General features: G+C 36.5%; 118 protein-coding genes, 1 tRNA gene, 1 pseudogene and 2 riboswitches (2 of these 122 running past the window's edge). Of the genes and pseudogenes, 15 read left to right on the forward strand and 105 right to left on the reverse strand.

The window, feature by feature from the left end; genetic code table 11:
• From secA2 to JNUCC76_RS08210, 6 genes are all read right to left on the reverse strand, one after another.
• On the reverse strand, positions 1–1,783 hold the 5' portion of the coding sequence (gene secA2, locus JNUCC76_RS08185) for an accessory Sec system translocase SecA2 (protein WP_454153935.1). It extends 602 nt beyond the left edge of the window; the window shows 1,783 of its 2,385 coding nt (coding positions 1–1,783); its start codon is at positions 1,781–1,783; the stop codon falls past the left edge of the window.
• A gap of 10 nt (positions 1,784–1,793) precedes the next feature.
• Positions 1,794–2,792 carry an accessory Sec system protein Asp3 gene (asp3, locus tag JNUCC76_RS08190; protein WP_454153937.1) on the reverse strand — a complete coding sequence of 333 codons (999 nt, stop codon included), beginning with the start codon at positions 2,790–2,792 and terminating at the stop codon, positions 1,794–1,796.
• A 9-nt stretch (positions 2,793–2,801) separates the two neighbouring features.
• A complete protein-coding gene (gene asp2, locus JNUCC76_RS08195; protein ID WP_454153939.1) occupies positions 2,802–4,343 on the reverse strand; it encodes an accessory Sec system protein Asp2 in 1,542 nt (513 codons plus the stop codon).
• Positions 4,336–5,934 carry an accessory Sec system protein Asp1 gene (asp1, locus tag JNUCC76_RS08200; RefSeq protein ID WP_454153941.1) on the reverse strand — a complete coding sequence of 533 codons (1,599 nt, stop codon included), beginning with the start codon at positions 5,932–5,934 and terminating at the stop codon, positions 4,336–4,338. The genes asp2 and asp1 overlap by 8 nt, the downstream gene beginning before the upstream one ends.
• A 50-nt stretch (positions 5,935–5,984) precedes the next feature.
• Complete coding sequence (gene secY2 / locus JNUCC76_RS08205) at positions 5,985–7,253, reverse strand: accessory Sec system protein translocase subunit SecY2 (protein WP_454153943.1); 1,269 nt, start codon at positions 7,251–7,253, stop codon at positions 5,985–5,987.
• Between the two features lie 113 nt (positions 7,254–7,366).
• The gene (locus JNUCC76_RS08210) at positions 7,367–7,561 is read right to left on the reverse strand and encodes an LPXTG cell wall anchor domain-containing protein (RefSeq protein WP_454156554.1); all 195 of its coding nucleotides are present in this window, start codon (positions 7,559–7,561) and stop codon (positions 7,367–7,369) included.
• Between JNUCC76_RS08210 and JNUCC76_RS08215 the strand changes: the two genes are divergently transcribed.
• Both JNUCC76_RS08215 and JNUCC76_RS08220 read left to right on the forward strand, forming a co-directional pair.
• A complete protein-coding gene (locus JNUCC76_RS08215; protein WP_454153945.1) occupies positions 7,536–12,569 on the forward strand; it encodes a hypothetical protein in 5,034 nt (1,677 codons plus the stop codon). The two genes, JNUCC76_RS08210 and JNUCC76_RS08215, sit on opposite strands and share 26 nt — an antisense overlap.
• 978 nt (positions 12,570–13,547) lie before the next feature.
• Entirely contained in the window at positions 13,548–14,129 is a 582-nt protein-coding gene (locus JNUCC76_RS08220; RefSeq protein WP_454153947.1) for a hypothetical protein, read from the forward strand.
• 155 nt (positions 14,130–14,284) lie between these two features.
• Here the strand turns inward: JNUCC76_RS08220 and JNUCC76_RS08225 are convergent.
• Positions 14,285–14,362 (reverse strand): annotated as a pseudogene (locus JNUCC76_RS08225) (KxYKxGKxW signal peptide domain-containing protein); the annotation flags it as partial.
• Positions 14,363–14,593: 231 nt separating this feature from the next.
• Here JNUCC76_RS08225 and JNUCC76_RS08230 point away from each other — a divergent pair.
• Positions 14,594–15,706, forward strand: a complete 1,113-nt coding sequence (locus JNUCC76_RS08230; protein WP_454153949.1) for a helix-turn-helix domain-containing protein — start codon at positions 14,594–14,596, stop codon at positions 15,704–15,706.
• 80 nt (positions 15,707–15,786) lie between these two features.
• Here the strand turns inward: JNUCC76_RS08230 and nrdG are convergent, their stop codons facing one another.
• On the reverse strand, positions 15,787–16,368 hold the full coding sequence (gene nrdG, locus JNUCC76_RS08235) for an anaerobic ribonucleoside-triphosphate reductase activating protein (protein WP_454153951.1): 582 nt from the start codon (positions 16,366–16,368) through the stop codon (positions 15,787–15,789).
• On the reverse strand, positions 16,304–18,514 hold the full coding sequence (nrdD, locus tag JNUCC76_RS08240) for an anaerobic ribonucleoside-triphosphate reductase (RefSeq protein ID WP_454153953.1): 2,211 nt from the start codon (positions 18,512–18,514) through the stop codon (positions 16,304–16,306). The genes nrdG and nrdD overlap by 65 nt, the downstream gene beginning before the upstream one ends.
• Before the next feature lie 296 nt (positions 18,515–18,810).
• Between nrdD and JNUCC76_RS08245 the strand changes: the two genes are divergently transcribed.
• Both JNUCC76_RS08245 and nadE read left to right on the forward strand, forming a co-directional pair.
• Entirely contained in the window at positions 18,811–20,253 is a 1,443-nt protein-coding gene (locus JNUCC76_RS08245; RefSeq protein WP_454153955.1) for a nicotinate phosphoribosyltransferase, read from the forward strand.
• Entirely contained in the window at positions 20,250–21,071 is an 822-nt protein-coding gene (gene nadE, locus JNUCC76_RS08250) for an NAD(+) synthase (RefSeq protein ID WP_454153957.1), read from the forward strand. Before JNUCC76_RS08245 ends, nadE begins: the two co-directional genes overlap by 4 nt.
• Before the next feature lie 93 nt (positions 21,072–21,164).
• On the opposite strand, the gene JNUCC76_RS08255 is transcribed toward nadE, so the two are convergent.
• From JNUCC76_RS08255 to JNUCC76_RS08270, 4 genes are read right to left on the reverse strand one after another with little or no spacing between them, the layout of a single operon-like run.
• Complete coding sequence (locus tag JNUCC76_RS08255) at positions 21,165–21,683, reverse strand: YiiX/YebB-like N1pC/P60 family cysteine hydrolase (RefSeq protein WP_454153959.1); 519 nt, start codon at positions 21,681–21,683, stop codon at positions 21,165–21,167.
• Positions 21,684–21,705: 22 nt separating this feature from the next.
• The gene (locus JNUCC76_RS08260; RefSeq protein ID WP_454153961.1) at positions 21,706–22,374 is read right to left on the reverse strand and encodes an energy-coupling factor transporter transmembrane component T family protein; all 669 of its coding nucleotides are present in this window, start codon (positions 22,372–22,374) and stop codon (positions 21,706–21,708) included.
• Positions 22,371–23,774 (reverse strand): ABC transporter ATP-binding protein, encoded by a 1,404-nt coding sequence (locus JNUCC76_RS08265; RefSeq protein WP_454153963.1) that lies wholly within the window; start codon positions 23,772–23,774, stop codon positions 22,371–22,373. Before JNUCC76_RS08265 ends, JNUCC76_RS08260 begins: the two co-directional genes overlap by 4 nt.
• A 13-nt stretch (positions 23,775–23,787) precedes the next feature.
• On the reverse strand, positions 23,788–24,378 hold the full coding sequence (locus JNUCC76_RS08270) for an ECF transporter S component (RefSeq protein WP_025268349.1): 591 nt from the start codon (positions 24,376–24,378) through the stop codon (positions 23,788–23,790).
• 123 nt (positions 24,379–24,501) lie between these two features.
• Positions 24,502–24,591: riboswitch (TPP riboswitch) on the reverse strand.
• 130 nt (positions 24,592–24,721) lie between these two features.
• A riboswitch (TPP riboswitch) is annotated at positions 24,722–24,824 on the forward strand.
• A gap of 71 nt (positions 24,825–24,895) precedes the next feature.
• On the opposite strand from JNUCC76_RS08270, the gene tenA reads away from it, so the two are divergent.
• Positions 24,896–25,600 carry a thiaminase II gene (gene tenA / locus JNUCC76_RS08275; protein WP_454153965.1) on the forward strand — a complete coding sequence of 235 codons (705 nt, stop codon included), beginning with the start codon at positions 24,896–24,898 and terminating at the stop codon, positions 25,598–25,600.
• A gap of 25 nt (positions 25,601–25,625) precedes the next feature.
• Here tenA and hisC read toward each other — a convergent pair whose 3' ends face one another.
• The 29 genes from hisC to JNUCC76_RS08420 form a co-directional block, all read right to left on the reverse strand.
• Positions 25,626–26,699: a histidinol-phosphate transaminase gene (gene hisC, locus JNUCC76_RS08280; RefSeq protein ID WP_454153967.1), complete on the reverse strand. Its 1,074-nt coding sequence runs from the start codon at positions 26,697–26,699 to the stop codon at positions 25,626–25,628.
• A complete protein-coding gene (gene hisE / locus JNUCC76_RS08285) occupies positions 26,683–27,027 on the reverse strand; it encodes a phosphoribosyl-ATP diphosphatase (RefSeq protein WP_454153969.1) in 345 nt (114 codons plus the stop codon). The genes hisC and hisE overlap by 17 nt, the downstream gene beginning before the upstream one ends.
• A 24-nt stretch (positions 27,028–27,051) precedes the next feature.
• Positions 27,052–27,450: a phosphoribosyl-AMP cyclohydrolase gene (gene hisI, locus JNUCC76_RS08290; protein ID WP_454153971.1), complete on the reverse strand. Its 399-nt coding sequence runs from the start codon at positions 27,448–27,450 to the stop codon at positions 27,052–27,054.
• The gene (hisF, locus tag JNUCC76_RS08295) at positions 27,447–28,211 is read right to left on the reverse strand and encodes an imidazole glycerol phosphate synthase subunit HisF (RefSeq protein WP_454153973.1); all 765 of its coding nucleotides are present in this window, start codon (positions 28,209–28,211) and stop codon (positions 27,447–27,449) included. The genes hisI and hisF overlap by 4 nt, the downstream gene beginning before the upstream one ends.
• On the reverse strand, positions 28,208–28,924 hold the full coding sequence (gene hisA, locus JNUCC76_RS08300) for a 1-(5-phosphoribosyl)-5-[(5-phosphoribosylamino)methylideneamino]imidazole-4-carboxamide isomerase (protein WP_454153975.1): 717 nt from the start codon (positions 28,922–28,924) through the stop codon (positions 28,208–28,210). The genes hisF and hisA overlap by 4 nt, the downstream gene beginning before the upstream one ends.
• Positions 28,921–29,538 carry an imidazole glycerol phosphate synthase subunit HisH gene (gene hisH, locus JNUCC76_RS08305; protein WP_454153977.1) on the reverse strand — a complete coding sequence of 206 codons (618 nt, stop codon included), beginning with the start codon at positions 29,536–29,538 and terminating at the stop codon, positions 28,921–28,923. Before hisH ends, hisA begins: the two co-directional genes overlap by 4 nt.
• Positions 29,539–29,589: 51 nt before the next feature.
• Positions 29,590–30,177, reverse strand: coding sequence for an imidazoleglycerol-phosphate dehydratase HisB (gene hisB, locus JNUCC76_RS08310; RefSeq protein WP_454153979.1), 588 nt, complete (start codon positions 30,175–30,177; stop codon positions 29,590–29,592).
• Between the two features lies 1 nt (position 30,178).
• Positions 30,179–31,456 carry a histidinol dehydrogenase gene (gene hisD, locus JNUCC76_RS08315; protein WP_454153981.1) on the reverse strand — a complete coding sequence of 426 codons (1,278 nt, stop codon included), beginning with the start codon at positions 31,454–31,456 and terminating at the stop codon, positions 30,179–30,181.
• On the reverse strand, positions 31,453–33,060 hold the full coding sequence (hisG, locus tag JNUCC76_RS08320; RefSeq protein WP_454153983.1) for an ATP phosphoribosyltransferase: 1,608 nt from the start codon (positions 33,058–33,060) through the stop codon (positions 31,453–31,455). Before hisG ends, hisD begins: the two co-directional genes overlap by 4 nt.
• A gap of 415 nt (positions 33,061–33,475) precedes the next feature.
• Positions 33,476–34,543, reverse strand: coding sequence for a GGDEF domain-containing protein (locus JNUCC76_RS08325; RefSeq protein WP_454153985.1), 1,068 nt, complete (start codon positions 34,541–34,543; stop codon positions 33,476–33,478).
• A 41-nt stretch (positions 34,544–34,584) separates the two neighbouring features.
• Complete coding sequence (locus tag JNUCC76_RS08330) at positions 34,585–35,310, reverse strand: EAL domain-containing protein (protein ID WP_454153987.1); 726 nt, start codon at positions 35,308–35,310, stop codon at positions 34,585–34,587.
• Positions 35,311–35,359: 49 nt separating this feature from the next.
• Positions 35,360–37,333 carry a glycosyltransferase family 2 protein gene (locus JNUCC76_RS08335; RefSeq protein ID WP_454153989.1) on the reverse strand — a complete coding sequence of 658 codons (1,974 nt, stop codon included), beginning with the start codon at positions 37,331–37,333 and terminating at the stop codon, positions 35,360–35,362.
• 15 nt (positions 37,334–37,348) lie between these two features.
• Positions 37,349–38,404: a glycosyl hydrolase family 8 gene (locus JNUCC76_RS08340; protein ID WP_454153991.1), complete on the reverse strand. Its 1,056-nt coding sequence runs from the start codon at positions 38,402–38,404 to the stop codon at positions 37,349–37,351.
• A gap of 102 nt (positions 38,405–38,506) precedes the next feature.
• The gene (hisJ, locus tag JNUCC76_RS08345) at positions 38,507–39,355 is read right to left on the reverse strand and encodes a histidinol-phosphatase HisJ (protein ID WP_454153993.1); all 849 of its coding nucleotides are present in this window, start codon (positions 39,353–39,355) and stop codon (positions 38,507–38,509) included.
• 49 nt (positions 39,356–39,404) lie between these two features.
• A complete protein-coding gene (locus JNUCC76_RS08350) occupies positions 39,405–40,211 on the reverse strand; it encodes a Cof-type HAD-IIB family hydrolase (protein ID WP_454153995.1) in 807 nt (268 codons plus the stop codon).
• 68 nt (positions 40,212–40,279) lie between these two features.
• The gene (locus tag JNUCC76_RS08355) at positions 40,280–40,459 is read right to left on the reverse strand and encodes a hypothetical protein (RefSeq protein ID WP_454153997.1); all 180 of its coding nucleotides are present in this window, start codon (positions 40,457–40,459) and stop codon (positions 40,280–40,282) included.
• Entirely contained in the window at positions 40,459–41,934 is a 1,476-nt protein-coding gene (ffh, locus tag JNUCC76_RS08360; protein WP_454153999.1) for a signal recognition particle protein, read from the reverse strand. Before ffh ends, JNUCC76_RS08355 begins: the two co-directional genes overlap by 1 nt.
• Positions 41,935–41,976: 42 nt before the next feature.
• On the reverse strand, positions 41,977–42,321 hold the full coding sequence (gene ylxM, locus JNUCC76_RS08365; RefSeq protein ID WP_072614029.1) for a YlxM family DNA-binding protein: 345 nt from the start codon (positions 42,319–42,321) through the stop codon (positions 41,977–41,979).
• Entirely contained in the window at positions 42,318–43,742 is a 1,425-nt protein-coding gene (ftsY, locus tag JNUCC76_RS08370) for a signal recognition particle-docking protein FtsY (RefSeq protein ID WP_454154002.1), read from the reverse strand. Before ftsY ends, ylxM begins: the two co-directional genes overlap by 4 nt.
• Before the next feature lie 70 nt (positions 43,743–43,812).
• Complete coding sequence (gene smc / locus JNUCC76_RS08375) at positions 43,813–47,370, reverse strand: chromosome segregation protein SMC (protein ID WP_454154004.1); 3,558 nt, start codon at positions 47,368–47,370, stop codon at positions 43,813–43,815.
• Positions 47,367–48,077, reverse strand: a complete 711-nt coding sequence (rnc, locus tag JNUCC76_RS08380) for a ribonuclease III (protein ID WP_454154006.1) — start codon at positions 48,075–48,077, stop codon at positions 47,367–47,369. The genes smc and rnc overlap by 4 nt, the downstream gene beginning before the upstream one ends.
• Before the next feature lie 111 nt (positions 48,078–48,188).
• Positions 48,189–49,556: a phosphoglucosamine mutase gene (gene glmM / locus JNUCC76_RS08385; protein ID WP_454154008.1), complete on the reverse strand. Its 1,368-nt coding sequence runs from the start codon at positions 49,554–49,556 to the stop codon at positions 48,189–48,191.
• A gap of 3 nt (positions 49,557–49,559) precedes the next feature.
• Positions 49,560–50,648 (reverse strand): CdaR family protein, encoded by a 1,089-nt coding sequence (locus JNUCC76_RS08390; RefSeq protein WP_454154010.1) that lies wholly within the window; start codon positions 50,646–50,648, stop codon positions 49,560–49,562.
• A complete protein-coding gene (gene cdaA, locus JNUCC76_RS08395) occupies positions 50,645–51,466 on the reverse strand; it encodes a diadenylate cyclase CdaA (RefSeq protein ID WP_105299858.1) in 822 nt (273 codons plus the stop codon). The genes JNUCC76_RS08390 and cdaA overlap by 4 nt, the downstream gene beginning before the upstream one ends.
• A 6-nt stretch (positions 51,467–51,472) precedes the next feature.
• Positions 51,473–53,569: a Na+/H+ antiporter gene (locus JNUCC76_RS08400; RefSeq protein WP_454154012.1), complete on the reverse strand. Its 2,097-nt coding sequence runs from the start codon at positions 53,567–53,569 to the stop codon at positions 51,473–51,475.
• 3 nt (positions 53,570–53,572) lie between these two features.
• Positions 53,573–54,451: a UDP-N-acetylmuramate dehydrogenase gene (gene murB, locus JNUCC76_RS08405; RefSeq protein ID WP_454154014.1), complete on the reverse strand. Its 879-nt coding sequence runs from the start codon at positions 54,449–54,451 to the stop codon at positions 53,573–53,575.
• A 190-nt stretch (positions 54,452–54,641) separates the two neighbouring features.
• Positions 54,642–55,055, reverse strand: coding sequence for a nucleoside-diphosphate kinase (gene ndk, locus JNUCC76_RS08410; RefSeq protein WP_454154016.1), 414 nt, complete (start codon positions 55,053–55,055; stop codon positions 54,642–54,644).
• Between the two features lie 64 nt (positions 55,056–55,119).
• Positions 55,120–55,641 carry a YehS family protein gene (locus JNUCC76_RS08415; RefSeq protein ID WP_272205414.1) on the reverse strand — a complete coding sequence of 174 codons (522 nt, stop codon included), beginning with the start codon at positions 55,639–55,641 and terminating at the stop codon, positions 55,120–55,122.
• Positions 55,642–55,833: 192 nt separating this feature from the next.
• Positions 55,834–56,061 carry a CsbD family protein gene (locus tag JNUCC76_RS08420; RefSeq protein ID WP_454154018.1) on the reverse strand — a complete coding sequence of 76 codons (228 nt, stop codon included), beginning with the start codon at positions 56,059–56,061 and terminating at the stop codon, positions 55,834–55,836.
• Positions 56,062–56,221: 160 nt separating this feature from the next.
• Here JNUCC76_RS08420 and JNUCC76_RS08425 point away from each other — a divergent pair, with 160 nt between their 5' ends.
• A complete protein-coding gene (locus JNUCC76_RS08425) occupies positions 56,222–56,329 on the forward strand; it encodes a hypothetical protein (RefSeq protein ID WP_454156556.1) in 108 nt (35 codons plus the stop codon).
• Between the two features lie 198 nt (positions 56,330–56,527).
• On the opposite strand, the gene JNUCC76_RS08430 is transcribed toward JNUCC76_RS08425, so the two are convergent.
• The 8 genes from JNUCC76_RS08430 to gatC form a co-directional block, all read right to left on the reverse strand.
• Entirely contained in the window at positions 56,528–56,815 is a 288-nt protein-coding gene (locus JNUCC76_RS08430) for a MazG-like family protein (protein ID WP_454154020.1), read from the reverse strand.
• Between the two features lie 31 nt (positions 56,816–56,846).
• On the reverse strand, positions 56,847–58,793 hold the full coding sequence (gene mutL, locus JNUCC76_RS08435; RefSeq protein WP_454154022.1) for a DNA mismatch repair endonuclease MutL: 1,947 nt from the start codon (positions 58,791–58,793) through the stop codon (positions 56,847–56,849).
• Positions 58,794–58,797: 4 nt separating this feature from the next.
• Positions 58,798–61,362: a DNA mismatch repair protein MutS gene (mutS, locus tag JNUCC76_RS08440; protein ID WP_454154024.1), complete on the reverse strand. Its 2,565-nt coding sequence runs from the start codon at positions 61,360–61,362 to the stop codon at positions 58,798–58,800.
• A gap of 137 nt (positions 61,363–61,499) precedes the next feature.
• Positions 61,500–62,897, reverse strand: a complete 1,398-nt coding sequence (gene rlmD / locus JNUCC76_RS08445; protein ID WP_454154026.1) for a 23S rRNA (uracil(1939)-C(5))-methyltransferase RlmD — start codon at positions 62,895–62,897, stop codon at positions 61,500–61,502.
• Positions 62,898–62,977: 80 nt separating this feature from the next.
• A complete protein-coding gene (locus JNUCC76_RS08450; RefSeq protein ID WP_454154028.1) occupies positions 62,978–63,964 on the reverse strand; it encodes a diacylglycerol kinase family lipid kinase in 987 nt (328 codons plus the stop codon).
• A gap of 76 nt (positions 63,965–64,040) precedes the next feature.
• Positions 64,041–65,480 (reverse strand): Asp-tRNA(Asn)/Glu-tRNA(Gln) amidotransferase subunit GatB, encoded by a 1,440-nt coding sequence (gene gatB, locus JNUCC76_RS08455; RefSeq protein WP_454154029.1) that lies wholly within the window; start codon positions 65,478–65,480, stop codon positions 64,041–64,043.
• Between the two features lie 15 nt (positions 65,481–65,495).
• Positions 65,496–66,962, reverse strand: a complete 1,467-nt coding sequence (gatA, locus tag JNUCC76_RS08460; protein WP_454154031.1) for an Asp-tRNA(Asn)/Glu-tRNA(Gln) amidotransferase subunit GatA — start codon at positions 66,960–66,962, stop codon at positions 65,496–65,498.
• A 1-nt stretch (position 66,963) separates the two neighbouring features.
• A complete protein-coding gene (gene gatC, locus JNUCC76_RS08465; protein ID WP_025268372.1) occupies positions 66,964–67,272 on the reverse strand; it encodes an Asp-tRNA(Asn)/Glu-tRNA(Gln) amidotransferase subunit GatC in 309 nt (102 codons plus the stop codon).
• 218 nt (positions 67,273–67,490) lie between these two features.
• Here gatC and rpsO point away from each other — a divergent pair, with 218 nt between their 5' ends.
• Both rpsO and rpsT read left to right on the forward strand, forming a co-directional pair.
• Positions 67,491–67,760: a 30S ribosomal protein S15 gene (rpsO, locus tag JNUCC76_RS08470; protein ID WP_011680241.1), complete on the forward strand. Its 270-nt coding sequence runs from the start codon at positions 67,491–67,493 to the stop codon at positions 67,758–67,760.
• A gap of 49 nt (positions 67,761–67,809) precedes the next feature.
• Positions 67,810–68,061, forward strand: a complete 252-nt coding sequence (gene rpsT / locus JNUCC76_RS08475) for a 30S ribosomal protein S20 (RefSeq protein WP_002815336.1) — start codon at positions 67,810–67,812, stop codon at positions 68,059–68,061.
• 55 nt (positions 68,062–68,116) lie between these two features.
• Here the strand turns inward: rpsT and JNUCC76_RS08480 are convergent, their stop codons facing one another.
• From JNUCC76_RS08480 to JNUCC76_RS08725, 50 genes are all read right to left on the reverse strand, one after another.
• Positions 68,117–69,481, reverse strand: a complete 1,365-nt coding sequence (locus tag JNUCC76_RS08480; RefSeq protein WP_454154034.1) for a DEAD/DEAH box helicase — start codon at positions 69,479–69,481, stop codon at positions 68,117–68,119.
• Positions 69,481–70,461 carry a DHH family phosphoesterase gene (locus JNUCC76_RS08485; RefSeq protein WP_454154036.1) on the reverse strand — a complete coding sequence of 327 codons (981 nt, stop codon included), beginning with the start codon at positions 70,459–70,461 and terminating at the stop codon, positions 69,481–69,483. Before JNUCC76_RS08485 ends, JNUCC76_RS08480 begins: the two co-directional genes overlap by 1 nt.
• 39 nt (positions 70,462–70,500) lie before the next feature.
• Positions 70,501–71,586, reverse strand: coding sequence for a DNA polymerase IV (gene dinB, locus JNUCC76_RS08490; protein ID WP_454154038.1), 1,086 nt, complete (start codon positions 71,584–71,586; stop codon positions 70,501–70,503).
• Between the two features lie 47 nt (positions 71,587–71,633).
• Complete coding sequence (gene holA, locus JNUCC76_RS08495) at positions 71,634–72,635, reverse strand: DNA polymerase III subunit delta (RefSeq protein ID WP_454154040.1); 1,002 nt, start codon at positions 72,633–72,635, stop codon at positions 71,634–71,636.
• A 456-nt stretch (positions 72,636–73,091) separates the two neighbouring features.
• Positions 73,092–73,235, reverse strand: coding sequence for a hypothetical protein (locus JNUCC76_RS08500; RefSeq protein ID WP_248574602.1), 144 nt, complete (start codon positions 73,233–73,235; stop codon positions 73,092–73,094).
• Between the two features lie 600 nt (positions 73,236–73,835).
• Positions 73,836–74,096, reverse strand: a complete 261-nt coding sequence (locus JNUCC76_RS08505; protein WP_248574603.1) for a hypothetical protein — start codon at positions 74,094–74,096, stop codon at positions 73,836–73,838.
• A 170-nt stretch (positions 74,097–74,266) separates the two neighbouring features.
• Entirely contained in the window at positions 74,267–74,653 is a 387-nt protein-coding gene (locus JNUCC76_RS08510; RefSeq protein ID WP_248574772.1) for a DUF805 domain-containing protein, read from the reverse strand.
• Between the two features lie 106 nt (positions 74,654–74,759).
• Positions 74,760–74,831: transfer RNA gene (locus JNUCC76_RS08515), tRNA-Asn, on the reverse strand.
• A 53-nt stretch (positions 74,832–74,884) separates the two neighbouring features.
• A complete protein-coding gene (locus tag JNUCC76_RS08520; RefSeq protein WP_454154042.1) occupies positions 74,885–75,733 on the reverse strand; it encodes a lytic exoenzyme target recognition domain-containing protein in 849 nt (282 codons plus the stop codon).
• A 34-nt stretch (positions 75,734–75,767) separates the two neighbouring features.
• Positions 75,768–76,202: a hypothetical protein gene (locus JNUCC76_RS08525; RefSeq protein ID WP_248574605.1), complete on the reverse strand. Its 435-nt coding sequence runs from the start codon at positions 76,200–76,202 to the stop codon at positions 75,768–75,770.
• A gap of 1 nt (position 76,203) precedes the next feature.
• Positions 76,204–76,428, reverse strand: coding sequence for a hypothetical protein (locus tag JNUCC76_RS08530; protein WP_454154044.1), 225 nt, complete (start codon positions 76,426–76,428; stop codon positions 76,204–76,206).
• Positions 76,428–79,193 carry a hypothetical protein gene (locus JNUCC76_RS08535; RefSeq protein WP_454154046.1) on the reverse strand — a complete coding sequence of 922 codons (2,766 nt, stop codon included), beginning with the start codon at positions 79,191–79,193 and terminating at the stop codon, positions 76,428–76,430. The genes JNUCC76_RS08530 and JNUCC76_RS08535 overlap by 1 nt, the downstream gene beginning before the upstream one ends.
• The gene (locus JNUCC76_RS08540; RefSeq protein ID WP_169301693.1) at positions 79,178–79,315 is read right to left on the reverse strand and encodes a hypothetical protein; all 138 of its coding nucleotides are present in this window, start codon (positions 79,313–79,315) and stop codon (positions 79,178–79,180) included. The genes JNUCC76_RS08535 and JNUCC76_RS08540 overlap by 16 nt, the downstream gene beginning before the upstream one ends.
• A 1-nt stretch (position 79,316) precedes the next feature.
• Complete coding sequence (locus JNUCC76_RS08545) at positions 79,317–79,700, reverse strand: hypothetical protein (protein ID WP_248574609.1); 384 nt, start codon at positions 79,698–79,700, stop codon at positions 79,317–79,319.
• Between the two features lie 14 nt (positions 79,701–79,714).
• Positions 79,715–83,626 (reverse strand): phage tail protein, encoded by a 3,912-nt coding sequence (locus tag JNUCC76_RS08550; protein ID WP_454154049.1) that lies wholly within the window; start codon positions 83,624–83,626, stop codon positions 79,715–79,717.
• Positions 83,623–84,450, reverse strand: coding sequence for a phage tail domain-containing protein (locus JNUCC76_RS08555; RefSeq protein ID WP_454154051.1), 828 nt, complete (start codon positions 84,448–84,450; stop codon positions 83,623–83,625). Before JNUCC76_RS08555 ends, JNUCC76_RS08550 begins: the two co-directional genes overlap by 4 nt.
• Positions 84,450–88,166: a phage tail tape measure protein gene (locus JNUCC76_RS08560; RefSeq protein WP_454154053.1), complete on the reverse strand. Its 3,717-nt coding sequence runs from the start codon at positions 88,164–88,166 to the stop codon at positions 84,450–84,452. The genes JNUCC76_RS08555 and JNUCC76_RS08560 overlap by 1 nt, the downstream gene beginning before the upstream one ends.
• Entirely contained in the window at positions 88,153–88,437 is a 285-nt protein-coding gene (locus tag JNUCC76_RS08565; protein WP_454154055.1) for a hypothetical protein, read from the reverse strand. The genes JNUCC76_RS08560 and JNUCC76_RS08565 overlap by 14 nt, the downstream gene beginning before the upstream one ends.
• 44 nt (positions 88,438–88,481) lie before the next feature.
• Entirely contained in the window at positions 88,482–88,931 is a 450-nt protein-coding gene (locus JNUCC76_RS08570; protein ID WP_454154057.1) for a tail assembly chaperone, read from the reverse strand.
• A 45-nt stretch (positions 88,932–88,976) separates the two neighbouring features.
• On the reverse strand, positions 88,977–89,534 hold the full coding sequence (locus tag JNUCC76_RS08575) for a phage major tail protein, TP901-1 family (RefSeq protein ID WP_454154059.1): 558 nt from the start codon (positions 89,532–89,534) through the stop codon (positions 88,977–88,979).
• 13 nt (positions 89,535–89,547) lie between these two features.
• Entirely contained in the window at positions 89,548–89,913 is a 366-nt protein-coding gene (locus JNUCC76_RS08580) for a hypothetical protein (RefSeq protein WP_135400098.1), read from the reverse strand.
• A complete protein-coding gene (locus JNUCC76_RS08585; protein WP_454154061.1) occupies positions 89,910–90,272 on the reverse strand; it encodes an HK97-gp10 family putative phage morphogenesis protein in 363 nt (120 codons plus the stop codon). The genes JNUCC76_RS08580 and JNUCC76_RS08585 overlap by 4 nt, the downstream gene beginning before the upstream one ends.
• Position 90,273: 1 nt before the next feature.
• Positions 90,274–90,564, reverse strand: a complete 291-nt coding sequence (locus tag JNUCC76_RS08590) for a hypothetical protein (RefSeq protein ID WP_454154063.1) — start codon at positions 90,562–90,564, stop codon at positions 90,274–90,276.
• Entirely contained in the window at positions 90,564–90,911 is a 348-nt protein-coding gene (locus JNUCC76_RS08595; RefSeq protein ID WP_454154065.1) for a phage head-tail connector protein, read from the reverse strand. Before JNUCC76_RS08595 ends, JNUCC76_RS08590 begins: the two co-directional genes overlap by 1 nt.
• A 38-nt stretch (positions 90,912–90,949) precedes the next feature.
• Positions 90,950–91,093 carry a HeH/LEM domain-containing protein gene (locus tag JNUCC76_RS08600; RefSeq protein ID WP_454154067.1) on the reverse strand — a complete coding sequence of 48 codons (144 nt, stop codon included), beginning with the start codon at positions 91,091–91,093 and terminating at the stop codon, positions 90,950–90,952.
• A gap of 1 nt (position 91,094) precedes the next feature.
• Positions 91,095–92,117 carry a replication protein gene (locus tag JNUCC76_RS08605; RefSeq protein WP_454154069.1) on the reverse strand — a complete coding sequence of 341 codons (1,023 nt, stop codon included), beginning with the start codon at positions 92,115–92,117 and terminating at the stop codon, positions 91,095–91,097.
• A 20-nt stretch (positions 92,118–92,137) separates the two neighbouring features.
• Positions 92,138–92,743, reverse strand: coding sequence for a DUF4355 domain-containing protein (locus JNUCC76_RS08610; protein WP_454154071.1), 606 nt, complete (start codon positions 92,741–92,743; stop codon positions 92,138–92,140).
• Positions 92,744–92,891: 148 nt separating this feature from the next.
• Positions 92,892–93,848, reverse strand: coding sequence for a minor capsid protein (locus JNUCC76_RS08615; RefSeq protein WP_454154073.1), 957 nt, complete (start codon positions 93,846–93,848; stop codon positions 92,892–92,894).
• Entirely contained in the window at positions 93,841–94,020 is a 180-nt protein-coding gene (locus JNUCC76_RS08620; protein WP_454154074.1) for a hypothetical protein, read from the reverse strand. Before JNUCC76_RS08620 ends, JNUCC76_RS08615 begins: the two co-directional genes overlap by 8 nt.
• A complete protein-coding gene (locus tag JNUCC76_RS08625; protein WP_454154076.1) occupies positions 94,010–95,584 on the reverse strand; it encodes a phage portal protein in 1,575 nt (524 codons plus the stop codon). The genes JNUCC76_RS08620 and JNUCC76_RS08625 overlap by 11 nt, the downstream gene beginning before the upstream one ends.
• Positions 95,585–95,586: 2 nt before the next feature.
• On the reverse strand, positions 95,587–96,870 hold the full coding sequence (locus tag JNUCC76_RS08630) for a PBSX family phage terminase large subunit (protein WP_454154078.1): 1,284 nt from the start codon (positions 96,868–96,870) through the stop codon (positions 95,587–95,589).
• Positions 96,857–97,618, reverse strand: coding sequence for a terminase small subunit (locus JNUCC76_RS08635; RefSeq protein ID WP_454154079.1), 762 nt, complete (start codon positions 97,616–97,618; stop codon positions 96,857–96,859). Before JNUCC76_RS08635 ends, JNUCC76_RS08630 begins: the two co-directional genes overlap by 14 nt.
• A 186-nt stretch (positions 97,619–97,804) precedes the next feature.
• Positions 97,805–97,990, reverse strand: a complete 186-nt coding sequence (locus JNUCC76_RS08640; RefSeq protein WP_454154081.1) for a hypothetical protein — start codon at positions 97,988–97,990, stop codon at positions 97,805–97,807.
• A 49-nt stretch (positions 97,991–98,039) separates the two neighbouring features.
• Positions 98,040–98,678 (reverse strand): DUF1643 domain-containing protein, encoded by a 639-nt coding sequence (locus JNUCC76_RS08645; RefSeq protein ID WP_454154083.1) that lies wholly within the window; start codon positions 98,676–98,678, stop codon positions 98,040–98,042.
• Between the two features lie 63 nt (positions 98,679–98,741).
• The gene (locus JNUCC76_RS08650) at positions 98,742–99,029 is read right to left on the reverse strand and encodes a hypothetical protein (protein WP_454154085.1); all 288 of its coding nucleotides are present in this window, start codon (positions 99,027–99,029) and stop codon (positions 98,742–98,744) included.
• A gap of 310 nt (positions 99,030–99,339) precedes the next feature.
• Positions 99,340–100,968 carry a hypothetical protein gene (locus JNUCC76_RS08655; RefSeq protein WP_454154086.1) on the reverse strand — a complete coding sequence of 543 codons (1,629 nt, stop codon included), beginning with the start codon at positions 100,966–100,968 and terminating at the stop codon, positions 99,340–99,342.
• A 7-nt stretch (positions 100,969–100,975) separates the two neighbouring features.
• The gene (locus tag JNUCC76_RS08660; RefSeq protein ID WP_454154088.1) at positions 100,976–101,935 is read right to left on the reverse strand and encodes a dsDNA nuclease domain-containing protein; all 960 of its coding nucleotides are present in this window, start codon (positions 101,933–101,935) and stop codon (positions 100,976–100,978) included.
• A 454-nt stretch (positions 101,936–102,389) separates the two neighbouring features.
• Positions 102,390–103,106 carry a DNA-methyltransferase gene (locus JNUCC76_RS08665; protein ID WP_454154090.1) on the reverse strand — a complete coding sequence of 239 codons (717 nt, stop codon included), beginning with the start codon at positions 103,104–103,106 and terminating at the stop codon, positions 102,390–102,392.
• Between the two features lie 250 nt (positions 103,107–103,356).
• Positions 103,357–104,109: a hypothetical protein gene (locus JNUCC76_RS08670; RefSeq protein WP_454154092.1), complete on the reverse strand. Its 753-nt coding sequence runs from the start codon at positions 104,107–104,109 to the stop codon at positions 103,357–103,359.
• Positions 104,110–104,169: 60 nt separating this feature from the next.
• The gene (locus JNUCC76_RS08675) at positions 104,170–104,586 is read right to left on the reverse strand and encodes a DUF722 domain-containing protein (RefSeq protein ID WP_454154093.1); all 417 of its coding nucleotides are present in this window, start codon (positions 104,584–104,586) and stop codon (positions 104,170–104,172) included.
• Between the two features lie 26 nt (positions 104,587–104,612).
• Positions 104,613–104,798: a hypothetical protein gene (locus tag JNUCC76_RS08680; RefSeq protein WP_454154095.1), complete on the reverse strand. Its 186-nt coding sequence runs from the start codon at positions 104,796–104,798 to the stop codon at positions 104,613–104,615.
• Positions 104,799–104,801: 3 nt separating this feature from the next.
• Complete coding sequence (locus JNUCC76_RS08685) at positions 104,802–105,227, reverse strand: RusA family crossover junction endodeoxyribonuclease (RefSeq protein WP_135400114.1); 426 nt, start codon at positions 105,225–105,227, stop codon at positions 104,802–104,804.
• Entirely contained in the window at positions 105,220–105,399 is a 180-nt protein-coding gene (locus JNUCC76_RS08690) for a hypothetical protein (protein WP_135400115.1), read from the reverse strand. Before JNUCC76_RS08690 ends, JNUCC76_RS08685 begins: the two co-directional genes overlap by 8 nt.
• A 13-nt stretch (positions 105,400–105,412) precedes the next feature.
• A complete protein-coding gene (locus JNUCC76_RS08695; RefSeq protein WP_454154097.1) occupies positions 105,413–106,093 on the reverse strand; it encodes a putative HNHc nuclease in 681 nt (226 codons plus the stop codon).
• A gap of 2 nt (positions 106,094–106,095) precedes the next feature.
• Positions 106,096–106,266 carry a hypothetical protein gene (locus JNUCC76_RS08700; protein ID WP_248574638.1) on the reverse strand — a complete coding sequence of 57 codons (171 nt, stop codon included), beginning with the start codon at positions 106,264–106,266 and terminating at the stop codon, positions 106,096–106,098.
• A gap of 2 nt (positions 106,267–106,268) precedes the next feature.
• The gene (locus JNUCC76_RS08705) at positions 106,269–107,597 is read right to left on the reverse strand and encodes a replicative DNA helicase (protein WP_454154099.1); all 1,329 of its coding nucleotides are present in this window, start codon (positions 107,595–107,597) and stop codon (positions 106,269–106,271) included.
• Between the two features lie 2 nt (positions 107,598–107,599).
• Positions 107,600–108,691 carry a helix-turn-helix domain-containing protein gene (locus JNUCC76_RS08710; RefSeq protein WP_454154100.1) on the reverse strand — a complete coding sequence of 364 codons (1,092 nt, stop codon included), beginning with the start codon at positions 108,689–108,691 and terminating at the stop codon, positions 107,600–107,602.
• A 61-nt stretch (positions 108,692–108,752) separates the two neighbouring features.
• The gene (locus JNUCC76_RS08715; RefSeq protein ID WP_454154102.1) at positions 108,753–109,469 is read right to left on the reverse strand and encodes a DUF669 domain-containing protein; all 717 of its coding nucleotides are present in this window, start codon (positions 109,467–109,469) and stop codon (positions 108,753–108,755) included.
• On the reverse strand, positions 109,470–110,132 hold the full coding sequence (locus tag JNUCC76_RS08720; RefSeq protein ID WP_454154104.1) for an AAA family ATPase: 663 nt from the start codon (positions 110,130–110,132) through the stop codon (positions 109,470–109,472). It abuts the gene before it with no gap.
• Positions 110,129–111,061, reverse strand: a complete 933-nt coding sequence (locus JNUCC76_RS08725) for a DUF1351 domain-containing protein (RefSeq protein ID WP_454154106.1) — start codon at positions 111,059–111,061, stop codon at positions 110,129–110,131. The genes JNUCC76_RS08720 and JNUCC76_RS08725 overlap by 4 nt, the downstream gene beginning before the upstream one ends.
• A gap of 180 nt (positions 111,062–111,241) precedes the next feature.
• Between JNUCC76_RS08725 and JNUCC76_RS08730 the strand changes: the two genes are divergently transcribed.
• Positions 111,242–111,442, forward strand: coding sequence for a hypothetical protein (locus JNUCC76_RS08730; protein WP_454154108.1), 201 nt, complete (start codon positions 111,242–111,244; stop codon positions 111,440–111,442).
• Positions 111,443–111,497: 55 nt separating this feature from the next.
• Here JNUCC76_RS08730 and JNUCC76_RS08735 read toward each other — a convergent pair whose 3' ends face one another.
• On the reverse strand, positions 111,498–111,707 hold the full coding sequence (locus JNUCC76_RS08735) for a helix-turn-helix domain-containing protein (protein WP_454154110.1): 210 nt from the start codon (positions 111,705–111,707) through the stop codon (positions 111,498–111,500).
• A gap of 106 nt (positions 111,708–111,813) precedes the next feature.
• Here JNUCC76_RS08735 and JNUCC76_RS08740 point away from each other — a divergent pair, with 106 nt between their 5' ends.
• On the forward strand, positions 111,814–112,257 hold the full coding sequence (locus JNUCC76_RS08740) for a hypothetical protein (RefSeq protein WP_454154112.1): 444 nt from the start codon (positions 111,814–111,816) through the stop codon (positions 112,255–112,257).
• Here JNUCC76_RS08740 and JNUCC76_RS08745 read toward each other — a convergent pair.
• The 4 genes from JNUCC76_RS08745 to JNUCC76_RS08760 all read right to left on the reverse strand — a co-directional run bounded on the left by JNUCC76_RS08745 (position 112,238) and on the right by JNUCC76_RS08760 (position 113,181).
• Entirely contained in the window at positions 112,238–112,399 is a 162-nt protein-coding gene (locus JNUCC76_RS08745) for a hypothetical protein (protein ID WP_454154114.1), read from the reverse strand. The genes JNUCC76_RS08740 and JNUCC76_RS08745 overlap by 20 nt on opposite strands.
• Positions 112,400–112,410: 11 nt before the next feature.
• Positions 112,411–112,575 carry a hypothetical protein gene (locus tag JNUCC76_RS08750; RefSeq protein ID WP_454154116.1) on the reverse strand — a complete coding sequence of 55 codons (165 nt, stop codon included), beginning with the start codon at positions 112,573–112,575 and terminating at the stop codon, positions 112,411–112,413.
• 16 nt (positions 112,576–112,591) lie between these two features.
• Complete coding sequence (locus JNUCC76_RS08755; protein WP_454154118.1) at positions 112,592–112,873, reverse strand: hypothetical protein; 282 nt, start codon at positions 112,871–112,873, stop codon at positions 112,592–112,594.
• A 77-nt stretch (positions 112,874–112,950) separates the two neighbouring features.
• Positions 112,951–113,181, reverse strand: coding sequence for a helix-turn-helix transcriptional regulator (locus tag JNUCC76_RS08760; RefSeq protein WP_248574644.1), 231 nt, complete (start codon positions 113,179–113,181; stop codon positions 112,951–112,953).
• A 140-nt stretch (positions 113,182–113,321) separates the two neighbouring features.
• On the opposite strand from JNUCC76_RS08760, the gene JNUCC76_RS08765 reads away from it, so the two are divergent.
• From JNUCC76_RS08765 to JNUCC76_RS08780, 4 genes are all read left to right on the forward strand, one after another.
• Positions 113,322–113,720 (forward strand): hypothetical protein, encoded by a 399-nt coding sequence (locus JNUCC76_RS08765; RefSeq protein ID WP_248574645.1) that lies wholly within the window; start codon positions 113,322–113,324, stop codon positions 113,718–113,720.
• Positions 113,717–114,136 carry a M78 family metallopeptidase domain-containing protein gene (locus tag JNUCC76_RS08770; RefSeq protein ID WP_454154121.1) on the forward strand — a complete coding sequence of 140 codons (420 nt, stop codon included), beginning with the start codon at positions 113,717–113,719 and terminating at the stop codon, positions 114,134–114,136. Before JNUCC76_RS08765 ends, JNUCC76_RS08770 begins: the two co-directional genes overlap by 4 nt.
• Before the next feature lie 46 nt (positions 114,137–114,182).
• Positions 114,183–114,695: an Ltp family lipoprotein gene (locus JNUCC76_RS08775; RefSeq protein WP_454154123.1), complete on the forward strand. Its 513-nt coding sequence runs from the start codon at positions 114,183–114,185 to the stop codon at positions 114,693–114,695.
• A 110-nt stretch (positions 114,696–114,805) separates the two neighbouring features.
• Positions 114,806–115,343: the 5' portion of a tyrosine-type recombinase/integrase gene (locus JNUCC76_RS08780; protein ID WP_454154125.1), read on the forward strand. 596 nt of this gene lie beyond the right edge of the window; 538 of the gene's 1,134 nt are visible here — the first part of the coding sequence; its start codon is at positions 114,806–114,808; its stop codon lies off the right edge, out of view.

Consider the following 115,343-nt stretch of genomic DNA (forward strand, 5'->3'; position numbering starts at 1 on the left):
CTTGACTTTCTTCTGAAAATTGCGCCTTGTTTACTACCACCTTAAACCGATGTTGTGTTAATTCTCGTGGTTGTAAATCTGTTGCTGTTAAATTAATTTGATCTGCGAACCGCTCATAATATCTATGTATACGTTCAGATCCTCGCTTTATAACAATATCATCTTCTAAACTAACAAAAAATTGACTAAATCCTGGGTCCCCTTGACGTCCTGAACGTCCTCGAAGCTGTAAATCAATCCGTTTACTAGTCATTCGTTCTGTTCCTATGACAGCTAGTCCGCCTAATTCAGCAACACCGTGACCTAATTTAATATCTGTTCCTCTACCGGCCATTGCCGTTGCAATAGTAACTGCTCCTAATTGTCCCGCTTCTGCAATAATTGTAGCTTCTTTAGCCGTATTTCGTGCATTCAAAACATTATGTGGAATACCCTCGTGCAATAACATTTGAGAATAAATTTCAGATATTTCTACTGAACCGGTTGCCAATAGAACTGGCTGTCGCTTCTGGTAACATTTTTTGACTAAATCCAATGACGCATATAGCTTTTCGGGTAATGTAACGTAAATTTTGTCTGGTAAATCTTTCCTAATCACGGGTTTATGTGTCGGAATGACAACAACAGACATGTTATATGTTTCAATAAATTCTTCCTCGTTGGTTTTCCCAGTTCCTGTCATTCCTGCCAATTTTTTGAACATTCTAAATAAATTTTGGTAAGTAATGGATGCCATTGAACGCGTTTGTTGACTAATGACAACGTGCTCTTTAGCTTCAATTGCTTGATGTAAACCAGACTGTAATTTTGTTCCAGCCATAATTCGACCGTTTTTAATATCTAAAAGTTTAATCTCTCCGTCATCGATTACATAATCTTTATTAATTTTGAATAACTCATTAGCTTGTAAAGCCAACTCAATATGTCGAACTAATAAGAAATTTTCTGATGAAAATAATTTCTTTTTTTCAAAAAAGCGCTGTGCTTCATATATACCTTGACTTGTTAACCAAACATGCTTACGTTCCTCGTCTAATTTATATTCTTTGTTTTCAGAAAGAGTTGAGACAAATTGGTTGGCAATATTAAAAAGATTGGATTGTACACGAGGAGGTCCAGAAATAATCAGTGGTGTTTGCGCAAAATCTAATAAAATTGCATCTACCTCATCTAAAATAGCAAAATTAAATGGACGCATAAACTGTTTTTCTTGGTTATCAACTAAGTTTTCTTGTAGGTAGTCGAATCCAACAGCATCATTTGTTGTATATAGAATGTCGGCCTGATACATTTTCTTTTTTTCTTCAACTGTATACTTGTAATTGACATCTTCGCTTACACCCACCTCAACAGTAAGCCCCAACCATTGGTATACTTTCCCAAGTTCATTAGCATCACGAATAGCTAAATAGCTATTTGTGGTAATTAGCATAATTCCTTTTCCTGTTAAGGCATTTAGATAAATAGGTAGTGTGGCTGTTAATGTTTTACCCTCTCCTGTCTTCATCTCTGCGATATTTCCTTGGTGAAGCACGATGCCTCCCATTACCTGAACATCATAAGGAAACTTTCCAAGAACTCTTTTATCTGCTTCTCGAATCGTAGCAAATGCTTGTGGCAATATATCATCCAAATTTGCCCCATCATTTAGCCGTTTTTTAAGTAAACTAGTTTGTTTTTTGAGTTCAACATCGGTCATATTAGACATTGGCATTGTCCACTTATTCACCTGCTTTAAAATTTTTTTTACTTTTTTCAGGCGCATACTATCGATACTGAACATATTTTTCCTTTCAATTATTGACTAAATTAAGATATTCTTGCAAACGTGATGAGGGATTTAATAGAGTTTTGACAAGTTCTAAACTAGGTTCCAAAGGTGGCACATGAGAATAAATATGTACTGAAGTATTACTTGAATTCAATTTTTCTTGCTCAAATTTTTGATAACCGTCTGTATATAACATGTCTCTGCTCAAACTTAATTGCCCACAATCAGAGGTAATGTAGGCTTCTCCACGAGTGGTTTTATTTGAATAATACGCGGCAGCCGTACTAGAAATCGGTCCATATCCAATAAAATGAACACTAGAAATTTCGTAATTTTTCTGTAATTTTGCAATCATTCCCAGTATTTTTTTCTCATATTCATTACTCATGTAAAAGTGTGCATATAATTTGCTGCTCGTCACTAGTACCACATCAGAAAACTGCTCGATTATGTGTTTTGGAATTATTGCTGTATTGCCAATTACCGGTTCAGCAAATAGTATTTGTAATCTTTGTGACTCGGATTTTTCATTTAAAATATTAGATACAAATAGTCCATCATATTCAAAAAATCTATTTTTAATAATAAATTCATCATTTGTAATGACTAAATTATGAAAAATAATTTCTTGTAAACCGCCGTTAATTAGAGATAATTCATAGTAATGTGCATCACTAGGATAGACAAAAGAACCTTGTTTATCTTTTATTGTCACTACTTCTATCAAATTCTCATAACGATCATAAAACTTAAATTGAATATACAAAGTATTTTGAGGTGTAGTCGCTGCATCAATTTTTATATTATACTTATAGCCCTTCTCAAGCATTGGTAATTGGCTTGCAGAACGATATGTTTGATAGTTACCTAAAGAAGTCCATGAATGAATACAGCTACCAGAAGGAAATAAATTATTTTCAAAAATAACATGGTTCTTTGTTAAATAATTTATACTGGATCCATACATATACGTCTTTCCAATATTTTGTTGCCAATAAATAATAAAATTTTGATCAATCATACTTTGTTGTCACTTTCTTTGAAAATAATCCATTAATATTCGTTGATATTGAGAGAAAAACCAACTATTAATTGCAGGTGAATCATCATTGTGACGCCCTGAAATACCTTTACTAATCACAACAGCCTGACTATCACTTAAATTTGTCAGTAAATCGTGATAAGCGCTAGTGTCATAGTCATCATTTTTCATATAGGCGATAGCAAACATCGTTTGATTAAAATTAGCAGCATTAAATTTATCCCAAAATCGTCTATTCAACTTTTCTGCATGATTTGATGATGTACCACCTGTTTCAGAAAGTAATAGGTCTAATGACGTTGGAAAGCCATTTGGTCTGGTTAGTTTTTCATTTAAAGCAACATTACCCAAATTAACTAATGGTTTACCAACAATAACAGTCGACGGTTTCAAAATACTAGCATAGTATAATGCACCAAATGTACCCATAGATAGACCCGACAAAATCAATTGTTCATGTGTAAAAGCTAATTCTTTTAATTTTTGAAATATAATCGTTGAAATTTTCTGTTCAATTTGATTACTACCTAAGTAAAATGCACCTCCTTCTAATCGTGGATCTGTAATTAATAAAAAAGGAGCTCCCAACTTTTTCATCATCCAGTATCCTTCAAATCCTTCTGCCGAACGGTAACCAGAAAAATAAACGTTAAGTGGTGGTTTCATATCGCCCGGATGAAAATAAGTCATTATCTCTTCATGTTGATTATCAACCACACGTTCGCCTCCTAAAATAAATTGACCAAATTTTTTTCTGGAAAGACGATTATGAAGGTTCCCTATTTTAATTTCACCTTGACCTTGAACTTTTAAAGAAATAGCTAAATAATATGCTGACTTTGCATGATTTTCAATGAGTAAAGGAGAACTTAATTCCTTTCCTTCGACGGTCCATTGTTTCAGAATATTTGAACTACCCTGTTGAATCATTTTCACACTAAGTGCCATTAAAACATTAGGACTAGCTTCATATTCTAGCCATAATTCATGATTATATTCAGCATCAGCAGGAATATTATATTGCCATGATAAAATTGGCGTTAGTGATGATCCAAAATCTCCCATTAAAGTTAGATTAACATGACCATTATATTGAATTTTCCCTCTAAAACTTGGTGATATTTGAACATGTTCAATGTTAAGTTTATCCCCGTACTGTCCGACAAAAAAATATTTAGTAAGATCATATATAACTTTATTCATGTCAACCATAGCAATTTTTTGTGCCTTAAATTTATCAAGTAATTCAGACAAATGATGGTCTTCAATTATTTGACTTTCGTCAATTAAAACTGCGTATGGCTTTGCTATTTTAAAAATCATCTCATAGTCGCGCAGGCTAGCAAGCTCGGTTAATAAAATCACATCAAAATCTATATTTTTATCTTTATTTTTCAACAGATTATTAATATAAACAGAGACGTTTTCGTTAGACGTAAAAGACCATTCAACTGGCTTGTCTACTAGTTCACTTTTTTTACTCCAATTATTGGTCCCAACTTGTAAAACCTTAATGATTTTTTTATCCATCGTTTTCACCCAACACACTTTTCCACCGCTTGACAATTGCACCATTTGTATATTGACTTATTTGTTTTACGGAATAGACTAATGACTCATTCCAATGACGTAAGCCATCCAAATAATATTCAATTGCTTCGTGTAGTTCTGATAAATCTTGAATGATCAAACCGTTTTTTTTATTATTAATGTAGGGTGACTTTGTTAAGTTGATTTGTGGAATACCAGCACTTATACCAGCAATTTGTATATAAACATTAGGTATCTGGTTAATATCAATAATCAAACGAGCCGACTCAAAAGCTTGAATAATATCAATTTCTGTTTGAGTTTGAATTACATTAATTCGCCTGTACAATTCAATAATTGCCCCCTGTTGGTCAATTATATTGTCATCATTACCAATATATTGGTCTATTTTATTTTCACCACTCTCATCATCAATCTGTACACATTTTAGAACAACATGATAATTCAGATGAAAATATTTTGCCAACGCTTCCACGACATGATACTCAAGTTTCTTAATATTCTGTTGTTCTGCACAAACAATATCTAAATAAATTAATTTGTTTTTTATCATACAATTTATTATGGTATTCAAGACATATTCCAGATTATTATACGAAGATGGCTGTATTGGAAGAAATATTTTTAATTCCTTATGTTGTTGACTATTTCCTAATTGAAATCTGGTATCATATGGTGATAAATGTTGTAACTTATTTTCAGCTACATACATTTCTGATGAAACAATCAATTTTTTTATGTTTTCCATCTGTTCCTGAGTGTCAACAACAGCCAAATCAACAACAGATAATTCATCTAATAATCTTTGCTGACTATTTTGATAAATATATCTGTCCTTAAAAAAAGACAGCACAATTTTTTTTGGGCGTTGTTTTAAATTGAGTAATAATTGATTATATTTCGTATTAGCTGCAATAACTAATACAGAATTTTTTAGTCCATTTTCCTGTTCAAAGTGCTTTGTGAGAAGTTCTTGTATTAACTCGTTCAAGTTAACATAGCTTTCTTTTTCGAATCCATTATTCACCTGAGCATTTACGATTACTGATTCTGAATTAGTCAAATATTTTATACGTACTTGCCATATACCGGTTAAGTCAAGATAATCTTGGTAATCTTTTTCACCATTTTTAAAATAAATGATACTAGATACAAAACCACGATCATCAAAAATAAGCTTTTTTTCAATCTTTTCGTTGTCAAAATAGTTTATTTCTGATAATTGCCCTTCAATTCCAAAGGAGATACTTGCATATAATTTTTGGTCAATTACAATGTTAATTCTAAATGGTGTATAAACAAACTCAGCTTCTTTAGGCCAACTAAAATCAGTAAAATCTAGAATTTTATTCCTTACATTTTTGACGCTCTGTATTTCATCAAAAATAGACCAATATTTATCTGATGATAAGTTTTGTTGATGAAGAAAACATCTCATTTGTGGAGAATAATCAAGAATAATGGTCTGTGTGTCTTCCTGAACAGTTTCAAACATTCTAATTTGATTAACAGTATCATCAAAAGCCGTTGACGCATTTATTTTTTCCCAATATGGCACAAAATAAAACATATTCGTTACCCCATTTCTAACAAAATTTATCTGAATTTGTAAAATTAAAATTATTCTTCAAAAAATAACGAACTATAGTTATTTTTGGTTAACAATGCAGTTATTTGATCATTAATATTAACTATTAAACTAACCAATATCACAACAGAACCCGCTGTAAGTGCGTATTGTGTATATTGTTGATCAATACCACCAAAGTATAATGGGCACCCAGCTACAGCAATCATGTATATAGCACCAACTGATGACAATCTAAACACTATTTTTGTAAGATAACTTCTTGTTTCTTCACCTGGCTTAACGTTATCAATATAGTCCCCACTTTGCTGTAAATCTTCAGAAATTTGATCCGGGTTGATATTAATAAATGCAAAACCAATCGATAAAACAAAAAGAATAATAATATAAAGTGTCACACCAATAGGGTGTGTAACAGTAGTATTCATTATTAGATACATGACTATGTCATTATTGGGCATCCAGTAATTTAGTGCCTGCAAAATATACTGTGGTAAAACAAGTAAAGTCATACTATACATCAGTGGCATACCTCCAGCTGGATTAATTTGAATCGGCAGATATGATTTATGATAAAAATCATTATTAATCATAATTTTTCGAATCGGAATTTTTCGTTGTGCTCGTTGAAATGAAACTGTTAGTAAAACTAAAAATAATATACCAATAGCAATTACTAATGTTTTAATCACAGCAGTATTATTAATACCCGAACGGAAATTCTCGATAAAGTACATGCTAATATTTTCAGGCCAATTGATTATCATACTAGCTAAAATTAATATAGTTGGCCCACCAATACCCAAAATTTCATTCATAGTGGACAACCAAATTAAAAATACAGCACCAATTACCATAATTAAACTAATTGTCAATATAGAACCAAATTCCGTATGCCCAAAGACACTTATTTTTTTACTAATCTCGACATTATTAACTATTGCTATGGATTGTATAAATCCAATAACTATCGCCAAAATAATTTTGTAAAGAAATGCGCGTTCTGATGGTATTTTTTTGAAATCAAATCCTCTTATTAATGCAAGTACACGCCATAAAATTAATGCTGACATCCAAGGACCTAATCCCAAAGCAAACAAAGACATTCGACTCAAATCGCCGCCCGTTGCCCCGCTTACAGTTTGAAGCAAATACTGATTATTAAAAAAGTTTACTAATTGTTTTACATTCACTCCTGGAATTAATATATTTCTCCCAATTAAAAATATAAAAATAATCAAGGCAGTCCAGGAAATTTTTTTTTGCAGTAAATGAATATTGTCGATATTCTTCCCCTTCAAGATAGTCTCCTCAGTTAAATAATATAAATTATTAATTATATGTACTGCCGAAAGAATACTGCATATTGCAGAATTCTTTCGGCATTTTTTTGAGCCAAAATTTCTAAAAGCTTTTACTTCTTACGTTTATTCTTCTTTGACTTTTTTGCCACAGTGGCCGTAGCTAATAATCCTAACCCAATAATCGCGGTATTATTGTTATCTTCAGTTCCCGTATTGGGTAATGTGGGATCTGAAGGATGTTGATGATTTTTATTTTCAGAGCCGGATACAGATTCACTTGTGCTTACTGATTCAGAGCCAGATATAGATTCACTTGTACTTACTGATTCAGAGCCGGATACAGATTCGCTTGTGCTTACTGATTCTGAACCAGATACAGATTCACTTGTACTTACTGATTCAGAGCCGGATATAGATTCGCTTGTGCTTACTGATTCTGAACCAGATACAGATTCGCTTGTGCTTACTGATTCAGAGCCAGATATAGATTCGCTTGTGCTTACTGATTCAGAGCCGGATACAGATTCACTTGTGCTTACTGATTCAGAGCCGGATACAGATTCACTTGTACTTGCTGATTCTGAACTGGATACAGATTCACTTATACTTACTGATTCAGAGCCAGATATAGATTCACTTGTACTTACTGATTCAGAGCCGGATACAGATTCACTTGTGCTTACTGATTCAGAGCCGGATACAGATTCACTTGTGCTTACTGATTCTGAACCAGATATAGATTCGCTTGTACTTACTGATTCAGAGCCAGATATAGATTCACTTGTACTTACTGATTCAGAGCCGGATACAGATTCACTTGTACTTACTGATTCAGAGCCGGATACAGATTCGCTTGTGCTTACTGATTCAGAGCCGGATACAGATTCACTTGTGCTTACTGATTCAGAGCCGGATACAGATTCACTTGTGCTTACTGATTCAGAGCCGGATACAGATTCACTTGTGCTTACTGATTCAGAGCCGGAAATAGATTCACTTGTACTTACTGATTCAGAGCCAGATATAGATTCACTTGTACTTACTGATTCAGAGCCGGATACAGATTCACTTATACTTGCTGATTCTGAACTGGATACAGATTCACTTATACTTACTGATTCAGAGCCAGATATAGATTCACTTGTACTTACTGATTCTGAACCAGATATAGATTCACTTGTGCTTACTGATTCAGAGCCGGATACAGATTCACTTGTACTTACTGATTCAGAGCCGGATACAGATTCACTTGTACTTGCTGATTCTGAACTGGATACAGATTCACTTGTACTTACTGATTCAGAGCCGGATACAGATTCACTTGTACTTGCTGATTCTGAACTGGATACAGATTCACTTATACTTACTGATTCAGAGCCAGATATAGATTCACTTGTACTTACTGATTCTGAACCAGATATAGATTCACTTGTGCTTACTGATTCAGAGCCGGATACAGATTCACTTGTACTTACTGATTCAGAGCCGGATACAGATTCGCTTGTGCTTACTGATTCTGAACCAGATATAGATTCGCTTGTACTTACTGATTCAGATTCGCTTGTGCTTACTGATTCAGAGCCGGATACAGATTCACTTGTGCTTACTGATTCAGAGCCAGATATAGATTCACTTGTACTTACTGATTCTGAACCAGATATAGATTCACTTGTGCTTACTGATTCAGAGCCGGATACAGATTCACTTGTACTTACTGATTCAGAGCCGGATACAGATTCGCTTGTGCTTACTGATTCTGAACCAGATATAGATTCGCTTGTACTTACTGATTCAGATTCGCTTGTGCTTACTGATTCTGAACCAGATATAGATTCGCTTGTACTTACTGATTCAGAGCCGGATACAGATTCACTTGTGCTTACTGATTCTGAACCAGATATAGATTCACTTGTGCTTACTGATTCAGAGCCGGAAATAGATTCACTTGTACTTGCTGATTCTGAACTGGATACAGATTCACTTATACTTACTGATTCAGAGCCGGATACAGATTCACTTGTGCTTACTGATTCAGAGCCGGATACAGATTCACTTGTGCTTACTGATTCAGAGCCGGAAATAGATTCACTTGTACTTACTGATTCAGAGCCGGATACAGATTCGCTTGTACTTACTGATTCAGAGCCAGATATAGATTCACTTGTACTTACTGATTCAGAGCCGGATACAGATTCACTTGTACTTGCTGATTCTGAACTGGATACAGATTCACTTATACTTACTGATTCAGAGCCAGATATAGATTCACTTGTACTTACTGATTCAGAGCCGGATACAGATTCACTTGTACTTGCTGATTCTGAACTGGATACAGATTCACTTGTACTTACTGATTCAGAGCCGGATACAGATTCGCTTGTGCTTACTGATTCTGAACCAGATATAGATTCGCTTGTACTTACTGATTCAGAGCCGGATACAGATTCACTTGTACTTGCTGATTCTGAACTGGATACAGATTCACTTATACTTACTGATTCAGAGCCAGATATAGATTCACTTGTACTTACTGATTCTGAACCAGATATAGATTCACTTGTGCTTACTGATTCAGAGCCGGATACAGATTCACTTGTACTTACTGATTCAGAGCCGGATACAGATTCGCTTGTGCTTACTGATTCTGAACCAGATATAGATTCGCTTGTACTTACTGATTCAGATTCGCTTGTGCTTACTGATTCAGAGCCGGATACAGATTCACTTGTGCTTACTGATTCAGAGCCAGATATAGATTCACTTGTACTTACTGATTCTGAACCAGATATAGATTCACTTGTGCTTACTGATTCAGAGCCGGATACAGATTCACTTGTACTTACTGATTCAGAGCCGGATACAGATTCGCTTGTGCTTACTGATTCTGAACCAGATATAGATTCGCTTGTACTTACTGATTCAGATTCGCTTGTGCTTACTGATTCAGAGCCGGATACAGATTCACTTGTGCTTACTGATTCAGAGCCGGATACAGATTCGCTTGTACTTACTGATTCAGAGCCAGATATAGATTCACTTGTACTTACTGATTCAGAGCCGGATACAGATTCACTTGTACTTGCTGATTCTGAACTGGATACAGATTCACTTATACTTACTGATTCAGAGCCAGATATAGATTCACTTGTACTTACTGATTCTGAACCAGATATAGATTCACTTGTGCTTACTGATTCAGAGCCGGATACAGATTCACTTGTACTTACTGATTCAGAGCCGGATACAGATTCGCTTGTGCTTACTGATTCTGAACCAGATATAGATTCGCTTGTACTTACTGATTCAGAGCCGGATACAGATTCACTTGTACTTGCTGATTCTGAACTGGATACAGATTCACTTATACTTACTGATTCAGAGCCAGATATAGATTCACTTGTACTTACTGATTCTGAACCAGATATAGATTCACTTGTGCTTACTGATTCAGAGCCGGATACAGATTCACTTGTACTTACTGATTCAGAGCCGGATACAGATTCGCTTGTGCTTACTGATTCTGAACCAGATATAGATTCGCTTGTACTTACTGATTCAGATTCGCTTGTGCTTACTGATTCAGAGCCGGATACAGATTCACTTGTGCTTACTGATTCAGAGCCAGATATAGATTCACTTGTACTTACTGATTCTGAACCAGATATAGATTCACTTGTGCTTACTGATTCAGAGCCGGATACAGATTCACTTGTACTTACTGATTCAGAGCCGGATACAGATTCGCTTGTGCTTACTGATTCTGAACCAGATATAGATTCGCTTGTACTTACTGATTCAGATTCGCTTGTGCTTACTGATTCAGAGCCGGATACAGATTCACTTGTGCTTACTGATTCAGAGCCGGATACAGATTCGCTTGTACTTACTGATTCAGAGCCAGATATAGATTCACTTGTACTTACTGATTCAGAGCCGGATACAGATTCACTTGTACTTGCTGATTCTGAACTGGATACAGATTCACTTATACTTACTGATTCAGAGCCAGATATAGATTCACTTGTACTTACTGATTCTGAACCAGATATAGATTCACTTGTGCTTACTGATTCAGAGCCGGATACAGATTCACTTGTACTTACTGATTCAGAGCCGGATACAGATTCGCTTGTGCTTACTGATTCTGAACCAGATATAGATTCGCTTGTACTTACTGATTCAGAGCCGGATACAGATTCACTTGTGCTTACTGATTCAGAGCCGGATACAGATTCACTTATACTTACTGATTCAGAGCCAGATATAGATTCACTTGTACTTACTGATTCTGAACCAGATATAGATTCACTTGTGCTTACTGATTCAGAGCCGGATACAGATTCACTTGTACTTACTGATTCAGAGCCGGATACAGATTCGCTTGTGCTTACTGATTCTGAACCAGATATAGATTCGCTTGTACTTACTGATTCAGATTCGCTTGTGCTTACTGATTCAGAGCCGGATACAGATTCACTTGTGCTTACTGATTCAGAGCCAGATATAGATTCACTTGTACTTACTGATTCTGAACCAGATATAGATTCACTTGTGCTTACTGATTCAGAGCCGGATACAGATTCACTTGTACTTACTGATTCAGAGCCGGATACAGATTCACTTGTACTTACTGATTCAGAGCCGGATACAGATTCACTTGTGCTTACTGATTCAGAGCCGGATACAGATTCACTTGTGCTTACTGATTCTGAACCAGATATAGATTCGCTTGTGCTTACTGATTCTGAACCAGATATAGATTCGCTTGTACTTACTGATTCAGAGCCGGATACAGATTCACTTGTGCTTACTGATTCTGAACCAGATATAGATTCACTTGTGCTTACTGATTCAGAGCCGGAAATAGATTCACTTGTACTTACTGATTCAGAGCCAGATATAGATTCACTTGTACTTACTGATTCAGAGCCGGATACAGATTCACTTGTACTTGCTGATTCTGAACTGGATACAGATTCACTTATACTTACTGATTCAGAGCCAGATATAGATTCACTTGTACTTACTGATTCTGAACCAGATATTGATTCACTTGTGCTTACTGATTCAGAGCCGGATACAGATTCACTTGTACTTACTGATTCAGAGCCGGATACAGATTCGCTTGTGCTTACTGATTCAGAGCCAGATACAGATTCACTTGTACTTACTGATTCAGAGCCGGATATTGATTCACTTGTACTTACTGATTCAGATACTACTTCGCTCGTACTTACTGATGAAGAATTTGATATTGACTCGCTCGTACTTACTGACTCACTAGTACTCATAGAAACAGGATCTTTTTCGTAAGTAACTATTGTATCAACAGATAGGTTATTTGGCATAGTACCATTTTTAATGGCATTAATATCAACAGTGTTACCGTTACTATCCTTCGCGGTAACTATATATCCTGATTTATCAGGAACTGTATTTGTTGGATAATATGCTTTTGTCGCATCTGTTGCGTCATTTACATATTGAGTTTCATCAAGAATAGTACCATCCTCATCCTGAACGATAAGATTGCCTAGCTTTTTATATTGATATTGTATATCCTTTGTCTGTTGTATATAGGGATTTGTAATGTAGTATCTGTTATTATAAACAGCTGTTTGCCCTGGAGCAAGAGTATAACTTGCAGCTTGAACACCGTTATTATAAACAATAGCCTGCATCGTTCCATCTTCAGCTGTTTGCGTATAAACAACACTCGTGCCATCATGATAATTTTTTTCATACTGAGCACCAATAGTTCCAAACTGTGACATAGTTCCGGATCCGTTATTATTGACGTCATCTGAATAGTATCCATTAATTACTTGACCAGAAGATGTTGTATAAGTTTGACCTGTCCAACCTTGTTGCGTTACATCATTGACACCACTAATAGGTTGACCGCTCTCATCTACATAGCTAGTTGTTTGCGTAACATTTTTAGGGACAAAATTTGTTACTGTACCATAATTATTATCTGCAGCAACAAAATTTACGTAGCTGTTGTGGAGGGTATAAGTAGCTGTAGAGGTTGATTTTACAACTAACGAATAGTTACCACCTATACCATCATAGTAGTATCTAATTCCTGAAAATGAGGAAACAATGGCCTGATCACCTTGGTTAAGTGTTAACGTACTTGTTGCGCCGTTCGATTTTATTTCCTGAACGTATAGCTGACCAGAACCATTACGATCAATTGAAATAGAGATGTTTCCGGCCTTAGTACTGCCACTATAAACTGTTAACCATTCAAAATCATATTTATTCGCATTATCAGAATTTCGTGGCATGTCACTTGGATATTTCGGATCATTAACAGAAAAACCACTTGGGTCTGTTTCCGCTGCAAAAGTTGTGACTAAAGTCCTTGTAGTAGCAGGAGAAGCTGTTGCACTAGCGTTACTATTTGTCGAAATTGAATTTGATTCACTGCTACTCAACAAATCAGTAGTTGATTCCAACATTGATTTCGAAATTGTCTCACTAATACTTATTGATTCGGATGTCGAAAATGATTCACTATCGATGTTCAACCCAGAAGTTGAGGCTGACTCACTCACACTTACTGATTCAGATGTCGAAAATGAATTGCTCGTGCTCATCGATTCAGCAGTATATGCTGATTCACTTCCGATGTTCAGTTCGGAAGTTGAGGCTGACTCGCTCATACTTACTGATTCGGATGTCGAAAATGAATTGCTCGTGCTTATCGATTCGGAAGTTGATACTGATTCATTATTAGTACTATTCATATTTACTTCAGATGTAGCACTACCTTGTATAGTCACAACATCTTTATCAGCAACAGTCCCAGTGTTATCTACACTTTTTTCTGTTGCCGTATTATTTGTGTCGGCAGACACGTCTTGAGTTACAACTACAGAGCCCCCTAATAATGCACTGAATGCTGCTAATCCTTTTATTACTGTATCTTCAACATGATGACTACCCTCTAATTGTGTTGATATATCAGCTTTGTTAGAAAAACGAGTCCACATTAAAAACTTAGATATACCAGAAGTGACCCAATTTTTACCATCTTTATACATTTTGAAATGTGTAACTGGTTCTGCTTCTTGATAATTTATTTTTCTTTTTTTCATCTTTTCTCCTTAAAAGTTATGAAAATACCCCATTGATAGTAGAATTATCTCCCAAATAATCTTCTTTTTCATGATAAAAAAAGGTATTTTATATCAAAAAAAGGTATTTTATTTATTGATGTTATATTTATTACTTAATAGTTTTATACAATTATGAATAAATACATTTATAAAGAAAGAACAAATTTTAATAACACGTTTAATGACTAAATGTAATTTCCGGGAGAAGTAATGAAAGATATTAAAAAGTTAGCAAACATTTTAAATGCTGATGTTATTTTGATTGACATTGCCACAAAACAAGTAAATTACTTAGATGAATCTACTAATAATTCCAATAAAAATGTTGTGAATTTATTAATTGATAATATTGAGCTGCTCACAAATCACATTTATCAATCGCTAGACTATAATTCTGGTCATATTTTAACTTGCCATGTCAATGAAGAAAGCATCGTTTGCTTCTCTTTTAAATACGACGACCCACTATCAACGAATAGTGAGCTAATGATGTTACATTCTCTTTCAAATCTAAAATCCATTTCTCAAATCATTTATACTTTATATAATTCTAACGATGCGCCAGAAGAAGAGGTCCACATTACAAAGTTTTCAGATAAGCTTCACATCAAAAAAGAGAGCAATGAATCCTTTAATCCAAAAATTTTTTTTAATACAGAAACCGATATTATCAAGTCAATTGTTTATTCACGTAAAGCCAATTTGATCACAGCGCTTGAAAAGATGTCACGTTTAAAAATAATCGGTGAACGTTTCGCCTCTAACAACATGATTAGAGGCGAAAAAGACACGCTTATTTCCTATGTTTCCGTTTTAAACCGAGCGATTATCCAGTGGGGGTACCCTGTCGAGTCAGCATTTCAATTGCACAATGAACTTGTGCAAGAAATTGAACTATCTCCTCAGTTTCTGAATTTTTTTCAAGTTATTAGAGAAGTTACTTGGCATTATTTTAAAATTGTTCAGAACCATAGAGTTCATAATTTCTTACCACTTCATCAAAGAATTAAACAATATATAAAGGAGCATATTAGCGAAAACATTACACTTGATGATATTGCTACCGCACTGAATGCTTCGAAAAAGACGTTGAATCCAGCGTTCAAAAAGGAGTATAAAATAACGATTACTCAATTCATTAGGCAAATCAAAATAGATACGGCAAAAGAGTTGTTAATTGCTTCGAACCTCACATTACTGGAAATTTCAAATTTACTATCTTTTTCAACTGCAAGCTATTTTGTCAAAACTTTCAAAGAAATAACCGGAGTAACTCCTAATCATTTTCGCCAACACTTTTTTGATGAAGAACTTCATTTGTAAGTAATAGTCAATAAAAAAGATGTGTATACTCGTTTTATAAAAACGAGTATACACATCTCCAAAAAATTACTATTAAAAAATCAGCGTACTAACTTATCCCAAATCACAACTTCATTTTGTGCCAACGATTTAGGTACATCAATAATTCTTTGATTAGCACTACCTCTAAACTGTAATGTTAAATCTTTTTCTTCTTCCAAGAAGCGACCATCCACCAGAATATCTAGTAAGGATAATAGCCGCATCTTATCATAGGTCTCTTGTTCCAGCTCTTCCCATGTATAACCAGTCCACGACCAAATATCTTTCGAATGGCCAAATTCTTTCCGAATCCGACGGCAGAGCTGTAGACATACATCTGTATTTAAGAATGGTTCCCCACCTAACAGTGTCAACCCTTGGACGTAGTCTTGACTCAAATCTTCAATAATTTGGTCTTCCAGTTCCTGTGTGTAGGGCTGTCCAAAATGAAAATTTTGCGCGGCAACGTTGTAGCACCCGGGACATAAAAACAGGCAACCACTCACATATAAACTACAACGAACCCCTTCGCCATCAACAAAATTGAAGGCTTTATAGTCAGCGACATAATTTTGACTATACTTTTTCGCGGTCCATTCTTTGGGCATCGGATTGTTTGGTTTTCGCAAAGGTCGCGACATTTTCAATCATCTCCTTAGTTAAATTCTTTTGACGTGAAATTATTTCAACATGTCGACCATGGACCATTGGTCGTTGCTGAGGGTTTCCTAGATAGCCACACGTTCTTTTGACCACATCACACAATTCAGGATCATGGTTACCACACTCGGGACACATAAAGCCACGCGCTGTTGATTTGAATTCACCAGCAAAACCACACTTAAAACACTTGTCGATGCATGTGTTGGTTCCTAAATAGCCGACATGATCGTAGGCCCAATTCCAGACAGCTTCTAATGCTTGCGGGTTTTGTTTTAAGTTAGGATATTCACAATAGTGAATGAAACCGCCCGATGCATATTTTGGAAACGTCTCTTCAAATGATATTTTTTCAAATGGTGTTGGATGCTTTCTAACATCATAATGGAAGCTATTGGTATAGTACTGCTTGTCAGTAATATCAGGCACATCCCCAAATTTTTCTTGGTCAAGATGGCAAAACGTATCGGTCAAAGATTCGGCTGGTGTCGAATACAAACTATAGTGATAACCACTCTCTGCTTCCCATTCTTGACAATAATCATGCATTTTTTTAACAACTGTTTCAGCAAATTGATGTGCTTCAGGATTCTTTTCCCAGTCTGGGCCAAAGAATGCAATGCATGTTTCATAAACGCCCACATATCCTAATGAAATCGTAGCGCGACCGTTTTTAAACACTTCATCAACACTATCAGTAGCCTTCAATCTTTTGCCAAAGGCACCGTACATATACAGCAATGGTGCGTTTTCTGGTACAGCTTCTTTGGTACGTTCAATCCGGTAAGCTAGCGCATCATGGCATAACGCCATTTTTTCATCAAAAATCTTCCAGAATAGATTCATATCGCCCTTAGCAAACAGAGAAATACGTGGTAAGTTAACGGAAACAACACCCAAATTCATACGTCCAGAATTAACTTCAACGCCTGTTTCATCTTCCCAGCCTTGTAAGAATGAACGACAACCCATCGGTGTTTTGAAACTACCTGTCAATTCAACAATTTTATCGTACATTAATAAATCAGGATACATACGCTTAGTTGAACATTCCAAAGCTAATTGCTTAATATCATAGTTTGGATCTTCTGAACTAAAATTCAACCCCTTTTTCAAAGTAAAGATTAGTTTTGGAAAAATGGCCGTGCGACGTTCTTTTCCTAGTCCTTTAATACGAATCTGTAAAATAGCTTTCTGAATTTCCCGCTCTAACCAACTTGTTCCCAATCCAAAATTAACAGTTGTAAATGGTGTTTGTCCCTGAGAAGAGTACAACGTATTGATTTCATACTCCAGTCCTTGCATCGCATCATAAATATCTTTGCAAGTCTTTTCTTTGGCGTACTCTTCTTGTCGGTCAGCGTCAATCCATTTTTTGGCGTCAACAAGGTGCTTGTCATAGTTCATTTGTGCATAAGGCGCAAGTAACTGATCAATCCGATTAGCTGAACAACCACCATACTGTGAAGATGCAACGTTGGCAATAATTTGAGCCATTTGCGCAGTAGCAGTTTGAATAGAATGTGGTGAATCTACCCACGCATTTCCAATTTTATAGCCATTTGTTAACAAGTTTTCAAAATCAATCAAACAACAATTGGTAGCTGGTGTGACTGGTGAATAATCCAAATCATGCCAATGAATATCCCCACGTAAATGTGCTTTGGCTACCAAAGGTGGTAGCATTTGTAATCCTAACGCACGACTTGCTGCTCCCGCTTCCAAATCACGTTGCGTATTGAATACGCGACTATCCTTATTGGCATTTTCATGGACGACACTCTCATCTTGGGCAAAAAGTTTCTCTATCCGTTTTTGAACATCAGAAGCATCGGAGAATTTTTGTTGGTCTGCTACGTAGTATGAATTGTAAGCATCCACAGCATCCAACTGTTCATATTTTTTAAGTAAGGAAATTAACAAATTGCGAATTTCTATTGTTGTGATACTCGCTTGGTTCGCCAACATTTGATATAAATCACGGTTGATATCGTTGATAATATTTTCTGATAAATTGAGCTTCTCTAAAATGAAATTAATTTTATAAGCATAGAATTGTGTCCCCTCACCGCTATGCTTGATTACTGTTAAATCAGGTAACTTCATAAGTTTAATCGTATTGTTCATTACTAAACTATTTCCTCCAGTGCTATTTTTTTGAATTGCTATAACTTAAATACTACAACTATTTTTTCAATTAGAATAGGACAAAGAGTGTCCCGTTTTGGAATTTAATTTAGAAATCCACTGTTCAATAGTCCTAAAAGAATTAAGGCATTATAAAATTTAATCATCTCGTAAAATTATTACAAGAATTAAATATTTGAGTATGTCACTTCAATCAAGTTGTTACTTAAATTAATACTTATTAATTTAAGTAACAACTAAAAAATATTGTTATAATGGAAGGAAAGGACTTGAACATGTATTCTGATGACTCTCTGGTGCTCCATACGGATGCGTACCAAATTAATATGATTTATACTTACTGGAAACAAGGTATTGATCAAAAACCCGTTACTTTTGAAGCGTATTTCCGTAAAATGCCTTTCAATAATGGCTATGTTATTTTTAGTGGTTTAGAACGACTTGTCAAAATATTAAATCAACTGAAATTTACTGATGATGATATTGATTATTTGCAATCATTAGACTTATACGACACTAAATTTTTAACATACCTCAAAAACTGGCATTTAACTGCGACAATACGTTCGGCTTATGAGGGTGAAGTGATGTTCAACAATGAACCGCTTTTGCAAGTTGAAGGGCCTCTGGTCGATGCTCAATTGTTGGAAACCTTGCTGCTCAATATTATCAACTTTCAAACATTGATTGCTACTAAAGCGGCTCGTATTGCTAGTGTAACAAATGGTGACCCCTTGTTAGAGTTTGGTACACGTCGCGCTCAGGAACTGGACGCTGCGCTTTGGGGTACCCGTGCTGCTTTTATTGGTGGCTTTGATGCTACATCTAATGTTCGTGCAGGAAAACTATTCAATATTCCTATTTCCGGCACACATGCTCACGCGCTTGTTCAAGCTTACCATAACGATTATGATGCTTTTCATGCCTACGCAGCAACACATAAAAATGTTGTTTTTCTAGTGGATACATTTGATACACTAAAATCTGGTGTCCCAAACGCCATCAAAGTAGCCCGTGAATTTGGAGATAAGATTAATTTTCAAGGAGTTCGAATTGATTCAGGTGATATGGCGTACCTATCTAAAAAAGTTCGTATCATGTTAGATGAAGCAGGATTCACAAATGCCAAAATCTATGCATCAAATGATTTAGATGAAAACACCATTTTAAATCTTAAAATTCAGGGTGCAAAAATTGATGTCTGGGGAATTGGCACAAAATTAATCACAGCATATGATCAACCTGCCTTAGGTGCGGTGTACAAGATGGTTAGTATCGACGGCGATGACACGATTAAATTGTCAAACAACGTTGAAAAAATTTCAACCCCTGGAAAAAAGCAAGTTTGGCGAATAACAGATAGTAAAGATGGCAAATCTGAAGGTGATTATTTGACTTTCGATAATGAAAATCCAAGCCAATTGGAAACTTTGCACATGTTTGATCCCAATCATCCTGTTATTTCTAAGAACATTAAAAATTTCGACGCACAACCGATGCTACATGATATTTTTGTTAAGGGTAACCTAGTTTATGATTTGCCTGATATTATTACAATTAAAAACTACGCCAAACATTCATTAAACGATCTATGGGATGAGTATAAACGTATATTGAATCCTGAAACCTATCCTGTTGACTTATCTCAAAAGCTATATGATGCTAAAATGAATTTAATTCATGACATTCGAAACAATATACAGGAGATGACCAAATGAGACCTTTACAATCTAAAATAATTGCTGATCTGCACGTTCAGCCTGTTATTAACCCAAACCTTGAAATCAAGCGCTCTGTGAATTTTCTGAAACAATATCTCACTCACAGTGCTTACACCGGTTTAGCTATTGCAGTAAGTGGTGGTCAAGACTCCACACTTGCTGGTAAAATTGGCCAACTTGCTATTGCTGAACTACGAGCTGAAACGAATCAAAAATTCGAATTTGTGGCTATTAGGCAACCATACGGTGAACAACAAGATGAAAAGGATGCCCAAGACGCACTCGATTTTATCCAACCTGATTTAACAGTAACAACAAATATCAAAGATGCAACCAATGCTCTGGTAGATTCACTGCGTCTTGGTGGATTAACCGTTGATGACATGAGTCGCGGCTCAATTAAACCAAAAGTACGTATGATTGCCCAGTATGCTGTTGCTCGCGAGCATAATAGTGCCGTTATTGGAACTGATCATGCAGCTGAAGCCGTAGCTGGTTTCTTCACCAAGTATGGTGACGGCGGAACAGACATTAACCCTTTGTGGCGTCTAAATAAACGACAAGGAAGGCAGCTCCTGGAAGCATTACACGCCCCAAAGCATCTATACGACAAAGTACCTACTGCAGATCTTGAGGATGAACGCCCACAGTTACCTGATGAAGTTGCGCTGGGCGTTAGATACGATGTCATTGACGATTATTTGGAAGGCAAAGATGTTGCAAGCACTGATGCCGAACGAATAGAAGAAATGTATCTGACAACGCAACAAAAGCGTCACGAACCAATCACTATTTATGACACTTGGTTCTATTAACTCTAAAATTTGATCGTTATATCCCCGTATAACCACTAAAAAAGCCACAATATCATTATGTATTGTGGCTTTTTTAGTATTTACAAATTTAAATTATAAGTCAATTTTTCCAACGTAATGTAACTGAGGATCGTGAGACATGTCATTGGGATTTGTTCCCAAAACATTGACTGGCACAGGTTCGTTTAGTTTCTTATAGTAAGCAGCCCAAAAGTCAGAAATTGGTTTTCGTCTGTCTCCAAAAAACATTGGTTGCTCACTAAATTTGACAAAGTCTTCAAAGGCTATCACTACCAACTGTGAACAATAGAAGCTGTCCGTACCTGGCTGAAAAGAAAAGTTATAAGGTTTACCCAAATGCTTTTTAGCATTAATAATAATTTGCTTTGTATTTTTAACATTTGTGCGGTAAACATCAACACTTTTATTTTTCTCTAAAAAGCACTGAAGCGATTGTAAACAAACGCCTGAATCAGCTGTTGCATGAATGACAGTTTCTTCGTCGGCTAATATCGCGACATGAACAAAGTTTCCCGTTGATTCTGCAATACCTTCATCCAAATCGCTATGTCCATTTTTTACAAAAAGTAAATCTGCTTGTTTTAATTTCATAATCATAGTTTAACACATTTATTTACCAAAGCTTAATAACAAATAAACAGTATTGAATGAGTAGCATAACGACGCCAATAATTAGCCACCCAGAAACTTTTGTTGGAAATAGTCGGTGGTAACTACGGCTTTCACCTTCTTCAAAGCCATGAGAGGTCATAGCCATCGCTAAATTATTTGACCATATTAATGCTTGACTAATGGCTTTAAAATAAAGTTTAGGCGACCAAAAACTCAAATTCTCGCCTCGCATCAGCCCCACTGCCCGAATTGTTTTAACTGAATTTATAATTCGGGGAATAAAACTCAATGCACCCAGAATGCCATATACAAAGGTTGCGGACATTTTGACATTTTGTTCAAGAGAACGTAATAATTCGTACAAAACCATAGTCGACATAAATGCCGCACCCATGAATACATAAGCACCTACACGTGTGGTCATTACTAGTGCAAAATGTAATCGTTGTGATTCGTCTCCTGCACCAAAAAAATAAAATGATGTGAATGATCCGACTGCCGGCAAAATTGATACAATCAATAATCGAGCAAAAGTTTTCAAATGGCTTTTAGTCACTATTAAAATCAAAATACTAACAACAATTAAAAACAGATTGAGATAAACTGATTTTGTGAACGCAATTTCTATCGAAATAAGCAACACTAATAGTAATTTTTGTGTTTCATTCATGAATTAACTACACTTTCATATTTCAAACCATTTTGATCAAAGCGAACATGATAATCAATATATTGAATAATGCCGTGTGTTTGGTGTGAAATCATGATAATACTTTGTTCAAGGTCATTTGACGACTGTTTAATGATTTGCATGAGATGTTGAATAGAATTCGTATCCAATCCAGATAATGGCTCATCTAACAGCAAGGTATCGGGTGCAATAATTAACATAATCAGTATTTGTAGCTTTTTTTGTTCGCCACCTGATAATTCGTAAACACTATGCTTTCCAAGACCTATTAAATTTAACTTTTGGATGCACTGGTCAATCTTCTCATTCGTCCAATAATCAGCGTGATGGCTATGGGCTCTAGCCTGTTCAACTTCCTCAGAAACGGTAATGTTTAAAAATTGGTCAGCTGCATTTTGAAATACTAAACCAACTTTCCTAGCATATATTTTTTTACGAAGTTTATCGAGTAGCTTTCTTTGATACAACAACGAACCCTCATAATCGTGTAATCTTGCAAAAGTAAGCAGTAAGCTTGATTTCCCAATACCGTTGGGTCCAGTAATTAAGGTGATTTTATCTTTTGCCCATTCAAAACTGCTATTCTTCAAAATAGATTGTTTATCGTTTTTTACCGTCACATTTGCCATACTAAACACAGACTCATTGAAGTCATCATTAGTAACAATACTATCATTTACATCTTGTTTAAAAAAAGAAGACCAAACTGTAGAATTAACACAGGCTATATGTCGATTTTCAATACGATATAAATCTGTTATAAGATTTTCATATCCACTTGTGTCGTGATCTGAAACTAAAATGCCATGCCCCTGATCAACTAATTTTTTTAGCAATACTTGTAACTCCTGTCGATGTTCTGGATCAACGGCCGCAAAAGGTTCATCCAATAAAATAATTTCTGCGCCCATCGCTAATGTTTCAGCCAAAGCAACCTTTTGCAATTCGCCACCTGACAAGTATGAAAGTTCTCGGTGTCGTAGCGATTCAATGCCTACTTCTGATAAAGCAGAATTAATTCTCTTATCAATTTCCTCGGTAGTTAAAGATAAATTTTCTAACGAAAAAATCAATTCATCTTCTACACGATCCATGGCAAATTGTTGATCTGGATGCTGAAATAGCATGGCAACTTTTTTAGCACGATGGTTCGCTTTGATTTGAGCAATTGACTGATGATTCAAAGACACTTTCTGTGACAATTCGCCGCCATATTTAGGATATAATCCAGCTAAGGCAGTCATCAAAGTTGATTTGCCACATCCAGATGAACCAACTAATAATATAAATTGTTCTGGTCTAATCTCCAGCGAAATATCTTCTAAGATAATTTCATCGTCAAATTTAATATCCAAATGATTGGCCTTTAATTCTGTCATACTTTTATTGACCTTATCGATTTGTTTTTAATAATTTAGACTTCTCTAGCAAGTTGACAATCCAGTAAACTAATAGACCGGCAAAGAATGCAATTGAAATCCAGCGAACAATAAACAACCCAACTAGCATACCAAAATCAAATTGTAGATATCCGTCGTGGAATAATGACCAGATGAATGTCACGCATGTTCCGGTAAATGTTGATAAAATCAAACCCATTTTCCAGCTTTTATATCCTGTCAAGGTAAAACCAAGTTCTGATCCGATACCTTGAATAAATCCAGAAATTAGTGTTGCAACACCCCAATAGCCGCCCAACAAGGCTTCTCCAGTGGCGCCAAGCAATTCACCTATTAATCCCGCACCAACACGTTTCAATAAATAACTAGCCAATGGGGCTGCCATCATCCATGGCCCAATAGTGATTGCGATGGTATATTGGTGTAACCCAAGCGGAACTAAGACAGCATCAAGTGCTGTGTACACTGGATCCATAATAAAATAAATCACACCAAAGGCAATACCAATCAACGCCATTAAAATAACTTCTCGCAAAGACCACTTCCCTTTTGATCCCGCTGTTACTGTTTCTACTTGTTCCATAAACATCTCTCCTCTTGTTTCGAGGTCGTATGTTTCGATAAAATACCTTTTATAGTTATAAGTGTCTATACAAAAAGCCACCAACCACAAAAGAATTTAGTGATTGATGGCATCAAAAAGACATCTTAATCTAACTTATTCTTCCTTCGCAGGTATTAACCTGACAGGTTCAATGGGTATTATCTCAACCTTACGGTACCCCAGATAAAATATTAACTTCGTGGATCAGTATAACCCATTCTAATTTTAAATGCAAAAAAATTTCTAGCCCATTAACTGCGCTATAAAACCATTTGCAATTTTAATTTTTCAGTGCTATGCTAATCACATTAAAAAAATATATGCTGTCCACTAGGGGTGCCTTCTTGGCTGAGATGATATTACTTATCAATCCCTTCGAACCTGATCTAGTCAATGCTAGCGTAGGAAAGTGGTATTCTTTTTACAAAAGATACTCTTTTTTGCCTGGTCAAGAGAGAGTTTTTTTGTTGGACATGTAAACATTTTAGGAGAAATTATGTTTTCAGAAGAATTACGCACCCAAGCTGCACCAATTATGACAGCCATTCATGGTCACGCATTTGTTCGTGGCATTGCGGACGGTCACGTTCCCCGAGAAGCTTTAATTTTTTACGTTGAACAAGATTTCCAATATCTTAGTGAATTCATCAAAATTTATGCCAATGCCATTACCAAATTAACTAATCGTAATGAAATGAAATTTTTTGCTGATTCAATTGATTTCATTTTAAATAGCGAAATTCATCCCCATCATGTTTTTTGTGAGGTTGCCGGTGTTGAATATGAAAAATTGCAACACGCCACACCAACACCTAAAGCATACCTATACGAATCACATATGTATCGCGCGGCTGACACCGGCTCCTTATTAAATATTCTAGCTGCTTTTCAGGCATGCCCTTGGACCTATAATGAAATTGCAAAAAAACAAGTTCAAGAGAAAGCGAACACAAATGATAACCCATTCAAAAGCTGGATTGATTTTTATGATAATACAGATGATGATTCGGAAGTTTCACTATCCGATAAAATCTTTGAATGGATAGATCGCTTAGCAGAAAATGCAACAACTCAACAACGCCAACAGGCAAAACAGTTTTTTCTTAAAAGTTGTGAATTAGAATGGCAGTTCTGGGAACAAGCCTACCACCAAGAAGACTGGCGCTTCAAAGATGTATTAAATCAGGCAAGCATTTTGTAAAGAAGTGAAATTTAATAACACAAAATTATTTGTTTGTAGCTTTCAAAAAAGCCAATTTTAATTCAGCATTGTCTTCTGGTGTACCTAACGCAATACGAATCCACTCAGGATTAAGTCGATCGTTGACTTGGAAACCTTGTTCTAATAATTTTTGACCAACCTTTTTCGTCTCGCCAACCTTTATCCAAATAAAATTAGCCTGTGATTCATAAAACTTAAACTTGTTTTGAATCAAAAATTCTTGGAACTTTTGGCGCTCTACTTGAAAACGTTGGGCATTTTTCTGTAAGTATTCTTGATCCAATACAGCAGCCGTGCCACCAGCAATCTGATAGGTTGATAAGTTATACGGTAAACGGACTGCTTGCATCGCACTATAAAGGGGATCTTGCATAATGCCATATCCAACACGTAAATTAGCTAGACCATATGCCTTTGATAAGGTACGTAGCACAACCAAGTTTGTATACTCAGCTACCAAAGGTGCCATAGTAGCATCAGGTTCATCTACAAAATCATAGTAGGCTTCGTCTACTACTAATGTAATATTTACTGGTAGCTTGTCCAAAAAGCGCTTAATGGAGCCGATTGTTTCGAATACTCCTGTTGGATTGTTGGGATTAGCTATCCATACCATAGCGGTTTTATCATCAATAGCATCTAAAATCGCATCAAAATCAACATGCCCATTATCAACATTAACGGGTATTTTTTTTGTTGTAGACTGTTCGATTTGTGCATGCATCGCATATTCACCAAATGTCGGATTGGGAATAATAATATTTGATTCTGGTTCCAACACAACACGAGTCAACAGCTCAATCAATTCATCTGCGCCAGCACCAAATACCAAATGTTGTGGATCAACGTGATTTAACTTAGCTACTGCTGCACGTAGTTCTGTCGCTTGCCCATCTGGATAATAACCTAAAACATCATCTGAAACAGCTCGTACAGCTTGAGCAACTTTTGGTGATGGACCATACACAGACTCGTTGGCTGATAAGCGAGCTAAATGTTGCAAGCCATACTTTGCTTTTACAGCTTCTACTGGTAATTCTGCTTGATAAGCTGCTAAATCTTTAACTGTCTTTTTCATTTTTCTTGTCTCCTCGCCAATCAGCGCGTTCATGCAATAATGATTTTTTCCCTAAACGTGACCCTAATTCATCTTTAATATCATCTAAACTGACACCCTTTTCAACTAATAAGACCATTAAATGAAACAATAAATCTGAAGTTTCATAAATTAACTCTTCATTATTATTTTTGGCGCCGAGAATTACTTCTGTGCTTTCTTCTCCCAATTTTTTTAGGATTTTATCTAATCCTTTTTGATATAGATAATCAGTATAGGATCCAGTTTGAGGATTTTGTTTGCGATCAAGTGCTTGTTCATAAAGTTCTTCAATTGTTTGTTGTGGCATCATTTCTCCTTTTTAGTGTGGTATTTACTCTTTTGGAAAATAACCATCAGTCCATTTATTTGTAATTGCTGCTTGATTTGCATCTGCTAAACTTTCACCCTTTATCGTGTTAAAAAAGCATGAGTAAGCATTAGTATGACAGGCTGGTCCAGCAGGATTGACATGAATAAGCAGGGTATCTAAATCACAATCTAATGTCATGCTAACAACCTGTTGTATGTTGCCCGAAGTCTCCCCTTTATGCCACAATTCTTGTCGTTCACGAGACCAAAACCAAGTTTGCCCAGTACTTTTGGTTAATGAATAACTTTCTTTGTTCATATAACCCAGCATCAAAAATGCCTTCGTTTCCGCGTCGACAATAACAGCAGGGATCAAACCATTTTGACTTTGCTTGTTGAAATCCGGTTCAGTGCCAATCATATGCGTATCTCCACACCATCATCTTTTAATGTCCGTTTCAAATTTGGTATTTTAATTTCACCAAAATGAAACACTGAAGCAGCTAGTGCTGCGTCAATTTTAGTATTCTCAAATAAATTAATGAAATCTTGTATTGAACCAGCACCACCTGAGGCTACTACTGGTACATTCACAGCATCTGCTAGTTGATTATAAAGCTGAATATCGTACCCTTTTTTTGTTCCATCGGCATCCATACTTGTTACTAGCAATTCGCCAGCCCCACGAGCGACTAATTCAGAGGCCCATTCAATAGCATCAAGACTTGTAGGCTTAGATCCTCCAGAAACATAGACCCGATAAATGCCAGCCGACTCATCCCACTTAGCATCAATAGCGCCGACGATGGCCTGGGAGCCAAATATTTTAGCCCCGTCCGTAATTAACGCTGGGTTCTTTACTGCTTCGGAGTTAACAAATATTTTATCAGCTCCAGCTTTAATTAAACGAGCCATGTCCTCTGTCGTTCGAATACCACCGCCAACGGTCAAGGGGATGAATACTTCTCTAGAAACAGCATCGACGACTGACATGATGGTATCCCGCTCTTCCAAAGTTGCTGTAATGTCTAAAAATACTAGCTCATCAGCGCCAGCAGCCTGATATGCTTTCGCTGATTCAACGGGATCACCTACTTCACGTAAATTGACAAAATTAACACCTTTAACTACTCTACCATTCTTAATGTCTAATGCTGGAACAATTCGTTTGGCTAAAGTCATCCATCCACCTCCTTCAATTGAGCTAGTGTCACATCGCCATCATAAAGTGCTCGACCAACAATAATATCGTGAATACCGCTCGTTTGTAAATCTGTAACGTTTTTAATATTGGCAATACCCCCGCTAGCTATAATATTACTTTTAGGAAATTTATTTTGTAAACGTGATAGTAGCTCAATGTTAGGGCCTGAAAGAGTTCCATCTCTGGCAATATCGGTGACAACAAAATTCGAAACACCTACTGATAACATAGCTTCAACAATATCATCAAAACTCGTATCAGAATTTTCGAGCCAACCTTGTGTGGCAACTTTTTCATCACGGCCGTCAACACCAACGACAATTTTATCGGATCCATACTTTGCAACCGCCGTTCGCACAAGTTCCGGATGAGTCAACGCTGCTGATCCAATAATCACACGATTAATGCCTATATTTAAGTATTGGTTAACCTGTTCAAGAGTCCTGATACCGCCACCAAGTTCAATAAACAAGTTTGTTTGTTCTCGCAAAGATTGAATGACATTTAGATTAACTGGTTTCCCTTCCTTGGCACCATCTAAATCAACCAAGTGTAAATGCTTTAAACCAGCGCTTTCAATTTGTTTTGCCTGCTTCAATGGATCTGAGTTAATTGTGGTTTCTTTTTCATAATCCCCTTGATAAAGGCGAACTGATTGACCATTTAATAAATCAATTGCTGGAAAAATCATGCGTTTTCTACCATTTCCTTAAAGTTTTGCCAAATTTCTAATCCATCTTGTCCAGATTTTTCTGGATGGAATTGGGCACCAATCACATTTTTGTTAACCACAACACTTGGTACATCAACTTGTCCATAATTAACAGTTGCCGCAATATATTTAGAGTCCGTTACCGCATAATAACTATGTACAAAGTAAGTATATTTATCATTCATTGTTCGAGTGATTTGGTTGATTTGGCTCACTTTGTTCTGATTCCAGCCCATTTGCGGTACTTTGTAATTCTCTTGTTTAGGTAATTCAACTACTTGCCCGGGAATTAGCCCAAGACCTGTCGTTTCACCAAATTCAGTTGATGAGTCAAAAAGTAACTGCATCCCTAAGCAAACACCCAACAATGGTTTACCGCTATTTGAAAACTCTTTTATTGGTTCAACCAAGTTACGTTCTCGAAGATTATCCATTGCTGAAGCAAAAGCGCCAACTCCTGGCACTACAAGACCATCAGCAGAAGCAATATCGGCAGGATTTTGAGAAACTTTAGCATTTAATCCTGTATATTCAATTGCTTTCATGACATTTCTAATATTACCCGCGCCATAGTCTACGATAATAATCGCCATATATTTCTCCTTTGTATTATACGATTTAACTTCACAAAATCATCTAATATTTTAAATTTGCCCCTTAGTGGAATTAACCCCTTTAATTTCTGGATTGACTGTAACTGCTTGACGCATTGCACGACCGACTGCTTTAAACATACTCTCAATTTTATGGTGTGTATTTCGTCCGTACAAAACTTCAATATGCACATTGGCCTTAGCCTGATCGGCAAAACCTTGCCAGAAGTCTTCAACAACTTCCGTTTCAAACGTGCCTAATGTCGGAGCAGCAAGTTCAGCTTTCAAGACTAAATATGATCTACCAGACAAATCAACCACAGCTCTTGTTAAGGTTTCATCCATAGGGACAAATTGTGCACCATATCGTTCGATACCAACTTTATCACCGAGCGCTTGCGTGAAAGCTTCCCCCAATACGATGCCAACATCTTCAGTCGTATGATGACTATCAACCTGTAAATCACCTTTCACGTCGACCTGTAATCCAAAGCGTCCATGTTTAGCAAACAAAGTTAGCATATGATCGATATAGCCAATGCCAGTATTAACCTTAATTGGTGTTTGTTCATCAATATTTAATGTCAATTCAATTTGTGTTTCAAAAGTGTCTCGTTTAATAGTTGCTGTTCTTGACATGTTATTTTTCTCGACTTTCAATTGCTCTGGCGTGGGCTTCTAAGCCCTCTTCACGCGCTAAAATAGTAACGTCTAATGCATCAGCTGCTAATGCTTCAGCAGAATATTGCAAATATTGTATACGTTTTTGGAAATCCCAAACACCGAGTGGTGAACTGAATCTTGCGGTACCACCTGTTGGTAAAATGTGATTTGGGCCTGCTAAATAATCACCGAGGGGCTCAGAAGCATATTTACCCAAAAATACCGACCCAGCATTTTTAATCTTAGCAATATAGTCATATGCATTTTCTAGCTGGATTTCCAAGTGTTCTGGTGCTACGGCATTCATCAAATCAATCATCAAGTCTACTGTATCAACCAAATAAATGAATCCATTGTTTTCAATTGCCTTACGAGCGATTGCTTCACGAGGCAAAATTTTTAATTGCTCCTCAATCTCATCAGAAACTTCGCTTGCTAGTGTTTCAGAATTCGTAATCAAAATTGCTCGTGCATTTACATCATGTTCTGCTTGTGATAACAAATCTGCTGCCACATCTTTTGCTCTGGCTGAATCATCAGCTAAAATGCCAATCTCAGATGGTCCTGCAATCATATCAATATCTACTTGTCCATAGACATCACGTTTAGCAGTAGCAACATAAGCATTCCCCGGACCAGTAATTTTATCAACTTGCGGAATTGATTCAGTACCATATGCTAGTGCTGCAATCGCCTGTGCTCCCCCAACTTGATAAATACGGTCAACGCCGGCTATTTTTGCGGCTGCTAACACTGCTTGATTTAACCCATCCTTTTGCGGTGGTGTCACCATAATGATATTTTCAACTCCCGCGATTTTAGCCGGAATAGCATTCATTAAAACTGATGAGGGATAAGCAGCAGTTCCTCCTGGTACATAAATACCAACAGCAGATAAAGGCGTTACTTTTGTCCCTCGAATGACACCATTACTAGGGCTATCCTCAAATGATTCACCAACTTCTAATTTGTGAAAGCTTCGAATATTGCGAGCAGCTTTTTCTAATGCTTTAATAACATCTGGATCAACCTGATTAAATGCTTCTTGTATTTGTTCATTTGTTACTTTTAATTCATCCAGACTAACGCCATCAAACTGCTCTCCATATTCTTTCAGAGCAGCATCCCCATTGGCACGAACATTTTTGATAATGTCAGCAACACGTGCTTCAACTTGAGGGTCTACTGTTTTTTCAGTTTGTTGACGAATACGTGCTTTGATTTCTTCTAATTTTTCATTCTTAATAATGTTCATTCTTCTTCTTCTTTCAAAATATTAACAAGGTTATTAATGACTTTCGTAAGTTCATATTGGTACTTTAATAAGGCTCCTGCACGTACTAACATATGTGTAGCCACAGGACCAACCGCATCATAAACTTGCAGATGATTATCACGTAATGTATTTCCTGTTTGCGTGATATCAATAATCGCATCTGATAAACCAGTTAAAGGCCCCAATTCGACAGAACCTTCCAGTTTAATGATTTCAACGTCCTCGCCACGTTTACTAAAATACTCCGTAGCCACCTTAGGATACTTTGTTGCAATTCGTTTACGTTGAGGCGTATCAAGATCAAATCCTTCCGGTGCAGCAACGACAAATTCTGCTTTCCCAGTTTGTAAATCAAGAACATCATAATGATTTTGAACTTGTTCAGCAATCGTATCGGAACCAACAATTCCAACATCCCCAATTCCACGGTCAAGATATTTCACCACATCACTTGGCTTTACCAAAATAAATCGATATTTGCCGTCTGCACTATCAAAAATTAGTTTACGTGCTGGATTGTCTAGTAATGAAGTATCTATGCCAGCATTTTTTAATAATGGACGGGCGTCTTTTTCAACACGTCCCTTACCAAGTACCATTACGATTGGTTCTTTTGGTTGCATTTCTTCAGGTTTTCGTCGCCAATCCGCTAAGATGGTTTCAATATTAAGACCCATACCGATGGCAGGTAAAGATTTATTCTGAAAATTTTCTAGTAAACGATCATAACGTCCACCACTGAATAAATATCGACCCAAACTAGGTACGAAACCTCGAATAATTGTTCCAGTATAGTATGGTTGTGGCGATGCTGCTGCCAAATCAACTGTTACTGCAACTGCCGGATAATGAGTATGCGTATATTCAGCAAGCTTTAACCAACCACTTATGATGTCATTAACAGCGGGTATCTCTTGAAGCTGCCACATAACTGTTTCACCATCTTCTCCAAATGCTAATGGCCATCCAGCTAAACCTTCAGGGAAATCTGGAATTGTTGCACGTAATTCTTCAAATACGGAAACATTTTTTTGCTCAATTGCTTGCTTCATACTTTGACGCAAATCTTGATCTAATTGCAAATTTTCTAAAACAACATCGATAAGTCGCGCATCACTAAGAACAACTTGAACATCGACAATGCCAAATTCTTGTGCAAACTTTAACATCGTATCCAAAGCCTGTATTTCGGCTTCAAAGCTAGAATCACCAATTAGTTCAACACCAGCCTGTGTTTCTTGATTATAATCTCCTGATAAATTATCTGTACGCCTAAACACATCACCAATGTAATATAGCTTTGACATACTATTTTGTTGGCGATTTGCTGATAAAAATCGAGCAATTGGTAATGTTAGATCTGGGCGTAAAACTAAGTTTTCACCAACCTGATCAAACAGACGAAAAACATTTTTATTTTGATATTTTTCAAATGTACTCTCACGTTCAATTAATGGTGTGTTAATTGGCGTAAAACCAGCATCATTTAAGATAGTAGTTATCATCTGTGAAATTTTCTGTTTTTGTTGTAATTTTTCACCAAATTCGTCTCGCGAACCGGCCGCTAATATCTTATCGTTCATGTTAATCTCCTAGATGCCATACAATAAAAAGACGCCCTCACAAACTATTAATTTAGTTTGCAAGGACGTCTTCACGTGTTCCCACCTTGATTTCAATTTTACTTACGTAAAAAAGCTCAATAGCCTGCTAACACAGGCTTATTCGGTATCGGGAATTTCCGGAATGGCTTTGTAACCACTCAGCTCGTTGGTGTGTTTTCATTAATAATACTGGCGTTCATCTCAATGCGTTAGCTTGAACACTTCCTGTACAGTATGGCTATTAACTACTTTTCCAACTTCAGCTAAATAATTTATTAAGTTATTTTCATTTTACAACAATTATTATATATGTCAATACTTATTTTAATATAATCTTTTTCATTGTACGCTTTTACGATCGAATCAAATAAATAATCAGTAAATAGTTGTTATTTTAGTAATCGTTTTCAACTATTACATGCCCTCTACCATTCTTTTTGGATCGATATAATAAGTCATCAGCGGCATCAAACGTCAATTTCAAATTATACTTGTGGTGCCTTGAAAAACTAATTCCTACTGAAAAGCTCATATGATGTTCTTTATCTCCTAAAGGTACTTCCAAAAAGTCATTTTGAATATTTTTTAGAAAATGTTTAACATCAGTAAACATGCTAGGATTAAACATCCATACAAATTCTTCGCCACCATACCGATATATACCCAAATCAGTCGGACTTAGTTTATAGGCTAAATTTTCTCTTAAAAAAATTGAAAATTGCTTCAATACTTGATTCCCAACTTCATGTCCATATGTGTCATTAACATTTTTAAAAAAATCTAAATCAATAATGGCAATTCCAACATCAACATTTTCATCAGCATTTGTTAACACATCTTGTTCAAATTTTTTATAATTAAAAAAACCAGTCAACTTGTCGAATGTTATTTCTTTTTGCAATTTAGTATTGTTATTTTGCAGTGTTGTAACTTGAAAATAAACCCTGCGAACAATTAGGAGTGTAATTACAGCCACACTAGCGCGAATAATCCAGTTTGTCGGTTGGTTAAATATACTATATATAACAGCATGCGGAATATATGGTGCAAGGTACAAATTTGTTGCTACAATAAGTACCTCAGAAATAATCATAGAAAGTTTCTGATTAGCAATCAACTTATCGAACACTTTCATGTAAATAATAACCATTACCGCAGCTGCCAATGAAGCCGCAATATTTATCACAGTTAAATGGCCGTCAACAAATAACATATACAACATTCTCACAAACGGTGTAATAATTACTAATATAATAGCTTGCTTTTTATCTACTAAATAAAAAATTAGAAGTGCTAATAAATATTCATGAGCTACAACACCGATAAAATGATACGAAACGGACATTGCAGTATAAAGCATAGCAACATAAATGATAGGTTTTATCCACTGTTCGTAACGGCTTCCAGAATCACTATACACTAAAAACTTCATACTGATTAGCGTGGAAATCGCTAAATTCATGATGATTACCATTAAAATTATATAACTAAATAAATAGGTTATCATTTATATGCCTCATTTGTATACTCTTTTGGTTTGCCAATATACCATCCTTGTTGATATATTACTCCTATATTTTGTAAAAATATTAAACTGTCAATACTATCAACACCTTCAAAAACAAAGACTATACTATTAGTTTGAGCTAAATATGCCCATTCTTTTAAAAGTGAAATACCTACTTTTCTCGGTATATATTTAAAGTTTCCCCAAGAATATTTTATACCATCAATTAAGTCTATATTGTCCTGCACGCAAGATAATGTATTTCTTCCACAACCAATATCATCAACAAAAATTCTGTACCCAATTCTTCGAATTTCTTTTACATTATTAAAAAAAGTATTTTCTTCGATTATGTTATAAGGCCTTTCGGTAATTTCAACAATAATTCTTGAAGACCATTTGCCCATATTTTCGAAAAATTGCAGTGTTTCTGGGAATTTAAATTGTATAATTTCTAAATTAATTGAAAATATAGTACGCGTATTTTTTCGAAGCATTTCTGTTAAATGACTTTCAAAAAAGGATAATACCATTTCATTACCTGAGGCAGTTTTTAGCAAATCAAAAAATATGTTTCCAGGAAATTTTTTGGTTTTCCTTGAGCGTAACAAAACTTCATAAAATTCAATTACTTTTCGTTGCTTAGCAGTGACTTTGACAACAGGCTGCATCACAAAATATAAATCATCAACTACTTTTAATTGTTCATGATAGTCAGTCATGGCTACTCTCCGATGGTTTCAAATTAGTTTATTCAGTATCTAAATACTTTTAATGTGCCTTTCGTCTGCGAAGTGTATCTATCCACCACTTCACAACAATATGCCATAATCTGTTTGAATACTGTGGATTTTCATACTGCGTCGATGCTTGAGCATACGTATTTTGTATGATATATTCATAGGCTAATATGTCAAGATTTTCAAAAACAATACCAATAATATGACTGTCTTTACTTTGATGTTGCCAAACACATTTAAAATTAAATCGAATACCATTAATTTCAAATATGCCATGAGTATACTTACTTACATTTTCTGTCATCAAAGCAATACGAGCACCATCTTCATTCCAATCAAGTATTTTCCCTCGAACATTCTTTTGTTCATTAAAATTAATCAACACAGTTTGATTTGCTGTGAAACGCTCTGATTTGCGCAGTCTAGGACGTTCATTAGAGAGATAACTTGCCAAAATCAAAGAAAAAGAATTATAGAACAACCAAAATATATTAATATAAATTCCTTCTTTTGGAAATGGACTATCCCATACACCAAATATGAATAAAATTCCTCTAACAAGACCGATTAAAGACAGAACTAACAAAACAATAATTGGCCAAGCAGTACGCCAATTATAGAAGCTATCCTCACTATTTACACCCTTACGTGTCACAGCAAACTTTTGTTTAGATTTTAAGAATAACTCATTAAATACACCATATGCCATGAATGGAGCAGTAGCTGTCTCATAGATATTACTTAACATAACTGTTTGCTTTTTTTCACTCACTAAGTTGAACGTTAATTGAGACGCCACAAATGATGGTAACCAAAAGACTAATATTTGACTAAAGCTTGTCTGCAGACTATATTGCCCAAATACTAGGAAAAAGATTGGTGCCATGAGAAATACAAGCTTATATATACCAGAAAACCAATAATGAATACCATCAGTATAAATAACTCGTTGCATGAAATTGAGCCCTTTAATACGCCAAGGGTGCCATTTTTTTGCAACTTGAATATTACCACGAGCCCAACGATCACGCTGCTTAATCAGGTCCCCAAAGGTTTCAGGGGCTAACCCACTTGCCAAGTTTTCATTGACAAAACCGGTTTCCCATTTTTTAGCCTGTAGCAACATACCAGTTGCCATGTCTTCAGTAATGACTCCTGTTGCGAAACCACCAATACTGTCTAAGGCCTTTCGTTTAAAAATAGCATTCGATCCAACATACATTGTAGCGTTAAAAGCATCTTTTTGCTGTTCAATTCCGCGCATAAAAAAGTCTTGATCGTTTCCAATTTTATTCGTAGCAAATAGATTAAATTGATAAGGGTCATCATTGAAAAAAGTCTGTGGCGTTTGAATAAATCCCATTTTCGGATTATGGAAATAACCTATTGTCATTTCTAAAAAGTCTGTACGTGGTACCATATCCGCATCCATAGTCACAACAAGTTCGCCTTGAGAAACCGTTAGTGCGTGATTGAGATTGCCCGCCTTGGCATGTTCATGTGTTGTTCTAACAACATGGTGAACTCCCAATTCCTGACACAATTGATTTACTTCATCACGACTACCATCATCACAAACATAAATATTCACTAACTCTTGAGAAGGATATTTCATTAATAGTGCAGCAACTATACTTCTCTTTAAAATGGCAACTTCTTCATTGTAGGTCGCAATAAAAACATCAACACTCGGATAATGGCCGTCTTTATAAACATCTAGCTTCTGAATCGGACGATGGAATTTTTTGTAAAAGACTCTGTAGAAAACTAAAGACAAACAAAATCCACCTAATTCCGCTAATATTAAAATAACACCAAGTATTATACTGAAAATATTGTTCGTTGGAATTGTCCAACCTATTCGCCAGCCTAAGTAAATCGCCATAGTTATAATGTATATAATGATTAATACTTGCTTTAAAAAATGATACTTTCTGCCTAAGCCAAAACAAATAATTGTTAAGAGTAGCAGTGCCCCCTCAATACTTAAAATTAATGTACTCATAGATTCTCCTGGTGGTTACTTCAATTCGTTATCAATCATTAATGCAGCCAATACTTTTAACGTATCAGCGTAATAGTTTTTGGATAGTGTATCATCATTTACCTGTTTTCGTAGTGTTTTTGACAGATTCTGGAATTCAGATTTTTGTTGATAAGCAGCAACTGCAATCGGCGCAGTGAATGCCATTGAACTGTAGTCATTTGAAGAACTACCATCCAAATTATAAACAGCTTTGATACTGTTTTGCTGGTTAAAAAATTTTAATAGTTTTTTATTAATGTTTTTCAGTTTCTGGTTAGACGTTGCAAATGCTAATCTAAGTGGCACCCGATTAGCATTCCAAGCATATTTGTTATCATTTTTGCTTTCAAAGGTATTTGGGACAACATCTGATACATTATTATCAGCAACTAATACAAAATCAGGTATTAATCCAGTTTTATTTCTGCCACTTAGTTTTTCTAAAATACGAATAGATTTAAGATAAGTTTTTTGCCAGCGCTTATCATCAGTTAATTCGTAAAAAGTTTTAAAATAACTTGGTATCAAATCTGATGTTCTAATCAAATTATTGTACTTTTCATCATTTTTTGCCCAGTTTCCAACGCGCAATAACTCATTTTCATTATTGTAATTATATTCAATCAAATCGTTTACAATGTTAGTAGCTAATTTTTTATAGTTATATTTTCCAGTCGAATGCCACTTTTGATCAGCCATTAGTAGGGCATAGGCGATATCCATATCACCGTCTGTAGCATCAGTATTATTTTTAGTTAACGTCTGCATATTATTACCTGACTTGTTTTGTTTCCAAGCCATTAAACGATTCTGCTTACTAATAGTGTGTTGCTGATAATATATGACGAACTTATCAAAATCAGCCTGTGTAGCCAAATTTTTTTTTGCAGCTAAAATCGTTATTAGCATGCCATAGCCTTGAGACTCTGAAAGTGCCACTTGATTATTTTTTTCATCACTACCATTGACGAAAGTTCCTTCACTAACACTTTTAACATAATGTGACTGCCATGAATGATATAATTTGTAAACTGGGTTAGTTCTTTTCATAATCCCCCCCACAATTAAAAGAGCACTACAAACAATCACTAGAAATAGTGAAATATATTTAATCCTTTGATTCATCTGTATACTTATACCAATCCTCTAAATTCATTCTTTGGTAACCTTCTCAATAAAATGATTCATCTCATCAAAATACAATCCTAACGCATCAACATTATGGGCATCAGATCCATAAATCAGTTTAATCCCCATCTTCACTGCTTGCTCAGCAATATCAAATGTAGGATAGCTTTCACCATTATAAGGTTTACTAAAACCAGCAGCATTAAAATCTAACTGATAATTTTTTTGCTTAATCTTCTGTAGTAGTTCAGTAATCTGTTGATTGATTGCTTCATCAAATGGCGGTAATTGTAACAACTTTTGATACTTACGAATAAGAGTAATATGTCCAACACGAACCGGTATTTTTAGATCAGTTTCAAAGTTCACGCTTTGCATCACCGCATCATAGTAACGTTGAAACAGAACTTGCGGGTTTTGTCGTTCATCACTAAAGTATGCTGATAAAGTCTCTGGGTCATAATCAATAGGTGCAATAATCCCATCATTATTAGGCAAAAAATGCACAGATAAAACAATTTCGTCAATCCAACTAGCTTGTTCTTTCAAAAACCTACGTATGTCACTTTCATAGTTCTTAAGGTAGTCTATCTCAAACCCAGCTTTAATTGTTATTTGATCACCATATTTAACTTGAATCCGCTCAACTTCTGATTTGTATAGTAATAACTCATCAGCCGCCATTGCTGAATTATCACGGGCATCATCAGGGCCAACGAATGTCTCTAAAAATTTTTTAGGTAATGGTGCGTGTTCTGTAACAACGTACTCTGTAAAACCTAATTTTATAGCACGTTCAATGTATTCATCAAGTTGCTCTTTACTTCCGTGATGAGAAAACTGTGTGTGTGTGTGTCCGTCTTTTTTAATCATTGTAATCACCTTATTTCTTACTATAACAAAAAAACACACAATGTGTGTGTTAAATGTTTTTTAATATAGTTTTTAGAACACCATCATTTTGATTATCAGCTACAGACACATCAAAATCGTGCTTTAATAATTCTGGGTCACTATTAGTCATCGCAACCGGATGGCCAACATATTCCAACATCTCCATGTCATTTAATCCATCGCCAAATGCCATAATATCTTTCGCATCAACATGCAATGCATCAGCAATATACTTTAATGCATTAGCTTTGTTTACATCAGAATCAACAATATCAATCGCACCATACCCTGAAGTGGTGACATGAACAACTTTACCTAAAATGGATTTGAGATCGTTCATATAAGCTACTTCATTATGAAATAAAACAATTGTTGACTTCAAAATCGGTTCTACCACATCATCAATACTATCAACTAATGTTAAGTTTTCAAAATATTCTGAGGAAATTTTGAAAGTGTCACCAATTGCTGCCTGTGATTTTAACATGTATGTAGTTGATTGACCATTAAACGCCAATCCCACCGCAACATCATCGATATATTTTTCAGTTACAGAAAAAATAGTTTTTAATGCTTCCTTGGGCAAAAATTTGACATTTTGTACTTCACCATCTAACATCACCTCAGCACCATTATTGGCGATGATTTGATACTCACCTTCAAAATTTTTGAAGTACTCTAAAACTTTTTGCAAATGATTGCCAGTTGCCACAATGAACTGCATATTTTGTGCTTTCATTTTTTGCAACACTTCTCGAAAGAGTGGCTCATTAATTGTTTTATCGTCTCGTAAAAAAGTTGCGTCTAGATCTGATGCTATAAGTTTAAGTGTCATTATTGATTCCTTTATACATAAACGGTCTAATACGAACAAACATTAGATATATTGAAAATAAAAGTATATTATCGTTGAACCCACCACCACAATAGTTTTATGAGTCCGAAGACAAAAACGCCTGCCAACAGTGACCAAAAAACAGCAAAGAAAACTGTTACAAATGAAAAATGAGAAATGTTAAGCAAGTTTGATCCAAGTAACACGACAAATACAAAAACTGGTAAAATACGTTCCAAACTTTTCATTACTTACGTCCACGTTTCTTTTTCGCCTTTTGCAACCGACGTGCAGCTTGCTTTACAGCAAAGTTTTGCATTTTCTGCCCTAAGTTTCCTTTGGGCATTCCACTATTCATGCCACCCATCATTGAGGACATATCCATGCCTGAACCACTCATCATTTTATCAATGCCACCAAAGTTCCCATTAGTTGCTTGATTCATCATTTTACGCATTTGATCAAATTGCTTGATCATACGGTTAACCTCAACAATTGGACGACCAGCCCCAGCCGCCAAACGACGACGACGAGAAGGATTGATTAAATCAGGATTCTCTCGTTCTTCAGGTGTCATTGAGCCAACTATTGCTTCTAAATGAGCGAATTGTTTAGCATCAAGATTAACATTAGCTAAAGCTGGATTATTTGCCATTCCCGGAATCATCTTTAACAAATCTTCCATTGGTCCCATGCTCTGTACTTGTTTTAATTGTGCAACAAAGTCATTAAAGTCAAAGGTATTTTGACGCATTTTTTCGAGCTGTTTAGTTTGCTCTTCTTCGTCAAAATCACGTTGTGCTTTTTCAATCAACGTTAAGACATCACCCATGCCCAAAATACGTGAAGCCATACGGTCAGGATAGAACACATCTAAATCAGTAGGTTTTTCACCTTGACCAACAAATTTAATTGGTTTTCCAGTGACATCTCGAATGGACAATGCCGCACCGCCACGCGTATCACCATCTAACTTTGTTAAAACAACACCTGTTAAATCAAGTGAAGCAGAGAAACCTTTGGCTGTTTCAGCTGCATTTTGACCAGTCATGGCATCAACTGTCAATAATATTTCATCAGGATCAGCAATTTCTGCAATATCTTTTAATTCTTGCATTAATTCTTCATCAATTTGAAGACGTCCAGCTGTATCGATGAATACATAATCATTTTTATTCTCAGCAGCCTTCTCGAGTCCAGCTCGAACAATGTCACGTGGATTGACATCTGTGCCCATTGAAAAAACTGGAATATCTAAGTCACGACCAAGTATTTCTAATTGATCAATCGCAGCTGGACGATAAATATCTGCAGCGATTAATAATGGTCGAGCATTATTTTCTTTTTTGAGTTTGTAGGCAAGTTTGGCAACAGTTGTAGTTTTACCAGCACCTTGTAAACCAGCCATCATAATGATTGTTGGTATTTTGGGTGACTTATTTAACGGCACCGCTTCTTCACCCATCGTTGCAGTCAATTCATCGTTAACAATTTTAACAATTTGTTGCGCTGGGTTCAAACCCTCCATTATATCAGTGCCATTTGCTTTTTCGCGAACATTGGCCACAAATTTTTTCACTGTGTCATAGTTAACATCGGCCTCCAATAAAGCCAACCGGATTTCACGCATTGTTGCGCGCAAATCCTCCTCACTAACACGGCCACGTCCTGTCAAATTTTTAATTGCCTTTGATAGGCGTTCTGTTAGATTTTCAAATGCCATAGGTTATTAAACTGTACACACTATTTTGTGCACATTTCCCTTCTAGTTATCAATTTCCGTCGTTAAAAGCTTCTGTACCAATAATTTTAACACATTATCATCTGGATAATGTGTCTCGATATATTGTTCAACATCCTTTTCTAATGCCTGTCGTTTTGCAAAATCGACTTGCAAATGAAGGATGCTTTCATATTTTTCAAGTTGTTCAATAGCTCGATTGATATTATCTGATACTGCTTGGCGACTAACCGTCTCCGCCTCAGCAATTTCAACAATGGAGTAATCATCTTCAAAGTAGTAACGTAAATAAGCTTGTTGCTTATCCGTCAACAATTTTTCGTAGAAACCAAATAGTTCGTTGATGTGAGTCTTTTTTGCTAAATTCATGATTCAACCAATTCTTTGAATAGCCCATAAACAAACTCTTCAGGCTTAAATTCACGTAAGTCACTAGCTTTTTCACCAAAACCAATCCATTTGACTGGTAAGTGCATTTCATTACGAATGGCAAAAACGATACCACCCTTAGCTGTACCATCCATTTTTGTCAACACAATACCACTGACATCAGATGAATTTTTAAACAATTTTGCCTGTTGCAATGCATTCTGACCAGTTGTTGCATCAAGAACTAACAAAACTTCGTGCGGTGCTTCAGGAATTTCACGCTGAATAATGCGTTTCATTTTTTCTAGTTCTTGCATTAGATTAACATTATTTTGTAATCTACCTGCCGTGTCGACAAATAAAACATCATAATTTTCATCGCGAGCCTTTTCAACTGCTGCAAAGACAACAGAAGCAGGATCCGCTTTTTCTTTACCAGCAACAACGGGTACATGTGCACGTTCACCCCATTCTTGCAATTGTTTGGTAGCACCAGCACGAAATGTGTCCGCTGCGGCTAACAAAACCGACTTACCCGCTTTTTGATATTTACTTGCCAGTTTACCGATTGTTGTTGTTTTACCAACACCATTCACTCCTACAAATAGAATAACCGTCGTTTGTCCTTTGGGTGCAAAATTCATTGTGGCATCTTCATTGATACCGTCAGCCTCATACAAATCAACCATTTTTTTAATGATGACATCGCGAACGTCTTCTTTACGCTTCGCATTTTTTAATTTCACTTCTTCTCGAAGTTCGTCACTAATCTTTATGGCCATATCAAAGCCAACATCTGCACCAACTAAAGTTTCTTCCAAGTCTTCAAAGAAATCTTCATCCACCGAACGGAAATTAGCCAAAAATCGGTTAAATCGATCTGCAAAGCCAGTACGTGACTTTTTCAATCCTGCATCGTAAATTTGTTGCTCAGTTGTTTCTGTTTCTGTTTCTGTTTCTGTTTCTGTTTCTGTTTCTGTTTCTGTTTCTGTTTCTGTTTCTGTTTCTGTTTCTGTTTCTGTTTCTGTTTCTGTTTCTGTTTCTGTTTCTGTTTCTGTTTCTGTTTCTGTTTCTGTTTCTGTTTCTGTTTCTGTTTCTGTTTCTGTTTCTGTTTCTGTTTCTGTTTCTGTTTCTGTTTCTGTTTCTGTTTCTGTTTCTGTTTCTGTTAATTGTGGGGTGCTGTTTTTTTGTTTGTCAAGCGCATCTTGCCAAATTTTGGCTTCATCTTCGTTAACTAAGCCAACTTGTTCCATCATCGGTTGCGTCACGGCGGACGTACTTTCAGATACAGCAGTACTTTGCTCAGCCTCAGAAGCATCACTATTAGATTCAGATTCACTCAAAATTTCAGTGGATTCTGATACAGCCTCCTGCTCAACCGTTTCATTTTTCTTTTTACGGAAAATATCAAATAATCCCATTTATTTTTTCTCCTAATCCAAGTAACACTCGCTTCTGAGTATTTAGCTGTCCCTTAAACAAATTATACAATTACGATACCGCTTCTTCCATTCTGTCCAAGTCAACTGAGACCATTTTAGAAACGCCAGCTTCTTGCATCGTCACACCATATAGCAAATTAGCATTCACCATCGTTCCTTTACGGTGCGTAATAACAATAAATTGTGTATCACCAGCAAATTCACGTAAATATCTAGCAAAACGTGCCACGTTTGCTTCATCCAATGCTGCTTCAGCTTCATCAAGTACAACAAAAGGAACAGGTCGAACGTGCAAAATAGCGAATAGCAGCGTAATCGCAGTCAATGCTTTTTCACCACCAGACAATAAACTCATTTGCTGGAACTTTTTACCAGGGGGCTGCGCTGTTATATCAATGCCCGTTGTTAATAAATGGGCTGGATCTGTTAAGCTAATTTCTGCACGACCACCACCAAACATTTTGGCATAAATATCTGAAAAATGTGCCGCAACCGCATCAAAAGTCTTTTTAAAACGAACTTGTACTTCCTTATCCATTTCATCAATTGTTTGTAGCAGTGTTTCTTTAGCTAAGTTCAAATCATCGCGTTGTTTTGTCAAAAATTCAAATCGTGTTTTTACAGACTCATATTCTTCAATAGCCCCAATGTTAACATTGCCAATTTCATCTAAACTACGTTTAACTAAGCGCAACTGCTCGGTAATATTTTGAAAATCCATGTCAGCAACTTTTTGGTATAAAGTTTCCACATCGCCAACATCGTACTGTGTCAGTAATTGCGTTTGCAGATTTTCTATCTGCGTCTGCAAACGAGCCAAGTGCGCTGCAGACTGACTTTGTGATCCAATAAGCGTTCTCAAAGTCTCCTGTTGCGTTGCAAATTGCTCTTCTAAATCAGTGATGCTGTTCGCCAAAGTCACGATTTGTGTGTTAATCTTGTCATACTTTTCTTGTGTGTTATCAAGTTGACGTGATATATCATCAATTATACTTTGGTTAGCTACATTACCTTGCGCTATAGCCAATTGTTTTTGCAGATTTTTTAAGTTTTCTTCTACAGTACTATTCGCTCTCTGTAGTTCATCACGTTGATTCTGTAATAAACTCAACTGGCCATTAATGCTGTCAAGCTGAGCACCAACTGTTGCAAACTGCGTTTGCAACGTGACTTTTTCTTCATTTGTTGATTGTGATTTTATTGAAGCTGTTTCTAGCTCATGAGTCAATTTCGCAGTTAGTTGTTCTTGGTCCAATTTTTGTTGTTCAATATTTTCAATTTTAGTACTAAACTCTGCTATGCGATTTTTTAGTTCTAATTGTTGTTCGCTTACTTCTTTTAATTCATATTGAGTAGCTTGCACAGCTCTTTTTTGTTGCTTTATAGCATCCTGTTGCCGCGATAACTCATAATCAATTTTTTTAGTATCATTTTGAGCCGCTCGCAACGATTCTTGTGCCAAAAGCAGTTTTTCTTGTAACTGTTCACCAGCTGAACGTTTCAACTGCAGTGTTTCTTCTAATGTTCTTGCTTGAACAGATAATTTATCTGCACGTTTACTTAATTCAGAAATATCAGCTTGGCGACTCAACAAGGTTGCACCACGTTTTTGCGTTGCGCCACCCGTCATAGAGCCACCAGCATTAACAACTTGACCATTTAGACTTACCACGCGAAAACGAAAATGTCCACGTTTGGCAATTTCAGTTGCTTGATCTAAATTTTCCGCCAGAACAGTTGTTCCTAAAATGTTGGTCTTAATAGCAGACATTTCCTCAGGCATATCAATCAAATCCGCGGCAATTCCTATAAAACCATCCATGTGTTGCACTGCTTCCAGACCGCTTAAGTGACGTGATTTGATGGTATCCATTGGTAAAATTGTAACACGTCCCGCCCGATTTTTTGTTAAATAAGAAATAACCTGCTTGGCGGTTGATGTATTATCTACTACAACCTGTTGTAACACACCACCTAATACGGTTTCAATTGCCAAAGCATAACGACTGGGAACAGCCATTAACTCAGCAATAACACCTTTAATGCCACTAAATTTTTCTAAAGTTTGTGGCTTCATAAGCGCGCGAACACCCTGATAAAAGCCAGCATACTCGTCTAATGAATTGAGTGCATCGCGATGACTACGTACCTTGTTCAATTCATCTAACACCTTGTACCAATTTTGCTCTGTGGACTTATATATTTTTGCTGCATCATCAATGTCTTGCTTTAAACCTGCTACATTTTTTTCAAGTTCTGCAATATTCACATCATCATGATCAATATTTGGTACCTTTTTGTTAAACGTTTTTTGAATAACTGCCAACTCTTTATTTTCATTATCAAGACGTGCTAACAATATTTTTTGACGGCTGGTTAGCTGCTGTAACAGCTTTTCGTCATTTTTTTGCGTGTTATGAAGTGTCGCTATATCCTGCATCGTTTGAATATAATGATGTCGATTTACTTCAATTTTACTCTGTATTTCACGTTGTAGCTCGACTTGCACACTTGTATCAAATTGACCAAGATTAATTTTTAATTGTTGGTGTTGTTTTTGTAAATCATCTTTTTGTTTTTCTACTTGGCTAATTTGTTCATCTAATTTTCGAACACGATTTTGTAAATCAAACTCTTGTTTTTTGGCACTTTCAACATCTCTATTTAGTGTTGAGATTTGCTGTGCTCCTAAGTTTTTAGCGCCAATCAAACGTTCACGTTCTTGAGTATACTCTAGAATTGTAGCCTGTAAGCTATCCCGTGACAATTGTGCACTAACACGTTCTTGACGTTTGTCTAATAATTTTTTATTAACAACATCTAGTGCTAACTTCGTCTGGTTAACACGTTTGTCGTGTGTTTCTACTTGTTTGGTAGTTGATAAGATTTGACCATTGAGATCATGAATCGACCATGCCAATCGCGCCTTGTCTAATGTATCAAAACGTTCTTTTTGAGCTAAATAATCTGTTGCTTCTGCCGCCTGCTCCGCTAATGGATCAATTCGACTTTCAATCTCATGAATAATATCCGCCACACGTGATAAATTATCACTTGTTTGGGTTAATTCTTTTTGCGCCTTTTCTTTATTTTGCTTGTACTTATACACGCCGGCAACTTCTTCAATAATGCCACGTCGATCTTCGGGCTTGGCATTGAAAATACTCTCAACTCGTCCTTGAGATATTATTGAAAAACTTTCACGGCCCAAGCCAGTATCCATAAACAATTCATGAATATCTCTCAACCGACTCTCAACACCATTAATTAAATAAGAACTTTCACCTGATCGATACAACTTTCGCGTAATTCGAATTTCATTAAAATCAGATTGTACATAATGATCAGAATTATCAAAAGTGATTGACACTTCAGCGCGATTCAATCCACCACGTTTATCGGTACCACCAAAAATAACGTCGGACATTTTTGTCCCACGCAAATCTTTGGCAGATTGTTCACCCATTACCCATTGAATCGCTTCAATGATGTTTGATTTTCCTGAACCGTTAGGTCCAATAATACCGGTCATACCCGGCATTAGTTCAATCATTGTCTTATCAGCAAATGATTTAAATCCGCTAATTTCAAGTGATTTTAGTTTCATAAATTGACATTATCTTCCAATATTTTTAGTGCTGCTCTGGCAGCTGCTTTTTCAGCATCTTTGATGGATTTACCAGTACCACGCGCTAATTCTTTGTCATTAGCGGAGACACTTGCTTCAAATAATTGGGTATTATCTGATAATTGTTCTTCTTTTTCAGTCTGATAATCAATATCCACAGACCCTTTGGTCTGTAATCGCTCTTGTAATCGACTTTTAAAATCAATAAAACGATCAAAAAAGTCTGTATCAATTGCTGCAAATAATGTTTGATTTAAAAATTGCCTAACATCATCTGCCCCTTGATCTAGATACAATGCACCAATAAAAGCTTCCCAAATATCTTCAAGCAATGAGTCACGATCCCGCGCTCCGCTCATCTCTTCACCTTTTCCTAAACGAATACCTTCGTTTAAATGAACCATGCGTGAAAAATGTGCGAACGATCTTGTTTGAACCATTGCAATACGCATTTCGGTTAATTGACCTTCATGCCAGTCAGGATAGCGCTTGAACAAATACTCAGCAACAATCATTTGCATCACAGAATCACCTAGAAACTCCAAGCGCTGATAGTCGCGACCTTTTTCGTCCGGATGTTCATTCAAATAGTTACGTTGCGTTAAAGCTTCTGTTAATAGGTTTTCGTCATTAAATGAGATATTAAATTTTTTTAAAATGTATGATTTAAAACTGTCTTGTGACACGTTATTTTCCTTTTAAAGCGTAGTCTATAGTATATTATATCAAAAAAGTGGCCATACTTTTCGAAAAGTTATAGCCACTCAATCTAAAGATCACAGGAGTAATCATATGCTTTATAGTCCAGATTTTTCACGAACAATATTTGCGATGGATTCAGTATACTTTTCCACTAACTCTTGCGTTGGTGCCTCCACCATGACACGTAGTAAAGGTTCTGTTCCTGAAGGTCGGACTAACACTCGACCATCCCCTGCCATCTGCGCTTCAACCTCCGCAATTTTGGCAATAACATCAGGATCATGCTGAATTTCTTCCTTATCAGCGACAGTTATATTCACTAATTTTTGTGGATAAATATGAACAGGAGCTGCCAATTCAGATAGCTTCTTTCCAGTCTCTTTCATTACATATAATAATTGTAGAGCCGTTAATAAGCCATCTCCAGTTGTTGCCCAATCACGAAAAATAATGTGACCAGACTGTTCACCACCAAGATTATGGTCTGATTTAATCATTTCTTCCATAACATAGCGATCACCAACTGCTGTTTTGATGCTAGTCATATCATTTTCTGCCAACGCCTTATAGAAACCAATATTACTCATCACTGTTGAGACGACTGCATTATGCTTTAAACGCCCTTGTTCATTTAAGAATTTTCCAGTGATAAACATGATTTTATCACCATCAACAATCTCACCATTTTCATCAACAGCAATTAATCGATCCCCATCACCGTCAAATGCTAGACCCGCCTGTACATCGTTTTCTTTTACAAGTTCAGAAAGCGCCGCTGGATTGGTAGATCCAACGCCATCATTAATATTTAGCCCGTTTGGTTCTGTTCCTAATGTTACGAAATCTGTTCCCAAATCCGCAAACAATCGTGCTAATAAACCGCTGGTAGCGCCATTAGCGCCATCAAGAGCAATCCGCATACCGTTAAGATCTGTTGGAATTGTTTTTTGAAGAAATTCTAAGTACTTTTGAACGCCTTCCGGATAATTATTAACGACACCTAATCCATCAGCGCTTGGACGAGGTAATGTATCTTCTGACTCATCTAATAATTGTTCAATTTCATATTCTAATTGGTCAGATAATTTGAAACCATCATTTCCAAAGAATTTTATGCCATTGTCAACTGCTGGATTATGTGAAGCTGTAATCTGCACACCAGCATCTGCCTCTAGATTTTGAACCAGAAAAGCTACAGCTGGCGTAGTAATAACGCCTAATCTCAGCACATCAATACCAACTGATAAAAATCCTGCAATAATGGCTTGTTGCAACATTTCGCCTGAAATTCGAGTATCACGACCTACAATAACAACTGGTTTCTTGTTTTCATCGTTGGCATGTCTGGTTAATATTGCACCGCCTGTACGACCAAGGCGAAAAGCAAGCTCAGGTGTAAGTGTTTTATTTGCAACACCTCTTACACCATCGGTTCCGAAATATTTAAGATTAAATTCTGACATATTTTACTGTCCTTTAGTTTCTGATGTTGTGCTTGCACTACTTTGAGTACTACTACTTGTACTGCTTGTTGATTCAGATGAAGATGATGAACTAGAGCTACTAGTGCTCCCCGTCGAACTACTACTTGTTGAGCTGGTGTTTGACGGCGTAATAGTTACTTTTACTTTTGAAACACTATATTCAACAATACCTGTTTGTGTAGGAATCTCTATAGTACGAGTTGTTTTACTACTAATATTTGAAACATCCACCGGTATATTAATAGTGTCCACCGATTTAAGTATATCAGAAGAACCATATGCCGTCACCGTTTTCGGATCAAATGTAATCGTATAGTCATCACTGTTATTATTGTTTATTGTTGCACTCAAATTCATTTTTTTACTGTCTTCAGGTTCAATATCCAACGTGACATTCGCAGTTGGATCACTGATATTAACCTCAACTGCATTACCATCTTTATCTCGTGCAACAAGTTTGACAGATTGTGATACCGACTGTTTAACGCCACTATCAAGGGACACTTTGGCATCTACATAACTCACAGCTTCGACATTAGCCTTAGGTCCTGAAATCGTGACATTTTTTGGATCTGATGTTGTATCTCCAACCATATATCCGGTCGCAATCTTACTCTTATCGAAACTAACCTGTACTGGTAGTTTTGTCGATTTCTTTTGAGAAATTGTCACCGTGACTGTTTGTGGCGTCACAGTAGATGTTAGGGAAGAGTTAACGCCTCGTAAAGCCACTTTAACGTTATGTTTACCAACACCTAAGCTACGTAAATCTACACTAGCTTGAATATCATTATGACTTTGTGCAGCTGTCACCAGTGGCCCTGATCCTTCAATACCAACTTTAACTGTCGACGGCGCACCGATAACAACATACTTATCTGAGTCAACTTGTAAATTTAAAGGCACCTTTAGGGTAGCTCTTTTTTCTGGAATCAACGTTGAAAAATTTGTTGATCCACCACTGTTAGTGGCAGTACCTTGTTTCGTACTAGAAACATAAGTGGCAAGTAAGATAGCGATGACCAGGGAAACCACCAAATTAACGATTTTAGACTGTCCTATTTTTTTCATTTTGAACGTCCTCCAATCTTTTGCCACCAGTGTTTGACATTTTCTTCGTCAATTTGTACCAAAAATTGATGTTCAAAAAAGTTCATGTAAGAATCTTGGTCCATATTACGAAGTAAATCTCCCCCTTGGGTAATCGAAATTTCTCCTGTTTCTTCAGAAACAACCACTGTAATTGCATCACTTGCTTCACTAATACCCACAGCAGCCCGATGACGTGTTCCCAGTTCCTTTGGTATTCGCGTACTTTCTGATAATGGTAAGTATGCTGCAGCAACAGCAATGCGATCATCATCAATAATCACGGCACCATCATGTAAAGGTGTGTTAGGAATAAACGTATTAATTAATAACTGACCGGTAATGTAGGCATCTAACTTTATGCCAGTTTTAATATATTCATCTAAACTACCATCACGTTTTATCGTAATTAATGCACCTATTCGCCGTTTAGACATATACTGTAAAGCATCATCTAGACTCTTAATTAGTTGATGTTCTTTGGAATTATCAACACGAGCACGTCGAATAACCAAACGTCGTCCCAAGCTTTCTAATCCCCGTCGAATCTCTTGTTGGAAAATAACTACCACTGCTATTGGAGCCCATGTAATTATTTGATCCATAATCCATGATAAGGTTACTAAACCAAGGTACCAACTCACTACCTTAACCAAAATAACGAAGCCTACTCCAAACAATATCTGCAAAGCGCGGGTGCCCTCGACAAATTGAATGAGCTTATACAAAATAAACCATATAATAGCGATGTCAATGACATGCATTAGATTATTAAATGTAAAATATAGTAGAATATTCATACTTAGCTATTCCTCATCCCTTCCTGCTAGAGCAGCTGTTTCAGCATAATTGATAAACTGACGTATGTTCACACCTGCTTGTCTTGAAATACGCCCCTGTTCATAAAGTTGCTGAATCGTTTCACGTTCCACATTTAATGCTTTGATTTCCAATTCCATTCGATATCTATCATCTAGTTCACGCTGTTCTGGTGTATCGGGGTGGCGTTCTTTCTCAATTTGATTACGATAAAATATAATCAAATTATAAGCCGCTTGGCGTTCCATTCGATGTGAAACAGTATCACCTGTATACTTTTCCATATACTCAGACAAAGACTGAATAGCTTCCTTGGCCATTTCTTTAGTGGCCATTGAACTTTCTTCACGAAATTGGTCAGTTGACTCATCCGAAATCCAAATCCGAATACTTCTTAGCGTACGTCGCCACAATATAATAATCCACTGGGTAGACAGATGATAGTGTTTATCAGAATCAATCATATTCTCTAGGCGATCTAAACGTCGATTTTGAGAAGAATAAGTTAGTATAGATATTTTTTCATCGGCAAGCAGTTGTCGTAAACAATTTCGTTGCGCTTCCAATGCAACGCGTCGCAATTCTCGATCATCCTCAATATTGACTTTATGATCATTACTTTTATTTAATTGTCTATAAATCTGGTCGATAATTTGTTGTTTTCTGCCAATTAATTCATAAACAATAATTCTATTATGATCATTTTGTTGCTCACGGAGAACTTGTATACCAATTTGAATGGAAAATATTCTTGCTTGTGCCTCAGTTAAATCAACTTTAGATTCATGGGTACTTGATGTTTCAACTTCGCCCACTTCTGGTTGTGTAAAATCATGCGTGGTTCGTTGTTTGGTAACAATTGGCAACATAATTGTAGCCACCAACAAACTAATAATCACTACAACTGCCGCCACAAAAACGAGTAAATTACGTTGTGGAAAGGCCGATCCGTCTGCAATAGTCGATGGAACAGTTAAAACAGCTGCCATTGTAACCGCACCACGAACACCAGTAAGGCCCGATATGATTGCCATTCTAAAAGAAATGGCGCGTTCCTTATGTTTTAAATGATACGTAATTTGCGTGCCATACGCCCAAAATGTACGAATAGTAAAGATGATAAACCAAACGGCAACACCATAAAAAATGGCCATACCTGTATGAACCTGCGTACTACGCACGATATCCTTCATGGCAGCAGGAAGTTCAATGCCTAATAAGATGAAAATTGTACCATTTAGTAAATAAACAAATACTTCCCAGGTGCGTACTGTGACCACATTTATTTCAGGTGAACGCGCGTTCATATGCTGATCGCTCAAAATTTTCGATAAAACGCCACCAGCCACAACTGCAATTACACCAGAAGAGTGAAAAATGTCCTCAGCAAACCAGTAAATAACAAACGGCATTAACAAAGTGACAACCGTATGGAAAACCACATCATTCAAGCCAGCACGATCAAAAGAATCACGTAGCCAACTAACAAAACTACCTAGAATCAGCCCAACTGCTAATCCAACAATAGTCATCCAAAAGAAGTTTCCAATGGCTTCACCAATTAGAAAAGTACCTGCGAGGGTAGCTTTAATTGCCGTATTAAAGCTAACCAACCCACTCGCGTCGTTGATTAAGCTTTCTCCTGAAACAATATGCATCACATTTTCAGGAAGCTTCACACGCCGAGCAATGGCTTGCACAGCCACCGGATCAGTTGGTGATATCACAGCTGCTAGAGCCAAAGCCACTGATTTTGGTAGTTGAGGCATTAATAAGTGCATTAAAAAGCCTCCGACTAACGTTGTTAAGATAACCAAAATAATTGAATTACCTAAAATTGGCCCACGCAATTCCCAAAGTTCATGTTTTGGAAAACGCCATGCATCGTTAAACAATAATGGTGCTATAAACAATAACATAAACCACTCTGAATCAACTTCAACGTAAATACCACATACTAGTGCTAGAAAGAGACCAATCGCAATCTGAAATAAACTGATAGGTATCTCAGGTATAAAATGCGACACAATGTTAGAGATGGTTACCGCAACAATTAATATTACAATTAATTCTAATATTGCCATTCCTTAACGCTCTCCCATTATTCTGACTTCCGTTTCTAAATTTACACCAAACTTTTCATAAACCGTTTTTTGCACATAATGAATTAAATCTTCATAATCATTACCTGTACCATGAGCAATATTAACCATAAAACCTGCATGCTTTTTAGATACCTCTACACCACCACGGCGTACACCTTGCAGTTTAGAATCCATAATCAATTTACCTGCAAAGTAACCTTCTGGCCTCTTAAAAACGGAGCCATTTGATGGATAATTTAGCGGTTGTTTATTAGCACGTTTAAAATTGTTTTCATCCATTCGTGTCCTGATAGCAGCGCAACTATCTGGTTGCAATTCAAAAGTCGCACTAATTATAATCCCCCCGTTGCTCTGGAAAACAGACTTACGGTAGCCAAATTCCAATACATCTTTCCCAAAAATTTGTAGAGTGCCGTCTGGCATTAATGCAGTGACAGATGACACAACCATATCAACTTGCCCCCCATAAGCGCCTGCATTCATGAATACTGCTCCGCCAACTGACCCTGGAATTCCTGCGCCCCACTCTAAACCACTCAGCCCATGCTCAAACGCTTGCTCAGTTACCCAAATTAAATCAGCCCCAGCTGATGCTACGATTTTATTTTGATCCACAACGACGTCTCGCAAGTCATGTAGTAAAATAGATAGTCCCCGTAAGCCACCATTACGAACGATTAAATTGGATAGTCGGCCAAAAACTTGCACAGGCATATCTAATTCTTTAGCCCAGTTAACCAGTACTTTCAATTCATAAATACTTTTTGGGATGGCTAAATAATCAACCAATCCACCAGCTTGCGTATAAGCATAAGGCGCTAGCGAATGATTCTCTAGTATTTCAATATTTTCTAATTGCATTAAATTTTGTCTCCAAGTCCATATGTACTATTTTACCAAACTTTAGGTAATTCTTTAAAATTATGTTAAATTGCTAATATATTAATGACAAAACAAAATAAAAAAGCGCCCAAGTGAATCTAAATCAATTCCCGTGAGTGCTTAATCAATTCACTTCAACTATTAAAAACATCATTCATCTTACGCTGCGCTACGCAAACCATAATTTGATTTCATATTCGGCCGCTTCAACACTGTCCGAGCCATGAACGATATTCATAACAGCCTCCCCTTCCCATTCACGACCTAAATCACCACGAATGGTTCCCGGTGCAGCTAGTGTTGGATTTGTCGTTCCCATAATTGTTCGCCAGCCCGATACAATGTTAGTTCCTTCTCCAATCATCGCAATAACCGGTCCCGAAGTCATATACTGCACTAACGAAGGATAAAATGATTTGCCCACATGTTCAGCATAATGCTTTGCCAGTAATTCGGGAGTAGGTTGTACCATTTTTATCGCTTTAATCGCATAGCCTTTATGCTCAATTCGCTGAATAATCTCACCAATTTTACCACGCGAAACGCCATCCGGTTTGATCATCATAAAAGTACGTTCTACCATATATTTCCTCCTTACAATTAAGTCTCTGACTTAATTGTACACATATATGAAAACGTTCACAATACTATTTTCTTGCTGTGCGTTTGACATCCTCAGGACGATACTCCATGGCCATCCCTTTTAAAATATTACGTAGATAGCGATCACCGGCCGGTTTATAATTCCGATGATCCGGTCGACGCAATATTGCACTTAACTCACTATTAGAAATTTGAATACCTGCCGTTTTTAAGAAACCAATTAAATCATCACTGGTATAGGCCATCGCAATTTTTAATTTTTTGATAACAACATTGTTTATTGCTGCCTCGTTCACCATATCAAATGTTGGTGGTACAGGCTTTAAATCGGGACCAATTTTCTCACCTCGTTGTGAAATAATCAAGCCATTCATAAAGGATTCAAGTATTTTTGTAGTGACCTTCTCATCACGTTTCGTATCTTCTGCTTGTTTTGTCAATAGATTATGTAATTGATCTTCATCTAATGTTACACCCCCAAATTTAAAAATTTTGATCATATCAGCGTTTTTTATGTTGAGTGCATAACGTAAACGAATAATTATATCATTATTGTTAAAAGCCATTGTTGTAGAACCTAGTAAATAGAAAATATATTGTCCAAATGTCAATTATTTTTCTCTATTATTTTCCTTTTATTTTTCTCTTCAAACTATCTTTTAGAAAAGACAGTTGTGTACGCAAGTCTAATTATACCATACAAAAAAGGCCGATCAGAATTCCCTAGCCGGCCTTTTTAATATACAATTGTAAACTTATTATTTTTCAGGATTATCTTTTTTATTTTTCAAAGCATCTTTTACGGCATCGACATCGTCATGAGCAACATCTCGAACCTTTTGTACATCATCTTTGGCTTCGCCCTTAACATTTTGGGTCTTGCCTTCGACTTCACGTACTTTGTCACCGGTAATTTTTCCTTCAAGTTCTTTTGCCTTACCGGCAATTTTATCTTTAGCATTATCAAACTTTTCTTCAAATGACATGAGCATCCTCCTTGAATGATATTCGATGTTGTTTGACAAGTATAACGCAACTGTAAGCGCTTGTAAAAAGATATGATTCTACATATTATCTATTCATTACAAATGTAATTATAGTCAGCAAAAAAAGTTATTAAAAACTACAAATCTATCCCTCCAAGATATAGCTGACCAACTTGGATTTACAACTAAAAGTTACTTCATACATACGTTTTCAGTATTTACGGGAAAAACACCATTAAAATATAGAGAAAACAGTATATTTTCATAAGAGATTGGAAAACAGAACTTGCACATTCTTATTAGCTAATTCTTCTGAACTCATATTATATGTTTTGCTAGTAGCTTTGGAAATTGTTGCAAAGGTCCCCAGAAACATACTGTAGAAAAATTCTAGACCTACCAAATACTAAGTATATTAATAAAAAGGTGCATGTCTTTCTTTTATGTTTGATTAACAACTCTATAACTAATTATTTTGCTTACTTTCCCATTTGTTGCACTTCTTCTCTAACAAATTTAATAGTTCTTCTTTGGAGATTCCTGATTTTACAAGTAACGTACTAATCACCATCAAACTATCAACTAATTCTTCTTGATAATCTTTTTCGTTTTTATCTTTGTAATCACTGCCCGAAGCATGTGCCATTGATAAATATGCTTGCGATGCTTCACCAACCTCTTCCGATAACTTTAAAAGCATTTGCTCATTTGTTTTGTTCTCTTTTTTTGAAAGTTTAATTATCCGCTCAATCATAAAAATCCTCCTAAAAGCCTATAGATACCTATTAATAAGGATGGTTATCGTACTCCTCCCATGCCTCATGTGAATCTTGAATGCGTTTAAACATTTTTTCCATTTCAGTTAGTGTAAATGATGTCACCACTGGACGACCATGAGGACAATTATAAGGGTTATCAGTCGAGGCAAGTGATTCGAGCAACGTCCGAGCTTGTAAGTCACTTAAATGCATATTGGCACGGACTGATCGTTTACAACTCATCATGATTGCTGTACGTTCACGAAATTCGGCAACTGTCAAATTGCCGTCTCGTAATATCCAATCAACCATTTCTTTAATCGTTTCAGTCTCTTGGCCCTTTTCAAACCATGTTGGGTGTTCACGAACAATCACTGTTGTTGGCCCGAATGGTTCTAGCGTCAAGCCAATAGCCTCTAATTCGGCTTCCTTATCGGCAATCTTCAACATATCAGCTACAGAATAGTTAATGGTGATTGGCACTAACATTCGTTGCTTATCCGTGCCAACCTGACCAATTTCTTTTCGATAATATTCATACTTCACACGTTCTTGTGCAGCATGTTGGTCTATCAAATAGAACCCTTCACTACTTTGAGCAAATAAAAACGTACCATGCATTTGTCCAATATACTCTAGGTTGGGAAATCCGCTCGGTTTCTTTGGTGAAATATCTAACTCTTCTTGAGTTGGCATCTCTGGCTTATTATAGCTAGATATATCTTCAGAAACTTGCACAGTTATTTCATCATCAAATATTGGCAAATTAGGTTCGTGAGCATATTTTTGAGTAAATTCATTAACTGCATCGTTCATCAAATCTGCCTCTTGATTGATGACCACTTCATTGCTATCTATACCTGTATTGATCGCAATAGTCTGTTCCATATCTGGCTTAGCCCATGGTGCTACTTGCTTTGGTGCTGGTGGCTCAATTTTGTTAGTCTGGGCCTGTCCATATAGATTTTCATAAGCATCTGGAATTAAATTTTCATCAGCAAAGCAAGATTTAACAGTATCAATAATTAATGCTGTTAGTTCGGCTTCTTTTGATAATCGAATTTCAGCTTTTTGCGGATGTACGTTAACATCAACTAATAAAGGATCTGTATTAATGTTGATGACACCCATTGGAAAACGACCAACCATCAGCTTTGACCCATATCCACGAATAACTGCATTTGAGACGGAAAAATTTTTGATAAAACGGCCATTAACCAATATCGTTAAGTAATCCCGCGAACCACGCGTGAGCTCTGGTAATGACACAAACCCTGTAATATTAAAATCATCATCTTCGCCAACAATTGCACGCATTTTTTGCGCAACGTCACGTCCATATATCGCAGCGATAACACGTTGCTGATTACCATCCCCATTTGTTTGCAAAATATTACGTCCGTCAGAAGTTACGGTGAAAGCAACATTCGTATACGACAACGCAATACGATTCATAATATCGGCGATACGAGACAACTCTGTTTGTGGTCGTTTCAAGTATTTTAATCTAGCTGGAGTATTGTAAAATAGATCTCTAACAGAAACCACCGTTCCTCGCCGGCCATTGGCTGGCGTTGCAGAAACTTGCTTGCCACCTTTAATATGATACATGATTCCACTTGGCGCATCTTGAGTAGTGGTATTCAGAGTTACATCAGAAATAGCGGCTATCGACGGCAAAGCTTCTCCACGAAAGCCAAGAGACATAATATTAAACAAATCATGTCGATTGCTAATTTTACTAGTAGCATGCCTAGTAAAAGCTAACGGTACATCTTCTGGATTAATTCCTTCACCATTATCGACAACACGAATTAATGACTCACCGGCTTCTTCTACGATAACATCAACTTGTGTTGCCCCTGCATCAATAGCATTTTCAACTAATTCTTTTACAACACTGGCCGGCCGCTCGATGACCTCACCAGCAGCAATTTGGTTAGCTAATAAATTTGATAATTCATGTATGCGCACTGTCTTACTTCCTTAATTTTTGTAATTCTGCCAATACATTTAATGCTTCTAGCGGTGTCATTGTTGATATGTTAATGCTATCTAATTTTTGAAATAATGTTTCTGTTTTAGGATCAACATCCGAAACATTGAACAATGCCACCTGCTCAGACAACCCTGAAGCTTTTGGTTCAGGTACTAATGCTTCTTGATTTTCTAATCCTGATAAAATCGTTGTTGCATTTGCAATTAATTCGTCAGGCAATCCGGCTAGTGCAGCAACGTGAATGCCATAAGATTTATCAGCTGGTCCTTGTTGAATTTGATGTAAGAAGTGTAACTCACCCGACTCATCTTCAACAGCGCCCACATGAACATTTTTGATATTTTCATGTTTATCTGCCAATACCGTTAACTCATGATAATGGGTTGAAAATAATGTTTTAGCATGTACATGAGCATCTAAATATTCAATGATGGCTTGAGCTAATGCCATACCATCATAGGTTGCCGTGCCTCGACCTAATTCATCAAATAATATTAATGAGTGCGCACTGGCTTCTTGCAATGCTAAGTTGGCTTCCGCCATTTCGACCATAAATGTTGATTGCCCCATTGCCATATCATCATTGGCGCCAATACGGGTAAATATTTGATCAAATATTGGTAATACGGCACTTTCGGCCGGAACAAAACTACCCATTTGACCCAAAATAACAATCAAGGCTAACTCCCGCATATAGGTTGATTTTCCAGCCATATTAGGACCCGTGATCAATTGCATTGCTGTATTTTGATCCAAATTCACATCATTAGCAACAAACTCACCGGCTTCTAATATTGCTTCAACCACTGGATGGCGCCCCTGCTTAATATTAATTATATTATTGTCAATAAATGTAGGACGAACAAAGCGATGATTGTCAGCAACATCTGCTAAGCTCGCTAGAACGTCTAATTGCGCAACCTGTCGTGCCAACTTTTGTAAGCGAGAAATATTTGCTTTAACACGCTCACGAATCGTAATGAATAACTCATATTCACGCTCAGTTCTTTTGAGTTGCGCTTCGTTAATTAAACGCTCGTGCTCCTTCAGTTCAGGTGTAACAAACCTTTCAGCATTAGTCAGGGTCTGCTTACGTTCATAGCGCCCTTCTTCTAACTTACTAACATTTGCACGAGACACTTCAATGAAAAATCCAAAGTTTTTATTGTACTTAACTTTCAATGAATTAATGCCAGTTGCGGTACGCTCATCAGATTCTAATTGTGCCAGCCATTGCTGATTTTGACTCAAAACGTTACGATATTCATCGATTTTTGAATCGAATCCATCATTGATGATATCGCCCTCACGGATGCTAATCGGAGGGTCATCAACAATGGCTTCATCAATCAATCCAGCTAAATCACTCATATCTTCTAGTCGTTGACTAGCATGATTTAAAATTCCCTGACTTGAGGACAGAACAGACTTCATACCTGGAATTGCAGATAATGACCGCTTTAATTGTACTAATTCTCGGGCGTTCATCGTCCCCATAGCAGCACGAGCTGCTAAACGTTCCAAATCATATACTGATTTCAAATGATCTTGTAGCGCGCCACGTACAAAAAATTCATTTTGAAATGCTTCAATCATATCTAAACGTTCATTGATGTCTTCTGTATCCCGAAGTGGACGCAGCAACCATTGTTTTAGTAACCGACCTCCCATAGCGGTTTTAGTTTCATCAATTAGACCGAGTAAGGAACCTGCTTTCTTTTTTGTTCTTGCGTTTTTTACAAGATCCAAATTAGTCCTTGTATCTTGGTTGAATTTCAAATAAGCCAATCGTTCATAATTTTGAGCCGGAATAATATGATCCAAATTACGACGCTGAGTGTCAAATATATAGTTTAATAAAATAGTGGTTACTTGTGCTTCATTTTCATGTACCAAAGGCTGTGTCAAAAAACTAACTGTAGCATTAACATTTACCTCAGATTGAGTAGAAATTACCAATCCCCGTTCAGCAAGCTTATTAGCTATCCCTAGTTTTGTTGTTTCATCATCTTTTAATAACACAATTTCTTTAACTTCAAGTGAACTGAGCTCATCAATTACATCGCTAAAGCGCTTTAGTGTTGTGGTTTTTAATTCACCCGTTGATAAATCAATATAACTCAAAAAATAACGATTATCGCGTGGTAACACCGCAGCCAAATAATTATTTTGCTTATCATTGCCCATACCACTATTAAGCTTTGTTCCCGGGGTAATGAGTTGCACCACATCTCGCTTCACCATTCCCTTTGCAGTGGCAGGATCTTCCATTTGCTCCACAATAGCAACTTTGTGTCCTTGATCAACTAAAATATCAATATAATTCTGAGCAGCATGGTGTGGAATGCCAGCCATTGGTACCGGGTTTTCAGAATTTTTATTACGTGCTGTTAATGTTAGCTCCAACAATTTTGCGCCAAGCACTGCATCATCTTCAAATAACTCATAAAAATCACCCAAACGATAAAACACGAGTGCGTCAGGATATTGACTTTTAATCTCATGATATTGCACCATCATTGGTGTTTCAGCAACTTTAGCCATGTTGAATACCTCTTTCTATACACTACATTTTAACATATCAAATAAACATTTCTGTGACACACTGAAAAATGCAGCGCACATCTGCTATGAAAGAACAATCTCATAGTGATGCGTACCGCATATTGTTTGAATCTGAATTATTGATTTTCAGCTTTTTTGAAGACTGTAATGCTTTCAACGTGAGTTGTTTGTGGGAATTGATCAAGTGGCTGAACTGCACCTTCGATTTCAAATCCTGCAGCCAAAATTTGAACAGCATCACGCGCAAGTGTTGCTGGATTACAACTTATATATACAAATGTTTCAGGATTCATTGCTTTAACTGCATCAATCAATTCTTGTGTCAATCCTTTGCGTGGTGGATCAACAAAGACAACGTTCGGCTTTAATCCTTCATCCGCCCATTTTGCCATTTGCTCTGGTGCGTCAGCCAGTACAAATTCGGCATTTGTAATTTGATTATTTTTGGCGTTTTTTTCAGCATCTTCAATTGCCCCTTCAACAACATCAACACCGTATATTTTTTTCACTTTATCCGCAACAGATAACGTAATTGTTCCGATACCAGAATAAGCGTCAACAACAACATCAGTCGGTTTTAAATTAGCCTTCTCAGCTGCGAGCGCATACAAGGTCGAAGTGGTTTGAGGATTGACCTGATAGAAAGAGTTTGGCCCAATAACAAAGTCTTTACCCATTAATTGATCGTGAATATCATCTTCACCCCAAATCGTTTCATTCCATTGTCCCATAATCACATTGGTATCGTGATTATTGATATTGTGGACAACACTCTTTAATTCAGGTAGTTTTGCACTGAGTTTTTCGGCAATTAAGTCGCTATTAGGCAGCTTTTTAGTATTCGTGATGATGACAACCATCAATTCATGTGAATAATAGCCCCGTCGTACCATAATATGACGAATAACGCCTTTTTTAGTTTCTTCTTCATAAGCGGAAACACCCAATTCACGTAAAATATCTCGCGTAATACGAACTGCTTCATCAACCTTTGGATCTTGGATATAAAAATCTTCAATTGGTACCAAGCGATGTGACCCACGACGATAAAAACCTGTTTCTAAGTTACCATTTATCATTTGCACAGGTACTTGTGCCTTATTACGGTACCCTGTTGGATTTTCCATACCAATAGTCGGCGCCACATCAACATCTACATTAACCTTTTTAAATAATTCTTCAATTTGATGCTGTTTAAACGCCAGTTGTGCCTCATATTTCAAATTAGCCAGCGGTGCAATGCCTGTGGTAATTGCTATTTTGTTGGCATTTTGAACACGATTTTCGGATTCCTGAATACGTCTTGTTACACGCCCAAATGCGTAGCTTTTTAGTACTTTTGTGACACTCACGCGGACAATTTCTCCCGGAATAGCATCAACTACAAATATCGGAAAATTATCAATCTTAACAACACCCATGCCTTGATATGTAATATCAATAACGGTTGCTTCAATTTCCTGATTTTTAACTACTGGTGCTTTCGTTTTATATACTCGATTAGCTTTCGCCATAATTATTTGCTTCTTTCTTGCGCCTTTTGACACGCACTTTAAAATGAGAATAAGGCGCCATAATTAGCGCCTTACTGATGTTACTTTGTATCTAGTTTTTCGACTTCTTCAACAAACTTACGTTTAGCAACACTTATAGAATTTTCTGACATGCCAGAACGATTGGCCACAAATTCAATATGTTGTTGTAAATCAGTAAATTTCATTGGCGCATCACCACCATATTCGCCATCTAAATTCACTTTCATTTGATCATTATCTAGTGGCAAGATCTCTACTTTGTTGGTTTTCTTATAAATTAACTTAGGATTATCAATATGCTTACCGCCATTAATCAGCTGCGCCACCATCTGTAGCATCTGCGCCAAGTTAGCTTCTTTAATGATTAAGAGCGTAAAACGACCATCATCCAACTTTGCATCTGGGACGATGGACTCAAAGCCACCAACAGAATTAGTCAACGCCAAAAAAATCATCGAAGTTTTCCCTGAATATTCACCATCATCAAATGTAACCTTGGCATTAACTGCTTTAACTCGAGTAATCAGCTCTGCCCCTTTAACCAAATAAGCCAAATAGCCATATAATGATTTCATCAACGAAGGCACCGCATACGTCACCTCACTAATAGTTCCTAGCGCGGCAATATTCATAAAATATTTAATTTCGTTATTTTTTTCAATTTTGCCTATGTCCATTTTAATGGTTTCATTTTGCAAAATTACTTTTGCTGCCTCTAATGGTTCATCGCGAGGTAATTTTAATGCACGTGCATAATCATTGGTTGTACCAGCTGGTATGACTGCCATCATCGGACGCTTCGTTAAGGGGGATAATCCATTAACAACCTCGTTAATTGTTCCATCACCACCTGCTGCGACAATAAGATCAAAACCAGCCTCAGCAGCACGTCTTGCTTCTTTCGACGCACTCAGTGGTTCTGGTGTAGTGGCAAAAGCCGAAGTTTCATACCCAGCTTTTTCATAAACTGCGAGAATATCAAGCATCTCGCGTTTGATAGCCTCTCGACCCGAAGTTGGATTATATATAATTCTTGCTCGTTTCATGCCGGCAAACACTTTTCCTTTCAGCTTATGTACGCGAGAAAAATCTCGCTTATTGATTAGTTTACATTTTCAAAGTTTATCGTTTTTTTAATTCTGACAACAATAACTTATTCAACACACTTGGATTTGCTTGTCCTTTAGACATTTTCATAAGTTGCCCAATAAGATAGCCAGTGGCGCGGTCTTTACCGCCCTTGAAGTCTTCAATAGATTGCGGATTATTGTCCAATACTTCAGTAATCCAGCCTAATAACAAATCCGGATCACTTAATTGAACCAGACCATGCTTCTTAGCGAAAGCTTCTGGCTCTTCACCAACCATAATCGCTTCAAAGACTTGCTTTGCCTGCTTTGTTGAGATTGTTCCGTCTTCAATCAACTTAATCATGCCTGCTAAATGCTCAGGAGTCAAACGCGTGTCTTGCAACTCGACTTGATTCTTATTCATATAAGCATTCACATCACCAATTAGATAGTTAGCAGCACGTTTTGGATCAGCTCCTGAAGATACAGTAGCATCATAAAAATCAGACATAGCAAGCGTCTGTGTTAAAACTTCTGCATCATAAGGCTCAATTCCCAGTTCGTTTACATAGGCTTCTTGACGTTCACTCGCTGATTTTGGTAAGTCTGCAGCAACTTCATCAATCCATTTTTGATCAATGGCCACCGGAGACAAATCAGGTTCTGGGAAGTAGCGATAATCGTCTGCTCCCTCCTTTACACGCATTAAGATTGTTGATTTAGTTGGTTCATCATAGCGTCGAGTTTCTTGTTGAATCACACCACCAGAACGTAAAACCTCTGCCTGTCGCTTTTCTTCAAAAATCAAGGCATTACGAACGTAGTTGAATGAGTTGATATTCTTCATTTCAACTTTCGTTCCATACTGATCCGATCCAAATGGTCTGAGCGACACGTTGACATCTGCACGCATTTGACCTTCTTGCATCTTAGCTTCAGAAACACCTGTAAATAAAATAACTTGGCGTAACTGCTCTAAGTAAGCATAAGCTTCATCTGGTGAAGCAATATCGGGTTCTGAAACAATCTCAATTAATGGTGTTCCTTGCCGGTTTAAATCAACATAAGAATAACCATCAGATCCGTGTGTATTTTTACCCGCATCTTCTTCAACGTGCATTTCTGCAATATGGACACGCTTTACCGTACCATCGGCTAATGTGACATCTAAGTAACCGTTAGTACCGATTGGTGTTTGTGATTGCGTTGTTTGATAAGCCTTTGGGTTATCAGGATAAAAATAGTTTTTGCGGTCCCAACGAATCAATGGCGAAATTTGTGCGTGTAATGCCAGCGCAACACGCATACCATATTCCAATGCGCCTTTGTTTGCTACCGGCAAAACACCAGGATAACCAAAGTCAATTACGTTTGTATTAGTATTTGGTTTGTCACCATAATTAACCGGTGAAGGTGACAACAGCTTTGAGTTTGTTTGCATTTCAACGTGGACTTCAAGTCCAATCGTCGTTTCAAAATTTCCAGTTCCCATGTGTGTCCCTCCTTTTTAATATTCTTTCGCAATGTCAGGATGTTGTTCAAACAAGCGACTGGCTTGTTCGTAAGCATATCCTGCTTGATAAACAGTCTGTTCATCAAATGGCTTACCAATAATTTGCAATCCCACAGGCAACCCATCAACAAACCCAGCATTGACTGACAAACCAGGTAAACCAGCTAAGTTTACTGGGATAGTCAAAACATCTGCCAGGTACATTGCTGTAGGGTCATCAACCTCTTCACCAAGACCATATGCAGCTGTTGGTGCAGTAGGTCCAACAATTACATCATAGTTTTCAAAAACCTTATTAAAGTCCTCAATCAACAATGTACGAATTTTAGCGGCCTTCTTAAAGAAAGCATCATACGCACCAGCTGATAATGAGAAAGTTCCTAACATGATACGACGCTTGACTTCGTCGCCAAAACCTTCTGAACGTGTTTTGACATATAAATCTTCCAAGTTTTTAACGTCATCGGCACGGAAACCATATCTCACACCATCATAACGTTGTAAGTTAGATGATGCTTCTGAGGACATGATAATGTAGTATGCAGCCACACCGTATTTAGTGTGTGGAAGACTTACTTCATCAACAGTTGCTCCTAATGCTTCTAATTGTGCAATAGCAGCCTTGACTTGCTTGGCAACTTTTGGATCAATACCTTCACCAAAGTATTCTTTTGGCACAGCAATCTTTAAGCCCTTAACATCGCCACTTAACTTTGCAGTGAAATCAGGCACTTCACGCTGCGATGAAGTTGAGTCTTTCTCGTCAAAACCAGCAATAGCATTTAATACTGTTGCATTATCCTTCACAGTTCTTGTGAAAGGCCCGATTTGATCAAGTGAAGAAGCCATAGCAAACAAACCCCAACGTGAAACACGACCATAAGTAGGCTTTAAGCCAACAATTCCATTGAAGGCAGCTGGCTGGCGAATTGAACCACCAGTATCAGACCCTAATGCAAATGGCACTTGTCCAGCGGCAACTGCTGCAGCTGATCCACCTGATGATCCGCCTGGTACCTTACTATGATCCCACGCATTTGATGTTTGTTTATAGTATGAGGTTTCTGTTGAACCACCCATGGCAAATTCATCCATGTTAGTCTTTCCAACAGAAACTGCACCTAGGTTTTGCAGTTTTTCTACCACTGTCGCATTATAAATTGGCTTAAAACCTTCCAAAATATGCGAAGCACCCGTTGTTTGAATGCCCTTGGTGGCCATATTATCTTTCAATCCCAAAGGGAGACCCGTCAAGACATTCGAAAAATCAGATTTTTCATCAATTTTTTGAGCTTGTGCTATAGCTTCGTCTGGGTTTGTGCTAATAAATGCATTTAATTTATCATCAGTTTTAGAAATGTTATCAAGCGATGCACGTGTCAAATCTACAGCACTTACTTCTTTGTTTACCAACTGATTGTGCAAAGAAGTTAAATCATGCTCAAAATAATTAATCGTCATGTTATTCCCCCTCACCATTCAAAATTGCAGGAACCTTAATTAAATCTGCAGCTTCAAGTGGTGCATTATTAAGAAGTTCTTGTTTTTGATTCCAATTATTTGCGACATCTTCACGCAAATGATTAACATTTTCCGTTACTGAGTATGTTGGGATAACATCATCAGTATTTACCTCGCTCAACGTATCAAAAATATTCAATATATCACCCAATTGTGTTGTAAATTGGTCAAGATCAGCATCGTTAAAAGCTAATTTGGCTAACCCTGCAACATGGGCAACTTCGTCACGTGTGATTGTTGTTTCGGCCATAAATTCCGCGGGTGCATACATTTCTGTAGCACACTTCCTTTCAGTGTTTATATACTAGTCCATTTTATCACATATTTGTCAATCTCTCGCCTTGCATTTCAACGGTATTCCTGTATAATTAAGAACGTTGTACAAACAACACGACCAGTAACTTTGTTGAGCGGCTCACCATCGCTTTACGCAGTCTCTGGCGACATTTTAGAAAGGTGGATATAAATATGGCACTTACACAAGAACGTAAGAACGAAATCATCAAGGCATACGCCCGCCACGAAGGCGATACAGGTTCAGCTGAAGTACAAATCGCAGTTTTAACTGCTGATATTAACGAGTTGAACACACACATGGCAGCTCACAAGCATGATTTCCACTCACAACGTGGATTAATGAAGAAGATTGGTAGCCGTCGTAACTTGTTACGTTACCTCCGCAATACTGATATTCAACGTTATCGTGAATTGATCCAACGCTTAGGTTTGCGTCGTTAATCTTAGGATTACTTGAAAACCTCGTATCAAATTTAAGGAGAAAAGACATATGCCTGTTATTGAATCAGCAATTCAACGTGTTCGTCTTACTAAGAAGCAACACGACCGTAACGAACCACAACTCAGCGCTTACCGTACAGCTGTAAAAAAGTTTGAAAAAGCTGCAGCTGCTGGTACAGACAACTTAGCAGAATTATACAAGGCTGCTTCTTCAGCTATTGATCACGCCTACTCAAAAGGTTTGATTAAGAAGAACAAAGCTTCACGTGAAAAGTCACGTTTAGCTAAGTACGTTAAGTAATTAACCTACTTCCTTGAATACTAAAAGGACTTGGAAAAATTTCCAAGTCCTTTTTTTAATGCTCTCCACGTTGCTTATTTGCTTTGCGTGTTGCTCTCATTTCTTGTCGTTGAGATATCCGACGATCCATTTGATTCTTGCGTTGAATTGCATTCTTAATTCGACGTTTGTATCCTGGTTTAACATTTTTCTTTTTCTTCTTAACCATACCAACCATAGTTGAATCTAATTTTTTGGTTGTGGCTACACGCTGAACACGAGCCCTTCGGTCCTTAACATCAATAATTTCATTGCCCTTAATTTGCTTGGCCTTAAAGGTGATACCCAAAGCTTCTAATTCAGCAACTTCATTTTCTTCATCTGGGCCATACAACGTAATCGCTAATCCAGACAAACCATTACGACCCGTCCGACCCACACGATGAACAAAGAATTCTAATTCGGCAGGTATATCATCATTAATGACATGCGAAACACCTTCAATATCAATACCACGTGCAGCAAGGTCTGTTGCCACGACATATTGGTATTCTAAGTTTTGGATCGCTTTCATCACACGTCGACGTTCACGTGGTTCAATATCGCCATGTATTTCGGCTACTTTCAAACCATGTCCACGCAAAAAACTAGAAATTTCCTTCGCACGCTCTTTGGTATTAGCGAAAACCAATGCTAAGTATGGATTACCAATAGTTAATACTTGATAAATAATGTCATTCTTATCTTTTGACTTAGTAGCTAATAACCAATTGTCAATTGTATCGGCAATGACCGTTGACACTGGTATGGCTTCAAAATGTGGGTTATCTAAGTATTTTTTCAAGAATGGCTTCAACTTTTCTGGCATTGTCGCACTGAACACCAATGTCTGAAGTCCCTCAGGCATTGCACCTGCAATATAATCGACTTCATTTAAAAATCCCATATCTAACGTCATATCAGCTTCATCTACAACAAGTGTATGAACTGCATGTAACTTCAATGATCCAGACTCTACTAAGTCTTTAATTCGACCCGGTGTCCCAATGACAATTTGTGGTTGGTGATTTTCTAATTGTTTAATTTGTCGTTGTTTGTCTGTTCCACCTACAAACTCAGAAATGGAAATGTCAGTATTTAGCTGATTAGAAAATTCTTTCATTGCCTTGGTAATTTGCGCTGCCAATTCACGTGACGGTGTCGTAATTACTGCCTGTACGTATTTGTTACCTTGCTCTAATTGATTCAAGATTGGAATCAAAAATGTGTGCGTCTTTCCAGAACCAGTTTGCGATTGGCCGACCACATCTCGTCCTTGTAAAACATCAGGAATTAGTTTTGCTTGCACAGCAGTTGGTTCATAAAAACCAATAGCACTTAATGCGTCAATAACTTCCTTTTTTAAATTAAATTGTCCAAATTGGTTTGCTTTTTCAGCCATCAATCTTCCTTTTCTGCGTCTTGCTTCTCGCTAAGAGCACTATCAACTATATTGATTAAGCGATCTATATCACCTTGATCTTGCGCCCAAGCTCCTGAAGCCATTGGATGACCGCCACCCTCAAATTGGTTTGCAATCTTATTAATTGCAATTGTTCGTGAGCGCAGTCTGACACGATAGTTTCCTTCGTCTTGTTCTTCAAAAATAGCCCATGATTTCACACAATCTATCTTTGATGGCAATGGTACAACAAAAGCTGTTCCGGCGTCTTTCAAGTCAAATTGCTTTAACAATTCTTTGGTTAAAATAACATAAGCAAATCCCGATGGCAATATGCTTAAATTTTGCAAAACATAGCCTGACAATTTTGCTGCGTTTTCCGAAATGGTAGCCATCGCATGATGAATTTCTTGATAGTCAAAATCATACTTGAACAGTTCTGACACCACACGGAACGTTTCTGAATCGATACTATACATAAATCGACCCGTGTCTCCAATAATACCAATATATAATAGACGCGCCGCTTTTTTTGTCATCACCAAGCCTTGATCTTTAAGTTTTTCATAAAACTCAAAAATCATTGTGCTTGTGGCGGAGTGACCATCTTTCACCCACTGCCAATCCCCATATGGTTCATCATTTGGATGATGATCTATTTTAATAACTTCTAAACCATCTGGCCAACGTTGGTCATCTACACGCGGCGCATTGGCTGTATCAGTTACAATGACAAGAGCTTTGTTGTAAGTAGCGTCGGATATAACATCCATGAAATTATCATCTTCATTCATCCATGCTAATCCTTGAACTTCTTTGCCCACAGCATATATCTTTTTTTCTGGAAAGCTTGCTTTTAATATCTCTTTCAAACCCAACTGTGAACCAAAAGCGTCTGGGTCAGGTCGTTGATGTCGATGAATAATTATTGTTTCGTAACGCTTGATCTGTTCTAATATTTGTTCTTCGATTACTGACATGTTTATACTTTCTAATTATTATTTTCTATTATTGTAACATTAAAACAGCGTCATTTCCTCAAATCCGCTAGACTGTAAGTTGCTGAGTGATATTCCCAATAAACGAATAGAAAAATCGGTATTCATATTTTCATCAAATATTGTCTGCGCTACGGATACTATATTTCCGGCTTCTAATTTGAAAGGCACACTTTGAGTTACAGAACGTGTGATAGTATTAAATTCACTATCACGAATTTTTATATTTAGCGTACGTCCTACTAACTTTTTATTTTTCATGATTTTAACAATTTCCACAGCCAATTTTTTGAATTCTAGATTAACTTCATCTCTTGTTTGTAAAAATTGATCAAAGGTTTCTTCTTTCCCTACGGATTGTCTTTGACGATGCCATTGAACTTCGCCAAAATGAACCCCTCTAGCCTGCCAAAATAAATGTTCACCCATTTTTCCAAATTGAGCTCGTAATGTTTCTTGAGGTATCATGCGCAATTGGTCACCATTCTCAACACCCAGAACTGCAAATTTTTCTTGTGTTTTTTTTCCAACTCCTCGAAAAGAGGAAATTGGTAATCTTGCCAAAAAATCTAATGCATTATCTTTTGTTATTACAGTAACGCCATTTGGCTTATTGAATTCTGATGCTAACTTCGCCAACAATTTATTGTACGAAACACCAATTGAGCTGGTCAACTGCGTTTCTTTTAGAATTTGGTGACGAATTTTTGCCGCTAATGTCGCTCCCGTAAGTACGCTATCTGTTAGATCTAAGTATGCCTCATCAAATGCAATGGGTTCAATTTTATCAGTATACTGATGAAAAATATGATGAATTTGCTGAGATATCATCTTATATTTCTGAAAATCAGGTCGCATGAAAAATGCATCAGGCGCTAATCTTTTGGCCTCAGCAGCACTCATTGCTGAGTGCACTCCTAACTTTCTGGCAGCGTAATTAGCAGTCGCAACAACACCACGTCCGTTTGATTCAGTAGGGTTACGCGAAATGATCAACGGCAGATTACGCAATTCGGGATGATCACGCATTTCAATTTGGGCATAAAAAGCATCTAGATCAACGTGAATAATTCTTCTATTGTCTGCTGTGATAAGAAATTCTGGCATACTATAATTTTATCACAGGAACAAGTGTTCTTATTCAATAAAAATTATCACTGAAAATTTTTAAAAATAAACCGCTCAAATAAAAGTTCAGGATCTTGAGCTGTGGATTTTAATTGCTTTTCGATATCAATCATACCTAAATACCCTGTTCGTACAAACTGTGGCGGATAAGACCTTAATGCTTCTTTGGCTAATTTTACTCGATAAGGGTGCACCTTGAGTTGCGCTCCAATGTCTTGGTCATTTCCAGATAATCCTGCTACCTGCAAAAGTAATCTAAATTGATTAGTTAAAACAGCATTTAATCGCAAAGGGGCTTCGCCACTCTGTAAAAGGTCATAATAAAGGGTTAGTGCTTCTTGAGGTCGTCGTTTAATAACTGCGTCTACCAAATCAAACGCATTAGCTGTCAGCGTCTTGGGAACTAATGCCGATACTACATCTAGTGTTATTTTTTTTGTCTGTTCCGCATAGGTTATTAGCTTAGGCAATTCATTTCTCATGTCTGTGTACTGGGCATTAGTACGCTGCATTAATTCATGAAGTGCCTCTGGTTCTATGGCATACGAGCGCTGATTTAGTTGCTGGACGATAGCCTGTTGCGCCTGGCGCTCATTAAGAGCTGGTAAAGAAATATTTTCAGCCGTTTTCAGAAGGATCTTTACTACTTTTTTTCGCTTATCTAATTTTAAATCATTAGCAAAAAAAACAACAATATTTTGCAATACTGGCTGCTCAAATAATCTTAATAATAATTCTTGATCACGATCCCCAACTTTTCCTGTAGCAGTCAAAAATTGTGGATTTTTGACCACAATAACACGACGATTACCGAAAAAAGGAACGGACATAGCATCATTAATCACTACATCCAATGTCTGTTCGGTTAAATCAATCTGGGAATAATTCATATCACGATCTTCTTGGTCAACTAGTTCCTTAAACATTGATTTTACATGACTGAGTAATGTCTCTTCTTCCCCTGTCACGACATAAAAGTTTGCCATGGCATTATTTTCAATTTGCTGTTGTAGTTGTTTTAGGTTCATTGGGTATTTTTACCTTAAAATGTCCGTTTAATCCTGAATATTCATAACACATCATACCTGTAGTTGATATGAAGGCATTTACGGGGGTTGTTCCCAACTTTTCCCCGACTTTATATTTTACTAATCAAGTATAACATTGATAGCAAGGTGTACATAAACAAAAGCCGACTAGATTGATTTCTAGCCGGCTTGTTAACAAGTTTCATTTAATGAACTATTTTAAAATTCATTTCCCCTTATGTGCTAATATAGCACAACTAATATTGATAAAATATATAGTTTCGGGATAATTATGTCAAATAAAAACCCTAACAAGGCATACTTAAACAAATAATTCTAAATTGGGGGTAAAGATGTTTGCAAAAAATAATTTAGCCTTGCTAGGTATGACCAAATTGTACTATACAATTAATAGTAACTGCAAATTAAAAAACAGACACTTTCGTCTATTTTGTGCTATTTTTTAGGTTCAATACCAGAGGCACCATGTTTCAAATCATGGACAGAATTTTTAACAACCTTTTTAGTATTATCTTTAGTAGCTTTTGCTACCCTTTTTACCGTTTGTTTTGTTTCGGCTAATTTTTTGTTGTTAGTCATTACTAGTCCTTCGCTTTTCTTTGTAAATAAAAACCTAGCAGGATTCGTAATAAATCGATAACAATCTTGGAGGATATTATCATGGAGTTTGAATGCCTGCTGGGTATAGTTCATTCTACTATGCTTATATTAGTTTATGCAAGTAAAAAGCCCAACAGACGGGCGTGAAGAGTACATTCAGCTAAATTGGGGTTCAGCCTAGATAATAAAGAGTAGTAGTTGCCTGTTGGACTAATATTTAGTATATAGTATTCCAAAAAGAAAAATTATTTTGTTTTTTTCATATTTAAAAAAATAAAAAACCTAGCAGGTGTAACATCATTTCTCGGAATCCTACTAGGCCGTGTAATTACTTTTTCCAATTTAACTACATATTCATTGTACATAATAGAATGAATATAAGCAACACTCTCAACTTTGAAAACAAAAAAGCCCGACAAGTTCCATAACTGATAGTCAAAAGCACTTAAGGGAGTAAGTCATTCTGTAAAAAAGGAATGCTTATCGGACTATAATTTCATTATACATGATAGATTGTTAAATATGTAACAATCCATCGCGTTTTAAACACTAGCTATAAAAGTGTGTAATAATAGCTATTTATTCGAAATCACCGAGTTCCACGTTGACGTTTGTCTCTTTCTTGAAACGCCTCGCTAATTCAGGCATGCGATCTTTTTCTGATTCAGCATATCTGCCTATTTGTTCTGAATGTGTGGCCATACCTATTTTGGCATATTCGAAGAACACATTTAACTGCTTGGAATATCTCTGATATGCGATGCGCACCCAATATAGGGTGTTTTTATTTTTAGTAAATCGCTTTTTGATTTCTTCAATTAATTTATCGTCATAGTTCATAATGTCACCTCTATGACATTATACGAACATACGTTTGCTTTTGCAAATAAAAAATCGCCCTCAAGATAATTCTGTCAGGCAATTTATAGTTAATTAATTTCATTTTTTGTAAAACCTAATGCTATACCAAAAATAAAAAAATTATTGTAAATAATGGTAATTTTATTGTTTCATTTTTTTGACTGATTCTCAACCCAGCGTGATTCAGAACTTGTGGGAAGGACCATAAGTATGAAGAACCAGATTGTACCAATCAAAGGTATAATCTGAATAAAAATCCATCCTGCGCTTCTATCAGTATCATGCAAACGACGTGCTTTAATAGTTAAAGTCGCAATCCAAACTAATAAAGCAATTAATTTAGCGGCGGTATTAGTTGTCAAGTCTCCAAAATTGTAGATATCCTCGATAGAATGGCCTTGTAGTTTTTCAACAATATTCATTAAAATACCACCAACTAAATAATTAATGATGGTTGGAATCCAATACTGTGCCCTAGTCGCGGTTGCATTCCACGTAAACATTTTTGTCCAAAATTCTTTATATGCTGTCATAATTATTATCCCCTCAATATTTTACATACATAATATTCTGACACATAAACACAAGACATGCAAATAAAACACCCAATCAGAATAATCTGATTGAGTGTTTTTTACTTTACTGCTCCACTTGGATTCGAACCAAGGACCTGCGCATTAACAGTGCGTTATTCTACCACTGAACTATGGAGCAATGTAACAATTAACAACAATATGATACTATCAAAATTGTTAATTGTCAAACGTTTATTTAACTTCGGTTAATGTAGCAGCACTGACCCAAACCAAACCGTATCTTGTTCCTAATGCCACACCGTTATAGCTTGCATCCTCTACCTTAATTCTATCCGAATGAAAACGGAAGTAATCACCTACATCAATCTTTTGATCAGAAGTAATGTTACCGTTCTTATCAACTTTATCAATAGAAGCAATACCGATACCATTCCAATACCAATTAAAGTCTTTACCACCAGCTAGTTCATAGTTAATAACCTGCTCCACTCCATGAACGTATTCAAATTCATCAACTCGGTAGGCAACACGCGCTTTGAAATACTCGCCCTTGTTTAAAATTTGATCTATATTGCTGTTGTTTGGCTGTATCGGAACACTTGGTACTGTGACTGCTTCACCACCAACATAACGCCACACTTCAATGTATGATGCGGGATTGTATGAATAATAGTCATTCCAATTATGCTCAGAAATCGCTGTACCATACTGCCCACCTGTCCAATAATCACATGAGATGAAAACAGTATCACTTTTCATCACTCCAACGTGACCGCCCGAACCACCACTGAAAGACATGTCGTTGCCCCAACTTTCAAGTATGATATCCCCACGTTTCGACTCCCAGTCCTCATTAACTGAGATACGCTGAAATCCGTTTACTTGTAGATAGGCTGGCAAGGTTACAGTCGAGTACAAATAAGCATACGCTTTACCTCCCGCTTCATAAATCGCTTGTGTAATCGAACCTGAACAGTCTGCAGTGCTATCTGACCCATTTCGTGATCCAGTCATTGAATACGTAATGTATCCCTTTTTAGCATCAAACCAACCAGTTACCTTATTAATGTCTATCGCCATTTTAATTATCCTTATCCTTACTTTTGCATCTGGTTCATGCTTCATCTTCAATTTTTTGTATCTTAACGTGATATTCATCTTCCGCCCACTTAATCAGCCATTGCGGTAAGTCATAACCTGACAGTCTCGCATTGACAATGAGTGACCGAAGCACATGTTGCCCAATAAAGATAAAGCTAGCAAAGGCTAACCCATCAAAGATTGGCGTATCAAACACAAAGATGCGATTGCCAATATGGGTGGGTAACACAGAAAAAATCACGGAAATCGACCAAAAACCAATGGGAAATAAAGTCAACGGCAAATTACTCTTGAGCCCTTTCAACCCTGCTTCACTTGTGATTGGGACGCCCTTAGCTTTACGCCACTTGACACCCAAAATAGTGTCATACGACACCAACATAAAAAGGACAACCGTTTCGGTTGCCCCGTTTAGATTAGCGTATAAAAATTTTGAAATTTCCGTCATCTTATGATCCTAACACTTGTTTATCTTCAACGGCATAAACAGCTTCATCAAATTTTGCTTTGTCATTACGTACAATTTTTTTATTGGCATCATACAAAGTTTGATTTTGAATATTCATGCTAATGTTTGAGTTTGCATTAGAAATACTAGCATTAAAGTATGCTATTACTTCCCCTGAGTCTGTAGCTGATGTTGCTGTCATTGTAACCGATTGCTTAATTTCCATTAGTATTCCTCTTTCTCTAGTGATTTAACACCATCATGATTCATATATTGAATTGCTGATTTATTGTCTGATTGAACATCTACGTTTCTAAAAACCCGTAATTCTTCATCATCCAATGTTGCCAACCCTTCTGTTAGTAATTTCTGATTGTATAAAACTAATTTTTGTTCTTGTTCGTTATTTCCTAATGCACCACCTAAATATAAGGTGGCATGCGTTCTTGTGTTAATGACAATTTCAGCTAAAGCATCTAATATTTCACCACCCCAAAATCCATACCATTGGCCATTATCAAGTTCTGTACTAAACGTACCTTCAATGTTGTATCGAGAAAATGGTTCTGACGATATTGATACATGAAATATATCGAGATAGTTCAATACTTTGTTAATTAACTTCAATAATAGTTTACGATCATCTTCAACATAATCAGTAAGATAAATGTTTACTAATGCTCGCAAAAGTAATGCTGCCATATGTGTATCATCATAAGTGTTTTTAGGTGCTTCAGAATCACCAAATACAGTTGGCATATTAAAGTCTTCTGTCCAATACAAATCAATCATCTTAAAAAAATCTATACAAATTTGTTTGGCCATACTATTCTCAGAATTATTACGGCAAACCCTTGCCACCGAATCAACTGCTCTATATTGAAAACCGCCCCAGTCAACATTTGGATCGGGTGCCGGCAGCCAGCCCCATGAATCTGCTGATTGATATTGAATACTATCCCATCTATCCCAAAAATATGATGGCGCAAAGCCACCGTAAATATTATTACGTTTATAATAGGCTTCCTGGGAATCTTTCATAAATTGTAAATTGACAGCTAGTGCATGGTCATTGTTGTTTCCAAATTCGTCAACAAAAGGTGCCAATTCTTGCCATATATAGGGAGTTTGGTAACCAGAATAGGCAGGCCCTCGCCATGTGTTCACATTACCATCAGATAGATGATAATCAAATGGTGCCACATATGGTACATATTTTAACGGCTTTGAAGGCATCGGAACAACTGACTCGATAAACATATCTGCTTCGTTCAATCCTGAGTAAGAAAGCGTTACTGTTGAATATTTTGTATTCTCAGGTAGCGTATCAAGCGTTCCAATATAATCAACATAGATATCTGAATTACTGCTAATTGTATCAACCAATAAACTACTAAACGAACCATCAGGGAAATTAGATAAGCCATTGTCCGACACAAACATACTTGCAGTTAGATTAATTAATTTATATTTATCTGTCTTAGGTAACCTACAGCGCCAAGGTGTATCATTAGCATCTCTAATAACAAAATCAATATCATCATTGGTTCGATATTTAAAACCAAATGGAAAAGTTGGTAGTGGCCACATGCCAAATAAAAATTGGGCCCAACCTGAATCTGCTTTTTGAAAATTAACATGCTGAACAACGTTGTTATTTTCTATAATTACTTCAGCATTTACTTGGGAACGACTATCATTAATCAGTGTACCATTAGCATTTTTATAGTTTGGGCCCCAAAAAATATTAGAAGTCTTGAAAAAATCTTCTTTAAATAATTTAAAAGTTTGCATTTTGCCACTGCCGTCTAAATGAAGTGGTGCAGTCCACCTTTTATCTGCATCATAAACATTGTCCTCATCTAGGAACAGGTTAACTACCATATTATTTTTACTACCAATTTTTGCTTCTATCCAATTATTAGCGCCAAACAAAGCATTAACCGAACCTTTGCCAATTTGTCCATCACCAAAAGATGTGATTTCTGGATAATGAACATCAATAAAACCAATTCGTTTATTTTGTGTATAAATTTCAGCATTCTCACGACTAGTGTAATGATACATGCCATTTTCGAAAATATTACCAAACAACTTTGGTGGCTTAATATAAACAATTGAGTTATCAATATGAAACGCTGCACGAATAGATTCAGATGTAGAGTCTATAGCTTTTTGCCACTTAGCTTGTCCGGTTATTTCTAAGAGTAACTTAAAACAGTCTAGCACCCACGCCAGTGAGTCTATAGCACATACCGTTTCATTTTCTTCAAGCTTACGCCAAATTGGATAAGCATCATATACTTCATCCTTATAAATCATTGGTCCCGTATTAGTGCCAAATACTACCAACAATTCAGCAGATATCTTTTCTGATAATTCTACTACTGCAGTATTCTCATCTGGATATTCCACTTGGTCTATAGTGTAACTAGTACCATCAATGGCAGAAAATGGTGAATCCCAAACCAAGTTGGCATTATTAGACCGAACAGAAAAGACTTTAAAAATATTTTCTTTAGTTATTGTTGCTTTACCATTAACAAAACTAACTTTTAAGTCAGTAAAATATTCTTGCGATCTAAAATCACTTTTAGCATTAAATAACCAATGTGGTACCCAAGTAACATCAGGTTCATTAGGTATCGGTCTATTTTGATACAAAATTGACAGCAACGCTTCAGTTAATTTGTTAGCTCTATCCAACCACGTACGTTTCCCAGTGGCTTGATATGCTAGTAAACTTCCTCTAAGAGTTAGCTCTTGACCTTCTGAAGTACCAGAATTAGTAGAAAAATATCCACCTCTTCCTGTCTCATAGTGAAAGCTGTTAGAAGTTAAGCCTGTTTTATTAATCATAATGTGCTTACCATCAACATCACCTGTATAACGTGTTAAAAAGGTATCATACTGATCTATCCACTGCTTGATTAGCCTGACATGACTTGTCAAGTCGTCATCATTTACTGTGTTTATTATCTTGTCATCCATATATCGCCAACCTTTGGATTATCTGGTGCTTTATCCAAAACTTTGAATGTTCCATCTTTTCCAGCTGGACCAGGCTCACCAACAATCTCTTGTACGGTAATTAATTTATCAAATTCGACCATATTATTCCTCTAGTTTATCCAATAAATAATCATACGCAACCGCATCTTGGCCACTTAATTTTTCGGTATATTTGTCTAGACCTACTCTTAGTCGTTCAAAATAGCCCTCGGTCTTTTCATTAAATAAAACCTTTTCTTGGAATAATTCTTCTTTTTGCTTTTCATATTCAATTTTAGATTCAGTTTCTGAAAACTTGATATTTCCCGCATCATCAATATTGCCACCGTTAGATTGAACTAAATCTTTTTGATCATTTTGTAAGCTATCAATTTGCTCACTGATATCATTTACTAATTTAGTCCGAGCCCTTGAGGCGGGTCCGACTAATGAGGCCCCCGCTAAAAAATTGAACACTGATATTAACATACTTTTTTTGATTTTCATAATTTTCTCCTGTTTTAACCTGTTATCCACGGTTGGTCAACCGTATAATTCCCCTTAATATTAGGGTTGTTAAAGTCTTGATAGCCTCCATGAGATAACAAATACAAATCTCCTGAATGCCCAAAAGCTATGCCGGCACCTGAAATATGCATAATGGCTGGTATTCCGCCGTTAATTGTTTGAAAAAATATTGCTTGTTGTGGATCACCCCACTTACCATAGAAACCTTTACCATATTTCATGTAGACGTTGTCCATTAGCGAAACATTGTGATTGAAGGCTACACCACCACCAATATTATAAAGACCCGCAGCATCAGAGCCGGTCTTAGTAATGATCATTTCATCATTTCCATTGAATCCAAACGATGTAAAGTTAGCACCTTTCCTCATATCAATAGTGACACCCGCTATACTTCCTGAACTTTTGGTCCCAGATCCAATAGACATCTCACCTTTGGACATCACTAATGACATTCCATTTGAATCAAAAGTAGTAGTAGCTTCTCCAGAACTAACTGTCATTCCGGCAGATGTAATCACTGTGCTTCCATAAGTCCCATTCCAGTTAGACTGAATAAAGTTTGAAACATCACCGCTCAACTTGTAGACATCCAAATAAGCTATCTTGGCACTAGTAATAGCTGCGTCACCAATTTGAGCCGTTCCAATAGCTGCGTTAGCAATATTAGCTCTTTTCACTGTAAAGCCACCAGTGATAATAGTATCGCTATCCAACACAATGCTTTTTCCAGAAACGACTAGGGTTCCATCCGGGGTACCGTTGATACCAGTAATTATTTTTTTAGTTATGCCATCTGCTTGAATAGCATTGGTTCCTATGGACCAACTATCATTAAAAATAGATAGCAATGTCTCGGTATTGGCCTGTTGAACCCAATCACTCCAAACATCGCCATCATAGTTTCTCGTATAATACAAAGAAGCATTTTTGTCAGACCAAACTTTTTGCGTAATATGCTGAGAGTCTGGGGCATCAACTTGCAAATATTGATTTCCTGATATAGGTGAGTTTAATGTTCCATTGGTCAAAAACACATTGGCTGCATACTTAATTGTATTTAGGTCTTTTAAATCACCATAAGTCAGCCACTGCGTTTCAGTAATCATTTGCTTGAAACCTTCATGCATGACACCAACAATTACAGCATCAGCTTTCTGCAAAATCATAGATTTTAAACTGGATTCTGTGCTAGTTATTGTTGATGTTGTAAAGTCTTTAGCTTGCAACAAAACATTGCTATCACCATTTTCACGATCGTTTATTTCGCTAATAATTTGATTAGCCATTTGAGTTTGCTTGGAGATAATTCCTGAAACATTATCAGTAACCTCAGACAATGTGCCCTCTGCAGTTTGAACTCTTTTATTCAGACCAATATCTGGATCACTAACAATCTGGATAATCGAATCCATTTTAATCTGTTGCGTTGCAATTTTTTCACTATTAAGCGAAACGGTTTGCGTGATACTCTCATCGGTTAATTTCAGGTTCGAAATTTTAACATCATAATCATTTTTATCTTGATTATAGACAGAACTAGCAACAGATAACCCGATTTGGTCACTCAACAACAATATTTTAGAATCATAAGCAGCTACTTTTCCGTCAGTATCTTGCTTATAATCAGCAACATCAAGAGACAGGCTAGTAGCAGTCTGTTTTAACTGAGAAAATTGTGTTGATAACTCTCCAGTTTTTGCATTGTAATCATCTTGACTAACTTTTTGTTCAATGGACTTTGCAGTGACAATAATACTAGATTCCGCTTTAGATATACGCTCATCATTATCCTTTGAGTATGTCTTTAAGTCTAACATCGCTTTATCAGCAGTTAATTGAGCTTTAGACACAGCATTATCTAATGAGCCAACTTTAGTTACAGTTGCTTCAAAACCATCTGCTCGCTGTATAAGTTGACTAATGCTTCCTGATTGAACCCCTTGAACAGTTTGCAAATCACTAATAGTACTCTTGGTTTCTTCCGTAGTGCTAACCAAACTATTCATCTTAGCGCTCTGCAATTCTGCAGTGTTACGAATATCAACAATATCATGGGTTGACTGTGTGGCCGTCTGAGTTGTTTTATTTAACTGCAGACTTAAATCACCTGTTGTTTGATCGTATTCAGTCTTACTAACTTTAGTAGAAATTTCATCTAAAGCTTGTTTTATTGAACTTGAATTAGCAATAATTTTGCCATCGGTATCAAGTTTGTTTTGATTAATGCTAGACGTTAAACTATCTTCGGTCTCAGTCAAACTCTTACGAATAATACCATCGGCCGTCTTTAATGCCTCTAAAGCATCAGCTTTGGCTTGATCAGCGTACCCTTGCGCTTTACTATTAACCTCAGCGACCATCATTTCACGATTAGCAATTTCTTGGTTAATGCCCTCTGTTAAACCAGTTTTAGCCGATTCCAAAGCATTTTTAGATTCCTCAGATAAAGTCTTAGCTACTTCTTCAATATTGCTTTTAGCCTCTGCCAAAGCTTTATCAGCATAGCCTTGTGCCTTTTCGTCAAATTTATTTCTTTCAATGGTTAACTCTGCAGTTTCGCTAGCTACTTCTTCAATGACTTTCCTAATTTTGTCATTATTTTCTTGAATTAATGCAGCAGCGCTTGCTTTAGCCTGATCTACCGTCTTATTAACAGCATCTGTTATTTCTGCTGCAGTATTGTCATCAAGTATCTTTTTCCAATAATACGTACCATCTTCTCGTCTAGTCCAAATATAAAGCGCAACACCGTCACCAGTTTCTACCCAAGCCAAATCACCTTCGTTAGCAGTAGTCGGTAAATTTTCAATTCCTTTTACAAAATAGGTTGTATTCTTACCATTTGCTGTTGCTATGGCTTGTACCACTGCCTCTGATGTATTTTTCAGTGTATCAATGTAACTATCAACTTTGGCAGCTAATGATGCTGTACTATCCTGATATTGTTCCGCAGCACTAATATTACCAGCGGTTACAGTATAAGATATTCTTTGTCCATCAGCAGCAAATGAATCATCAATGCTTATAATACGTACTTTTTTCTTAAAATTAAGATTTTCATCAATCGCTAGTAGCCAATCACCCACAGTTGCCATCTTATAGGGATAACCAGCAATCCTTAAATCATATAATGATAATTTTAAAGATAAACTAAAACTATTATCGATTTTCTCTTTCACAACTTCTAGCAAGTTCTCTTTTTGAGTATATCGTTCATCTACAACTGGTTCAGCTTCTAAACGGCCATATGTCTTTTCCAATGGACTAGAATATGTCACATGCACACGGTCACCAGTTCTATTGTCCTGGTCGGCATATGCTCCAAACCCCTCACCATAAGTTACAAAACTAGAAATATTATTTTCTAGCGTCATGTCTGATAAGTTAAACCCATAACGTACGATTGTTGATAAATCAGTACCGACTTGCTTAAAAATCGTTACCAAATTACCATTAATTCTAAACTCACCTTCAATACTTGAAACAATGTCATTGAACAATGAAAGCTTTGTTTTCATCCCCCAATTTTCTTTACTAATAGCTGATGGACTGAAATTCAAATTATACGTATATGGTGTATTAGAAAAAATACTATCCAGATACCATTTAATCGTATGGCTACCGCTTATTTCTGAGTACAAAACACTCTTGGCCATGTTCCAGAAAAACTTATGGATCGCGTCAAAAATGACAGTGTTATTATTGTCATTACGCTCGTAGTAACTCACAATATACTGCTCACTATCAAACTCTAACGACCAACCTTTGTCGATATGGTTCAAGACATCGTCTCCCTCGAACAATGTGCCACTTAACGACTTTTCACCATTCAAAGTATGCTTACGTTCAATTGTTCCAACTGCAAAAAATTGCTCATCATTAACATTTTTAAATTTAATCACAAGTACAACTCCTTGTAGTCTTCAATAACTATTTCTGAAGCAATAGAACAAGTGACGTCGATATGTCCCGTTCCAGTTGGCTCCAACACAAAGTATTCAGCATTTGTGTCGTCATTGATAGATAGCATGTTCATAGTGTTGTACATACCACCAATAACAAATGTATCACCTGAAGTAACTGTCCCACTATATTTCCAAGTTCTACTACCAATTGTTAGATCAATACCACTTGCATTTTGTTTCGCTAAAACGTTTACTACGAATGGCACTTCTAGCTGAGATGCAGCCACTGTCCCAGCATACGGTATGCCACTAACAATAGTTAGCTTTTTAGCCTTACTTTCCCCAAAAGGCAAAACAGCAGTCACAAAAGTAATATTTATTTTATAAATTTGTTTACTATCGACACTCCCAGCTAATTCTGGTGCAAATGTGTCCTCAAGTGTTACAAAAAAACGTTTATTACTTTCGATATTATTTTTTTGGCCAAGTTTATTTCCTGATGTTTCACCAGGACTTTCATAACTATACATAGGTTCGTTACTGTACATTGGTGTAATGTAGTACGGATTCGAGTTTCCAAGTAATTGATACAACCAATTACGTTTAAATTCATAATCCGACTGGCTATTGGTGTACATATATGCGGTGTAACTCAACTTCTTTTCTGAGTATTCGCCACCAAAATTCAACTTACCATTACGACCCTTAAACGATAAAGTGTTAGCTACTAAGCTAGGTGTGCTTTCTTCAAAATGAGTAGTGACAATATCTTTTTCGCTTAATTTAATACTACTAGTGTTATTCGTAATTAATAAATCCATCAAATACCTCCAGTAACCAGTCTAGTTGTTGCTTGTCGACGTGCATTCATACTATTAACAGTAGTAGTAATTTTGTCACCTATAATTTCATTGTGAACTTCGAATACTGGTTCTTGAGCTGATTGTTCAGCTACTTCGTCACTTAATTCAGAAAGTCCACCATTAATTTGTCCAGCAACGCCTAAACTGCTTGTTTTTAACTGTGCACTAGCAACATACTTTTGTTCACTAAATTCATCAGCAATTTGTCCAGCATACGATGATACCGATTTTTTGACATCAGCAAAATTAGCATTTAATGAACTACCAAATCCACTCATTATCGCTGCACCAGCAGGAATTAGCAGTTTACGATCATAACTGATTGGTCCTTTGTGTTCCTTAATCCAACTTGCAATGCCACCAACAAAATTTTTGACAGACTCGAAGGCTGATTTTAAACCGCCTAGGAAACTGTTCATAATTGCTCTACCAGCTGCACCTAAATCAAAATTAAGGGCACTTTGAACCGCACTTCTGACACCATTCCATATTCCGGAAACCCAACCAGATATACCAGACCAAGCACCTTTTAAACCATTTATGGCAGAATTTGCAAGTGACGTCACCGTGGAAACAATGCCATTCCATACCCCAGATATAACACTTTTCACACTGTTCCATAAACTGCTAACAAATCCACTTATGCCACTCCAGGCACTTTTCAATCCACTAAACGCACTGCTAGCCATTGATGAAACAACGGAAACAATAGCATTCCATACTGCTGATATAATACCTTTGGCAGTGTTCCAAATAGATGAAACAACTCCCGATATGGCAGACCAGATAGATTGAAGTACTTTTAATGCGTTGCTTGCCATGCTACCTACTATGCTGACAATTGTATTCCAAACATTTGAAACGACAGATGATACTGCGCTCCATATTCCGGAAACAATACTTATTATGCCGTTCCAAATGGTTGTTACAATACTTACAGTTATTGTAACTAGAGTTGTAATAACATTTAATATCGCATTCCATATTGCTGTTGCAACCCCCACGATACCGTTCCATATTGCGCTTATAATTCCAGTGAAACCGTTCCAAACAGCCACAATAGCATTAACGATTGTCGTGATTACTGTTACCAACACATTCCATATTGTAGTAAACAAAATGACGTTTGCTTGCCAGAAAGCAGATAGATAAGGCGCTAGAAAGTTCCAAGTTGCCACTATTCCGTTAACGACAGCTGTAACTACGGCAATCAAACCATTCCATATCGCATTAAATACAACTACAATTCCTTGCCATAGTGCACCAAGTAAAACACCTAACCCAACCCAAGCCATTTGTATGCCTAATATAACTGTTTGCACAACGATCAGGATTGTATTCCATATATCTTGAAATATTGATACTAGGTTAGCTAATGATGATGATAAAAATGAAACAAAGGAAGCCCATACAGCTTGACCTGTTTTTGTTTGTGAAAAGAAATAAACTAACCCAGCAACTACCAATGCTATTGCAGTGACTATTAGTGTGAATGGGTTTGCTGACATAACTAGTGAAAAAGCAGTCATTGCTCCTTTAGCAAGCATGATTGCTTTTTTAACAGCTTGAAACGCCGTAACTGCAAATGATATTGCTTTAAAAGCAACCACAGCGGTTCCAACAACTAGAACAATTGACTGTATAATATCTCTCACAGCCTGAATCTTCATCGCCGCATTAATAAAATCCGCAATAGCCGTAATGATGTTACTAATAACCACCACAACACCGCCAATGTATTGACCCATTTGATTAAAAGTATCGCTAATCGAGCTAATTCCTCCGAACGAGTTAATTAATCCAGTAATAATGGACCAAAGTCCTTTGGCTATTGATATTACTGCTTTAACAACTGCTATAATTGCGTTCCATGCTGATTGAATAGCTACTGTTGATAAAAAGCCTTCAATTAATCCTACTACTGCATCTCTTGCAACACTGATGATCGCTTGAACAGTAGATAAGACACCACTAACAGATACCCATGACGCTTGTATAGACGATGTATTGCTTATTACAGATATAACTTCAGTAACAATGTTTCCAAATGATATAACAATGTCCATGAGTGCACTAAAAACTACAATAACTGTATCTGCAAGCTGACTGAAATTTAGTCCAGACGTTACCTTTGAAAATGAATTAATTGCATTATCTGCAAAGTTTTTAAATCCAGAAACGGTAGTATCAACAAATGACATAACTGTATTCTTTATGAATTCAAACGCCGGTGCCAATGCAGTCATAAATGAACTTGCTAAATTTTGGATTGTTTTTCTAAACTGTTCGCTCGTATTATATGCATATGAGAAAGCAGCAACTACGGCCAAAATACCAATGACTGCAATTCCAAGAGGACTAACTATTGCTGTTCCCACGGTACTCATGACACTACCTATTTTAGTTGCTGCAGTTAAAAATGAACCTGTGGCTAGAGTTGCTGCTCCAATTATGGGAGCCAGTCCAAGAAAGCCTCTTATTCCTTTTGCTATTGATGAATTTGAAGTAGTAGCCCACTGTAGTACATTGTTCGTCATATCAATCCATGCACCATTTATCGCTTTAGCAGCTTCCTGTGATTTGTTAGACAAACTATCCCAGTTACCACCAACTTGCTCCAGCTTTGAACCAACGTTTTTTTGCATTTCAGTTGATTGACTCTCTAACACCTTCTCTGCCTGAGCCTGAGATGATGATGCATCATCTACTGCCTTTGTAAATGCATCCCAACTTGTAGTTGTATTTCCTGTCTCATCTTCAACAGCTTTTAATAATGGAATCATGGCTTTCATTCCTGCACTGTGAAAAATAATCTTAAGCGCAGCGGCTTTATCTGCAGCTCCCATTCCATCAGTCGCTTTTGCTGTTTCTTGCAAAATTTGTTTAAACGGTTTCAGGTTCCCGTTTGCATCGGTGAAAGATAAACCTAAATCACTCATAGCTCCTTGTGCAGCTTGAGACGGAGCTAACATTTGTAGAATAGCGTGATTTAAGTCTTGTGAAGCGTCAGCTGCTGAAAATCCTTGGTTGGTGAGCAATCCTATTGCGCTAGAAGTGTCTTGCATACTCATGCCAGCTAATCTAGCAGAACCACCAGCAGTAGCCAAAGCATGTTGCATTTCTTCAATAGAGGCGTTTGATAAATTAGCTACCTGAACAAGAGTAGATGCTGCCTGTGCCGGTGACCCAATCGACTCTCCCCATATGTTCATAGCATTTTGAACTACTGAAGCTGTCTGTTGTAAATCAGATCCAGCAGCTGTCGCAGCTTGAGCGATAGCTGGGAACTCTTCTTTAATTGTGCTGATTGATGCGCCATCACGAGCCATGGCCACCATTGCATCAGCAGCGTCCTTAGCACTTAAAGGCAGATCAGCTCCCATTTTGTTGGCAACGTCTGCTAGTCCCTGAATATCTTTAGAAGTGCCACCAGCAATAACTGCAGCTTGGTTTAGCGACTGTTCAAAACTACCAAAACTATTGAGCGCTTTAACTCCTAGTGCTGTGACTGCAGCACCTGTTACAGCAAGTGTCTTACCCACGTCAGCTACGGCTTGATTAGCGGTAGCCATTGCGCTGCTTGTTACACTCGAAACTGTCTTCATTGCAGATTGATAGTCTGCTATATCAGCTCCAATATGAGCAGTTACGGTCCCACCATTATATGTCGCCATTCTCACTCCTTTCTCCACCAAAAGCACTCATGACATTCTTGTATAGCTCTAGTTGCTTACGCTTATGAGCCTGAGATTCGGATGGTTTATAGATTTCTTCTAATTTCTTCTCTTCTTTATCTCTGTCAAATACTTTGTTAAACTTTGGTTTCTTTGAGTTATTGAAATAACCTATATTGGCTGCTAATACCGCCAATCGCTCGCGTTCATCAATTTGTGACATAAGCACGCCCTTAATAACCGCATCAAGTTCCCATTTATAAAGTGACATCGCCCAAGGAATATCAAATAGTCCAAAGCGTGCACAAGTTTCAATCAAAGATTGTCGTTCAGTAATTTCAGAATACGTTCGACGGCCTCCACCTGTTGTTTTGCCTCTGCCGTTTGTTCCTTCTTTTTCAGATTTGGAAGTGCTTCTTCGATGTTCCCCTTCTGCGTCATGATTGACTTCTTGAAAAAACCGCTATTTTTCAACTCATCTTTCAATGTGTCTAACGTTTCATCAATCTTTGCACCATCCTCTGTGAGTTCATCAACAGCAGCAAAAATATCGTCATTTGAAGCCTTGCCGATATCTCCTGCAACTTTAATAACGTCTGGAATAACCGATGTATCTCCCATCAAAATACGAGTAAACAAATTCGTGGCACCGTCACCAAGATTATTTCCTTTGTCATCGACATTACTGAAATCACGATTAGCATTAAATAATGCTTTAAAGTTAAATTTCAACGCTACTACTTTTTTCCCAATTGTTACTTCCATGTTTTCCATCTCTTTCTAAATATGTAATGGGAATAAATCCCTAAATTAATAACCAAAGTTTCCGCTTTTTTCACCAGGTCGTTCGAAGTCATAAAGCTGTGTTAATGCATTTAACTGATCATCACTCACTGCAAAAGAACCATCACGTAGCATTCCAACGATATTCAATGTATAACTTGCCTTAACTAAATCATCGCCATCATCAATATCTAAGCTATCGACTACACCGTATCCAAACATTGCTGGGAAAACTTGTTGATCACCATCTGTCCAAGAAAACTTCTTGTCAATAACAACTCGCCATACCTTGACTTGATTACCTTCATGTTTCGCATTTTTAAGAACATCAATTGAACGGTCGCCCCATACTACGGCTGTTTCTAAATCAATAGAATCTTCATTTGTTGATGGCAATACGACACGTCCAAACTTTGTTTGCTCATCGATTGAATCGCCACCAATACTAATCGACCCGCCTGTCTGTAATGCAGGTAAGATTGCACTGTGCCCAACTGGGTCAGTTGTTGGTTGCAAAAAGTAGACAACCTTTTTACCTAAGAGTGGTGAACCGTTCATAATTTCAATTCCATTATCTGTTGCCATAATTTTTCTCCTTTTATATAATTGCCGACACAATAAAAATCACATGATAGACATCTCTTCCTACTGAATCGTCAGTAATCGTGTTTGATGTCACTCGTGTGATTTGTGGTGTGGCGTGTTTAATTAGTGATTTCACGTTGTAAATTTCGTCTTCCAACGCTGTCCTACTGTCTATTGAGTAAAACAAATCAATTTGTAAATCTGTTGTTAGTACCTCATACCCAGTTTTTCCAGATGGTGCATCATCATCAAAGTGTGAACCAATAACAATAAATGGCTCTGGAATACTAGCATCAGGAAGCCTTGATTTGATTGGAATATCGCTTATTTTCAGATTATCGCGTATTCGATTAAGCAATAATGTCATTGGGGATGTCATCTGAGACCACCTTTCAACAAGTTTTGAAGCTTTTGGAACAAGAACACTTCTTCTTGCTTCATGGCGGGACGCATAAATGATTTTCCAGCCATTTTTCTCGTACCAAATTCCTGATAAACAGAATATTCAGCACTGGATGTGACATCCGCACTAAGCATTCCTGTTTTTTCCGAAATGATATGCTGTCTCAAATACCCTGTGTCAACGGGGGCGTACCCTTTGGCTCTTTTTTCAACGCGATTGGCTGTGTTAAGAACAATTTCACCTGCTTCACGTTGAATGATTGCTGGTTGCTTATTAAACTTACCTATCAATGAATCAGCACCGTCAAAAGTAATTGTCATTTTTGATTTAGCCATGTTACACCGATCCTATTATTACTACTGTGTTATTTCGTGCATTTGGGATAGCTTGTGGTTTACGCTTCACTCCGTTATATAAGACATAATCTATTGGCCCCACATCATTTTTAAAATGGACAGCAAGTGCGCTTGAATCATATTTACCAAAAACATTCATGTTCATTTCCTGTTTTACGCCAGTGATTCGACAAGGTAACCAATCAGAAGTGACTGGTGTAATATCATCGTCCCAGCCGTCATTTCCAGATTTTTTATTAACAATAATTTTCACACGGTCACTATATCTCATCAAATAAACCTCGCTATCCCATTCCCACCCCTTTTAGTACGATACTTGTTGAGATAAACAGCATAGTCAGAAACATCATCATCAGACCAGGTAGCTGATACATCACTCTCACTAGATGATTTTTTGCCCTCATCGCCAATTCGGTTGAAACGCCGTACCGTAATTTCACGTAATAGCCATGATATTTCAGTAGGATATGTCGCGATATTGTTTCCGTCCTGATTGATGTAACTTAACAACCGCGCTTCATTATCTTCCAGTAATAGGTTTAATAGATCATCTTGTTTGGTGTCGCCAATGGAAACAAGCAGTTTAACTTTTGTTAAATTGTCAGTCTTATCGACCATAGTTCCTCCTTAATGGGTTTTGCACCCCATTCAACAGATTAAGCGTCTGTGTCGTTAACCAATGCTAATAGGTCAGCCTTTACAACATTTGATTGGTAAGAAACACTGTGTGTATCTAACCAAGCCTTGATTTCAGCAACCGTATTAGCGTCAGTTGGTTTAGCTGGCGTTTCATCAGCCAAGTTATTCGCCCCCGCTGGGTGTTCCTTTCAAAGCAGCAGGAACAAATTCTTCATCAAGCTTAGACTTGTAAGCAACAACACGAATATTGCGTGGGTCAACGCCATCAGCAATATCCCAAGTGGTCCCCTTTGCCAATTCTTCCGTGATAGTTGTTTGGCCTGCTGGTTTAAATGTCTTGGCCAAAGTTGTACCGTTAACGTGAGTTGCTGAAACACGCTTACTTACAACTGAATCACGTCCACCTTGCTTCAATGCTTCGTGAACCACCTCCGTTGAATGTGGAACCGTTGAATACGAAACCGCACCTGAACCGTAGATGTAAGCCGTAGCAATACCACCTTTTTCCAAAGGAATATCATCGTCAACAATGACTTCCATGTTGTTATAGTAGTTGATTGGTGTTACAGAGTTCTGAGGTTGGATCGTTTCAATCATGCCTTGGAACTTCATCTGTGAATACGTAGATGAGTTAACTGCAATCTTTTTGAACGCTTGGTCTTGCAAATCACCGAGTAGTCCAATAGCTGCCAAGAACCCTTTGGGTCCAAATGTTGGTGTCGACGGTGACACCACAGTTTGATCAAATAACTTTGTATTAGCAACCTCAGTATTTGAAAAGACACCTTGTAATGTTGAATTTAAAATAGCTTGATCAACATTGTTCCAATAGTTTGCAAAACGGCTCGCGATAGTTTCGGCAATAGGTGCTCCTGAAACTAGTCGTGAAATTTCAGTTGAACCAAAAGCCTTTGCTTGACGGAACTTAATCGCACGTTGTGAACCGGTTGTAAGATTATCAACGTCGATATCATCGGTATCTGTCCATGCTTGTGGATCACCTGACAAATCATTTATAAACGGGATAGTAATTTCATCCCCAGGTTGTAATAATTGATTGCCAAGCTTATCATCAGGAACCATAATCCCTGATTGAATAAAACGATTAGTCTTTAAAATAGTATTTAATACATACTTGTCAAACACTACTGGGATAATAGTATTTGCTAAATTCGTTACTGCCATAATTTATTTTCTCCTAATTTTCAACCCAATAAATTTGGGTTATTTCGATAAGCTTCTGTCATTTCGGACAAAGTCATATCATTCAAATTTTTGTTTAACTGACTTGTGCCACCACCAACTTGTGGTGTTTTACCTTTCAACCTCTCAGTAACGGCAACTTCAATGGCTTTGTCAAATTCAGATTTAACAGCCGTAATATTGTTTTTGGTGGTCGCAGGATCATCTGATAAAACCATGTCAACAAATGAATCAGGTAAGCCATTTTCTTCTAATTGATGTTTAGCTTCATAGCGATATTCACGCATATTAAGCTCTTTTTCACGCTTTTCTAAGGATTCAGCTTTAGCCTTATCCTCCGCTTCTTTACGCTCTTCGGCAGACATCTTAGCTAGTTGCTCAGCTCGATTAATTTCATCTTGCTTTTCTTCGTTCCACTTTGATTTAGCTGTTTCTAAAGCTTTAGCAATTCGCTTGTCAACTTCTGAATCAAATTCCTGAGGTGTGAATGTTAGCTGCTCATCAGCATTATCATTTGTTTTGTCGTCAGGTAATGTCATATCTGGTTTTAATCCATTTTGGGCATTAATGTTATCCTGCATTGTCGGTGTTTTTGGTTCATCAGCCATAATTAAGTTCTCCTATTTTGTAGCCCATACACACTGTTACCATCTCAATGTCCCGTGCACACAATTAAGCCCACACACAACGTCAGTAACAGCCCATAAACGCTTATTTGAATAGATTTAACGACGTGTTCAGGTCGAAAAATTGTAATTAAAAATCCCAATCCATGTCCGGTAAATCATCTACCGTGTCTGAATCGAGATACTTGTTGTATTTAGTTAGATCACTTGTTGCCGGTACAATTGTACTTCGACAGTTCGGATGCATTGCTGGTGCATTTGTTCCTGGTAAAAATTCACTGATTGGAAATGTTTGACCGTTTAATTCACGACATATAGATGATGTTCGGTTATCCATAACGGCCATGAATTCATACTCAGTAACACCCATAGTGTCATATCTTTTTGCTGTTGAAGCATTAGCAACATAAGTTGATTCAGTACGTACCAGTCGCTCTGTGTTTGGTTTAGTACCACGGAATGTATCACGTAACTTCTTAGCTGTGACACGTGGATTAGTACCATTAATCGCAGCTCTAACTAACTCATCTTTCAATTTATTAGCCAGTACATCATTATCACGCCAAATACGTTGCGAGTAATTGGCACCGCTCCATTCCATTTGCAGAATAGATTTTACTTCTAGTTCATTTAATGTCTTGATAACTTTTCCAGCCGTCAAAGCATTAAATATATAGGCACTTTCTTTAGCTAGATATGCGGTAAATGTATCCGATTGCGCGTTGCTTGCTTGCAATATCCTAAAATCAATTTCTAGTTTTAATAATTCAAGCCGACTAATCTTAGATGTCATGTACTGTACATTTAATCGCTTTAATAGCTCTGGATTGTCCTTATTTGATTTTCGATAAGCATTTGCACGTTTCACATAGTCATCAAGGTCAACAGTTCTTACACGCTTTTTAGCCTCATCATACGAAATGGTATTCTTATCAGCATACTTTTCATAAAAATCGTCTATCTTTCGTGCAATATTATCAGAAGCAACTTGATATTCTTTCAACAGGGCACTAGTTAACTCTGTATCTTTCACATCTAGCAAGTCCATTATTGCCTTTGTGCGCTTTTCCCAATAATTATCAGCCATTTACACCACCGTTTCGTTTATTTCTAAGTTCATCTAATGAAAGAGTGGTAGCGACAATAATCCATGTAATTACAATCGCAATAACTACGTTGGATACGTATTTTTTAACGACAAAGAAAACAAATAAAAACTCAATTGAGTACAGTGAATAGTCGGCTAATTTAAGTTTCATTATTTTCTCCATCATCAGGTTTCAATTGTGAGTAACCAGTTTGCGCTTGAAAGTTATCAACATCTTGTTGTTTTTCATCAGCCAATCGTTTCATCTCTGTGTCAGCGTCAACACCTGTAAATGTTTCAAGCAGTGAGAACAATGTTTCATCACTGATAACACCGTATAGCTGTTTAAGCTGTGAGACACGCTCTTCATCGTTCTGTGGCACGTTAGGTATGAACTTGACCTGTACATCGTTAATCAAGTTATACAGCCCCTCCCGTCTGCCTGTTGTTGACACACTATTCTTGATAGACCAAACGTTACCAAGCAATCTTAAACGTCGCATAATGCCACGTGTCATTAAACGTTCTTTAGTCTTACGCAGATTATCATTCCCCATTAACTTGTACTTCATGGCTTCACCTGATTGTGTACCAGCAAAGTTTTGGTCGTTAGTGTCTGGTGTGAATGTGAACCTAAGAATATCATCAACTAGGCGCTTCTTGTATGCTTCGGCACCTGTGGCATCGTATGTCTTTGTTAAATAGAATGCATCAGGTGTTGGTCCGTCTGGATCATTATTATTATCAAGTACTAGCATTCTCGCTGCTTTCATTTTGTCGAAAGCATCAGTACTAGAATTAGCTGTTGGTATAGGGTGCCCATTATCATCAATGATTAATTCGCCATCCGAATCCGTTTGATATTCTGGTTCAGTTGTTCCTGTAACTGGATTTCCTTTTATCACAAGATATGCATCATTTAAATCTTGCTGAAAGTTGGCCAACTCAGACTGCGAAAGGTCATAGGCATCAATACCATCTAGAACACTTTCAAAGTCTCCCAAACGTTCCTCATTGTTTTTATACTCATTGATGGGTACTCCATCATAAGCGTGCTCGGCCATGTCAACAAATGTCATTCCGGTAAACGATGCGGTATCCGACTTGTAATAATAAATACTATTAGCTGTGTAGACCTCAACAAAACTATTAATTTCAGTCGAACTATATTTGATTTGATAAAAACGCACACCGAACAATGAATTAGCAGCAATGGTATCGTCGTAAACAACAAATGTCTGCTCTGGTTCCAATTTGGTAATGCATTCCTGGGCTTCATCGTTGGAATACACAAGCTCATACGCACGTCCATATATACTTAGATCAGTTTCAATTAATCCATCATGATAGTCAGCACCGTTTTGCTTTGAAAAATCATTAATTTTATCTATCAGACCTTCATCGTCACTGTCATATGCAATTGGATTACCTAACATATATCCTTGCATGAATACAGTAATATACTTAGCCCAATCACTCGCGATACGATTATCAGCACGGTTGGCATCACGACCTGTTTCACGATATTTAATATTGTTATCAGCAAGATAGTATCGTTTTAACTCTTTCAATCTTGGTAACTGATTGGTCTGAAAAGCTGTGATATATTTATTTAACGTCTCAATAAACTCGGTTGAACCCATATCTGCAACGCTATTAAAGTCAATGGTTGACATCTTAAATACTTCATTTGAATCAGGTCCAAATCTTGTTTTACTTAAAAAATCTATTGTCATAATTACCTACCTAGTCCTAATTGCTTAAAGGCTTCCATGCGATCAGTTGTGCTCTTTTTAGTCATAATCAGCGGCTCTACTGCATATCTCATTGCATCCATTAAATGGTTATTTTTATCAACAGCTTTGCCAACCCAACCGCCTTCTTTATCGGTGTCATAAACGTATGAGTTAAGTTCCTCGATTGTATGTTCAAGCGAAGGCAGTACATGTATTTTATAATCTTGCAGATAAGTTACACCAAACATAATTTCGTACTTATGGGCACGTTTCATACCCTTAATACCCTTATTTTTTAATTCTTGAATCATGCGGTCACCACCGTTGGCATAATCAGCCCTAATATCACCCTGCTGATAGCCGTTTACATATAACCATTTGAATATTTCATCTGTGAGCATATGCTGTTTGTACATTTCTTTAAATATATAAACATCTTTAGTTCTGACATTAATGGCATATTCTATAAATGCCGTTGGGTCAGGCCCATATCCCCAATCCATACCACGAACAATACGAGCACCTTTGAGCACTTCTCTAATATCAAATTTCTCAACAATAGTATTCTCGTATATAAGACCCTCAGCAACCCCCCACTCACCGTCAACAGCAACTCTAGCACGTCTTGGATTACGATCCTTCATCTCTAAAAGACGATTAACGTAATCTTCATCAAGAAACGGATTATCCTTGTATGTCGTTGTGAGAGCTAACGAGTTGCCAACTCGTGTATCTTTGTCAAAGAAACGTTTTTTAAGCCAATGCCGCTCATTCCAAGGATTAAAGGTTAGTACTGTTTGATAAAATCCGTTTGGATTATCAATGATTCCTCGCATAGATTCATCAACCGTATCAAATGCCTCCTCAGATTCTAACTGATAGGCCTCTTCCACCCACAACCTGCACAAATTGCCCGTTTCAACTGATATAGACGTAATAGACAATGGCTTATCAGCACCACGGAACAATATTTTTTGCCCAGTTGGCTTATACGTGATTTCAGGTAAAGAACTATTGAATTGAAAAAGGTTGCCAACGCCCATGCGATTAGCAACCTTTTGTAATAATGTAAATGTTGATTGTCTGTTTGTGTTTGCGTAACGTCTCAACACAAGCCAATTAACATAAGGCTTAGTGATTATGTCATATATAACTTTGGTGGCTTCAGCTTCACTCTTACCGCTCCCACGACTTCCCTTATAAACAATATATCTGTGCTTTGTGTTGAATAGTGGTGCATATGCGCTACTAACCATTTTAGGCAGATTCCATTTAATTGTTGTCATGATTTATCTCACTAAACTGTGTAATCTCAATTTTAGTATTACTGCTGTCGCTCTTCAATAATTCCAACAACTTATCCCGTGCTTTATTACGATCGTGTAGTTCAACCACTGGACCATCTTTACCCATTTTGATTGATTTAATTGGCTTAGTATCAATTTTATCCTTATCTTTAAATTGTGCCCAGGACTTATGGAATATTTCAGGTTTATCATCAGTGTCAAGTTTCACATCACCTTCTGAATCAACATGCAACATGTCATATCTTCCAAAGTCTATATAGTCACCGATATCAGCTCGTGCCTCAATAACCATATCTTCCATCAAATCAAAAGCGTCCACGCCTAGCTCTTTTAATTTAGCTTTGCGTAGACGCTTTATTTCATTTTGAATCCTAGCATTTCCTAGCAACCTTGGTCCATTTGCCAAAGCTGTTTTTCTATCAACATCATAAACGTTTATGTACGCTTGTGTGGCATTAGAAATACGAAGATACTCCAATACAAAGGCTTTTTGCTTGTCTGTTAGTTCACTATCACTGAGTTGGTCAATAGCTTTTTCGGTTGGATTTGGCCGTGTAACCTTTGTAACTTTTTTTGTAACCTTTTTATCAATGGTTACATTTTCAGTTTTCCAATATCGTCTCTTCCACTGTTTAACAGTTGACAAAGAAACGCCGTACTTATCAGCAATATCTTTATACTTCAAACCAGACAAATAATCTTGCTCGGCTTCTTCATACTTTTTCATGTCATTTAAGGCACCTCCTTTCAATACTGTTTATAGATCTATTTATTTCTCATTTCGTCAAAGGTAGCTTTTATCATTACAATGCAGGCTGCCAACAATATCAAAAGTATAAGTAATCCGACCATAAATAAAACACCCGTCCATACCGCACTAACCATTGATTTGCCTCCTATAAGTTTTCTTTCCCTATTTCTTAACAATCATTACTTTGTTAAAGTCTTGCATAAGATTGTCAAACGAATATCCCAACCTGTTGGCCTCATTAATAACGTCCATAAGTGTGTATGGTAAATGACCCGCTAGTTCCAATACTGAATATATATGATCTCTTTCAATCATTTGAACTAAATACTTTGATGATAACTCGTCCATCTTTTCTCCTCATTCACTGCAAAATAAAAAGCGCTTATAGCGCTTATAATCAAATATTTAGTTGTTCTTTTATTTTATCTATTTGTACAGCAGTATCTATTCTTTGATGGATATGCTCATAAAGTTCTTTATTTGGTAACTTAACGCCAAGTGTTTTTTGCTGTTGTGAAATTTGTTTTTTACGTATACATTCAACGAATTTTGTATATCTTTTTTTTGCATCAACATTTCCTGTGGCTTCATATAAATCAAAATTACCGTTATATTTTTTTAAATGCGAAACTATATTCTTTATATTATTCGTGACAATTGAATTAGTTTTATAGTCTTTCGTCAATTTTTTAGAATCTGATGCAATATGAGGATATAGATTAATAATAGCTACTCTTTTATAATAATCCGGGTTTTTTTCAGATAACGCCTGTAGGAATAGGTTTATACTAAAATCACTAATATAATGCTCGCAGTTTTTATGGAAACAAGAACTTAATTTCTTTCCAGCATCACTAGGATTCATCATGATTAACACAATCGTATTATTTTTTTTAATGTCTCTTTGCTGAGTCACTTCTAAGAAAAAACGATCACCATCTTCTTTTGAACTTTCACAGATATTGCAATTTTCATCGCTAAAACAGCTTTCGGTGACGGACCAGTCACACGGCATAACTACTTCTAACTTACTCATTTTCCATCCTCCAATAAAATGATTATACTACTGGAGGACTGAATGTGTAACTAAATTATTAGCTCATCTACTCATGAAAAACGTAAACAAAACATTGATTACTCCCACAGCAAGCAATGCTATTTGGGTATGATTAATATCTTCTTCTAAGCTATTCTGCCATAACATATTCCATCTCTTCTCTTTTTTGAGAAGCCGAATATCATCTTCAAGCTTGCTGATAGTTTCTTTTTGCTTCTCTATCTCGTCGCCCATTTCAATCTGCATATCAAGCAAATGAGAGATCACGTTCAGCATTTCTGATTTATGTTGAATATCATCTAAATTATTCTCTTCTCTTGCCAATGCCATATCTATTCTCCTAAATGTTGTTCACATCATAGTACGTTATAGGTCGTTAATTCTCTAACCACTTCATGTGGCTCTTGTAGTCAATCTGCCTGTTCTCCATAACTTCACTTTTAATCTGCACACGCGCTCGCTCATGACGTTCTACACTATTGCGTGCCAAGTCGCTTGTGCTTCATATTCACTTCTGTAGCGTCTCTGATATGTCTCAAACGCTTTTTTGTTTGTTAATCCATATTTTACTCCATTAAAAAAGCCCAACCTACAATGTAAGTCGGACTGATATTTTTATCTCGCATTAAAATCAAAAAAATTAGTAATTTTTCGAATAATATTTTTGCGAAAGAATTCTACCCTCAATTCTTAAGATGTTGTACTTTTCTGCGTTATCCAAAAATTGTGTATTCTGATCTACTAGTGAAAAAAAAGATTGCTTCTCCGAATCAAAAAAATACTTTTCTACTGCTTCAAACATCGGTTTTAAGGTACTTGCCTCACTTTCATTTTTTATGAACGAGTCCATTCCGAATGGAATATCAATAGCACTATACTCTTTCAGCAATCTAAAATAAACCAGATAATAAGCAAGAAGTTTCTTGTTATGATTCATCCCACTGCCTGGCATAGGCTGGAATTGAAGAAAATTCCGTTCAGTCAAATCGACATCAGTTAAAGTCAATTTAACATCATTTTTTAGCGAACTGAATCTAGTAGTAAGAGCTTCGTTACGTTCTTTTTTTGATTTCTTTAATTGATTTAATTCTTTTTTGAGCTCTTTTAGACTATTTTCTATAACACTGAGCTGACTAGTCTGTATTTCTAAGATGCGAATTAATTCTTTAGAAGCCTTATCCTGAGCGAGATTATCAACATACTCGTTTATATCCGTTAGACTTTTAGATTTAGAGATTTGATATTCCACATTTTTTATCTGGTCTTTAAGTTCATCTTGGTTCAGAAATAAGTTAGCAATATCTTTTTGTAGATCCTGTACCTTTTTTTCAGTTTGAGCCTTATACATATTGATTTCTAAACGATTATTTTCTAAGTCAAATCTTCGTAAAGATATATCATCAGTATACTTCGAATGACAATAGGAGCATTCTAATTTAATATGCTGGTATGAATCATGGTTTAGTTTTGTCAGTTCTTTTAATTCTGATAAATCTTGCTTTTGAATATCAAGTTCTGATTGTTTTTTTATTATTTTAATTTTATATTGTGAAATTTTAGCACTAAGGTCATTCATTATCTTTAAATAATGCTTAATTTCTTTATTTAATAATTCTTGATTCACTTCAGGAACAACATTTTTATTTCCATATTCCTTGAATGTATCTGTTAGTATACCAACGGAATTTTTTAGTTTAGTTTGTTGTTTTGTAATCTCAATTTTTTCATTTTCAAGTCTAGTTATTTCAACATCTGACAATCCTAATAGTGACTCAAAGACTACTTTAGGAATATCTTTATACATTCCTAAAGTATTAGAAACCCCTTTGTAAAGACTGTTATGCCAAGAACTATCTTGATCAATGTAAAAAAGTGATATAAAGGCAGTAGCATAGGCTGTTTCTAAATTCCCAGTACGCTTATTAGGTAAGTATACATTTTCTCCTAATTTATTTTGTAACCACTCTGAATATTGCTTAGCATCTAGAGATTGTTCACAACCTTCTACTTTAAATAAATTATTTTGTCTTATTACTTTATATGATTTACCTTTAATACTCAACTCAATAGTAAAATACATATCCGTAACATTCCAGCTTTCTGGAAAATTCAGAATATCAAATCCTAATGCATAGTAAATTGATTTTATTAAACTAGACTTTCCCCCACCATTTCTTTTACTCATAATCAAATTTGTATTATCAGAGAATGTAAATTTATTTCCTTCCTTATTTTTTACATCAACAATCTCAAGCGAATTAATTTTCATTAGAATTTTACTCCATCACATTACATAAACAATCAATACTCAATGCTAACGCTAAATTATCATTAAGAGATGAATCAATTGACAACACGGCTTGCTTAATTTTGTCAACCATTTCTTTGGTATTATCACTGTTTAGAAACAAAGGGTTACTAAACTTATTTTTCAATTCTGCGGACAGGCTTACATAAATTTGCTTGATTTTGACTTTTTCTTTCTTTATTTTCAACTTTTTTATACTACTTAATTTCAAGTCATCAAGTATATCCTCAAATAATTTACTTTTTTGAGCTTTATCGAAAAGGTTTTTTAGAAATTCACCAGTTATTTGTTTACTTTGAATCTGACTGATTAATTCACTTTTTATATCAATTTCCAAACACAATGTCCCTAGTGTAGCTATTGCAGATTCATGGGTAACTTCTATATCATTATGTGTCATTACCCCTGTCAAATGTATTATGGCCGAGGTCATGTCGTCTGGAAAAGGGGATTTAAAAATTTCTTGACTATTCACACGCTTATTTTGATCTGAATTTAAGTTGAGTTCACTATTTATTTTTTGTTTTTGCTTATTCGACCAAGTATAGCTGGGGCGAATAGACAATCCAGAAGCTACTTCTATCAAATTAGATTTGGTGCTTTCTATTAGATCAGATACAATAATTTTTCTGTGGTCGGCTGTCTGCCCAGGCACTAAATTTTTTTCAATTATTGAAGAACCGGTAATAGAACTGTTTTTCTTATCTTTCTGCTGATTCAGCATCTTTGCCAACGAGAGAGATTTTATGCTTTTAACTTGAACGTAATATACCAAATTTCGAGTCTTGACTACGAAATCTTCTTCCGATTCTGGAGTCAAAATAAAAGTTCCGTTATCAAAATTATACAACATAACTAAAATAGCAACTGCTTTTTGGAAGTTAAACCCTTTTATTGCTATGGCACCGCCATTGTCAGAAACGGACATATAATCACCTATTAGATTTTTTTATTTAATTTTATCATTAAATTAAAAAAAACAACAACATGATTGTATTTTTTCATTTCACATAAAATGAATCAGCTATTTATAACTTAACTTTTTATAGATTTACTTAATATTGTTTTACAAGAATTATTCTGAATGAAAATACCATTTAAGTTAACGCAACGACAGGACGAGGAATCGAACCTCGCGCTTGTACACATTATATCCCCCAACATCTACGTTGGAATCGAACCAACTCGCGAATGTGTCTCTCATATATAGCGTCTACCTATTCCGCCACCTGTCATAATGATAGATATTCCAACCTATCGTATTTTTACATACACAGTGAGTTTTTCCGAAGTCTTATGTAACGTCGCTTTTGGTTGGTGCGATAACCCCTGTTTAATAAATATAACTTCAAATCTTGTTAACTTTTTTCTTGATCCAATCACTAAGCATTAACAATTCTTTTTTTGGCTACTTCATAATAATTCTTATCTAACTCAATACCGATAAAATCACGATTTAAGTTCACAGCTGCAACTCCTGTGCTACCAGATCCCATTGTATTATCTAAAATAACATCCCTTGGGTTCGTGTATGTTTTTATTAAGTACTCAAGTAAATCTACAGGTTTCTGCGTTGGATGCACGCCTTTGCCAGTTACGCTAGGTTGTGCATATTCTAATATATCAATTGGAAAGCGTTCGCCATTGCTTTTTGATTCTGCGCCACCATGTGCCTTATAATTGCGCGATAAGCTAGCCTTTTTACGATTAAAGTAAGGTTTGAATCCTTTACGCATCTGCGGATTGTAAGTTGGTAATTTTTTATAGAACACCAATATCTCTTCCACAACTCGCAATGGCATCTTGTGAGAATTCAAAAACCCAACGGCACGTGCCTTTTTCCATATCCATTTATAACGATACAAGCGTTTGTTTGAAGAAATTAATTCATTTGCGAATAATCCTTGTCCAAACAATATAATCGCGCCATTATCCTTAATTAGACGTTCGTAGTGCTCCCACAACTTATCGAATGGAATTACTTTATCCCAATCATTAGCAGTCGTGCCATAAGGTAGATCACATAATATCATATCCACACTCTTGTCAGGCAACTTTGCCATTTCTTCCAACGTTTCACCCTGTAGTAGTTTTACCATAATCCTCCATATTTATGTAAATTGCTTGCTAAACAAGCTCAACAATATTACAGTTTTTACTGCAATAAAAAATAATCAAGCACGTTGGCTTGACTATTTCAATAATACTATTATTACACATTTTTCTGGCCAAAAACGGGCACAAAACGGGAATTAATTATACCAACAAAGTTATCCACATTACACTAAAACCTAATAAAACACTAGATCTCTGATATACAGTTTATTTTTTAAATGATGAATTTACAAATTAATTGCTAGGAATGTTATTGTATTTTGAAATTTCTTTAACAATTTCGTTATTCAATGCAGAGTATAAATCTATTATTTTGTCACAAGATTTAAAAAAATCATCCCACTGCTTTTCCATGTCCAGTTGGAACACATCATCTTTAATTAAGGAACGTTCCAAAAGGTTGAAATTAAATCTTAAGTTGAGTGTTTGTTCGCAAATGTCATTTGTAATATTCCGTATTTCTTCAGAATTAGGTACAGGCAATGTCTTTGAAAAAGTTTCTAATTGAATACGATAACTATCAATAAATATTTCTTTTTCAGAGCTATCACCATAAGTTTTGAGCAGCTGAGGAATCAATTCTTTTTTCGACATCGTTGCTTCCTCGGCAATTTGTCTAATTGTAGAAAATGAACGTAATGTTTCATCCATATCTTGCCATTTCACTACATAAGAATACAATTTACGTAGATCATCCAAATACATTTGTTCTCTAATAGCTTTTGTTTCTCTTCTTTTTTGTTCATCAAGCTGTGTTTTTGCAACTAAATAGGCTATCAACCCAGAAGGAACAATCCCTAAATAACTCCCCCAAAATTGCATCCAACTTTCATGTGATCCAGGAGTTAAAAAAAGTGATATTTCATAAATTGGCCAAGCGTGACGTTGTATTAACATAGGAGTAATAATAAAAAATAATAATATCAATAACCATATTTTATTGTTTTTGATAAATTTAATAAACACGCAATCAACCTCCAATGGCATGATTATACTCCTTAAGTTAGGAATATGCTACGATATACACACATAATAGACCATTATTAGTTAATCAAATCTCCAAAATTTATTGCTGAATTCTTTTTTAAATTTACGTATTTTCTTTCGACAAGTACTTTCATCTGCATTAAATATCAAAGCAATATGCTTCCACTCATTTTTTCTCCTTCGTCTGTCATATCGTAAGCTTGCCATTCGAACTAATTCAGAGTCGAATGTAGATAAGACGTCTGTAATCATCTGCTGTTGGTCTCTTAGTTTATACAGTTCGTGCAAAACAGTATCTTCATCTTCACGTATTAGCATATCATCTACAGTCCTTACGTGCTTATTCTGAGCTTTCCCTCCACCAATGTTCTGATCATGTACTAAAGGTGTTTGCAAATCTATTTTGCGTAATTTAATCTGCATTTCTATTTTTCCAGAAAAATAGTCTGATAATAGTTCATCAATCTTGTCCGCCACATTAACTCCTCTTAAACATTTCAACTTTATTTTTTTACAATTTTAATCGCCGGACCATGTACAACATGTATATTAAAATGTCTAACTTCCGCTTTCAAATTTCCATAGTCATTTTCTAATACACACTCCCCATCTTGATAGGCATAATCGTAATAGCTATTGAACTTCTCCATAAAATGTTTTGATGCTGATACTATTTTGTATATCATCATACCTTATAACTCCTCTATTTCAATCTTCACATAAGGTTTTTCGGTGTAAATCTTCCGCCCTCGACCATCTACAATGAAACGATCATCTTCAATAATCAGTGCATTCAACCTGTCCTGTGTGGACTTGCATAGGTTATCCCAATCACCTAGCTGTGCTGATGTTGGATATATCTCATGGTTAAGCGCTGATAACTTTTTCTTCTTGCTCCACGACCGCGGTGGCATGAATCCAAAAACATAATCCACTCGAATTGGTTGTGAACCAAATTTCTTAAATTTGCTACGATTCAATTTAGACTTCAAGTTAATCGCCAAATCTGCAATGTACGCTTTTTCTTGTTTGCTTTTGTAAACTTTTCCAAATTTATTAAAATTTGATTGGTTGTGAGGTGCTGGATTAACTGTTAATTCTGTCTCAAATTTAAACATTCAATTCGCACTCAATGATTCTAAGCGCTTCAGAAAATCCAAATGCTGATTTTGTCTCGCCACCCTTTTTACTCTTTTTGGTGAACGAATTTTGATTTATAAAACGACGGCATGCAATGCCATCCCCTTCAAAATAAATTGTTTTGCTTTTAAGTCCAATTACTTGATTCATTTTCGTCTCCCAATTATTTAATATTTAAGCTATGTATTTTAGCAATTTCGTTGTTCACTCGTATACCAGTCAAATGGTACTGATCTAAAAATGTTTCAACACCCATATTGCCAGCCATTTGATGATGTTCTCGACACAACTGAACTACCCTTAATTTCAAGTGATTTATTTTCTGTCGATTCCCACCATTAGCACCGATTGTGTCTAAGTGATGCATGTCACTTGGATTAGCCCCACATAAGACACACCGTTTATTCATCAGGCATTGATATTCATATTTGAATATATCGTCTAAAGCTAACATTTCTAATGGGCGATACTTTGTGAGTGGCACACCATGCTTTACTGAAAAAGTGATCAATATACTGATAAAGTTACTAGCCTGTTCCATCGTCATTCTGCTGGTCTTTATGTTTTCCAGTTCGAAGGCATTGGCAAAGGCCCATTTGAACCATAGCTTTACTTCTTCAGGGTCCTCACCTTGCCAAGAAGCAATATCACCAATGAGCGCATGCATGTGTTTATTTTGTAATAACGATCGTCGTTCTTGGTCGTCGAATACTAAATCAACTTTAGGAACTTGGCCATTGTTGTAACGTAACAATTTTTGCCAATCAATATTTGTTTGGCCAATATTAATTGTTAAATTTTGGCCATCGTATGCAATAACTTCACCGGTGTATTCTCTTGGCATAGTCACCCTTCCATTCGTACACGTTCCTTGTGTTTGTTTATTTTTTCTAATATTTTTTCAATAGTCACATCAGCACCCTGTGTGCCTGTCCAATATTCTCGAGACACTTCGCTAATCAATTGCACTGTATATTTTGCATCGGCTTCTGCGAATGTTTCTTCTCCTGTATACATGTTTACCATCCTTGATCAGTATTAGGTGAGTGATACGTTGGTCGCCAATCAGTCATAAGGTTATGTTTCTTGTCGAAGGAAAGTGTTACCGTACCACGCTTACCATTACGATTCTTAGCCACGATAAATTCAACCTGTGAAATTTCGTCATCGTTTGCTTCTTCTTCGCCCTCATTACGGTAATAATCATCACGATATAAGAAAGCGACGTTATCGGCATCTTGTTCAATTGAACCTGAATCACGCAAATCAGAAAGCATTGGTCGTTTGTCGGTACGTTGTTCCACGCCACGATTAAGTTGAGCTAAGGCAACGATGGGTGCCTTAATTTCTTTACTCAAAACTTTAAGTCCACGACTAATTTTTGAAACTTCATTCACTCGGCTACTATTCTTTTCATTCCCCGTTTCAACCAAGCCAAGGTAATCGATAAGCACCATGCCGAGTTCACCTTGTTGACGTTTCAGTTTCAGTACACGACTACGGATGTCTGAAAAACTTTGAATGGGTGTGTCATCAAACCAAATTGGTAATTGGCCAAGTTTTTCGGCATTATAACTTAAATCGCTAAACTCTTGATCTGTTAATTTACTGTCACGTATTTTCTCAGCATCAACAAGGCTCCGTGTCGATAACATTCGTTTAACCAGCATATCGTTACTCATTTCAAGAGAGATTATCAAAACTGGTTTATCAGCCAAACGTGCAGCACCTTCTGCCATGTTTAATGCAAATGCTGTCTTCCCCATGGCTGGTCGAGCGCCCACAATTGTTAATGAGCCATCAAGTAATCCACCAATTTCTTTGTCTATTGTTTTGAAGCCTGTCGTAATTCCTGGAACGCCTTCCTGAGTCCGCTGTTCAGCAATATTTTCCAGAGTTGGCATCACAGCCTCACTGATATGTTTGGTTGTGTCTAGGGTGTCCCGACGACCTTCAGAAAGATATTCAACTAAATTTGTTTTAATTAGATCAACATCTTCACCGTTGGCCAAATAACTCATGACTTGTTGAGCCGTAATATATAGATTACGTGTTTCAGACTGTTTGGCTACTTGGTCCGCTAACCCAACCGCAATATGTGACGTAATCCCTAAGACAGAAATATCTGCAACAAAATCCACTGGTACTTCTTTCGTGGCCACAGTCATCGGATTAACTTGTTTTCCTTCATCAATTAAGCCTTTAATCCGTTCAAACATAGCTTTTGCTTGTGAATCATAAAAGTCTTCTGCTATCACGTGGCCATTAATGTCTGCCATAGTTCCGCCGATATCATCGGATACCATAATAGCGCCTAATAACTGATGTTCTATCTGTGTGTCATACATTTCTAATCACCTGCTTCAACAATTTTGTGAAGATGTTTTAAGGCTGTCTCATCGCCATTTACTAATTTTTCCCATGCTGCTAGATTATCAAAAGCTGGCATGTGGACCGTTGGGAGTGGTATCTTTTCACGTCCGTACTTTTCAATATACAAACGTTTGATGATTGGATAACGTTCATTGGCCAAACGCTGTAATTCGTGTTCTTTATTTCTCTTGCTCTGCGCTTCTTGACTCTCTGCTTGTTTAGCCACAACAGATTTTGAATTAATAAATCCAGCTGATCGTGCTTCGTTTTCTCTTTCGTCCCACTTAGACATATTGACCAAGTATTTAATCACTGGTTTTGTTGCCACAAATTCTGGCGTCCATTTGGTTGCTAAATAATTTGTCACATCAATAAAACTTTGAAAATCAACATTGCGATTAATCAAGCCAGAAAACATCCCTTTACTTGTATCAGGAACTTCGATTGCAGATTTTCCAAATGCCAAACGCGCATAACAAAGCATTTTCAAATTCAAGTCTGTTACTTCTTCTTTTTGCTCGCGTAACTTTTTTTCTTCTTTTGCTTCGCTGGTGGCTAAAAGTGTCGCTTCGCTCCCCTTTGGTTCGGTTTGTATTTCTGAATCGATTTGTTTTGAAATCGAAGATTGACCTTCACCGTTATTTTCCCCTTTGGGGGTAGGGGGTATTATTAATTGGTTATTAATAGCTTGGTTATTATAACCCTCATTTCCGTGGTTCCCAGCCACATCTGACCGTGGTTCCTTTTGTCGATTTTCGTGGTTCCCAGCCACGGATAATTGTGGTTCTGATTTTACTGGTTTAATAGAAATATAGATTTTTCTAATTCTCTTCATTCCAGCCTGTTCCGTTTGACGTTTTATATAACCATTTACCTCGAGATTTTTAACACCGTCTTCAATTGTTCTTAACGATGCACCATATTTTTCAGCTAAATATTTATTAGATGGATGAGCATAACCATTAGCATTTGCTAGTGAAAGTAGTTCACCAAATAAAAGTTTTTGAAGATTGGTGATATTTTTGTCTTTTAAAACGTCATCATAAATGACAATAAAATGTTGTGCCATAATATTCTCCATTGGGCTTCTCACCCTCTTGTATGGTTACGCCATATCGTTTACAAACTGATTAGAATGGTAAGTCTTTGTCATCAATTTCAATTGCTTGGCCTTTATTAGCAAATGGATCTGGTCCAGCTGGTGGCGTTTGTGAACCTTGACCGAACATTTGATTTGGCGTAAACGTACCTTGTTGTGGTGCCGGTGTACTCTGACCAAACCCACCACCAAAGCTAGCGCTATTATTATTCGTTGCTGTCGTTTGTGGAGCCTGTGAGCCAAATGAAGCACTGCTACCACCAAACGATGAACTAGCACTTTTATTAGGCAACATAGCTCCTTCTGGTCGTTTAACTCCACTAGGCTTGCTACCAGTTGTGTCAAACTTATTGTGTGACTTTACAACCAAATTGTATTGCCCTTTATTATTTTGTTCCCATTCAACAGATACATTCATTTGTTTACCAACTAACCCATTAACAAACTGATTAATATCTGTTAGTTGCACACCATCAGGGACTGCTGCAGCAACCAATACTGTGTTGAAACTCTTCTTAGAACGCTCAATAGCTTCAGATGATGTTTCATCCCATACAACGTTGTCAAAGCGAATTTTTCCGCCAGCATAATCGCCATCAATAACTTCAAAGTCAAGTACAGCCATTTGCTTATTAGTCTTTGACATTGTCACAGTTGATGTGTCAGAAACTCGTACGTTGTATTTCCCTGACTCTTCAATTACTTGTCCCAAAACATTATTACTATCTACTACAAATCCAAATGCCATTTACTTTTCCTCTTTCTTTACTTCAATTAATTCATTTGCTTTTATTAACAGACGATCATCAATTCTGTTCTTAGCATGGTTGCCCTTCTCTGTATCCAAATCAATAAGGCGTTGTCCATTCTCCTTGTATATGCGTCCAACGACATCAAATGGCCCACTAAACGCATTAAAGGTTTTGGCGTTCATATCCGCTTCATAACGGCCACCACCGACTAAACCAGTTGAACCATTGTCTATTTGATGTGCTGTGGCCAAAATAGTCAAACCTGATGCTCTCAAGTACATTCCCAAATCACGGAACCATAACTGTAACTTTTGATAATTTTGACGATTATCTTTACTGGCGTTATCGATGTTCTCGAGAACCCAATTTTGTAAAGCTGTCATATTATCTAAAATAACTGCGTTATACACTCCACTCATCAATGCTTCATTAAGATGTAGCGAAACTTGATTTTGCAGAGTAGCAGCATCTGTGTGATCATATGCAAATACTCGAACATCGTTAGTTCCAACCAAAGCATTTGTTGACCCATCAAAACTAAGCAACAATTTATTGCCCTTTAATTGTTTGGCCAAAGTTGTTTTACCAGTTCCACCTTCACCATAAATGAAATACATGTTACCCATTGTCATAATTTGACCTGGTTCATAAATTCTCATGACTCACCTCTAAACTCAATACCATTAGCGTTAAGAAACGTGGCCACCGCATTTAGATCTTCAATAGTTCCAGTAACATAAAGTAATCTTGTAAAAGTTTGCTGGTTCTTTGAATAAATTTCTGGGGATTCTGATATTTGTGGAACCTCGCTAACTATCTCACCAGTACTTTGATCTATTACCCGATTGTCTACTGTGACTTCGTCAATGTGATTTTCTAGACCTTTTTCTGCCTCCATCTCAGCAACTGCTTTCGCAGCTTCTTCACGTTTTTGACGTTTTACAACATCATGATCAATGTCACTCATAATTTCGGCTAAACTTTTGAAATCAAGATTATGAATGTATCCTTCTGGATCAAATGACTTACCTTCTGCATAATTGCGAATGGCCACCGTGTCAGCAATTCGCTGTTCTTTATTTTTAACAAGAAGGTCGAATTGCGGTTCAATGTGTTCTTCCACAAACGCTTTCTTAGGAACTGTTCCATTAAAGTTCCCCTTGATAAACCACTTATCATTAATTTCAATATCAGGATTAACATCTAAATCATCTGCACGTTGTACAATAAATTCATTTAGTCCATCTCTGCGCTTCCGTTTTTCTACTTCTTCAAAAACTTTAATATCCTTATCAATTTCATCAGCAGCATCTTTTACTTTTTTTTCGTATTCAGTCGCAATTTCAGAAACATCATCAAACGGCTTCAATAATTCTGTTTTAACCTTGCTCCGCCATGCTACTGACTCTTTAGCTGCGTTGCGTAAATCAGCGCGCGATGCTCTAGCTCCTTTCATTGTGTCTTCAGTTACTATAAAATTACTATGTCTTTTTATAATTCGCTCAAAGTCTTTTTTAAATTGATCAACATTTTCGAATTGTATTTGACCGTCTTTAAAACCAACTCGAGGTTGAGTTAATTCATTCATTTGCTTTTCCTGTTCTGTTTGATATACTTAATTTATAAAATTTATTCGAATAATTTTTATGTTTTACGAGCAATCACTTATTTCCCTTCGTGATTGCTTTTTTTTGTTTAAAAATTCAGAAAGTGGTATTGTTAAATTACTAGCTCACCAAGCTAAGTAAACTAACAAGGGGGTTTTCATATGGCTTTTAAGAAAAAAATTGCCGTTATGATTAAGGATAAAGTTGAACAGGGTGAAACAGGATTCTGTTTATCACAGTTCAACCAAGTCGATGTTGCTAATACTGCTAATGCGCTTGAGGAAGAATTAAACCTCGTGCACACAGACATTTATCCTGAAGTGAACGCTGTTATAAGTGTTCGTTCACATAAAAAGCTCTAAACAACACACAATCCATAATCGTATCTAATTCGATGAATTTCATTTCCTATGAAATTCATTTTTTGTTTGTTCTAAATTCATCTAAGCTAACATCTAGTGCATCAGCTATTTTTTCCATTGTTTCAAAAGATGGATACTTTCTTTTTCCAGATACTATCGGATACAACGCTCCAAAAGCCAGTCCTGTTTTTTTTGCTAACCAATAAGTCGTTTTTCCAGTACTATCAAGTTTCCCTTTTATTTTTTCAGACAAAGTCAAGGTCATTTTTAGTCCCCCCTTTACATTATTCATTTGAGTTATAATAATAGGAACAGGCGTTGCTAATAAAACTATTTATACGAACCAACGTTTGCAAAATTAATAGCATACGATGATCAAAATTGATGCAGAAAGAAAAATGATGTTAACACTTAAGCAAGTACGTACTGTTCAATTTTTTATGAACAATTTGAAAGATTACTGCGAACACAATAAAATCGAATTTCCCTTTAAAAAACTAGTTTTTATGCACAATGATGAATTAATCACTGCTAATTGGATTGATGATGATTTTGACGTTGACGGTAACTCGGTTATTAACATAAGAACAAATTACTTATCTACATATTCGGATGAACTATTTTCACGGGATCGTTTGATACAGCTTCTCAACGATAGAAATAAGTTAATGAATCTGATTTATCAAATTACTAACGAATTTCAAGAACTGCCAAATTACTATTGGGTTAGCGATGTGCATTTTATGAAATCTGATATTTCGTTAGATAATTTCTTGTTTAGTCCAGAAGACAGATTCACTCTTGTTTCGTTCTAGAAAGATTTATTTCTGGAATAAACTCTTGAATTTTTGAAATAGTTTCTGACAGCTCGGCACTTTGTGCTTGAGCCTTTTTAATTAGTTCATAAAAATCATCAATATTTTTAATTACTAATTTCACTACTGCTTCTTTTTCCATTTCTTTTCTCCTTATTTAACCCGCAAATACTTGTTGCTACCATCTGTGCCACCCATACGTTTAATATGGCGTAATCTTTTCTGTCGATCGCGCTCTTGCGCCTCTCCTTGAATCAAACCACCAACAAATATTATTGCGGCTATAATGAACACCATTATTACTTGTAAGAACCACATAATTAATCTCCTTATATCAATAAAATTCTGTGTGTTCATCGAGCCACTTTTTTACGGCTGCTTTGGGATACACAACAGATGTTGTTCCTGACTCTTCATCCGAAACATCAATATGTGGAAGTTTATGCCTTATACGGTCAAAGTAAGTACTACCCAGACCTGTTTCTTTGGCCGCTATTGCATTATTCTTCCACACTAATGTTTCATTCTGCTCACGCAACTTGTTAATTTCTTCAAGTTGCGCTTGAAATAATTTAGATACGTTATCCAATACTTCATTTGTATTTATTTTTTCCATATTCACACCTTGCTATCGTTTTGAATATACTTAATCAATCATGTTTTTTAATTTCTGGTATAGCTCCTTTCTGCTCGTCAGTTTCGTTTTACATTCTGTACAACAAGAATTACATTCGGAGCAAAAAAAATATCATCAACTGTTAACCCATGACCTATTGCATCTGCAATTTTGGTCATTGTATCCTTAGTAGCATTTCCACCATTAATAATATTACTAATGGTAGAACGAGATAATCCAGATTTTTTGGATAAATCCACAACTGTAATATTATAAAATCCAATTATTTTAGATATGTTATTTTCCATGTGTATATCCTTCTTTTTGGTATGTATATAATATAACACAGGAATTACATATTGTAAAGCATGAATTACATAAAAATAACCAATTTGTATTGTATAATTTACATTAAGTAAAACACGCACTACAAAAGGTGGAAAATTGCATGTTAGAAAATAATGATCTAGCAATAAAAATTAAAGAATTAAAAGGAACAGATTCTTACAGAGAAATGTCGGCCAAAACTCATGGACATATCTCACACTCTTATTTTAATACTTTAATTAATGGTGACACACGAACTAAACAACCTATTAAGCCAACACCAGAAAAATTAAAATTAATTGCCGATGCATACCCTCTTAAAACAAATTATCATGAACTAATGACGCTTGCTGGATATGATGAAGCTGATAAAGTAACAGAAGATTCTGATACCAATCGACGTTTTGAAGAAGAGTTGCTCTTAGCCTTTGATGGTAAGCCTATTCCTGAAGAAGATAAAAAGAAAATTCTTGAGTATGTTGAATTTTTAAAATTAAAGCACCGGAGCGATAATGAATGAAGAGAGATTCATTTGGAGACGAAGTCAAAACTGAACTGTTGAAACTTGCCCAAAAAAACAAAATTAATGTAACTAATGTTAGTGATTTAGATTCATCAACACCTGATTTATCTCTAGTTGAATTTAAAGGAATACTGATGAATCTTAATTTAAACACAAATGTATCTTATTGTTTTAGATTAGCTCATGAATTATCACACATTATTTATGGGGATGGCAATTCACACAAAATTTATGGTTTCTCGGAACACGCTAAACGTGGAGAAGAACTTTGTGCTCACAAAAATGCTATACGCTTACTAATGAAAATTGAAAAACCATTTTCACCATTTAGCTTTATGGAATACTATAAAGTTCCCACATGGCTTACCTCTCACGTTGAGAGAGAATTTAAACTACAAAGTCTGATAGACTGATTCACGTGCTGAGCATACACGTAAAAAGGCCTGGAGATTGAGAATAATGAGTAAAAAGATAGTCGGAGATGATGGAAAGACATATGTTCAAAAGAAGCCACTTTATAAGCGCTTTTGGGTATGGTTTATTGCTATCATTGTAATTATCATTGCTGTAAATATGTCAAACAATGATAAATCAACATCATCTAGTGGAAGTTCAACAACTAAATCAACAAGCAGTACTAATGCTGCATCTAGTTCGTCAAAAGTGTCAACAGAGTTTTCATCTGCTTTGGCCAAAGCAAAGACATATTCTAGTGTTATGAAAATGTCTAAAGCGGGAATATATGATCAGTTAACATCAGAATCTGGTGAAAAGTTCCCTGCTGATGCTGCACAATACGCTATTGACAATCTAAAAGCAGATTACAACGCCAATGCATTATCAAAGGCAAAAACTTATCAGAAAGATATGAATATGTCTACTGAGGCTATACGTGATCAGTTAACTTCTGATTCGGGAGAAAAGTTTACTCAAGAAGAAGCTGATTATGCTGTTCAACATTTGAGTGATTAAAAATGCCCTTACGGGCGTACATAGTCCACAAAGTCACGACGTTAAACTGCCCTACTTCCTTAATTACACCTTGCTATCGTTTAATTAAAAGGAAGGTAATAAATAAATTCATGAGGTACACATATAAAAAAGAACGTAGAGATCCGCAAATACAATCATATGAAACTGGTAAAGGAAAACGTTGGCGTATTAAGTTTTCCATGACCTATAACGGTGAACGACACAGTATTGAAAGAAGTGGTTTTATTTCTTTTGATGCCGCTAAGCTTGGTAAAAACAAGGCCATTAATGATGTTCAGAAGAATATTACTAAATTAAATATCACTGTCCAAGAATATTTTGAGCAATATTGCGAAGAAAAGATTCAAAATGGATCCTGGCGTTACACAACATTTGCTCGTCAGACTTCGCTGTTTAGACAACTTTTCTATCCACAATGGGGAAAAATAAAAATGGCTAAGGTTAACCGTGGTGACTATCAGCGTTGGTTAACCAAAATGACCATTGAGAAAAATTACTCCAAGAAAACCGTACAGACATTTAATAGTGCCATAGCTACTGTATTCGCAGATGCCTTGTTAAATGATGTCATCATAAAAAATCCGATCCAGAAAATTAAAGTATCAGGCACAGCAGCTCGAGATACAT

Source organism: Leuconostoc sp. JNUCC 76, from assembly GCF_053667755.1.

Bases quoted from the DNA above. Each gene is read 5' to 3' on its own strand.
- JNUCC76_RS08725 (WP_454154106.1), bottom strand. From the start codon at position 111,061: ATGAATGAATTAACTCAACCTCGAGTTGGTTTTAAAGACGGTCAAATA.
- hisE (WP_454153969.1), bottom strand. From the start codon at position 27,027: ATGCCACAACAAACAATTGAAGAACTTTATGAACAAGCACTTGATCGC.
- JNUCC76_RS08520 (WP_454154042.1), bottom strand. From the start codon at position 75,733: ATGGCGATAGACATTAATAAGGTAACTGGTTGGTTTGATGCTAAAAAG.
- JNUCC76_RS08775 (WP_454154123.1), top strand. From the start codon at position 114,183: ATGAGTAAAAAGATAGTCGGAGATGATGGAAAGACATATGTTCAAAAG.
- JNUCC76_RS08500 (WP_248574602.1), bottom strand. From the start codon at position 73,235: ATGACTAACAACAAAAAATTAGCCGAAACAAAACAAACGGTAAAAAGG.
- JNUCC76_RS08650 (WP_454154085.1), bottom strand. From the start codon at position 99,029: ATGGCATTGGCAAGAGAAGAGAATAATTTAGATGATATTCAACATAAA.
- JNUCC76_RS08430 (WP_454154020.1), bottom strand. From the start codon at position 56,815: ATGATTGAGCGGATAATTAAACTTTCAAAAAAAGAGAACAAAACAAAT.
- JNUCC76_RS08685 (WP_135400114.1), bottom strand. From the start codon at position 105,227: ATGTTTAAATTTGAGACAGAATTAACAGTTAATCCAGCACCTCACAAC.
- cdaA (WP_105299858.1), bottom strand. From the start codon at position 51,466: ATGAATATTCTACTATATTTTACATTTAATAATCTAATGCATGTCATT.
- JNUCC76_RS08640 (WP_454154081.1), bottom strand. From the start codon at position 97,990: ATGGACGAGTTATCATCAAAGTATTTAGTTCAAATGATTGAAAGAGAT.
- JNUCC76_RS08540 (WP_169301693.1), bottom strand. From the start codon at position 79,315: ATGGTCGAATTTGATAAATTAATTACCGTACAAGAGATTGTTGGTGAG.
- nrdD (WP_454153953.1), bottom strand. From the start codon at position 18,514: ATGAACAATACGATTAAACTTATGAAGTTACCTGATTTAACAGTAATC.
- hisD (WP_454153981.1), bottom strand. From the start codon at position 31,456: ATGAACATTATTAAGAATGAAAAATTAGAAGAAATCAAAGCACGTATT.
- JNUCC76_RS08645 (WP_454154083.1), bottom strand. From the start codon at position 98,678: ATGAGTAAGTTAGAAGTAGTTATGCCGTGTGACTGGTCCGTCACCGAA.
- hisA (WP_454153975.1), bottom strand. From the start codon at position 28,924: ATGATTTTTCCAGCAATTGATTTATTAAATGGTCAATCAGTTCGCCTT.
- JNUCC76_RS08720 (WP_454154104.1), bottom strand. From the start codon at position 110,132: ATGAGAATTTATGAACCAGGTCAAATTATGACAATGGGTAACATGTAT.
- JNUCC76_RS08605 (WP_454154069.1), bottom strand. From the start codon at position 92,117: ATGGCAGTAACGAATTTAGCAAATACTATTATCCCAGTAGTGTTTGAC.
- holA (WP_454154040.1), bottom strand. From the start codon at position 72,635: ATGAACCTAAAACAACTACAACAGCAAATTGAAAATAATGCCATGGCA.
- asp1 (WP_454153941.1), bottom strand. From the start codon at position 5,934: ATGTTTTATTTTGTGCCATATTGGGAAAAAATAAATGCGTCAACGGCT.
- gatC (WP_025268372.1), bottom strand. From the start codon at position 67,272: ATGGCCGAAACAACAATCACACGTGACGAAGTTGCCCATGTTGCAGGG.
- JNUCC76_RS08665 (WP_454154090.1), bottom strand. From the start codon at position 103,106: ATGGTAAAACTACTACAGGGTGAAACGTTGGAAGAAATGGCAAAGTTG.
- asp3 (WP_454153937.1), bottom strand. From the start codon at position 2,792: ATGATTGATCAAAATTTTATTATTTATTGGCAACAAAATATTGGAAAG.
- hisB (WP_454153979.1), bottom strand. From the start codon at position 30,177: ATGTCAAGAACAGCAACTATTAAACGAGACACTTTTGAAACACAAATT.
- JNUCC76_RS08760 (WP_248574644.1), bottom strand. From the start codon at position 113,181: ATGGAAAATAACATATCTAAAATAATTGGATTTTATAATATTACAGTT.
- JNUCC76_RS08660 (WP_454154088.1), bottom strand. From the start codon at position 101,935: ATGTCCGTTTCTGACAATGGCGGTGCCATAGCAATAAAAGGGTTTAAC.
- hisG (WP_454153983.1), bottom strand. From the start codon at position 33,060: ATGAACGATAAGATATTAGCGGCCGGTTCGCGAGACGAATTTGGTGAA.
- rlmD (WP_454154026.1), bottom strand. From the start codon at position 62,897: ATGGCGAAAGCTAATCGAGTATATAAAACGAAAGCACCAGTAGTTAAA.
- JNUCC76_RS08245 (WP_454153955.1), top strand. From the start codon at position 18,811: ATGTATTCTGATGACTCTCTGGTGCTCCATACGGATGCGTACCAAATT.
- JNUCC76_RS08480 (WP_454154034.1), bottom strand. From the start codon at position 69,481: ATGGCTGAAAAAGCAAACCAATTTGGACAATTTAATTTAAAAAAGGAA.
- JNUCC76_RS08610 (WP_454154071.1), bottom strand. From the start codon at position 92,743: ATGGCTGATGAACCAAAAACACCGACAATGCAGGATAACATTAATGCC.
- JNUCC76_RS08450 (WP_454154028.1), bottom strand. From the start codon at position 63,964: ATGAAACGAGCAAGAATTATATATAATCCAACTTCGGGTCGAGAGGCT.
- JNUCC76_RS08735 (WP_454154110.1), bottom strand. From the start codon at position 111,707: ATGACCTTGACTTTGTCTGAAAAAATAAAAGGGAAACTTGATAGTACT.
- JNUCC76_RS08580 (WP_135400098.1), bottom strand. From the start codon at position 89,913: ATGACATCCCCAATGACATTATTGCTTAATCGAATACGCGATAATCTG.
- JNUCC76_RS08565 (WP_454154055.1), bottom strand. From the start codon at position 88,437: ATGTCACTTTATAAATGGGAACTTGATGCGGTTATTAAGGGCGTGCTT.
- JNUCC76_RS08745 (WP_454154114.1), bottom strand. From the start codon at position 112,399: ATGGAAAAAGAAGCAGTAGTGAAATTAGTAATTAAAAATATTGATGAT.
- JNUCC76_RS08335 (WP_454153989.1), bottom strand. From the start codon at position 37,333: ATGAGTACATTAATTTTAAGTATTGAGGGGGCACTGCTACTCTTAACA.
- dinB (WP_454154038.1), bottom strand. From the start codon at position 71,586: ATGCCAGAATTTCTTATCACAGCAGACAATAGAAGAATTATTCACGTT.
- rpsO (WP_011680241.1), top strand. From the start codon at position 67,491: ATGGCACTTACACAAGAACGTAAGAACGAAATCATCAAGGCATACGCC.
- mutS (WP_454154024.1), bottom strand. From the start codon at position 61,362: ATGGCTAAAGTTGCTGAAACACCAATGATGGTGCAATATCATGAGATT.
- tenA (WP_454153965.1), top strand. From the start codon at position 24,896: ATGTTTTCAGAAGAATTACGCACCCAAGCTGCACCAATTATGACAGCC.
- JNUCC76_RS08700 (WP_248574638.1), bottom strand. From the start codon at position 106,266: ATGTATACAGGAGAAGAAACATTCGCAGAAGCCGATGCAAAATATACA.
- JNUCC76_RS08620 (WP_454154074.1), bottom strand. From the start codon at position 94,020: ATGAAACTTAAATTAGCCGACTATTCACTGTACTCAATTGAGTTTTTA.
- JNUCC76_RS08355 (WP_454153997.1), bottom strand. From the start codon at position 40,459: ATGAAAAGTTTGGAACGTATTTTACCAGTTTTTGTATTTGTCGTGTTA.
- JNUCC76_RS08755 (WP_454154118.1), bottom strand. From the start codon at position 112,873: ATGGAAAAAATAAATACAAATGAAGTATTGGATAACGTATCTAAATTA.
- JNUCC76_RS08690 (WP_135400115.1), bottom strand. From the start codon at position 105,399: ATGAATCAAGTAATTGGACTTAAAAGCAAAACAATTTATTTTGAAGGG.
- JNUCC76_RS08570 (WP_454154057.1), bottom strand. From the start codon at position 88,931: ATGGAAGTAACAATTGGGAAAAAAGTAGTAGCGTTGAAATTTAACTTT.
- nadE (WP_454153957.1), top strand. From the start codon at position 20,250: ATGAGACCTTTACAATCTAAAATAATTGCTGATCTGCACGTTCAGCCT.
- JNUCC76_RS08325 (WP_454153985.1), bottom strand. From the start codon at position 34,543: ATGAATTTAGCGATTTCCACGCTAATCAGTATGAAGTTTTTAGTGTAT.
- JNUCC76_RS08330 (WP_454153987.1), bottom strand. From the start codon at position 35,310: ATGACTGACTATCATGAACAATTAAAAGTAGTTGATGATTTATATTTT.
- JNUCC76_RS08260 (WP_454153961.1), bottom strand. From the start codon at position 22,374: ATGAATGAAACACAAAAATTACTATTAGTGTTGCTTATTTCGATAGAA.
- JNUCC76_RS08655 (WP_454154086.1), bottom strand. From the start codon at position 100,968: ATGAAAATTAATTCGCTTGAGATTGTTGATGTAAAAAATAAGGAAGGA.
- JNUCC76_RS08560 (WP_454154053.1), bottom strand. From the start codon at position 88,166: ATGGCGACATATAATGGTGGGACCGTAACTGCTCATATTGGAGCTGAT.
- JNUCC76_RS08695 (WP_454154097.1), bottom strand. From the start codon at position 106,093: ATGCCAAGAGAATACACCGGTGAAGTTATTGCATACGATGGCCAAAAT.
- JNUCC76_RS08590 (WP_454154063.1), bottom strand. From the start codon at position 90,564: ATGAGATATAGTGACCGTGTGAAAATTATTGTTAATAAAAAATCTGGA.
- JNUCC76_RS08230 (WP_454153949.1), top strand. From the start codon at position 14,594: ATGAAAGATATTAAAAAGTTAGCAAACATTTTAAATGCTGATGTTATT.
- gatA (WP_454154031.1), bottom strand. From the start codon at position 66,962: ATGACGATTAATTATTTTGAGCATGATTTAACTTCTTTGCACAATCAG.
- hisC (WP_454153967.1), bottom strand. From the start codon at position 26,699: ATGAAAAAGACAGTTAAAGATTTAGCAGCTTATCAAGCAGAATTACCA.
- JNUCC76_RS08575 (WP_454154059.1), bottom strand. From the start codon at position 89,534: ATGGCAACAGATAATGGAATTGAAATTATGAACGGTTCACCACTCTTA.
- JNUCC76_RS08625 (WP_454154076.1), bottom strand. From the start codon at position 95,584: ATGACAATAGATTTTTTAAGTAAAACAAGATTTGGACCTGATTCAAAT.
- JNUCC76_RS08765 (WP_248574645.1), top strand. From the start codon at position 113,322: ATGTTAGAAAATAATGATCTAGCAATAAAAATTAAAGAATTAAAAGGA.
- hisF (WP_454153973.1), bottom strand. From the start codon at position 28,211: ATGACTTTAGCCAAACGAATTGTTCCAGCATTAGACATTAAGAATGGT.
- JNUCC76_RS08400 (WP_454154012.1), bottom strand. From the start codon at position 53,569: ATGGCAATATTAGAATTAATTGTAATATTAATTGTTGCGGTAACCATC.
- JNUCC76_RS08715 (WP_454154102.1), bottom strand. From the start codon at position 109,469: ATGGCATTTGGATTTGTAGTAGATAGTAATAATGTTTTGGGACAAGTA.
- ndk (WP_454154016.1), bottom strand. From the start codon at position 55,055: ATGGTAGAACGTACTTTTATGATGATCAAACCGGATGGCGTTTCGCGT.
- hisH (WP_454153977.1), bottom strand. From the start codon at position 29,538: ATGGCGATTATTATCGTAGACTATGGCGCGGGTAATATTAGAAATGTC.
- hisJ (WP_454153993.1), bottom strand. From the start codon at position 39,355: ATGATTAAAAAAGACGGACACACACACACACAGTTTTCTCATCACGGA.
- JNUCC76_RS08710 (WP_454154100.1), bottom strand. From the start codon at position 108,691: ATGGCACAACATTTTATTGTCATTTATGATGACGTTTTAAAAGACAAA.
- JNUCC76_RS08265 (WP_454153963.1), bottom strand. From the start codon at position 23,774: ATGACAGAATTAAAGGCCAATCATTTGGATATTAAATTTGACGATGAA.
- JNUCC76_RS08670 (WP_454154092.1), bottom strand. From the start codon at position 104,109: ATGCCATTGGAGGTTGATTGCGTGTTTATTAAATTTATCAAAAACAAT.
- JNUCC76_RS08530 (WP_454154044.1), bottom strand. From the start codon at position 76,428: ATGGAAATTAAGCAATCGGTTACAATGACAGCAACATCAGCTACAGAC.
- smc (WP_454154004.1), bottom strand. From the start codon at position 47,370: ATGAAACTAAAATCACTTGAAATTAGCGGATTTAAATCATTTGCTGAT.
- JNUCC76_RS08390 (WP_454154010.1), bottom strand. From the start codon at position 50,648: ATGAAAAAAATAGGACAGTCTAAAATCGTTAATTTGGTGGTTTCCCTG.
- JNUCC76_RS08730 (WP_454154108.1), top strand. From the start codon at position 111,242: ATGGCTTTTAAGAAAAAAATTGCCGTTATGATTAAGGATAAAGTTGAA.
- JNUCC76_RS08740 (WP_454154112.1), top strand. From the start codon at position 111,814: ATGATCAAAATTGATGCAGAAAGAAAAATGATGTTAACACTTAAGCAA.
- JNUCC76_RS08535 (WP_454154046.1), bottom strand. From the start codon at position 79,193: ATGGATGACAAGATAATAAACACAGTAAATGATGACGACTTGACAAGT.
- JNUCC76_RS08585 (WP_454154061.1), bottom strand. From the start codon at position 90,272: ATGGCTAAATCAAAAATGACAATTACTTTTGACGGTGCTGATTCATTG.
- hisI (WP_454153971.1), bottom strand. From the start codon at position 27,450: ATGATTGGCACTGAACCGGATTTCAACAAGCAAAGTCAAAATGGTTTG.
- JNUCC76_RS08255 (WP_454153959.1), bottom strand. From the start codon at position 21,683: ATGAAATTAAAACAAGCAGATTTACTTTTTGTAAAAAATGGACATAGC.
- JNUCC76_RS08635 (WP_454154079.1), bottom strand. From the start codon at position 97,618: ATGAAAAAGTATGAAGAAGCCGAGCAAGATTATTTGTCTGGTTTGAAG.
- JNUCC76_RS08505 (WP_248574603.1), bottom strand. From the start codon at position 74,096: ATGAACTATGACGATAAATTAATTGAAGAAATCAAAAAGCGATTTACT.
- glmM (WP_454154008.1), bottom strand. From the start codon at position 49,556: ATGTCAGAATTTAATCTTAAATATTTCGGAACCGATGGTGTAAGAGGT.
- JNUCC76_RS08770 (WP_454154121.1), top strand. From the start codon at position 113,717: ATGAAGAGAGATTCATTTGGAGACGAAGTCAAAACTGAACTGTTGAAA.
- JNUCC76_RS08525 (WP_248574605.1), bottom strand. From the start codon at position 76,202: ATGACGGAAATTTCAAAATTTTTATACGCTAATCTAAACGGGGCAACC.
- rpsT (WP_002815336.1), top strand. From the start codon at position 67,810: ATGCCTGTTATTGAATCAGCAATTCAACGTGTTCGTCTTACTAAGAAG.
- JNUCC76_RS08750 (WP_454154116.1), bottom strand. From the start codon at position 112,575: ATGTGGTTCTTACAAGTAATAATGGTGTTCATTATAGCCGCAATAATA.
- JNUCC76_RS08705 (WP_454154099.1), bottom strand. From the start codon at position 107,597: ATGTATGACACACAGATAGAACATCAGTTATTAGGCGCTATTATGGTA.
- JNUCC76_RS08340 (WP_454153991.1), bottom strand. From the start codon at position 38,404: ATGAAAAGAACTAACCCAGTTTACAAATTATATCATTCATGGCAGTCA.
- ftsY (WP_454154002.1), bottom strand. From the start codon at position 43,742: ATGGGATTATTTGATATTTTCCGTAAAAAGAAAAATGAAACGGTTGAG.
- JNUCC76_RS08485 (WP_454154036.1), bottom strand. From the start codon at position 70,461: ATGTCAGTAATCGAAGAACAAATATTAGAACAGATCAAGCGTTACGAA.
- asp2 (WP_454153939.1), bottom strand. From the start codon at position 4,343: ATGGATAAAAAAATCATTAAGGTTTTACAAGTTGGGACCAATAATTGG.
- JNUCC76_RS08630 (WP_454154078.1), bottom strand. From the start codon at position 96,870: ATGACAACAATTAAATGGAATCTGCCTAAAATGGTTAGTAGCGCATAT.
- JNUCC76_RS08595 (WP_454154065.1), bottom strand. From the start codon at position 90,911: ATGGTCGATAAGACTGACAATTTAACAAAAGTTAAACTGCTTGTTTCC.
- gatB (WP_454154029.1), bottom strand. From the start codon at position 65,480: ATGGGAACTGGAAATTTTGAAACGACGATTGGACTTGAAGTCCACGTT.
- JNUCC76_RS08555 (WP_454154051.1), bottom strand. From the start codon at position 84,450: ATGGATTTATTAATTACGAATAACACTAGTAGTATTAAATTAAGCGAA.
- ylxM (WP_072614029.1), bottom strand. From the start codon at position 42,321: ATGAATTTAGCAAAAAAGACTCACATCAACGAACTATTTGGTTTCTAC.
- JNUCC76_RS08545 (WP_248574609.1), bottom strand. From the start codon at position 79,700: ATGAAAATCAAAAAAAGTATGTTAATATCAGTGTTCAATTTTTTAGCG.
- JNUCC76_RS08415 (WP_272205414.1), bottom strand. From the start codon at position 55,641: ATGGCTTTTAACAATAATGATATAATTATTCGTTTACGTTATGCACTC.
- JNUCC76_RS08680 (WP_454154095.1), bottom strand. From the start codon at position 104,798: ATGATGATATACAAAATAGTATCAGCATCAAAACATTTTATGGAGAAG.
- nrdG (WP_454153951.1), bottom strand. From the start codon at position 16,368: ATGTCGCGACCTTTGCGAAAACCAAACAATCCGATGCCCAAAGAATGG.
- JNUCC76_RS08615 (WP_454154073.1), bottom strand. From the start codon at position 93,848: ATGGCTGATAATTATTGGGAAAAGCGCACAAAGGCAATAATGGACTTG.
- JNUCC76_RS08350 (WP_454153995.1), bottom strand. From the start codon at position 40,211: ATGACACTTAAACTTATAGCATCAGATCTAGACGCAACTTTTTTACGA.
- JNUCC76_RS08220 (WP_454153947.1), top strand. From the start codon at position 13,548: ATGTCACTTGGATATTTCGGATCATTAACAGAAAAACCACTTGGGTCT.
- murB (WP_454154014.1), bottom strand. From the start codon at position 54,451: ATGCAATTAGAAAATATTGAAATACTAGAGAATCATTCGCTAGCGCCT.
- JNUCC76_RS08420 (WP_454154018.1), bottom strand. From the start codon at position 56,061: ATGTCATTTGAAGAAAAGTTTGATAATGCTAAAGATAAAATTGCCGGT.
- JNUCC76_RS08270 (WP_025268349.1), bottom strand. From the start codon at position 24,378: ATGGAACAAGTAGAAACAGTAACAGCGGGATCAAAAGGGAAGTGGTCT.
- ffh (WP_454153999.1), bottom strand. From the start codon at position 41,934: ATGGCATTTGAAAATCTAACAGAACGCCTATCAAAGGCAATTAAAAAT.